82 protein-coding genes and 1 tRNA gene (2 of these 83 cut by a window edge) are annotated in these 115,343 nt (G+C 43.9%); 29 read left to right on the top strand and 54 right to left on the bottom strand.

Features of this window, described 5'->3' with window-relative positions; genetic code table 11:
- The 10 genes from P3L47_RS11565 to P3L47_RS11520 all read right to left on the bottom strand — a co-directional run.
- Positions 1-1,180, bottom strand: partial view of a TonB-dependent receptor gene (locus P3L47_RS11565; protein ID WP_277780872.1) — the 5' portion only. It extends 896 nt beyond the left edge of the window; 1,180 of the gene's 2,076 nt are visible here — the first part of the coding sequence; the start codon lies at positions 1,178-1,180; its stop codon lies off the left edge, out of view.
- 388 nt (positions 1,181-1,568) lie between these two features.
- On the bottom strand, positions 1,569-3,899 hold the full coding sequence (locus tag P3L47_RS11560; RefSeq protein WP_122360820.1) for a TonB-dependent receptor: 2,331 nt from the start codon (positions 3,897-3,899) through the stop codon (positions 1,569-1,571).
- A 121-nt stretch (positions 3,900-4,020) separates the two neighbouring features.
- Positions 4,021-4,605, bottom strand: a complete 585-nt coding sequence (locus P3L47_RS11555; RefSeq protein ID WP_122360821.1) for a helix-turn-helix transcriptional regulator — start codon at positions 4,603-4,605, stop codon at positions 4,021-4,023.
- Positions 4,606-4,614: 9 nt separating this feature from the next.
- Positions 4,615-5,304 carry a helix-turn-helix transcriptional regulator gene (locus P3L47_RS11550; protein ID WP_199715431.1) on the bottom strand — a complete coding sequence of 230 codons (690 nt, stop codon included), beginning with the start codon at positions 5,302-5,304 and terminating at the stop codon, positions 4,615-4,617.
- 24 nt (positions 5,305-5,328) lie between these two features.
- The gene (locus P3L47_RS11545) at positions 5,329-6,270 is read right to left on the bottom strand and encodes a TIM barrel protein (RefSeq protein ID WP_277780871.1); all 942 of its coding nucleotides are present in this window, start codon (positions 6,268-6,270) and stop codon (positions 5,329-5,331) included.
- An 8-nt stretch (positions 6,271-6,278) separates the two neighbouring features.
- Positions 6,279-7,664 (bottom strand): Gfo/Idh/MocA family protein, encoded by a 1,386-nt coding sequence (locus P3L47_RS11540; RefSeq protein ID WP_122360824.1) that lies wholly within the window; start codon positions 7,662-7,664, stop codon positions 6,279-6,281.
- A 41-nt stretch (positions 7,665-7,705) separates the two neighbouring features.
- Entirely contained in the window at positions 7,706-9,289 is a 1,584-nt protein-coding gene (locus P3L47_RS11535) for an SUMF1/EgtB/PvdO family nonheme iron enzyme (RefSeq protein WP_122360825.1), read from the bottom strand.
- Between the two features lie 155 nt (positions 9,290-9,444).
- The gene (lacZ, locus tag P3L47_RS11530) at positions 9,445-12,543 is read right to left on the bottom strand and encodes a beta-galactosidase, LacZ type (protein ID WP_277780870.1); all 3,099 of its coding nucleotides are present in this window, start codon (positions 12,541-12,543) and stop codon (positions 9,445-9,447) included.
- Positions 12,544-12,573: 30 nt separating this feature from the next.
- Positions 12,574-13,740 carry a Gfo/Idh/MocA family protein gene (locus P3L47_RS11525; protein WP_122360827.1) on the bottom strand — a complete coding sequence of 389 codons (1,167 nt, stop codon included), beginning with the start codon at positions 13,738-13,740 and terminating at the stop codon, positions 12,574-12,576.
- A gap of 55 nt (positions 13,741-13,795) precedes the next feature.
- Positions 13,796-15,226: a CCA tRNA nucleotidyltransferase gene (locus tag P3L47_RS11520; RefSeq protein ID WP_277780869.1), complete on the bottom strand. Its 1,431-nt coding sequence runs from the start codon at positions 15,224-15,226 to the stop codon at positions 13,796-13,798.
- 79 nt (positions 15,227-15,305) lie between these two features.
- On the opposite strand from P3L47_RS11520, the gene P3L47_RS11515 reads away from it, so the two are divergent.
- The gene (locus P3L47_RS11515) at positions 15,306-16,142 is read left to right on the top strand and encodes a hypothetical protein (RefSeq protein WP_277780868.1); all 837 of its coding nucleotides are present in this window, start codon (positions 15,306-15,308) and stop codon (positions 16,140-16,142) included.
- An 89-nt stretch (positions 16,143-16,231) separates the two neighbouring features.
- Here the strand turns inward: P3L47_RS11515 and P3L47_RS11510 are convergent, their stop codons facing one another.
- The gene (locus P3L47_RS11510) at positions 16,232-18,862 is read right to left on the bottom strand and encodes a DUF6383 domain-containing protein (protein WP_277780867.1); all 2,631 of its coding nucleotides are present in this window, start codon (positions 18,860-18,862) and stop codon (positions 16,232-16,234) included.
- A gap of 440 nt (positions 18,863-19,302) precedes the next feature.
- Between P3L47_RS11510 and P3L47_RS11505 the strand changes: the two genes are divergently transcribed.
- Together P3L47_RS11505 and P3L47_RS11500 are read left to right on the top strand one after the other, a co-directional pair.
- A complete protein-coding gene (locus P3L47_RS11505; protein ID WP_122360831.1) occupies positions 19,303-20,733 on the top strand; it encodes a RapZ C-terminal domain-containing protein in 1,431 nt (476 codons plus the stop codon).
- Complete coding sequence (locus P3L47_RS11500) at positions 20,730-21,464, top strand: nucleotidyltransferase family protein (protein ID WP_122360832.1); 735 nt, start codon at positions 20,730-20,732, stop codon at positions 21,462-21,464. The genes P3L47_RS11505 and P3L47_RS11500 overlap by 4 nt, the downstream gene beginning before the upstream one ends.
- A 29-nt stretch (positions 21,465-21,493) precedes the next feature.
- On the opposite strand, the gene P3L47_RS11495 is transcribed toward P3L47_RS11500, so the two are convergent.
- A complete protein-coding gene (locus P3L47_RS11495) occupies positions 21,494-22,078 on the bottom strand; it encodes an RNA polymerase sigma-70 factor (protein ID WP_277780866.1) in 585 nt (194 codons plus the stop codon).
- A gap of 192 nt (positions 22,079-22,270) precedes the next feature.
- On the opposite strand from P3L47_RS11495, the gene P3L47_RS11490 reads away from it, so the two are divergent.
- The 9 genes from P3L47_RS11490 (at position 22,271) to P3L47_RS11450 (ending at position 34,665) form a co-directional block, all read left to right on the top strand.
- Positions 22,271-23,083, top strand: a complete 813-nt coding sequence (locus P3L47_RS11490; protein ID WP_277780865.1) for a FecR family protein — start codon at positions 22,271-22,273, stop codon at positions 23,081-23,083.
- Entirely contained in the window at positions 23,076-23,276 is a 201-nt protein-coding gene (locus tag P3L47_RS11485; protein WP_345799045.1) for a FecR domain-containing protein, read from the top strand. The genes P3L47_RS11490 and P3L47_RS11485 overlap by 8 nt, the downstream gene beginning before the upstream one ends.
- Positions 23,277-23,534: 258 nt before the next feature.
- On the top strand, positions 23,535-26,837 hold the full coding sequence (locus P3L47_RS11480) for a SusC/RagA family TonB-linked outer membrane protein (RefSeq protein ID WP_122360835.1): 3,303 nt from the start codon (positions 23,535-23,537) through the stop codon (positions 26,835-26,837).
- A gap of 12 nt (positions 26,838-26,849) precedes the next feature.
- On the top strand, positions 26,850-28,373 hold the full coding sequence (locus tag P3L47_RS11475) for a SusD/RagB family nutrient-binding outer membrane lipoprotein (RefSeq protein WP_122360836.1): 1,524 nt from the start codon (positions 26,850-26,852) through the stop codon (positions 28,371-28,373).
- A gap of 13 nt (positions 28,374-28,386) precedes the next feature.
- Positions 28,387-29,424, top strand: a complete 1,038-nt coding sequence (locus tag P3L47_RS11470) for an endonuclease/exonuclease/phosphatase family protein (RefSeq protein WP_277780863.1) — start codon at positions 28,387-28,389, stop codon at positions 29,422-29,424.
- A 120-nt stretch (positions 29,425-29,544) separates the two neighbouring features.
- The gene (locus tag P3L47_RS11465; protein WP_277780862.1) at positions 29,545-31,587 is read left to right on the top strand and encodes an endonuclease/exonuclease/phosphatase family protein; all 2,043 of its coding nucleotides are present in this window, start codon (positions 29,545-29,547) and stop codon (positions 31,585-31,587) included.
- Positions 31,588-31,606: 19 nt separating this feature from the next.
- Positions 31,607-32,677, top strand: a complete 1,071-nt coding sequence (locus tag P3L47_RS11460; RefSeq protein ID WP_277780861.1) for a metallophosphoesterase — start codon at positions 31,607-31,609, stop codon at positions 32,675-32,677.
- An 82-nt stretch (positions 32,678-32,759) separates the two neighbouring features.
- Positions 32,760-33,662: an alkaline phosphatase family protein gene (locus P3L47_RS11455; protein WP_277780860.1), complete on the top strand. Its 903-nt coding sequence runs from the start codon at positions 32,760-32,762 to the stop codon at positions 33,660-33,662.
- 7 nt (positions 33,663-33,669) lie between these two features.
- On the top strand, positions 33,670-34,665 hold the full coding sequence (locus P3L47_RS11450; RefSeq protein WP_277780859.1) for a metallophosphoesterase family protein: 996 nt from the start codon (positions 33,670-33,672) through the stop codon (positions 34,663-34,665).
- A 74-nt stretch (positions 34,666-34,739) separates the two neighbouring features.
- On the opposite strand, the gene P3L47_RS11445 is transcribed toward P3L47_RS11450, so the two are convergent.
- Positions 34,740-37,697 (bottom strand): PEP/pyruvate-binding domain-containing protein, encoded by a 2,958-nt coding sequence (locus tag P3L47_RS11445; RefSeq protein ID WP_122360842.1) that lies wholly within the window; start codon positions 37,695-37,697, stop codon positions 34,740-34,742.
- Positions 37,698-38,133: 436 nt separating this feature from the next.
- On the opposite strand from P3L47_RS11445, the gene gdhA reads away from it, so the two are divergent.
- Together gdhA and P3L47_RS11435 are read left to right on the top strand one after the other, a co-directional pair.
- Positions 38,134-39,468, top strand: a complete 1,335-nt coding sequence (gdhA, locus tag P3L47_RS11440; protein WP_075556310.1) for an NADP-specific glutamate dehydrogenase — start codon at positions 38,134-38,136, stop codon at positions 39,466-39,468.
- Between the two features lie 63 nt (positions 39,469-39,531).
- Positions 39,532-40,014 (top strand): ferritin, encoded by a 483-nt coding sequence (locus P3L47_RS11435; RefSeq protein WP_075556309.1) that lies wholly within the window; start codon positions 39,532-39,534, stop codon positions 40,012-40,014.
- A gap of 55 nt (positions 40,015-40,069) precedes the next feature.
- Here P3L47_RS11435 and ruvC read toward each other — a convergent pair whose 3' ends face one another.
- Together ruvC and P3L47_RS11425 are read right to left on the bottom strand one after the other, a co-directional pair.
- Positions 40,070-40,630, bottom strand: coding sequence for a crossover junction endodeoxyribonuclease RuvC (gene ruvC, locus P3L47_RS11430; protein WP_075556308.1), 561 nt, complete (start codon positions 40,628-40,630; stop codon positions 40,070-40,072).
- Positions 40,623-40,940: a DUF4286 family protein gene (locus P3L47_RS11425; protein ID WP_075556307.1), complete on the bottom strand. Its 318-nt coding sequence runs from the start codon at positions 40,938-40,940 to the stop codon at positions 40,623-40,625. Before P3L47_RS11425 ends, ruvC begins: the two co-directional genes overlap by 8 nt.
- Before the next feature lie 81 nt (positions 40,941-41,021).
- Between P3L47_RS11425 and P3L47_RS11420 the strand changes: the two genes are divergently transcribed.
- Positions 41,022-41,095, top strand: a tRNA-Ala gene (locus P3L47_RS11420).
- A 135-nt stretch (positions 41,096-41,230) separates the two neighbouring features.
- Here the strand turns inward: P3L47_RS11420 and P3L47_RS11415 are convergent.
- From P3L47_RS11415 to P3L47_RS11405, 3 genes are read right to left on the bottom strand one after another with little or no spacing between them, the layout of a single operon-like run.
- A complete protein-coding gene (locus tag P3L47_RS11415) occupies positions 41,231-42,805 on the bottom strand; it encodes a sulfatase family protein (RefSeq protein ID WP_075556306.1) in 1,575 nt (524 codons plus the stop codon).
- Between the two features lie 23 nt (positions 42,806-42,828).
- On the bottom strand, positions 42,829-44,661 hold the full coding sequence (locus tag P3L47_RS11410) for a RagB/SusD family nutrient uptake outer membrane protein (protein WP_122360844.1): 1,833 nt from the start codon (positions 44,659-44,661) through the stop codon (positions 42,829-42,831).
- Positions 44,662-44,673: 12 nt separating this feature from the next.
- Positions 44,674-47,871 (bottom strand): SusC/RagA family TonB-linked outer membrane protein, encoded by a 3,198-nt coding sequence (locus tag P3L47_RS11405; protein WP_277780858.1) that lies wholly within the window; start codon positions 47,869-47,871, stop codon positions 44,674-44,676.
- Between the two features lie 272 nt (positions 47,872-48,143).
- Between P3L47_RS11405 and P3L47_RS11400 the strand changes: the two genes are divergently transcribed.
- Entirely contained in the window at positions 48,144-52,094 is a 3,951-nt protein-coding gene (locus P3L47_RS11400) for a two-component regulator propeller domain-containing protein (RefSeq protein WP_277780857.1), read from the top strand.
- Positions 52,095-52,281: 187 nt separating this feature from the next.
- On the opposite strand, the gene P3L47_RS11395 is transcribed toward P3L47_RS11400, so the two are convergent.
- The 4 genes from P3L47_RS11395 to P3L47_RS11380 all read right to left on the bottom strand — a co-directional run bounded on the left by P3L47_RS11395 (position 52,282) and on the right by P3L47_RS11380 (position 57,337).
- On the bottom strand, positions 52,282-53,631 hold the full coding sequence (locus P3L47_RS11395) for a Gfo/Idh/MocA family protein (RefSeq protein WP_122360846.1): 1,350 nt from the start codon (positions 53,629-53,631) through the stop codon (positions 52,282-52,284).
- Positions 53,632-53,751: 120 nt separating this feature from the next.
- Entirely contained in the window at positions 53,752-54,537 is a 786-nt protein-coding gene (locus tag P3L47_RS11390) for a porin family protein (protein WP_122360847.1), read from the bottom strand.
- A 12-nt stretch (positions 54,538-54,549) separates the two neighbouring features.
- The gene (locus P3L47_RS11385; protein WP_277780856.1) at positions 54,550-55,644 is read right to left on the bottom strand and encodes a PCMD domain-containing protein; all 1,095 of its coding nucleotides are present in this window, start codon (positions 55,642-55,644) and stop codon (positions 54,550-54,552) included.
- A gap of 172 nt (positions 55,645-55,816) precedes the next feature.
- Positions 55,817-57,337 (bottom strand): DUF4301 family protein, encoded by a 1,521-nt coding sequence (locus P3L47_RS11380; RefSeq protein WP_277780855.1) that lies wholly within the window; start codon positions 57,335-57,337, stop codon positions 55,817-55,819.
- Between the two features lie 175 nt (positions 57,338-57,512).
- Here P3L47_RS11380 and P3L47_RS11375 point away from each other — a divergent pair, with 175 nt between their 5' ends.
- A complete protein-coding gene (locus tag P3L47_RS11375; RefSeq protein WP_122360850.1) occupies positions 57,513-59,726 on the top strand; it encodes a RelA/SpoT family protein in 2,214 nt (737 codons plus the stop codon).
- Between the two features lie 235 nt (positions 59,727-59,961).
- On the opposite strand, the gene P3L47_RS11370 is transcribed toward P3L47_RS11375, so the two are convergent.
- Positions 59,962-60,759, bottom strand: a complete 798-nt coding sequence (locus tag P3L47_RS11370; RefSeq protein ID WP_427910568.1) for a mechanosensitive ion channel family protein — start codon at positions 60,757-60,759, stop codon at positions 59,962-59,964.
- Positions 60,760-60,963: 204 nt separating this feature from the next.
- On the opposite strand from P3L47_RS11370, the gene P3L47_RS11365 reads away from it, so the two are divergent.
- The 4 genes from P3L47_RS11365 (at position 60,964) to P3L47_RS11350 (ending at position 63,459) form a co-directional block, all read left to right on the top strand.
- Positions 60,964-61,785, top strand: coding sequence for a tetratricopeptide repeat protein (locus tag P3L47_RS11365; protein ID WP_277780853.1), 822 nt, complete (start codon positions 60,964-60,966; stop codon positions 61,783-61,785).
- A gap of 757 nt (positions 61,786-62,542) precedes the next feature.
- Positions 62,543-62,677 carry a hypothetical protein gene (locus tag P3L47_RS11360; protein WP_255419276.1) on the top strand — a complete coding sequence of 45 codons (135 nt, stop codon included), beginning with the start codon at positions 62,543-62,545 and terminating at the stop codon, positions 62,675-62,677.
- Between the two features lie 184 nt (positions 62,678-62,861).
- On the top strand, positions 62,862-63,179 hold the full coding sequence (locus P3L47_RS11355; RefSeq protein ID WP_122361094.1) for a hypothetical protein: 318 nt from the start codon (positions 62,862-62,864) through the stop codon (positions 63,177-63,179).
- A 1-nt stretch (position 63,180) separates the two neighbouring features.
- Positions 63,181-63,459, top strand: a complete 279-nt coding sequence (locus P3L47_RS11350) for a Txe/YoeB family addiction module toxin (RefSeq protein ID WP_277780852.1) — start codon at positions 63,181-63,183, stop codon at positions 63,457-63,459.
- Between the two features lie 102 nt (positions 63,460-63,561).
- Here the strand turns inward: P3L47_RS11350 and leuB are convergent, their stop codons facing one another.
- The 22 genes from leuB to P3L47_RS11240 all read right to left on the bottom strand — a co-directional run bounded on the left by leuB (position 63,562) and on the right by P3L47_RS11240 (position 98,379).
- On the bottom strand, positions 63,562-64,632 hold the full coding sequence (gene leuB, locus P3L47_RS11345) for a 3-isopropylmalate dehydrogenase (RefSeq protein ID WP_277780851.1): 1,071 nt from the start codon (positions 64,630-64,632) through the stop codon (positions 63,562-63,564).
- A 16-nt stretch (positions 64,633-64,648) separates the two neighbouring features.
- Positions 64,649-65,095: a methylglyoxal synthase gene (locus P3L47_RS11340; protein ID WP_075556292.1), complete on the bottom strand. Its 447-nt coding sequence runs from the start codon at positions 65,093-65,095 to the stop codon at positions 64,649-64,651.
- An 18-nt stretch (positions 65,096-65,113) separates the two neighbouring features.
- A complete protein-coding gene (locus tag P3L47_RS11335; RefSeq protein WP_075556291.1) occupies positions 65,114-66,625 on the bottom strand; it encodes an alpha-isopropylmalate synthase regulatory domain-containing protein in 1,512 nt (503 codons plus the stop codon).
- 58 nt (positions 66,626-66,683) lie between these two features.
- Complete coding sequence (locus tag P3L47_RS11330) at positions 66,684-67,082, bottom strand: GxxExxY protein (RefSeq protein ID WP_277780850.1); 399 nt, start codon at positions 67,080-67,082, stop codon at positions 66,684-66,686.
- 23 nt (positions 67,083-67,105) lie between these two features.
- A complete protein-coding gene (leuD, locus tag P3L47_RS11325; RefSeq protein WP_277780849.1) occupies positions 67,106-67,693 on the bottom strand; it encodes a 3-isopropylmalate dehydratase small subunit in 588 nt (195 codons plus the stop codon).
- A 33-nt stretch (positions 67,694-67,726) separates the two neighbouring features.
- A complete protein-coding gene (leuC, locus tag P3L47_RS11320) occupies positions 67,727-69,124 on the bottom strand; it encodes a 3-isopropylmalate dehydratase large subunit (protein WP_122360858.1) in 1,398 nt (465 codons plus the stop codon).
- A gap of 18 nt (positions 69,125-69,142) precedes the next feature.
- Positions 69,143-70,639, bottom strand: coding sequence for a 2-isopropylmalate synthase (locus P3L47_RS11315; RefSeq protein WP_122360859.1), 1,497 nt, complete (start codon positions 70,637-70,639; stop codon positions 69,143-69,145).
- Between the two features lie 344 nt (positions 70,640-70,983).
- A complete protein-coding gene (locus P3L47_RS11310; RefSeq protein ID WP_277780848.1) occupies positions 70,984-72,147 on the bottom strand; it encodes a purple acid phosphatase family protein in 1,164 nt (387 codons plus the stop codon).
- Positions 72,148-72,289: 142 nt separating this feature from the next.
- Complete coding sequence (locus P3L47_RS11305; protein ID WP_122360861.1) at positions 72,290-73,948, bottom strand: RagB/SusD family nutrient uptake outer membrane protein; 1,659 nt, start codon at positions 73,946-73,948, stop codon at positions 72,290-72,292.
- Positions 73,949-73,960: 12 nt separating this feature from the next.
- On the bottom strand, positions 73,961-77,287 hold the full coding sequence (locus tag P3L47_RS11300; RefSeq protein WP_277780847.1) for a SusC/RagA family TonB-linked outer membrane protein: 3,327 nt from the start codon (positions 77,285-77,287) through the stop codon (positions 73,961-73,963).
- A gap of 504 nt (positions 77,288-77,791) precedes the next feature.
- Complete coding sequence (locus P3L47_RS11295) at positions 77,792-79,384, bottom strand: RagB/SusD family nutrient uptake outer membrane protein (protein WP_277780846.1); 1,593 nt, start codon at positions 79,382-79,384, stop codon at positions 77,792-77,794.
- A gap of 17 nt (positions 79,385-79,401) precedes the next feature.
- The gene (locus P3L47_RS11290; protein ID WP_233577014.1) at positions 79,402-82,686 is read right to left on the bottom strand and encodes a SusC/RagA family TonB-linked outer membrane protein; all 3,285 of its coding nucleotides are present in this window, start codon (positions 82,684-82,686) and stop codon (positions 79,402-79,404) included.
- A gap of 906 nt (positions 82,687-83,592) precedes the next feature.
- Positions 83,593-84,639 (bottom strand): ketol-acid reductoisomerase, encoded by a 1,047-nt coding sequence (ilvC, locus tag P3L47_RS11285; RefSeq protein WP_075556285.1) that lies wholly within the window; start codon positions 84,637-84,639, stop codon positions 83,593-83,595.
- Positions 84,640-84,807: 168 nt separating this feature from the next.
- Positions 84,808-85,539, bottom strand: a complete 732-nt coding sequence (locus P3L47_RS11280; protein ID WP_129729205.1) for an acyl-[acyl-carrier-protein] thioesterase — start codon at positions 85,537-85,539, stop codon at positions 84,808-84,810.
- Between the two features lie 39 nt (positions 85,540-85,578).
- Positions 85,579-86,130 carry an acetolactate synthase small subunit gene (gene ilvN, locus P3L47_RS11275; protein ID WP_075556283.1) on the bottom strand — a complete coding sequence of 184 codons (552 nt, stop codon included), beginning with the start codon at positions 86,128-86,130 and terminating at the stop codon, positions 85,579-85,581.
- 12 nt (positions 86,131-86,142) lie between these two features.
- A complete protein-coding gene (ilvB, locus tag P3L47_RS11270; RefSeq protein WP_277780845.1) occupies positions 86,143-87,843 on the bottom strand; it encodes a biosynthetic-type acetolactate synthase large subunit in 1,701 nt (566 codons plus the stop codon).
- A gap of 108 nt (positions 87,844-87,951) precedes the next feature.
- Positions 87,952-89,784 (bottom strand): dihydroxy-acid dehydratase, encoded by a 1,833-nt coding sequence (gene ilvD, locus P3L47_RS11265; RefSeq protein ID WP_277780844.1) that lies wholly within the window; start codon positions 89,782-89,784, stop codon positions 87,952-87,954.
- A gap of 403 nt (positions 89,785-90,187) precedes the next feature.
- Positions 90,188-91,648 (bottom strand): alpha-L-fucosidase, encoded by a 1,461-nt coding sequence (locus tag P3L47_RS11260; RefSeq protein ID WP_277780843.1) that lies wholly within the window; start codon positions 91,646-91,648, stop codon positions 90,188-90,190.
- 73 nt (positions 91,649-91,721) lie between these two features.
- Positions 91,722-93,155, bottom strand: coding sequence for a RagB/SusD family nutrient uptake outer membrane protein (locus P3L47_RS11255; protein ID WP_233577017.1), 1,434 nt, complete (start codon positions 93,153-93,155; stop codon positions 91,722-91,724).
- 14 nt (positions 93,156-93,169) lie between these two features.
- A complete protein-coding gene (locus tag P3L47_RS11250; RefSeq protein ID WP_277780842.1) occupies positions 93,170-96,472 on the bottom strand; it encodes a TonB-dependent receptor in 3,303 nt (1,100 codons plus the stop codon).
- Between the two features lie 157 nt (positions 96,473-96,629).
- The gene (locus tag P3L47_RS11245; RefSeq protein WP_277780841.1) at positions 96,630-97,625 is read right to left on the bottom strand and encodes a FecR family protein; all 996 of its coding nucleotides are present in this window, start codon (positions 97,623-97,625) and stop codon (positions 96,630-96,632) included.
- Between the two features lie 196 nt (positions 97,626-97,821).
- Positions 97,822-98,379, bottom strand: coding sequence for an RNA polymerase sigma-70 factor (locus P3L47_RS11240; RefSeq protein ID WP_277780840.1), 558 nt, complete (start codon positions 98,377-98,379; stop codon positions 97,822-97,824).
- Positions 98,380-98,576: 197 nt separating this feature from the next.
- On the opposite strand from P3L47_RS11240, the gene P3L47_RS11235 reads away from it, so the two are divergent.
- A complete protein-coding gene (locus tag P3L47_RS11235) occupies positions 98,577-99,752 on the top strand; it encodes a MalY/PatB family protein (RefSeq protein ID WP_277780839.1) in 1,176 nt (391 codons plus the stop codon).
- Between the two features lie 80 nt (positions 99,753-99,832).
- On the opposite strand, the gene P3L47_RS11230 is transcribed toward P3L47_RS11235, so the two are convergent.
- Positions 99,833-101,551, bottom strand: a complete 1,719-nt coding sequence (locus P3L47_RS11230) for an LTA synthase family protein (RefSeq protein ID WP_277780838.1) — start codon at positions 101,549-101,551, stop codon at positions 99,833-99,835.
- 320 nt (positions 101,552-101,871) lie between these two features.
- Here P3L47_RS11230 and P3L47_RS11225 point away from each other — a divergent pair, with 320 nt between their 5' ends.
- Both P3L47_RS11225 and aroC read left to right on the top strand, forming a co-directional pair.
- Positions 101,872-102,450: an FKBP-type peptidyl-prolyl cis-trans isomerase gene (locus P3L47_RS11225; RefSeq protein WP_277780837.1), complete on the top strand. Its 579-nt coding sequence runs from the start codon at positions 101,872-101,874 to the stop codon at positions 102,448-102,450.
- Between the two features lie 125 nt (positions 102,451-102,575).
- Positions 102,576-103,646, top strand: coding sequence for a chorismate synthase (gene aroC, locus P3L47_RS11220; RefSeq protein WP_075556272.1), 1,071 nt, complete (start codon positions 102,576-102,578; stop codon positions 103,644-103,646).
- 72 nt (positions 103,647-103,718) lie between these two features.
- Here aroC and rlmH read toward each other — a convergent pair whose 3' ends face one another.
- Complete coding sequence (rlmH, locus tag P3L47_RS11215) at positions 103,719-104,192, bottom strand: 23S rRNA (pseudouridine(1915)-N(3))-methyltransferase RlmH (RefSeq protein WP_277780836.1); 474 nt, start codon at positions 104,190-104,192, stop codon at positions 103,719-103,721.
- 89 nt (positions 104,193-104,281) lie between these two features.
- Here rlmH and P3L47_RS11210 point away from each other — a divergent pair, with 89 nt between their 5' ends.
- Genes P3L47_RS11210 through P3L47_RS23670 form a run of 3 tightly spaced genes read left to right on the top strand, consistent with a single transcriptional unit; the run spans position 104,282 to position 105,845 of the window.
- The gene (locus P3L47_RS11210; protein ID WP_087880576.1) at positions 104,282-104,653 is read left to right on the top strand and encodes a DUF4783 domain-containing protein; all 372 of its coding nucleotides are present in this window, start codon (positions 104,282-104,284) and stop codon (positions 104,651-104,653) included.
- Positions 104,654-104,656: 3 nt separating this feature from the next.
- Positions 104,657-105,496, top strand: coding sequence for a carboxylating nicotinate-nucleotide diphosphorylase (nadC, locus tag P3L47_RS11205; protein ID WP_277780835.1), 840 nt, complete (start codon positions 104,657-104,659; stop codon positions 105,494-105,496).
- Positions 105,497-105,515: 19 nt separating this feature from the next.
- Positions 105,516-105,845: a DUF6722 family protein gene (locus tag P3L47_RS23670; RefSeq protein WP_345799044.1), complete on the top strand. Its 330-nt coding sequence runs from the start codon at positions 105,516-105,518 to the stop codon at positions 105,843-105,845.
- Between the two features lie 161 nt (positions 105,846-106,006).
- On the opposite strand, the gene P3L47_RS11200 is transcribed toward P3L47_RS23670, so the two are convergent.
- Entirely contained in the window at positions 106,007-106,582 is a 576-nt protein-coding gene (locus P3L47_RS11200; RefSeq protein WP_277780834.1) for an acyltransferase, read from the bottom strand.
- Positions 106,583-106,588: 6 nt separating this feature from the next.
- Positions 106,589-107,293 carry an SAM-dependent methyltransferase gene (locus tag P3L47_RS11195; protein ID WP_122360875.1) on the bottom strand — a complete coding sequence of 235 codons (705 nt, stop codon included), beginning with the start codon at positions 107,291-107,293 and terminating at the stop codon, positions 106,589-106,591.
- A gap of 52 nt (positions 107,294-107,345) precedes the next feature.
- On the opposite strand from P3L47_RS11195, the gene P3L47_RS11190 reads away from it, so the two are divergent.
- Complete coding sequence (locus P3L47_RS11190) at positions 107,346-108,728, top strand: methyltransferase RsmF C-terminal domain-like protein (protein WP_277780833.1); 1,383 nt, start codon at positions 107,346-107,348, stop codon at positions 108,726-108,728.
- Between the two features lie 72 nt (positions 108,729-108,800).
- On the opposite strand, the gene P3L47_RS11185 is transcribed toward P3L47_RS11190, so the two are convergent.
- The 3 genes from P3L47_RS11185 to P3L47_RS11175 form a co-directional block, all read right to left on the bottom strand.
- The gene (locus P3L47_RS11185; RefSeq protein WP_277780832.1) at positions 108,801-109,790 is read right to left on the bottom strand and encodes a DUF4837 family protein; all 990 of its coding nucleotides are present in this window, start codon (positions 109,788-109,790) and stop codon (positions 108,801-108,803) included.
- Between the two features lie 569 nt (positions 109,791-110,359).
- Entirely contained in the window at positions 110,360-111,037 is a 678-nt protein-coding gene (locus P3L47_RS11180; RefSeq protein WP_277780831.1) for a hypothetical protein, read from the bottom strand.
- A 10-nt stretch (positions 111,038-111,047) separates the two neighbouring features.
- Positions 111,048-113,117, bottom strand: a complete 2,070-nt coding sequence (locus tag P3L47_RS11175; RefSeq protein WP_277780830.1) for an RNA degradosome polyphosphate kinase — start codon at positions 113,115-113,117, stop codon at positions 111,048-111,050.
- 58 nt (positions 113,118-113,175) lie between these two features.
- Between P3L47_RS11175 and P3L47_RS11170 the strand changes: the two genes are divergently transcribed.
- Entirely contained in the window at positions 113,176-113,670 is a 495-nt protein-coding gene (locus P3L47_RS11170) for a metallophosphoesterase family protein (protein ID WP_122360880.1), read from the top strand.
- Positions 113,671-113,679: 9 nt separating this feature from the next.
- Here P3L47_RS11170 and P3L47_RS11165 read toward each other — a convergent pair whose 3' ends face one another.
- Both P3L47_RS11165 and lipA read right to left on the bottom strand, forming a co-directional pair.
- Positions 113,680-114,798 carry a hypothetical protein gene (locus P3L47_RS11165; protein ID WP_122360881.1) on the bottom strand — a complete coding sequence of 373 codons (1,119 nt, stop codon included), beginning with the start codon at positions 114,796-114,798 and terminating at the stop codon, positions 113,680-113,682.
- A 64-nt stretch (positions 114,799-114,862) separates the two neighbouring features.
- A protein-coding gene (gene lipA / locus P3L47_RS11160; protein ID WP_277780829.1) for a lipoyl synthase crosses the window boundary here: on the bottom strand, positions 114,863-115,343 show its 3' portion. Its footprint extends 365 nt past the window's final position; the window shows 481 of its 846 coding nt (coding positions 366-846); the start codon falls outside the window, past its right edge; its stop codon occupies positions 114,863-114,865.

Here is a 115,343-nt window from a genome sequence, read left to right as displayed (position 1 = left end):
GGAGATCATCGAAAGTGGACTGATGGTACAGGGCAAAGCCGTAAGTCGGCGTATCATAGATTTTGCGGGTCGTGTATTTCTGTGCCAGATAATCCAGTATCACGGTATTGTCAATACCCTGCCAAAAACCGAAAGCTCCAAACAACCACTTATACCGGTGGGTCGTTGTCGATTTCAGATTGAATTCCTCTGAAAACATCTTCTGCTTCTGGTCCTGCTTAGCAAAATAAACGCTTGCCGGAGAGAAGTCCTGGTCGATACCCTGATGGTCCGACAGATACTGAAAGGCAGTTTTGCTGCTCAGGCTATAGCCGGTTCCTTTATACTCAGCAGTCAGACCGGTTGTCGACATGGCCCGTTTATAAAAGCTATAGTCGTTATAATTCACATCACCGGGCCGATGTGTCAGCGAATCGCAGACAGCATACGGATACCCTCCCTGTTTGGAATAATCGTAAGAACTCATCAAGCCAAGCGACCACTGCTCCGTCGGTTGCCATTCCAGCCGGATACGTCCGGAACCGCTTTTCTGGTCGTCTGCTCTTTTGTCGGTAAACAAATTCGTGAAATAGCCGTCACTCCTGTTATAATTGGCAGAAAGGGAATAACCGAATTTCTCTCCTATCTTCGCATAACGGGAAAGAGCATAATCGCGGGCACCGTACGTACCGTTAGAGACAGAGGCATTCATCCCCTGATATTTCAAGGGAGATTTGGTATATACATTAATAATCCCTCCCATGGTATTACGTCCGTACAGGGTTCCCTGCGGGCCGCGCAATACTTCTACGCGGTCTATTTCAGCAAAGTCAAAATCGAATGCCGACTTTTCAAAATAAGGGATACCATCCACATAAAGTCCGACGGAAGGCGCATTAATCTTCGAACCGATCCCCCGAATATAAACAGGAGAAGTCAGTTTTGAACCGTAATCAGGCATAAACAGGTTGGGAATGAATGAGCTGAACTCCTTGATACCTGTGATATTCTTATTCTGTATAGCCGTACCGGTAACAGACGAGGCCGACAGCGGCTCCAAACGTAAGTCTCTGCTTTGTTTAAATGACCGGACTATCACCTCGTTCAGATCGACCTGACGGACTTTCGTTGTATCCTGGTCGTCTGCTTGTACAGATAGAACAGAAAGAGACAAACAACAGAATAAAAGTAATATTTTCATATAAATTATTTTTAGATTCCCCAAAAACTCATTTAAAACGAACCCTCACTTCGTTTAAAACGAGATTTTTTTCGTTTTAAACGGACTATAAGCTCGTTTTAAACAAGTTTTCACTCGTTTTAAACGAGATTTGGGCTCTTTGGTCGACTACATCATACAAGTTATTGATAATAAACAAATTAACAACAATACAGTATAAAAGTTGAACTATATATCCAGTTTGTATTAAGGAACGCAGATGACGCAGACTAGCGCAGATAAACGCAGATAATATACTTTTTAAAGAAAATAAAAAGTCTGCGAGCATCTGCGTATTCTGCGTCATCTGCATCCCCTAATATGATCTGAATAGGTTCAATTCTGATAAATTTTGAATCATAGTATCCATTTAGAAAGTTACTGCAACCTCTGCCCCGATCTGGAACGGTTTGCCTTTTTGTATGAATGAATTGTTGAATGATTCGAAATAAAATGCTTGATAATCCGTATTTGTTATATTACGACTCCATACATTCAGATTGACTGCCCCTTTACGTACACCAGCCTTGGCGTTCAACACGGCATAAAAGTCCTGGCTGATATCATTCTTTTCCGTCCAAAAAATCTTCCCGGCTCCGGCGCACTGTGCAGAAACAGTAAACTGATCCAACCAGCAATTACGTAACAACTTCGTATATTGTAATCCCAGGCTTACGGTATGACGCGGAGTATAAGGGACAAAGTTATCCTTGTAATTTACCTCCAGCTTGCTTTCCCTGTCGATAGCCAGATAATCACGGAATGTAGCACGGGTAAAACCATAATTCAGATCGGCAGTCAATCCCTCGGCAATCAGGCTGCGAAGGCTTACTTCCACACCATAGCTGTCCGCTTTTCCTCCGTTGGTGATCATACGGCCACTGCCATTCTCCGCAAAGGTTGTCAACTGGATATCCTGTATATCCATATAGAAAAATGTCAACTCTGCATTCAGCCGGTTTTTAATCAATTCGCTGCGGACGCCTAATTCGTAGTTCCAGCTATGTTCAGGTTTATAGGAAGCTACCGACTCTACATCCGACGGTTTATTTTTTTCTGCTTCAGCAGGCATGAACTTCTTCATCAGGTCATATTTTGCATATTCCTGCACCAGGTCACCGAACATTTGCACATTATAGCCGCCCGTTTTGTACCCTTTTGCTACAGACACGTAAGTAAAAGTTCCCGGGCTGCACTGGTAACGCAAGGAGACCTTCGGCAAAACCTGTAAAAAGTCCTGTGATGTCTTATCTTTCAAATGTGCTTCCATCGGATAAGTCCCCAGCGGCCTCCCCATCATCGACACCCCAATCTTCATACTGTCGACAGCCGAATCATAATCCAGCTTCGCTTTTTCATAATCCAAACGGATACCAGCTGTAATAGAAAGTCCGTCTACGAACAAGTTATTATAAGTAGACTGATGAAAAGCGGCAAAGCCGAATGTAGGCGTTTTAAAATAACCGGGGAAATAGATTTGATTCTTATCGTCTCCATACACAGTCAATTTAGGAGCATTCGGGTTATTACCGATCATCTTGTCAAATGCATCCTGCAAGATATCCTTTAAGCCATCCTCCTTAAAGATAACCGGCCCGTCCGTATTCAGACTATTATAAAAGCCATACGCCCCGAAACTCCACTGATAGTTCTTCTTATGGTTGGAACGGATCGCCACTTCTTCACTCCAGGCATATTGTTTCTGCTTTTGGTTCAGTGTGAAGACCGACTTCTCTGTATAGTCCTGGTCCATCTTCATATCATCCTTCAGATACTGGTAGGCAGTAGTAGAAGAAAGTAGGATATTATCCGTTTTCCATTCCAGATAAAGACTATTATTCAGCATATTCCGTTCATAAGAACTGGGATCGTTGATGCGGATCGGAGCAACCGTCCCCGTTGCCTTATCATATAATCCGTAAGGAAACGCCCGCTGATTGACATAGTCGTAATTGAATGTATATTGCGCTTTCAGGTTCGGTTTGATCAACCAGTCCAGCTTGAAACGACCGCCTGCCGATTCTTCTTTATCGGCCCGTGTATCACTATATTCATTGACGAAGAATCCGTCATTCCGATCGTAATAACCACTAAGGGAAATGCCTACATTGTCGCTCAACTTCCGGTAATGGGCTCCCTTTGCCTTGAATGCGCCATAATTTCCACCGGACAAGGACAGTTTCGTCCCCTGGTAATTTAAAGGTGAAAGCGTATAGATATTCACGATTCCTCCCATCGCATTACGTCCGTACAATGTTCCCTGCGGACCACGCAACACCTCCATACGCTGGATATCGTTCAGTTCGAAATCAAATGTGCTCTTATCGAGATACGGCACATTATCCACATAAAGTCCGATCGATTGTCCGCTGCTTCGTGCACCGATACCACGGATATAAATAGCCGAAGTCATCTTCGAACCGTAATCCGGCATATACAGGTTAGGGACAAAGGAACTGATATCTTTCAACGCATCGATCTGCCGTCCGGAAATAGCCTGGGGGGAAATGATGGAAACAGAACTGGGCAATAAGCGTAAATCATTCGTTTCTTTCGTGGAAGAAGTCACCACCACCTCATCGATATTATACGTTTTGATGGTATCGTTTTCATTGACATTCACTTTTATTTCATCAGCCTTCATAGCTTGTAAACCAAAAAGAGAGCTGACAACCAGCACACACAGACAGCGTTGTTTCATTGTACTCGAACTATTAGTATTTTTCAATTGCAAAGAAACAGGAAAGATAGAAGACAATCAATCACTACATGTAGTGATTTTAACACTACCATGCCAAACAATTCAGCACTATAATGCTATTCTACAATTCTATATCATCCCCTGAGATGATCCCATTCATGATGGCATAAAAAGTCAGGCCGGAAACGGTTTTGATACCTAATTTAGTAGTGATATTCTTTCGGTGAGTGAGGACCGTGTTCAAGCTGATGCTTAATTTATCCGCTATTTCCTTGTTGGTGATACCTTTTACGATCAATTGGAGGACATCGGTTTCACGGGTAGAAAGGTCTTTGTTCGTATCTCCAGATAGATTGGCGGAGTTATCGTTGGCTAGCAATTGCTGTAACTGCTCGATGATTATCTCCTGGGAGGCTTTTACCGTGATATGGTTCGTGGTAGAGATACCACCGTCACCTTCTCCCCCATTGATTAACACAACCGTTTTACTACGGCGAGGCAGGAAAAAATCACCATTCATTACCTGTGTTTCAGGTGAGGTAAAATAGTAATCGAACGTATCGTTGCAACCGTCAACATTGAAAGCATCGAACGTAGGAAACCAACACACTTCCACAGGAGGGAAATAGTCGGTAAGCAAGCTCTGAAGACCAATGCTCTGCAAAGTATCGGATAAAATGATTGCTATTTGCTTGGTTCTATGCATCAATACGGATTATTTACACAGTTTCTCCATGGCTGATACCATCGGAGTCAGAATACGGTAACGGATACGATTATGTTGTTTGATGTCTTTTTCAAGGCTGCTGATGCCGAAGATCACGGCATAACATAAATTCTCATTGTAATCACCCGACAGGTGTTTAACCATTATGCCTTTCAGATCGGACAACAACGCCTCGATAGGATCTTCCAGCCGCTGCTCACCGCCAAGTTGAAGCACTCCCGTTTCGCCGGAAGCCTGACAACCGTTGATCTTCTCACTTAATGCCTGGCAATAAGGGAACCAAACCGTGTCGTCTTTCTCGATACGCGCCGTCAACTCTTCCTTAAAAGAAGAGAAGAATTTGCCGATCAGATTCAACGTATTGTTTCCCGGGGTACTCATAGAGATAAAAGAAGTCAGATGCCGCTCTATGTTCGGCAGTTGATAACGTAAATAATATTGGTTGGTCTTGGTCAGGTAATCGATGATCTGCGAAGTATGGAAGGTCTGCAACTTCCTTTCCGGGAAATATTCCTCGTTCAGGAACGTGTTTATTACCGTCAGCAGGAAATCCGTATCCAGCTGATATTCTTCACAGATCGTTTTCACCGATTTATCCCCCAATCCGAGGCGGATACCAAACCGGTTGATTACAGGAATGAGTGAGGGATGTTCCTCCACCACCTCACTCATTTGCATATTTGGATATACTAAAGGCATAGTTTATGCTTCTTCCCATTGTTTGCGCAAGAGTTCTACTGCGGCAGGGACAACAATGTTGCGATCACCCTGGCATCCGCATTCGAAACTTACGTATTTATCATAACCTAACATCTTCAAACCTTTGAAGCCGTCTACATAATTATCCGCCTCACCGTCTTCACCCGGCATGCTGCGACGTTTGCGGCTTGCCACGTGCACGTGCTGCAGATAGTCACCCGCTGAAAGGAACGCTCCCATATCGGACGTTTCCTCCCAGGTCATATGCCAGAAGTCCCCCATGCAACGTACACCCGGATTGTTGATATCACGGCATATGGAAGCTGCATCGGCCACCTGACGCATATAGAAACATTCTTTGCGGTTCAGAGGTTCAAAAATCACGGTCGTTCCGTTCTGTGCAGCATGATTACCCATCTCCGTAAACTGTTCGCACAGGAAGTCACGGGTTTCCTGGTTATGAGGAAGCGCGGGGACCTGCCCGTTGAACGCCGGAACGATGATAACACCTGTCGACCCCAGCTCGCCGGCTGCGGTGATGATCTCCTTCATTGTATCCATACATTTCTTACGAATAGCAGGATCGGTAGAAAGGATAAATCCTTCAAAACCGGCACAAATAGCACTGACCTTGATATCACGACCGTTCAGAGCCTCTTTGATCTCTTTCACCCGGTCTTTCAGTCCGCGTCCGCCCGGTTCGAAACCGACCACACCCAGCTTCTCCATATAGTCCAGCTTCTGGTTCAGGTTTTCACCCGGTGCAGTACCTTCCTGGAAAGAGATGTTCAGTTTTGCTTTTGTGTTGCAGCAGGACTTTGTCTCCGGACATTGTTCATCCGAAGAAGCCTTACCGGCACAAGAAGCCAACGCACCGGTACTGACAGCAGCTACTGCAGCACCGGATAATGTTGTTTTTAAAAAGTTTCTTCTATTCAATGACATATCGTTACTTATTTTGTATCACGAGGTTTACCCGGTACCGGAACTGTGAATGAACTCATATCCATCTTACCCAAATTGAGGTCTTTCGGAGTATAATCCAGCGGAGAAGCAGTCATGGCATCCCATGTCGTTTCAGCTCCCGTATAAGCAGATTCACGTCCCATAATAGCAGCCATGTTCGATACGGCTGTTTCAGTAGCCTGCTGAAGCGGTTTGTTGCCACGGATGCTGTTGATCCAGTTTACGTGTTCCAGTGTATACGGGTCGTTCTGCTTGAAGTTGGCTTTCTCTGCTTCGTAGTCATATTTCCAAATCACATTGCCGGCAAGGTCTTTGATCTCCATCGTTGCACTGTTCCATGAGCCTTTCGTTCCTTGGATAAATTCGCTGACATTGTTGGCACAACCGTCTACTTGGCGACACATACTGTGCAGGTGGATACCGTTCTCCATCGTGAAATCGATGCTGAAGTTATCATACTGATCACCGGTAATACGACGCTGACGAGAACCGAAGCCGACAGCTTTTACCGGCTTCAAGCCACTGAACCAGGTAAATACATCGATATTATGTACATGCTGTTCTACGATATGGTCACCGGATAACCATTTCCAGTTCACCCAGTCCTTGATCATATATTCGCAATCGTTCCATTCTTTTTGACGCTCGCGGAACCACAACATATTCTGATTCCAGTAAACCGTACCGCCTGTGATCTCACCGATCATACCTTCCATGATCTTCTTGTAAGACTCTACATAAGGACGCTGGTGATGACGCTGTGTACCAGTGATCACGCGAAGATTCTTAGCTTCCGCCTGTTTGGCAGTAGCCATGATCGTACGATAACCAACCGGATCCACACAGATCGGTTTTTCCAGGAATGAATGTTTTCCCTTTTCTGTCGCATACTGGAAATGTACCGGGCGGAATACAGGAGGAGTTGCAATGATCACCACATCTACCCCACTGTCTATTACCTGCTTATAAGCATCCAGACCGACAAAACGCTTGTCTTCCGGAATATCTATATTCTTATCTTTTTTCAGTTTATCAGCCAGTCCGTCGATTCTTTCTTTGAATGTATCGCCCAACGCAACGATAGTTACGCCATTCGCAGCATTCAGGAAATTGAAAGCAGCACCGGAACCACGTCCGCCGCAACCGATAACACCGGCTTTCAGTTCTTGTCCGTCTGTTGCCAGGTCGGGCAGTTCCGGGATATAATAAGTACCCGGTTCTTTCAGCGGTTTCAAAGCATTTGCTTTTTCTCCACTGCTACATGAGGTTAAAACCACACCTGCTGCGCCACCTGTTCCAATTGCACCCAGTGCACCGGCCATAGCGGAGCTCTTTAAAAATGATCTTCTACTGATACTGTTTTCCTTTTTCATGATATAGCAAAATTTAAAGAATTGATATTATTTACACTAGTCTACTTCATTGATGAATCCGGCTCGCAAACCACGCGGAAACCAATACCACGTATATCAGAGTACCACCAGATACTTTTAGGTTGCTGCGGGTCGGTCTTTAACCACGCTTCATGTTTGGTATAGTCGCGGGCTGCCGAACGCAAGTCTGCAGCATCGGATGTATAGTTACCTCCGCGTACTACCCACTCTGTTCCTTCGGTTACCAACGGATCTGTTACAGATTCGCCCCCTTTGCCATAAGCTTCAGGATCATACTTGTCTGCACAATATTCCATGACATTACCCAACATATTCTTTAATCCGAACGGATTGGCTTTCACCAGTTCCGGTTCCTGTGTCTTGTTCTTACTGTTCTTACTGTAGATAACGAACGAGCTGATGCTGTCGGTCTTTGCATCAAAGAACTTACGCCAGAATCCCTGGTCGGAGAAGTCCTTCGGGCTACCGCTGAAGAAGTAAGGAGTTTCCGTACCGCCACGAGCTGCATATTCCCACTCAGCTTCGGTCGGCAGACGATATTTCTTGCCGGTCTTCTTCGACAACCACTGGCAGAATGTTTCTGCTGCATAATGTGTCATCGTAATAGCCGGACGGTCGCCACCACCCCATCCCTGATCGGGGAATCCGAACGGTGGTGTAGGACCGGAAATAGCATCCACATCCGGATTGCTGTTGTTTGCATATACAGTTTCGGGAGGAGTACGTCCTTCACTCATCGTATTACCATAGAACGACCAGTACTGGTCCCAGGTAACTTCCACCTCAGCCATAAAGAACGGGCTGACTGTCACCGTACGGACAGGAGCCTCGTCCGGTTCATGGAACGGTTCCTTGCTGGTACTACCCATTTTGAACGAACCGCCCGGAACAGCAACCATCTTGAATGATACCGGAGTTCCGGGTATCTGTTCTACATAGTCCGTGAAGCTTGTAACCTGTGTCGGTTCTTTAAAATACAGACTGGTATCGATAGCAGCAGAGCCGGCCAGTCCAGGTATACCTGTCAACTTCGAATGGTTGTAATTCGGGTTGTAGTGTCCGGCATCCAGGTGACAGCTGATACACTGCAGGTCCAGTTTCTTTTCATTCTCATCATAATAAAGGTGTGCAGTGATACCATCGTTTGTGATTCCTTCCGGAAACAAGTTCTGGTGACACTCTTTACATGATTCGTTCGGGATATACTTAACGGCATGTTCCAATTCCGACTTTACGTTCCAGTCAAAATCGGCGCTGTCTTTCGTCATAAAAGACCAGACATCTTTCAGGCCCAGCTTAGCTTTTGCCGTATAATGATTCCAGGTATCGTGTTTAGGCGGAAGATGGCAGTCCACACAATGAACTTTCACACCGCTTCCGTTATTTACGTGCTTGGATAATTTCCAACTACTTTCCACATGCGGATGCACATGGCACATCATACACGACTCGTCTGAAGAGAAATAGACGGACGTATTATAAGCCAGGATCATTACCCCGGCACCACATATCCCCCCTAGAAGAAGCATAAAGGTCTTTCCTTTAAAAAAACTCTTCTTCTTTTGGTCTGATGAATATCGATTAGAATTTTTGTTAGTAGCCATCTGTTTTTATGGTATTCTAAATTACACTTAGTCTAAGAATTAGATTTAAAAATCGGCAATAAAAGTAGCATTTTACTTAATATAAAGAAAGCATAACCAGTTGATTTAACGTAATAAGTAAACTGATTATGCTTTTTTTAATTATTTTCAGACTCCTAGAGATTGGATTGAACAGGTGTCATAATGAAAGTAAATTCATAATCACCATAAGGTAAACGATATTTCTCCAGTGGCAATGTACCCCAACTGTTCACACAACCTAATCCCATTTGCGCTTTATCTATACAAAGATTTGTATAGTCTACTTTCGGGACCAGCTCTGAATGTCTCTGATCTTTCTGTACACCGTCGTCCAGCGATTCGATCGAATAATTCAATGCGGAAGCAGAGAACGGAGCCTCGGCAACGAACATCAAACCATTACCTCCCTTATTCGTCTGTTTCCACCAGCGGATATCTGTCTTTGTACCGGTTTCCTGCGGACGGATATAAGAATAGAACTGTTCATCGACTGTCTGGCAGAATTTACCCAGGTCAGTTACGTTGTTACGGTCTGAATAATTCTCCCACGGACCACGTCCATAGTACTTGATCAGCGACATCTCTTCCGGCATCTGCATCTGCATACCGAAACGGAACATATCGGAAATCTTGGCTGACTTGTCGGCCACCATCTTCTGTGATACTTTTACCGCACCTTCATTATTTATAGTATAGGATATAGACAATTTAGCCGATACGGCTTCCATCGTATATTCAGCATTTACTACAGCCTGACCGTTCTCGATCTTATTCGTCAGTGAAGTCAGCTTCAGACCCGGTTCTTTCCAGGCAGCATATTTTTTCTGCAAACCGGCACCCATATCGTTATCGGTCGGTGCACGCCAGAAGTTCGGTGTCAGCTTTCCGCCTTCATCGATCAAAGCCAGTCCTTTCACATCGTATTTGCAAAGGAATCCGTCATGCTTATTAAATTCGATCAGGAAGTTCTCGCCGGAAACGATCAGGTAATTATAATCGTTCTCTTTGATTGTCGGAATGACAGTGGCAATATTGGTCTTCTCCACATTAGCCAGTTTCAATTCAGGAGCTTTGTACGGACGAACCACCAGCTGATTCTTGGCAACCGTATGTCCGGCAGGAAGCATCGTTTCCGCTTTCTTCAGTTTGAAAGCCACATTCAGCAGTAATTCCTTACATTTACATATACCTTCCGTGCTATAATTCAACTTTACAGATTTAGTCTGCTGTGGAGCGACATCCAAATCCTTGATCATACCGGTCTGTATCACTTCACCCTCAGCCAACAGTTCCCATTCAGCATAATAACCGTCGAGATTACGGAAGAAGTTCTCATTATACACATTCACGACACCGTTTGCCAGGTCGGAAGGAGTTACCCAAATAGACTGATAGATATAGCCTACTTCATGCATATGCGGATTCGGTTTACGATCCGGACTGATCAAACCATTATCGAGGAAGTTGTTATCGGTTGCATCATAACGGTTAAAGTCACCGCCATAACCATAAAATTCAACACCTTTGTCATTCTTCCAACGCAAAGACTGATCCACAAAGTCCCAAATGAAACCACCCTGATACTTCGGGTACTTACGGACAAGATCCCAATATTCTTTAAATCCACCCTGTGAATTACCCATTGCATGTGCATATTCACACTGGATAAGCGGTTTATCGACATTACCGTTACAATAGTCTTCACATCCTTTATAATCCAGATACATCGGGCAGTAGATATCGGTAAATTCATTCGTTCCGGCCTGTTCGTACTGAACGGCACGGCTCTTGTCTTCATTCTTGATCCAGGTGTAGCATGCTTCGAAGTTCGGTCCGAAACCAGCTTCATTACCTAACGACCAAAAGATGATGGACGGATGGTTGAAACCACGCTGTACATTACGCTGGTTACGCTCCATATGTGCTTTAGCATATAACGGATTCTTAGCCAGTGTTTCTTCGCCATATCCCATACCGTGAGATTCCACATTCGCTTCGGCAACGACATAGATACCGTATTCGTCGCACAGGTCATACCACAAATTCGCATCCGGATAGTGACAGGTACGAACCGCATTGAGGTTGTACTCTTTCATTATTCTGATATCCTGCAGCATACGTTCGCGGGATACGACATAACCTCCGTCCGGATCCATTTCATGACGGTCTGCTCCTTTGAACAATACCGGCTGACCGTTTACCAGTATCTGACTGTTCTTCAGTTCGATCTTACGGAAACCGACCTTTACCGGAATAACTTCCAGTTCCTTATTACCATCTTTCAAAGTGGCAACCAATGTATAGAGGTTCGGTGTTTCAGCCGTCCATTTTAACGGATTGGCAACAGCGATGTCTGTCGATACTTTACCCGATCCCTTTAAGGAAGCCGTAGCAACCGGATTGCCTTGTTTGTCCAACAATTTCAAGTCTACCGCCCCGCTACCTTTCAGGTTCAGGCTCACATTCAATGTCGCATCCTTATACTGGGCATCCAGATCCGGAGTCACACGGATATCCTGAATATATTTAGGATTGCGTGCATACAGATAGCAGTCGCGACCGACACCCGACAAACGCAGGAAATCCTGGTCTTCCAGATACGTGCCGTCACACCAGCGGAAAGTCTGGAACGCGATCAGGTTCTTGCCCGGTTTCAGGTATTTTGTCAAATCGAACTCAGCTTCGAGTTTGCTGTCTTCGCTGTAACCGACATACTGACCGTTCACCCAAAGATACATATTGGAAGTCACCGAACCGAAATGAGCAAAAATCTCCTTGCCTTTCCAGTCTGCCGGAATAACTATTTCTTTACGATAAGAACCGACATGATTGTTTTCTACAGGTATTTCAGGTGGGTTATTCTTGAACTGGTTCCGCCAGGCATATCCTACATTCACATAAATAGGATCGCCGAAACCATTCAGTTCCCAAATACCGGGTACAGGCATATTCGCCCATCCTTTGTCATTGAAACCGACCTGGTAAAAATCAGTAGGACGTGCATCGGCATCTTTCACCCAGTTAAATTTCCAGGTTCCGTTCAAAGTCATAAAATTGGCTGATGATTCTTTACATCCCTTTAACGCTGCATCTGCTGTTTCGAACGCAAAGTAGTTCGCATGCATCGGGGCACGGTTCACCGCATTCACGTTCGGATCTCTCCACTCATTCTTTTGAGCGAATGCTGTCATTCCGATCAGGGAACAACAGCAAACTAACATTTTTAATTTCATTTCTATCTTTGATTTACTAATGTGCGGTAATCAATCTACCCACTTCTGCCATTTCACATTTTCATTGTATCCGGCTTCCACCATCGTTTCAATGAATTGCATTCCTCTCACGCCGTCATAAACAGTCGGAAAGTCCAGGCATTCCTCACAGGGAGTTTCACCTTTCTTGACACTCATTACGGTATGGGCAAAATTCCGGTAAATATTGGCAAAAGCTTCGATAAAGCCTTCCGGATGACCTCCCGGAGTACGGGTATTCATCTTAGCCGTATCACCGATGAAACCGTTGTTTCCCATACGGATCACTTCGGTCGGTTTATTCGACCATTTTGCATATAAAGTATTCGGTTCCTGCTGCTGCCATTCCAAACCGCCTTTATCACCGTAAATGCGGATACGGATGTTGTTTTCTTCTCCGGCAGCAATCTGTGAGGCGGTAAGCGTTCCGACTACCCCGTTTTCATAACGAAGGAAAGCGGCACCGTCGTCATCGATCGGACGACCGGGAACAAACGCATTCAGGTCGGCACAAACTTCCTGTACTTTCAGACCGGTTATATATTCACTCAGATGCCAGGCGTGCGTACCTATATCACCGATACAGCCTGCTTTCCCTGAGCGTTTCGGGTCTGTACGCCATCCGGCATTATTTCCGCCCTGCAGTTCGATACGGTCGGAAAGCCACCCCTGCAGATATTCCACATACACACGGCGAAGCGTACCCAAATCCCCTCGGGCAATACGGGCTTTTGCTTCTTTTACTGCCGGATAAGCGGAGTACACATGCGTAAGCGCCAGGATCAGCCCAGTCTCTTCCACCTTTTTCTGAAGTTGTTTGGCTTCTTCCAATGAGAAGGTCATCGGTTTATCCACTACCACATGGAATCCTCTTTCCAAAGCCATCATAGCAGGTTCGAAATGCCAACGGTTAGGTGTTACGATCGTAACAAAATCCATCCGTTCACCTTCCGGCAAAGTCATTTCGTGTTCGAACATTTCCTGATAAGTACTGTAAATACGGTCTTCCGGCAAGAAATAAGAAAGTCCGGAACTTTTGGAGATTTCAGGGTCTACACTGAAACATCCGCAAACTAATTCAATCTGATTGTCCATAAAGGCGGCACGACGATGGATCGCACCGATAAAAGCGTCACTTCCGCCGCCTACCATGCCCATTCTTAATTTTCTGTTTTTCATGATAATATTAATTTTACAATTACGAATTGAGACCCTAAAGATAGGATTTATTTCGTTACTTCACAGGCTTTAGTCCCATCTTTTCTGCCCGCTGCAACATAAACTGATAGGCGGCTTCGTGCTCATTAGGAATCACTCCATCCAGGATGGCATTCTTTATGGCTTCTTTCAACACTCCTACGGGTTGTGAAGGAGGAAGGGCAAATGTCTCCATGATTTCCTCACCGGAAACAGGGGGTTGGAAATTACGAACCCGGTCTTTCTCCTCGATATCAGCCAACTTTTCACGGACCAGACGGAAGTTATTCAGGAAGCGGCGGACTTTTTCCGGATTCTTACTAGTGATATCTGCCTCACAGAGCTTCATCAGATCGTCGATATCGTCACCGGCATCGAATAGTAAACGACGGATGGCCGAGTCGGTCACTTCGTCGTCTGCTAGGGCGATCGGACGCATGTGGAGTGTCACCATCTTCTGTACGTACTTCATCTTTTCGTTCATCGGCAACTTCATGCGACGGAAAATTCCCGGCAGCATACGCTCACCGATAAAGTTATGGTTGTGGAATGTCCAACCCAAACGAGGGTCGAAACGCTTGGTTGCGGGTTTACCGATATCATGGAAAATGGCACTCCAACGGAGCCACAGATTATCCGTCGTCTTACTCAGACGGTCCAATACCATCAATGTATGGGCAAAGTTATCCTTATGACCGATGCCTTCTTTTGTCTCGGCACCTTTCAGTGCGCAGAGTTCCGGGAAAATAAGAGGCAGTAAACCGCTTTTATCCAACAACTCAAAACCGATGGAAGGTTTTGGGGAAAGGACGATCTTATTCAGTTCATCCACAATCCGCTCCTTAGAAATGATGGAGATCCGCTCCTTGTTACGCTCGATCGCATCGAACGTGTCGGGATGGATAAAGAAGCCTAGTTGGGATGCAAAACGGACTGCACGCATCATACGCAACGGATCGTCGCTGAAGGTTATATCCGGATCGAGAGGCGTACGGATAATCAGATTATCCATATCGTCCAAACCGCCGAAAGGATCGACCAATTCTCCATAACGGTCCTTGTTCAGACACAGTGCCAAGGCATTGATCGTAAAGTCGCGCCGGTTCTGATCGTCTTCCAGCGTACCGTCTTCCACGATCGGTTTCCGGCTGTCATGGCTGTACGATTCTTTCCGTGCACCGACAAACTCAATCTCCAGGTCACCGGATTTTACCTGTGCCGTCCCGAAGTTCTTAAACACGGACAGATGTGTCTTTTTACCTAACTTGTTAGCTACTGCTTTTGCTAATTCTATTCCGCAGCCTACTGCAACGACATCAATATCTTTTGAAGGACGGTATAAAAAAATATCCCTGACGTAACCGCCAATCACGTAAGCTTCAACACCTAATTCGTCTGCAGCCTCAGATATGATGCGGAACGGCTTTGCCGATATATGATTTAAAATATCTTCCTGATCTATATACATTCGCTTTATTTATCTCGCTCGTTGAGACTGCAAAGATAAAAAATATATCTTTGCAGACAGAACGAATAAGATAAACAACATGAAGAAGTCAGCAATATGTATTGCACTTGCCGCCGTAACACTGGCAGCCTGCAACAATGCGGAAAAGGAAGCACGGGCTCGGTTGAGCAATGCTCAAAGCATGTATGAACGGAATGAGCTCTTCGCGGCAAAGAGTGAAATAGACAGTATCCGCGCACTCTATCCGAAAGAATTCAAAGTCTTAAAAGAGGGGCTTTCGCTTATACGGCTTGTGGAGGTAAAAGAAGCGGAAAGGAATATCGCTTTTTGCGACAGCCTGATCCCTATCAAAGCGGAAGAGGCAGAAGGTCTGAAAAAAGGATTCGTTTTTGAAAAAGACAGTGTCTATGAAGAGATAGGTAATTATATCTGGAAACAACAAACGGTGGAACGGAACGTACAGCGTTGTTATATCCGTAGCGGGGTGAATGAAAAAGGTGAGATTTATCTTGCCAGCGTTTTCTATGGCGGTGCGCCAATCAATCATACCGGCATCAAAGTCAGCACCAAAGACGGTCAGTTTGCCGAAACTGCTTCTATCCCGTATGACGGCGGAGTGAATTATCGCTTTAAAGACCTGGGGAAAACAACAGAGGTTGTGACTTACAAAGGTGAAAAAGGTATTGATGCCGCCAAGTTTATTTCAACCAATATAAAAGAACGTATCAAAGTAGACTATACAGGAGGCAAGCCTTATACAATCTATATTGCAGACGGAGACAAAAAGGCTATTGCCGCTACTTTCGAACTGGCTACGGTGTTAAGCGACCTGGAAAATCTTCAGAAAGAAAAAGAGAAGTCAACCAAACGGATCGCTTATTTGAAAAGTAAACTGGAGAGTAAGACGGAAGAATAAAAACATATTCTTTTTCTTTGCACCATAAAAAAACGGTTCCCACAATAGTGAGAACCGTTTTTTTATTTGATATCTATCTTTCGATTTTCTTACTTCACAATCACTTTATAAGCTTTGTCACCTTCTACTGAAACAATCACAACACCTCTGGCTGTCTGAACTGATTCATTGTCAGATGAGATAAAGCGAGAACCGATTGTCTGTCCCAAAATGTTAGACAAGGTTACTTTCTTACCACCAGCATTACGGATCTGGAATTCACCATTACCACCGATCACTTTGATAGTAGTCGGAGCTTCAATGGATTCGTTGGCTACAGGAGATGGAGCATCTGCTAAAGAGAACTCAATACCTTTATTTGACATTACAACAACGTTGTTGACAATTCCAACATACAAAGTGTTGGTTTCATCCGTCTTTTCCTGTTGGTTTTCTAACTTATAGTTACCACTTTCCTCTACTTTCAATGCCCACAATGCTGGATTTTTTGTGCTTTCCTTCATTGTTTCAATGGTATCGTTTGCAATAAAGTGTACACGAGGTGTTGTTGTTCCTTCACCCATATACAATGCAGAGTCACGACCTGAAACCATGTAATAACGTGTCTGTACTGCATCAGCCTTAGCTACTTCATTAGCCATTACAGTTGTAATGAAATACAACGGTCTATCTACAGTTGATGCTTCCGACTTGATTAACTTCAAGCTAAAGTTATCTTTTTCATAAGTAGACTTCAAAATATCTTGTCCTTCTACCTTCAATTCTGCAAACATATTCAGCGTATTCATCGTCAACGATTTCGCATCTGAAGTGAAACGTTTGTGACCAGTTTCGAATGTAGCATATTCCGGTGCTTCCACTTCTTCCAAATTAAAGAATCCATGGCTACGAGCAAGGATCATATTACCAGTAGTAATATCTGAAGATACATAAAGCAAATGTTCACCATCTTTATCAACAGCAGACATATAATATTTATCTTCTGTTGCATGTCTTACAAATTGGAATGTCAAAGGTTTTGTTTCCAACATTTTCAAAACTTTTTCTGATTCTACAGCATCAGAAGAAACCTTTTTCTCTCCAAAACGTTCTTTCAACTGATAAGAAACAGCATACACTGTATCACCTAAAGACTGTGCACCACCAACTGCTAACGTATCAACAGCAATCAATTTAAATACTTCTGCATTTTCGTCATCCGACTTAACCTGAAGAACATCGTCAGAAACTGAAGCATACAAATCTGCTGTCCCGGTAAATTGTTTCAATACATACCCTTTATTTTCCAGATCACCTTTCTTAAAGTTGATAGATCCCAAGAACTTATTATCAAAATCAACCTTCTGCGATTCAATAGTAATTGTATCGGTATTACCTCCAAATGTATAAGTATTTTCCATACCCTGAACAGCAAATATTTCACTCTTCGGCAGCAAAGTAGTATTCTTATAACGGCTTACAATAGTATACATACCGTTTTCTTCTTTTATATACCATTGTCCTTTAACTGCATTTACAGATGGTTTTCCAGTCATAAATACGATCCCGTTATTCTCAACGTGGGATATATATTTACCTCCGTCTCCTGTTTTGCTTCCGCTCTTCAAGAAATAAACTCCTGTACCAGTTTCGATTGTAGCAGGAATACCACGATTAGCAGTAATACATGGATAAAACACATTAACACCTGTACTATTAATAGTCAGAACTTTTTTGTTACCTAACCGAGCATAGCCTACCTTAACCTCTGTATTACCATCTGTCACAACTTTCGCATTTTCCGTAGACGGAACATTCTTTACATACATAGTCAATGAATCGTTCTTTAAATCGGTTGTAAATCTAAAGAGTTTTGCATCCATATTCGGTTTAATTGTTGTACGTATAGAATCTAATGAGAAACTATTGCTAGCTCCTTCTATTTTCAATGTATCGATTCCTAAATATTTCTTAGTCTTATTATCAGGATATACTTCATTGCCTTTCTCTTGCAAGAGAAAATACCCATCATTATCAACAGCTTGTCCATCAATTTTCGTTACAGCGATCAAATCCTTTCCACTGAAAATATCACCTTCAATATCTTCACCAAAAGAAAGCCTGAATGTACTTATACCATTACCCAAGTCTGTTGCTACCAACGGGAAACTATCATTAGGTCTCATAACCTTAAATGCAGCTTTCTCCCCTCCAGTAAAAACGACTTTATTTTTTAATTTAGAATCTAGATTATTAACATCAACATTCAACGCCATAACTTTATCATTGTCCAATTGTGATTTAATCACATAACCACTATTGTCTGCTTCTTTTGCCAATGACCATAAAGACACACCTTCAGGGCTTAACATAGGATCAGCTGTTAAGTCTTTATCAAAAGACAGCACAGCCTTTGTCTTTTTATTTTTCAGTTGATAAGAGATACCTGCAGCTTCTGTCTTTACAACGGTAATTTCCCACAATGCAAAATCACGGCTTTCTTTAGTACCTATACCTGCAGCAGGCAATGTTTTTACTATCACAGAGTCTGTTACTGTTTCATCTAAAGATAAATACAATGGACTTCCATCTTTTTGAACTTCAGTTTTCAAAAAATAATAATTACCAGCTGTCCAATATTCAGAATCAACTTCATTACTAGGAGTGGGTTCTGCAGCACTTACCGTCAACGAACTTACCGCCATCAAAACAGCGGCCAATAGAGTAGATTTTTTATTCATATATTATTCCTTTTTGGTTTATACATATAATTAATACTAGCTACAAAGATATGTTTTTTTCAATTTGTAAGAGTTATAACAAACACTAAAGATACTTATATTCACGTATATTGTACAAAACTACCTGTTTTAATGCCAACATGTTTCAATCGCTATTAAAGCGCCGTTTATACGAACACAAAGAGAAAAGACAACCTTTTTATGGCTAAAGCATAAACTTAGTCAACCACCTTTATATAATAGACTCCCAACAGTCAACCCAAAACTGTCTTTCGTAGACATGGTTAACTCAAAAGTGTTTCACCTAGGAGAAACACTTGTTTCATCAGGAAGAAACATTTGTTTCATTAGGGTGAAACACTTTTAACTACCTTAAAAAGCGAACAAAGGTTTCCTTTCCCCAATAAAAAGGCTTACCTTAGTGCCGTAATTCAAAAAATATGGTAACAGAAGAATTAAACAGACTCTACTACGAATACACCGGTTCGCAGGCCGAAGATATTACCGAACTTCCTTCATCCGGCTCTAACCGCCGGTATTTCAGAATATCAGGTCCGAAAACATTGATCGGAGTCAGTGGCTCTTCTCAGGAAGAGAACAAGGCTTTTATTTATATGTCGGGATTTTTCAAAGGAAAAGGCATTAACGTACCGGAAGTTCATTTCCATTCGGACGATTATTCCTTCTACCTGCAAGAAGATCTAGGTGACACCATGCTTTTCAACGCCATAGAAAAAGGTCGCAAAAGCTGTGTATTTGATGAAGAAGAACGTCGTTTGCTGCATAAGACAATCACGCAGCTTCCTTCTATCCAGTATGCCGGAGCCGATGGATTCGACTACAGCATTTGTTACCCGCAGCCGGAATTCAACGAGCGTTCCATCCTTTGGGATTTGAATTACTTTAAATACTGTTTCCTGAAAGCGACGGGCATGGAGTTTCAGGAAGACCGCCTGGAAGATGATTTTCTGAAAATGAGCGATGTCTTATTGCAGGACACCTCTCCCACTTTCCTTTACCGGGATTTCCAGTCGCGTAACGTCATGATCAAAGACGGTGAACCCTGGTTTATCGATTTCCAGGGAGGACGGAAAGGACCCGTTTACTACGATGTCGCCTCTTTCCTCTGGCAGGCTAAAGCCAATTATCCGGAAGATTTGAGAAACGAACTGCTTGCCGATTATTTGCAGGCATTACAAAAATATACCGACGTGGACGAAGAACATTTCTTCCGTCAGCTACGTCATTTTGTGTTATTCCGTACCTTGCAGGTTTTAGGTGCTTACGGCTTCAGAGGATACTTTGAAAAGAAACCGCATTTTATCCAGAGTGTACCGTTTGCCATCAATAACCTGCGGCAGTTGCTGAAGAACGACTATCCGGAATATCCATATCTGTGCTCCGTCCTGAGAGAACTGACCGGACTGACACAATTCAGGGACGATATACAAAAGCGGATGCTGGAAGTCAAGATCGTCAGCTTCGCCTATAAAAAAGGTATACCGAACGATCCGAGCGGAAACGGCGGTGGCTTCGTATTCGACTGCCGGGCGATCAATAACCCCGGTAAATATGAACGATATAATCATTTTACAGGACTGGACGAGCCGGTGATCCGTTTTCTGGAAGAAGACGGAGAGATCACGCAGTTCCTCGAACACGTATACACCATTGTCGATGCTTCGGTGAAGCGTTATCTGGACCGTGGTTTCACGAACCTGATGATCGCCTTTGGTTGTACCGGCGGACAGCACCGTTCCGTCTATTCGGCACAACACCTGGCAGAGCATCTGCATGCCCAGTTCGGAGTAAAAGTAGACCTGACCCACAGGGAACAAAATATAGAACAAATCTTTGACGCAATATTATGAAAGCTATGATTTTTGCAGCCGGTATGGGGTCCCGCCTCAAACCGATGACTGACAATACACCAAAAGCATTGATACCAATAAATGGAAGACCAATGTTGGAGCATGTGATCCTGAGACTGAAGGATGCAGGGTTTCATCAAATCGTTATCAACGTCCACCACCTGGGAGACCAGATCATCGACTTCCTCGCCGCAAATAATAATTTCGGCGTTCAGATCCATATTTCTGATGAACGGGATTATCTGCTCGACACCGGAGGCGGAATAAAAAAGGCTGCCAAATTCCTTCAGGGAAATGAACCTTTCCTGGTACACAACGTGGATATAATGTCGAACGTCGACTTGAAAAAGTTATACGATTGCCATTTGGAAACCAACCCGCTTGCCACCCTGCTGGTCAGCAAGCGCAATACATCGCGTTATCTCCTGTTCAATAAAGAGAACCGGTTATGCGGCTGGCGTAACCACGAAACCGGCGAAGTTAAATCTTACTATCCCGATTTCGACCCTAATCAATATAATGAATATGCTTTCAGCGGTATCCACGTGCTATCGCCTCAGATATTCGACTGGATGGAAGAATGGACAGGTAAATTTCCGATCATTAATTTCTATCTTTCGATCTGTGCCAAGACCAATATCCATGCATATGCAGCTGAGAACCTGCGGTTATTGGACATAGGGAAACCTGATGCGCTGGCTAAAGCGGAAGAATGGATGAAAAATTTATAAGGAAAGGGTGGCTTTAGACGGAAAAGTTGTCAGACAATTCTGACTAAGGCCATCAATAACGGCAGATAGTCTTTCAGTTCGACACGGAGAAGTTTCAGGGCTTGCTGAATGCGGTAATCGACTGTTTTAGAAGAGACATTCAGTTTTTCTGCAATCTCATTATACGTCAGATTCTGAAACCGGTTCATTTCAAACGCTTCCCGATAGCTTTCCGGCAAACGGGACAAAGCAGCTTCAATATTCCTCGCGAGTTCTTCCACTACGTAAAAATCGGGATCTTCATACTGAGCCTGCATATTCACGGACAGGGTTTCGACTATCCGCTGTTTCAGTTCGTTCCGGTTGATCAATGTCAGGCATCTGTTCTTTACTGCTTTGAACAAATAGTTTTTGGGTGACGTTTCTATCACCTGCATAGAGCTGTTCTCCCAAAACCAAACCATTACATCCTGCACGATCTCCTGCCCGTCATCAAAATCGACAAACCGTTTGGCATACGCACATAATAAAGGATAGTAACGCATAAACAATACATCAAAAGCCTTCACATCACCCGCCTGGATTCTTTGAAAAAGAACCTCGTCATTTGTATTATCCGTGAGTGTTGAAAGCATATAATGGTATGTTAATTCCTGTAAGACTTATGTATGTATCCGTGCAAAAATAGTATTTTTAAACCTATTGACCTATTACAACCCGATTAAGTTTTCAGTAAGATCGAACAAATAGAAAAATTTATTATAAAAAAGTGCATTTTCGTTTAGGAGGTTTCCCGACTCGTTAGTCTTAATTATAAAAGAGACAAAATGGATACACAAAAACATATAGATGAACAACTTCTTTTGGACTATTTTTCCGGAACACTCGCACCTGCCCAAAAGCAAGAAGTCGAGTCCTGGATACAAGAATCAGAGGAAAATAAAAAGATGGCACGGGATATCGAGTATATCTATTTTGCCACGGATACACTCAATACGATTAAATCAGTGGACTCTACCCTGGCATTGGGAGAAGTGAAGGAGAGGATTAACAGAAAAGGGAATAATAAGCATTCGTTCATTTTCTGGCTGCAACGGATCGCCGCTATTCTCGTTATACCTTTATTGATCAGCACGCTCTACTTTGCAACTAAACAAGATCCGGTCGAATTTATCGAAATCAGAACAAATCCGGGTATGGTTGCAGCCGTTAATCTTCCTGACGGCAGCAAAGTGTGGCTAAACTCCCGCTCTTATCTGAGGCATCCGCAAAAGTTCACAGGAGATACACGAAGCGTTGAACTGGAAGGGGAAGCTTATTTCTCCATACAAAAAGATAAGTCGAAGCGATTCATCGTCAACACACCATTTAACCTGAAAGCCGAGGTTTTAGGTACTGAGTTCAATATGGAGGCTTACAAAGAAAGCAACAAGGTGATCACCACTTTAGTCTCCGGTTCCGTCAGACTCTCATTCCCCAATAAGGATAACACGGAAGAGACGCTGATCATGAAACCCAATGAAGAAATCTCCTATAATTCGAAAACAAAAGGCATTAGCCAGAACAAACCTTATCTTCCCACGCTAACAGCCTGGAAAGACGGCTTGGTTATCTTCAGGAACACGACTTTTATTGAATAAACGATTTAATACCGAGTTCATCGTAAAAAATGACCTACTGTATGAAAACTCGTTTACCGGAACTTTTGACGGACAACATCTTCATCTTATACTCGAACATTTCCGTTTATCATCGGGTATTCAATATAAGTTTGTCGACCCTGAAACAGGAACAGATAAAATATCAGAAAAAACTATTGTTGAACTCTATTAAAATCACAGAAGTATGAACAACCTAAATTCAAGTACTAAAATGAAAACATTCGAACCTCCCTAAACAAAACATACGGGAAAATATTGGCGTATTTCCCCGTATGAAAACCTACTGTTAGCTTGTTTGGCGACAAGCTGCCAGCAAATGAATTTTTTTAACTCTAAAATCACTTACAAATCTATGACAAATTATTTTAGCATCCAACACTTCAGGATGGTGAATTCATCGTTTATTATCCTGAAAAAAATACCATTATGTATGAGACTCACCGCAATAATGTTATTTGTATGCATCGGACTGGCATATGCCTCCGACAGTTACAGTCAATCTGCGACATTAACTCTGAACGTTAATAACAAGACAGTACAAGAGGTCTTGGACGAAATTGAAAAACAATCTGAATTCCATTTCTTCTACAACAACAAACAGGTAAATACCAACCGTGTCGTTTCCATTAAAAGTAACAAGAAGAATGTCTTCAATGTATTGGAACAATTATTCAACGGAACGGATATCAGTTATAAAGTTTTGGAGAAAAGTATTATCCTATCTCACAAAGAAGTGCTTAGTGAAGCAACCATACAACAATCGATTAAAAATATCTCAGGGACAATAACTGATTCTAAAGGAGAACCGATCATCGGGGCTAATGTGATAGAGAAAGGGTCTACCAACGGAACTATCACGGATATAGACGGAAAATTCAGTTTGTCTGTACCCAATAAAGCTATATTAGTCATTTCCTATATCGGATACGTCACCAAAGATATACAGGTAGGAAGTAACTCTGTTTTCAATATTCAGCTTGAAGAAGATTCACAGAACCTACAGGAAATAGTTGTTACGGCTTTAGGTATCAAACGAGAAGAAAAGGCATTAGGATATGCCGTGCAGAAAGTCAGCGGAGAAAGTCTGAATACAGTAAAATCAGTTGATGTAGGAACTGCTTTAACCGGAAGGATCGCAGGTCTGAATGTACAAAACAGTACAGAATTCAATCAAGCACCCAAACTTCTTTTAAGAGGTGAAGAGCCTTTATTAGTAATCGATGGAGTGCCTTATAACAATATGGAATTAAGTGATATCGCTTCTGACGATATTGAATCGGTGGACGTATTGAAAGGAGCCACAGCTTCAGCCCTCTATGGAGCCAGAGGCGGACACGGTGCAGTGATGGTCACAACTAAAAGAGGAAAAGAAGAAGGATTAAATATCAGTGTCAACAGTAACACAATGTTCAATGCCGGTTATTTAAAATTACCGAAAGTACAGACATCTTATAGCTCCGGAGGTGGTAGTACCTATGGTGTAGGCGATTACGTATGGGGAGATAAACTGGATATAGGACGTACGGCAGAACAATATAATCCTTATACTTACCAATGGGAAGAGCAGCCGCTTGTCTCAAAAGGGAAAAATAATCTGAAGAACTTCACCGAATTGAGTTTAGTGACAAACAACAATATCAGCATTACCCAAAAAGGAAAATACGGAAGTGTCAGAGCCTCTTTTACCCATGTATACAACAAAGGTCAGTATCCGAACTCTAAAATGAATAAGATCACTTATTCCGTTGCAGGAGATATGAAATGGAATGATTTTTCATTCGAAGGAGGAATTACCTATAACAAACGTCTGGTTCCGACAGATATGGGTGCCGGCTATGGCGGAGGTGGCTTTCTTTATAATCTATTGGTTTGGTCGGGGGCAGAATACGACATCCGGGATTATAAGAACTATTGGGTAAAAAAAGATGTACAACAAAACTGGATGGATAAGAATTGGTATGACAATCCTTATTTTATCGCCAACGAAATCACGCAATCCAGTTACTATGACATTGTTAATGGCTTTATGTCTGCCACATACGATTTCACCTCCTGGTTAAAATTATCTATTCGGTCCGGTATCGACTCTTATTCAGAAAAGAAAGAGTGGCAAAATCCAATCAGCGCTCTAGGAGGATGGAGCAAGAAAGGATATTACGGATTAAAAAGATTGGGAGGTTTCAGTATAAACAATGACGCTATATTATCAGCCAATCATACTTTCGGAGATTTTGCTGTAGATGGTTTCGTCGGTGGAACAATCTATTATCTTCAAAATGATAATGTATTGAATGAAACACAGAACGGACTGACAATTCCAGGTTTTTACTCATTAAAGGCAAGTGTAGATCCGATCAAGGTGAGTAGCGAATATAAGAGAAAACAAGTAAACAGTATTTATGGAAAAGCATCTGCATCCTGGAAAAGTACGGTATTCGTCGACGTGACAGCCCGTAACGACTGGTCGTCGACCCTGAATAAAGATACACGTTCTTATTTCTATCCGTCCGTATCAGGAAGTGTCGTATTATCACAATTCATTCCTATGCCGGAACAGATCAATTTCTGGAAAGTAAGAGGATCGTGGACACAAACCAAAAAAGACCTGGATATTTATGATACAAACAATACCTACACTGTCGAAACAAATGTATGGGACGGATTAAATTCCGCTTATTATCCGGAAATGTTGAGAGGAACAACAGTGAAACCCTCTGCTTCCCGTTCTTACGAAATCGGTACAGCTTTCAGCTTATTCCAAAACAGGTTAAGAGTAGATGCAACCTATTATAATACATTATACTATAACCTGACAAGCGAAGCCAAGATCAGTCCGACCAGCGGATTTGAAAAAACATTGATCAATATTGAAGAAGAGCAAGTCAGAAAAGGCGGGGAAATCACTCTATCGGGTGACATCATCAAAACAAAAGATTTTGAATGGAACTCAACATTCAACTGGTCTATGGACCGATACTATTATGCCAAAGTGGATCCGGTATATTCTTCTCAGTACCCGTGGGTAAAAGCCGGAGAACGCTGGGACTGGATAGATGATGTATACGATTATGAACGCGATCCGCAGGGAAATATCATTCACGAAGCCGGATACCCGGTACTGAGCAAATACAAATCAGTTGTAGGCTATTCAAATCCGGACTGGATATGGGGCTTTTCCAATACAGTACACTACAAAGGATTCACGCTGAATGTGACCTTCGACGGACGTGTCGGCGGCAAGGCTCACTCTGTTACCGACCAGGCACTTTGGAATTCAGGAGCACATATTAAGTCTGACAACAAATGGCGTTACGACGAGGTGGTAAACGGTAAGAAAAATTATATCGGTCCTGGTGTAATGATCGTATCCGGAAGTGTTGATTATGACTCTAATGGTAACATCACCCGCGACGACCGCGTATTTGCCCCTAATAACAAAGAGGTATCATACGAAACCTATACATTAAATTATAACCCGTATATCGGTTCGCTAAGAACTCAGAATATCTTTGATCAGACATTCTTTAAACTGCGTAACTTATCGCTTTCATACACTTTACCCAAAAATATCTGCGGAAAAGCCGGAATGAAAGGAGCTACTATCGGATTCGTAGGACAGAACCTCTTCCTTTGGACGAAAGAGTTTAAATACTCTGACCCCGACAGAGGAGAAGAAAAACTGAACTCCCCCTCTATGCGTTATCTTGGATTCAATGTTAAATTAGACTTTTAAAAAAGATTGAAAATGAAAAAATTAAATCAATATATTATCTGTTTATTTTTACTCCATGTCTTTCTGACATCCTGTAACAATTTTGACGATATCAACACCAATCCGAATGCTGCAAATAATGCGACACCGGCACTGTTGGCAACCAAGTTATTGCTCAATATCACTAAAACAGGAGGAAGTAAAAACTTTGTATACGATAATTTCCTCAGCAAACAACTGGCTTGGGGCGAAGGGATGGAAAGTTATCAGTATAACTGGTTCGAACGCACTGATTTTACCGATTACAAAGTGCTGACAAACTGCGCTAAAATGGTCGAACAGGCATCCGATGATCAAAAAGATGCTTATCAGGGACTTGCCTATTTCATGAAAGCATACAAGCTGTTTTACTTCTCACTGGAAGTAGGAGATATTCCTTACTCGGAAGCATTGCAGGGCGAAGTAGATAACATCAAACCCAAATATGACACTCAGAAAGAGGTGATGCTATCTATCCTTGACGACTTGGATAAAGCCTACGAATCGTTCTCCCTGGCAAATAATTTCGAGGGAGATCCTATCCTGAAAGGGAACACAGACAAGTGGAAAAAAACGATCACCGCTTTCCGCCTGAAAGTACTGATCAATTTATCCAAAAAGGAATCTGATCCCGACCTGAAAGTGAAAGAACGCTTTGCCCGCCTTGTTTCATCAGCTACATTGATGGAGTCGAATGATGACAATTTCCAGTTGGTTTATGCCGATAAAGCAAATCAAGTATATCCATTCCATAACACACAAACCAAACATGCCGGCTATTCCATTATGTCCAGCACAATCATCGATGTGTTTAAAGAATATAAAGATTACCGCCTGTTCTATTATGCAAAACCAGCCAAAGTAAAAACAGACGAGGGTATCGATGCTTCCGAGTGGGATGCTTACATCGGTATCAATCCCGCCCTGCCGTTCGAAAACATTAAAAGCGATTATTCCAAAGGTAAATTTTCCGGATTAAATGCTCGCTATACCGACCTTCCTAGTGGAGAACCTCTCATCAGAATCGGATACGCGGAACAAAATTTCAATCTGGCAGAAGCTGCTTTACGCGGATGGATTTCCGGAGATGCCTCTGTTTATTATAAAAAAGGTATTGAAGCCAGCATGAACTTCATAGTCGACAAAACTCCGGACGATGTAAAATACCATTATGGCAGAAAGCTGACTCCTGAAGTAATAAGCGACTATCTGCAATCGCCTGCTATTCAGCTAGGAAGTGATAAAGAGGATAACATCAAAAAAGTATTGACCCAGAAATACCTGGCTTCCTTCCTCCAGCATCCGTATGATGCGTACTACGACTACCGCCGTACCGGTTATCCGGTATTACCGATAGATCCGAATACGAATCTGAATACAAACAAGAACACGATTCCTTTGCGTTGGATGTATCCGATGACAGAATACAGCTTTAACAAAGAGAATGTTGATGAAGCCGTAAAGCGTCAGTTTAACGGTGTGGACGATATAAATAAAGCGATGTGGATTCTACAATAATTGAAGAAACGGAATGAATATAAGATACTATTTATTAACATTGATCCTGTTCACCTTTACCATAAGCTCTTATGGTAAAGGGAGACAGATCTCTGTCCTGCAAATGAATATCTGGCAGGAAGGGACCATGGTACAGGGCGGATTCGATGCCATCGCCAACGAGGTGGTCCGCCTTAAACCCGATATTGTACTACTCAGTGAAGTGAGAAACTATGACGGGAAACAATTTATCCCCCGCATCCTTCAAGCGATCAAGGAAAGAGGTGAAGAATATTATGGAGAAAGCAGCACACTGGATGTCGGCATACTTTCTAAATATAAGATTACAGACCAACATCCGAATTATCCGTTAAAGAACGATGCCGGTTCGGTACTGAAAGCGACAATAGAGATCGGAAATAAGACAGTTGTCGTCTATTCGGCCCATCTGGATTATACCCATTATGCCTGTTACCTGCCGAGAGGTTATAGCGGAACAACCTGGAAGAAACTCGACAAACCTATTCTTAATAACGATGAAATTCAAAAAGCGAATAAAGAATCGTTGCGAGATGAGGCAATCGAAGGGGTAATCGTTGATGCGATGAAAGAAAAGGCGAAAGGCAACCTCGTTCTTTTAGGAGGTGACTTCAATGAACCGTCGCACCTGGACTGGATGGAAAACACAAAGGATATACGGGACCATAACGGAACTGTGATCCGTTGGGATTGTTCCGTTCTATTAACAGAGAACGGTTTTAAAGATGCTTTCCGTGAGATTTATCCCGACCCTGTCACCCATCCGGGATTCACATTTCCCTCTGACAATACAGGAGTTGGAACTGAGAAATTATCGTGGGCTCCGGATGCCGACGAAAGGGACAGGATCGATTTCATCTATTTCATTCCTGACAAACGATTAAAAGTGAAAGGAGCTTCGATCGTCGGTCCCTCCAAATCTATTTTGCGGGGAAAACGTGTGGAAGAGGATAGTAAAGACAAATTCATCCTCCCGGCAGGAATATGGCCTACTGACCACAAAGCGGTACTGGTCACATTCGACTTAAAATAAACGACACGAACTATATTAACCTTATATTATAAAATATTATTAAGGGATGGGAGAAATCCCATCCCTTTTTCACACAAAACAGTTACCTTTGAGGGTATAAAACACATTATTCTAAGTATCATGAAATATTTATTTATCCTATTCTTCCTTTATTCTACATGGATCACATCTGTTGCACAATCTACTCCCCGTAATCTAGCCCTTCACCTGGATGGAAAAGACAATAACGTCCGTACCGGCATCGGTTTCCTGACTGGCTCATGGACCCTTGAAGCGTGGATCAAAGGTGATGATAATTCCTGGAAAGACCTGGAAGTCATTTTTGGAGGTGGCGAATATAGCCTGACAAACAGGGCGGATTATCTGCCGTTGGTCATTGAGAAAGGAAGGCTTCATAGCACTTGGCCCGATCTATGGTCGGAAGAGGTATTGGATAATCAATGGCACCATGTAGCAGTAAGCTGCGACGGCGTTACCACCCGCCTTTTTCTGGACGGAAAAATTGTCGACAGTAAAACAACAGCCATGTCGGTTCTACCCGGAGCATTGGGAGTAAATGAAGATGAACCGACCACTTTCGGAGGACTACTGGATGAAGTTCGTATCTGGAACTCAGCCATACCGACAGAAACACTGAAAGAATGGATGGGCAAACCCTTAGAACCTAATCATCCTCAATTTAAAACACTGGTTGCATATTACAACTTTGACGATGGTATAGAAGATGTTTCAACCAACTGGGTGGGTAAAGGAGACCAGGCATACCATATCCGAAACGGAAGAAATCAATATAAAGGATCCAGTCCCATGGCATATACGGTGGTCAATGACAATCCCAAATTCATTCAACCCGTTAAGCAACAAGAATTATTCAATGCTGTTGTGATAGACAGCGAATGGGATGTGGATCAGGGAAGTTTTGATGACCAGATTCTTAAACTTAGAATTGCCGTAACCGGAGATCAAAAACCATTACGCTTGACTGAGCTAGAACTTGATTTGTCCGATGTAACCGCATTATCGGACTTATCTCAGATACATATTTATCATACGGGGAAAACAGCCCGGTCAGGTATTAAAACAGAGCTATTCGGCCAGGGAGAAACCCCTAAAAAGAGAATGGTATTCAAAGATGAGCAAGGTGCTTTGACATTGACACCCGGCATCAATTACCTGTTAGTTACAGCAGACATAACGGAAAAGGCCCATGTCGGCAATAAGATCAAAATATCCGTTCCTTCTTTCAAGCTGGGAGAAACAACTTATATACCGGAAACAAGCGAAAGAAACATTGATAAAAGGATCAGTGAAAGTAGTAAAAACAACCCCGGTATTATAAAAGTCCTGCAATGGAATATCTGGCATGGAGGCAATCATGTCGGAGATGACGGTCAGGCACGCATCATCGATCTTGTGAAAGCGACAAATGCTGATATCATCACTATGCAAGAGGGGTATGGCAGTCAGAAACGTATTCAGGATTCATTGGGATATTATATGCAGACACCGTCACTACAAGACAATCTCGTTCTTTTCAGCCGATATCCTATAACAGAGATACCGACAAAAAAAACATTCAATTCCAATCCTGTTAAATTAACACTGCCCGGAAACCGTCCATTGTTAGTCAATGCCTGCTGGCTGCGTTATGCTTATCAACCGGAATATTCCTGTAACTATCCTTGTATCGGACATAATACCTCAACATGGGTTGCAGAAGATGCCGCCCGGGGATTGGAGGACATGAAATACATTTTGGAAAAAGATACAAAGCCCTACCTGACAGAAGATGATATGCCTATTATCATAGGAGGCGATTTCAATTCCTGCAGCCATCTGGACTGGACCCAAAAGGCAGCCCCTATCCATTTTGGCTACGGTCCTGTTCCTTTTCCTATCTCCTTATATATGCAGGACGAAGGGTATAAGGACAGCTTCAGAGAAATAAACCCGGATGAAGTGACTCGTCCGGAAGGGACCTTTGCTGTTATTTACGGTCATCTGCAAGTTAGTCGGATCGACTTCCTTTATTATAAAGGGAACAATATCCGCGCAGTCTCTTCCAAAATCATAAAAACAACACCGGAGATAGACGACGTATGGGCTTCCGACCATGCAGCAGTCCTGACTACATTTGAACTGACGCCTCCTTCCGACAAATAATACATTAAACTAAATACACATGAAAAAAAGATTATTCTTATCCGTCATCGCCTTACTGAATCTGATGACAATGAATGCACAGGTACAGCCTGTACAACCTAAATTAACGGACGACCAGTCATTCTCCATGATCTTGTTGCCCGATCCCCAAAGCTACATCAAGTTCGATGTCAACCAGCCGTTGTTCGAACTGATGACCGCATGGACAGCCAACAACAAAGAAAGACTAAATATCGAAGCCGTCCTATGTACCGGCGACCTGGTTGAACAGAACGAAATCCGTATACCGGACGGCGTGAACGGCAACCAGACCAGCGAAGAACAATGGAAAGCGGCCTCGCAGGCTTTTGCCCGGTTGGATAATAAATTGCCTTACGTTATCTGTACCGGCAATCATGACTACGGATACGAAAAGTCGGAAAACCGTTTATGCCGTTTCCCCGCCTATTTTCCTTCGGAAAGAAACTCCTGCTGGAGAAAATCACTGGTAGAAGTGGGAAACAACTATCAGGATATCCCTACACTTGAAAATGCAGCATACGAATTTGACACGAAGACCTGGGGCAAAATACTGGTTATCTCCCTGGAGTTCGCACCACGTGACGAAGCCATCGAATGGGCAAAGACTATCACCGAAAAGCCGAAGTATAAAGATCACAAAGTTATTCTCCTAACCCACTCTTATCTCGCCTGGAACGGCAAACGCCACATAAAAGAGAACTACAAAGTATCTCCGGCTAATTACGGGGAAGCCATTTGGCAGAAACTCGTATATCCCTCTTCCAACATCTGTATGGTGATCTGCGGCCATGAATGCGAGATAGCTCCTTTCAAGGACAATGTTTCTTTCCGTGTGGATAAAAATGCAGCCGGTAAAGAGATTCCACAGATGATGTTCAACGCCCAAACGGCCGACGGTTTCTGGCATGGCAACGGTGGCGACGGCTGGTTGCGTATCATGGAATTTATGCCGGATGGTCAGACAATTAAGATAAAAACGTTCTCCCCACTTTTCGCTATTTCGCCGACAACAGCCGATAAATCCTGGAGAACCGAGTCGTACGACCAATTCGATATTACTATAAAATAATGATAAAAGAAGCTATGATAATTAGATATTCGTACCTATTTTACATACCTTTGATGTACTAATACAAAATTAAACACATATCATGAAAAAAAGAAACTTATTACTTTTTATGGTTTTAACCATTTTCACCGTTAGTTCGGCTTTTGCCGCCAAACCAAAAGCAAAACACGTAGTCTGGATCGGCCTCGACGGCTGGGGAGCTTACAGTGTAGAAAAAGCGGAGATGCCCGTCACTAAACAATTTATGAAAGACGGTTCTTATACGTTGAAGAAACGTTCCGTACTGCCATCTTCCAGTGCTGTGAACTGGGCCTCTATGTTCATGGGTGCGGGTCCAGAGATCCACGGATACACAGAATGGGGATCAAAAACACCAGAACTGCCTTCACGCGAACTAAATAAACACGGCATTTTCCCGACAGTTTTCCAATTGCTTCGCGATGCTCAGCCGGATGCGGAGATCGGTTGTCTTTACGACTGGGATGGCATCAAATATCTTGTCGATACCCTGTCTATGAGCTATCATGCACAAGGTCCCGACTATAACAAACAGCCGACCGTATTATGCGAAATGGCCGTTAAATACATCACCGAGAAAAAGCCGACCCTTACAATGATCGCTTTTGATAATCCGGACCATGTAGGACATGCCGACGGACACGACACTCCCGCTTACTATGCTAAAATCAAAGAGTTGGACGGTTATATCGGCCAGATTGTCGACGCAGTAAAGAAAGCCGGCATGTACGATGATACGATTTTCATCATCACAGCCGATCACGGTGGCATCAACAAAGGACATGGCGGCAAGACTATGCAGGAAATGGAGACTCCTTTTATCATCGCCGGTAAAAATATCAAAAAAGGATATTGCTTCGATGACATCAGCATGATGCAGTTCGACTGCGCTTCTACCGTTGCTGAAATCTTCAACCTGAAACAACCGCAAGTTTGGATCGGACGTCCGATGCCGGTATTTAAATAAATAAATGATGAAACAGATATTATTTAGCATGTTATTCCTGTTGGGCGGCTTACTGAACGGTAACGCCCAGCAACCGTCACTGAAATTCAATAAAGACGGAAGATTCAAGATCGTACAATTTACGGACGTACATTATATCCATAACAATCCGAAATCGGCAATCTCTGTTGAAAGAATTAATGAGGTATTGGATGCAGAAAAGCCGGATCTGGTACTCTTCACCGGTGATGTTATCTACGGAAAACCTGCCGAAGAAGGTATGCGCACCATACTTAACCTGGCAGCCCAACGCAAAATACCTTTCGGTATGACATTCGGTAACCATGATAACGAGCAAGGACTGACACGTACGCAGCTGTTCAATATTATCCGGACAATCCCTTATAACCTGACAGACTCAGTAAAAGGTGTATCCGGAGCCAGCAACTACATCCTGCCGATCAAATCGTCGAATGGAAATAAAGATGCAGCCATAATTTATTGTATGGACTCTCATTCGTATTCACAGATCGAAGGGATCGGCGGATACGATTACATCAAGTTCGACCAGATTCAATGGTATCGCGACAACAGCACTAAATTCACAAAGCAAAACGGTGGAACGCCGGTTCCTTCATTGGCATTCTTCCACATCGCTTTACCGGAATACAATCAGGCTGCATCTGACGAAACTGCTATAATGGTAGGAACACGTAAGGAAAAGGCTTGTGCACCGCAACTAAACTCCGGCCTGTTTGCTTCCATGAAAGAAATGGGAGACATCGAAGGCGTATTTGTCGGTCACGACCATGATGACGATTATGCTGTCTACTGGAAAGGTATCTTATTGGCTTACGGCCGTTATACCGGTGGCGACACGGTTTATAACAACCTAACCAACGGTGCCCGCGTGATCGAAATGACAGAAGGAGAAAAAGGTTTCAAGACCTGGATCCGGCTGAAAGATAACGAGATCATCAACAAGGTGAATTATCCTTCGGACTTTATCAAGAAGAAAGACTGATACGCCATTGCGTCATAAAACAAAAAAGTCCTCTCTGCTTGATGCATGAGAGGACTTTTTTGTTATATACTATCTTATTCCGGCTTCAGCACCACACCCAGGCTCTTCTTTCCATCCATCTTTATGACGATCGGCTTGTCGAAACGAACATGGCGCAGATACTCCGTATCCTCGACAGCCGGTAAAGCATTCAAATACGCTTCATCGAACCAGCCGTCGCCTTTGAAAGGATTGATTGTGAAGTAACCGACACCGAAAGAAGTCAGGTTCTGGAAGAAATGCGTTCCCTGGCTCGGATCGACACGATAGTTCTCCAAACCACATTCCACTATCACACGGGCATTGCTGATATGCGGCCATTTTACCGGAATACCCAGCCAGGAGTCGCTGCTGCCCCAACGTCCGGGACCAACCAAGACATAATTCTTCTCCTCTTCCGTGAAACGACGGTTCAGCTTCTCTATCTCATAAGCAATCAACTGATTGTTTGAAGAATTGAATGCACCGCTCTTCACATAGATAATATCCTGTACATCCGTCACGATGCCATGCCCCAACACGCTGGTTGAAGAAAGAATCGTTTCCTCATTTTCAACCTCCGTCAAGTCTTCATCCATGATCTCTTTGTTATCGACGATCGGGCGGATCTGAAGCAGATAGAAAGTAGCCTTGTCGTGATTGGCAGGATCGACATTTACGGCAAACTCTATCTCGACCGGACGACCCATCTCTTCCTGACCGATACGAAGCAACTCATCCAGCGTCCTAGCCAGCGGGAATACATCGTGCTGCAGAATATTGACAAAAGACAATATCTTCCGTCCTCCGGGATAATAACCGTCACGGATAATCTGATCATACGGGTCGTAGGTTGATACGATATATTTTAAAGAGCCGTCCGCATCCGCATCTTTCAGGCTCAGACGCAGGAGGTTAAAAGAATCGTCGATAGAGAACTGCTGTGCCAGGTTCTCCAGATCGAGCGCATAGAAGCGGGTTTGCGTCTCACGAAGCGCGAAATCCATCGAACTCATCTGCAGGATACTGTGCGGATGGCGCGGAGAGAAACGCAATGTCTGACCGCCGTCCACAATATATTTACCCAAGCCCAAAGCGATATTGGCAATACCGTCTTCCGCCGTCTCGTTGCCGATCGGGTAGAAATTAAGTGAACGCGCCACACCGGAAATGGTCGGATAGAAATGATCGTTGTAACGGTTGCCGACTACTTCCTGCAGAACGATCGCCATCTTCTCCTGGTCGATCAGGTTGGACGTGGCAGTCATATACGCCTTGCTGTCCCTGTAAAAGACAGAAGCATACACCGCCTTGATCGCATCGCTCAACAGGCGAAGCATTTCATATTTATCTTCCAGCCGCGGAACCATATAGGTAGAATAAATTCCGGCGAACGGCTGGTAATGCGAATCCTCCAGCAGACTGGACGAACGGACGGCTATCGGGCTTTTCACCACATCGAAGAAAGCCATCAGGTCATCGATCAGACTGGCGGGCAGACTGGCACGAAGGAAGTATTTCAGAATCGTATCGTCATCCGCATCGCCCAGCGCAACAGGCAGAAGCTCGTTCGTCTCCATAAACTCATCGAAGATATCGGTACAGATCACCACTGTCTTCGGGATATTCGTATTGAAGTTCTCCGTCTCCAACTTCGGATAGCGTTTGACCATCGCCCCCATAAAGGCAAGACCTCTACCCTTTCCTCCCAGCGAACCGTCGCCGATACGGGCAAAGTTACTGTACTCGTCGAAACGATCCTTCTGATAGATAGCCACCACTCCGGAGTTCTTCATCCGACGATACTGCACGATCAGGTCGAAAATCAGTTTACGAGCCTCATCCATATCTTTATAATCGCTCACATCGACTCGCTTCAGAATCTCAGCCGGCGGGAACATGGCACGCGAATAGAAGAAACGGGAGAAATGATTACGCGAAAGATGATAAACCAGTGAATCGTCCGGAATCTGATACACTTTCCTCTGCAAGTCCTTCAAATCCTTGATACGCATAATCTCTTCCTTCGTCTGCGGATTAAGTATCACGAAATCGCCGAAACCAAAACGCTGCATAATCTTCTTACGCAGGTCCTGTGGGTAACTCTTGGAGTTCTTGTCGATAAACGACGCTCCCAGCTCCTTCGCATATACCTTATTACTCGATTCAGAAGACTCAAGCACGAAAGGAATAATCAGCCCTGTCTTACGAACATACTGCCCGAACTTATACCCGGCATAAGGATCTTTCACCCCATTGTGCATAAAACTCATATCCGACACAATACCAAGCATATTGTCCCGATACTGGTCAAAAATACGAACGGCCTCTTCATAAGTTCGCGCCAGCTTGATTTTTGGACGACCACGCATACGGAGCGTCTGCTGGTGACCGTTCAACGCCTCTTTAGCAAACATCTGGCTCTGCTCCAGTACAAACTTATATAAATGTGGCAAAGCAGAAGAATAGAAGCGTATGGAGTCTTCCACCAGCAAGATAATCTGTACGCCGACACTTGCCGTATCATCCGGTGCATTCCACTTGTCTTCAATCAGTTTAATAATAGCCAGCAACAGTTCGGCATTGCCCAGCCAGCTGAACACGTAGTCGATCGCGCTCAAATCTTCATTGGCGATACGCTTGGAAACCTCCTTCGAAAAAGGAGTCAGCACCACGATAGGGATATTCGGATAATGTATCTTGATTTCCTTTGCCGCCGCAAAAATATCACGGTTATCCATATTCGGCATACAGATGATCAACTCAAAATTACGATCTTTCAATTCGGCAAGCGCCTCCTCTTCCGTCGTCACCTGGGTAAAACGGGGAGGATAACGAAGACTGAGTGAAGTATATTCATTAAATATCTGTTCATCCACCCGTCCGTCGTCCTCCAACATGAAGGCATCGTATTTCGTGGCAATAAGCAGTACATTATATATACGCTTATTCATTAGATTGGCGAATGATGTGTCTTTAAACACAAGGTTCTGAAAGTCCGGTATTCCGCTCATAACGATTTCATAGAATTATTGCGCCCAAATGTAAGGAAAAAATCACTTGGGATGCCGCCTATTGGCATTTTTCTCCCTATATTCTATCATTTTCCTGCTTACATTTTAATATTTAACTCCCTTACTTTTATACTTTCCGGCAAGCTTGAAATTAATTTGAGGCTAGCTCAAAATTAATTTCGTCCATGCTAAAAATTAAATTCGAGCATGCTCAAAAGTAAAAAAAGTCATGATTCGAATATTAAAATATGCTTATCCGCACACTAGAATGTAAGCACATGAACATTAGTCGGAAAGCACAAAAGAAATACCAGTCCGAATACATGCATCAAAAACATATAATTCACTATCAAAAAGAAAGCAAAACCCTTGGTCAGTCCATAGAATTCGCTACATTTGCCTACACATTGTTATTCCTAAAAAAGCAAGAAACGCTATGAAGACAGAAGTTATTTTATCTGCACTGGAAGCAAAGCACCCGGGCGAAAAAGAGTACTTGCAAGCCGTGAAAGAAGTTCTTTTATCAATAGAAGAAGTTTATAACCAGCATCCGGAATTCGAGAAAGCCAAGATCATCGAACGGCTGGTAGAACCGGAACGTATTTTTACTTTCCGTGTACCCTGGGTAGACGACAAAGGTGAAGTACAAGTCAATTTAGGATACCGCGTACAATTTAATAATGCGATCGGCCCGTATAAAGGAGGAATCCGTTTCCATCCGTCTGTAAACCTTTCTATCCTTAAGTTCCTGGGATTTGAACAAACATTCAAAAATGCACTGACAACCCTGCCGATGGGTGGCGGTAAAGGCGGTTCAGACTTTGCTCCCCGTGGAAAGAGCGATGCAGAGATCATGCGTTTCTGCCAGGCTTTCATTATGGAACTGTGGCGTAACCTGGGTCCGGATCGTGACGTTCCGGCAGGTGATATCGGCGTAGGTGGACGCGAGGTAGGTTATATGTATGGAATGTACAAGAAACTGGCTCGTGAAAACACTGGTACTTTCACCGGTAAAGGCATGGAGTTCGGAGGTTCTATCCTTCGTCCGGAAGCTACCGGCTATGGTGCTCTCTATTTCGTACATCAGATGCTCGAAACACATGGAATCGATATAAAAGGAAAAACAGTAGCCGTTTCCGGTTTTGGAAATGTGGCTTGGGGAGCGACAAAGAAAGCTACCGAACTGGGTGCTAAAGTCGTAACGATCTCCGGTCCGGACGGATATGTGTATGATCCGGACGGTATCTCAGGCGATAAGATCGAGTACATGCTGGAATTGCGTAACAGCGGTAACGATATCGTGGCACCTTATGCCGACGAATATCCTAACGCAACTTTCTATCCCGGCAAGAAGCCTTGGGAACAGAAAGTGGATATTGCCCTTCCTTGCGCTACCCAGAATGAGCTGGATGCCGACGATGCCCGCAAGCTGATCGAGAACAAGACCTTATGCGTTGCAGAAGTCTCCAACATGGGATGTACGGCGGAAGCAGTCGATCTGTTCATCGAACACAAACAGTTGTTTGCTCCGGGTAAAGCCGTTAACGCAGGCGGTGTAGCTACTTCCGGACTTGAAATGACGCAGAATGCCATGCATATCTCCTGGACTGCCGAAGAAGTGGATGCCAGACTGCATCAGATCATGGGTGCTATCCACGAGCAATGCCTTGCTCACGGTAAGGACGGCAATTATGTGAACTATGTGAAAGGTGCCAACATTGCCGGCTTCATGAAAGTTGCCAAAGCTATGATGGCGCAAGGTATTGTATAATAAAGTATGGCACACTTTTTGTAATTACTTTTATACAAATACAACTCAATAAAAGTAAACATTATGATCTTAAGTAGGAACTTATCAAAAGCTTTCAATGAACAGGTAGAAGCAGAAATGTGGTCTTCAAACCTGTACCTGTCAATGTCAATCTATTTCCAAAAAGCAGGCTTGAACGGCTGTGCGCACTGGATGAGAAAACAGGCAGAAGAAGAAATGGAACATGCCCACAAGATGATCGATTTCGCTATCGACCGCGGGGGTGACATCACTATAAATCAGATTAATGTCGTTCCGACTGCATGGGGTACTCCGCTGGAAGTATTCGAACATGTCTACAAACACGAAGTGCATGTATCAGAGTTGATCGACAAGATGGTTGACATCGCCGAAGCCGACAACGATCATGCTGCCAAAGACTTCTTATATGGTTTCGTTCGCGAACAGGTAGAAGAAGAATCATCGGCAAAGGCTATTGTAGACCAACTGAAAATGTATGGAGAACATCATGCAATTCTTTTGGATCATAAGCTTGGCAAAAGATAATTTCTTTCCATAATAAAGAAACTCCGATCCTTGGTTTAACAGGGACCGGAGTTTTTTATTTCCTCACCTTACCGGGATTCTTTGCCATAAAGTCTTTCCAGCCGGTATACTTCTTCTCCGAGATAGGATTATTCGTCTGGAAATAATGACATACAGCGGCTGCCAATCCGTCGGTCGCATCCAATTGGGGTAACATCGACTCTTCGGGAATATGCAGGAAACGTTGTAGCATTCCTGCCACTTGTTCTTTCGCTGCATTCCCGTTACCGGTAATAGACATTTTGATCTTCAACGGTGCGTATTCGAAGATCGGGATTTCCCGTTCCAAAGCTGCCGCCATGGCAACGCCTTGTGCTCTTCCCAGCTTCAGCATACTCTGCACATTCTTTCCGAAGAACGGCGCCTCGATTGCCAATTCGTCAGGATGATATTGGTCGATAAGCGCCAGTACACGTTCGAATATCTTCTTTAAGCGCAGGTAATGATCTTCGTACTTGTTCAGTTGCAGTACGCCCATAGCCTCAAGTTTAGGTTTATTCCCTTCGATCTTCAGGACACCGTATCCCATCACGATCGTTCCGGGGTCTATACCTAATATAACACGGTCTTTAATCATTCTCCCAGTCTATTTCTTCCAGTAAGGTACTGAACCCAACGATCTTGGTTCCGAAACGTGTAATCAACTCCTGTTGCAGGGCACGGCCTTCCGATTGCATCCAGTATTCCAGTGTCTCCGGATTCTTTACATGGAACTGCACCGAGTAACTGCTCGCATCCTCAGTCTCATCCTGTAAGATACGGCGTAAGTAAGGTGTTCTTAAAAATCCGCTGGCTGCAGCACGAGGTATATAACTCTTTTTCAGATATTCTATGCACTCAGTAAGGATATCATTCTCTATATTGAATGTTGTATTATAAACGATCATATTCTTTTTCTCCAAATTTCTTACACAAAGATAGCGAATATATCAGGAAAACCTCTATATTTGCACTCGAAAACCAACCCCGGGGCATTAGCTCATCTGGCTAGAGCGTCAGACTGGCAGTCTGAAGGTGATCGGTTCGAGTCCGATATGCTCCACGGAAAAGCACACACGCAGAGGTTCACTGATAAAGTGAGCCTCTTTTTTTGTATTTAATCTGATAATAGATAAGAAAACAAAAAGAGGATGCCCACTCAGGGACATCCTCTCACATTTATTTTACAGTTATAAAATCAGCTCTTCTTTGCCAGTTCTGATTCGATCGGGTCGTCGTACTGTTTCTGCAGCTTGTGAAGTTCGTCCATCAACTGCTTGGTTACTTCTTCCGTACCCGGTTTGTTATAGAGGTTATTCATCTCCATCGGGTCGTTTTGCAGATCATACAATTCCCATACATCGATATCGTCGTAGAAATGCATTAACTTATAACGATCCGTACGTACTCCGTAATGACGTTTCACCATATGTTCCGCAGGGAATTCATAATAATGGTAATACAAAGAGGTACGCCAGTCTTTCGGATGTTCGCCTTTCAGCAACGGCAGATAAGAATCGCCCTGAATGTCTTCCGGTATCGGAGCACCGGCCAGTTCCAGGAAAGTAGCAGCATGGTCGATATTCTGAACCATTTCAGGTATATCACCCTTTATTCCACCCGGATAACGAACCAGCATCGGTGTACGGAAAGATTCTTCATACATGAAACGTTTGTCGAACCAGCCATGTTCACCCATATAGAAGCCCTGATCTGAAGTATAAACAATGATCGTATTATCCAGCATGTCGTTCTTTTCCAGGTAATCCAGTACGCGGCCCACATTGCGATCTACAGAATGGATCACACGAATATAGTCGAGCATATACTGCTGGTATTTCCACTCTGCCAACGCTTTACCGGAAAGTTTCTTTTCCTTGAACTCCTTGATGATAGGATCGTAATGTTTATCCCAGGCAGCCTTTTGTTCAGCATTGAGCTTGTTGTACATTGCACGGCCGGCCTTTTCCAGTCCCGGATTAGAATGGATCTCATTCTCTTTGTCGGCCAGCTTCAAGTCATAGACAAGGTCCATATCCTTGATGATGCTCATTTCCTGTTGGGAAGCAGCGATTCTACCTTCATACTTGTCATAGAATGTTTCCGGAATAGGGAAAACAACGTCCTTATACAACTCCAGGTCGCAAGTATCGGGCATCCAGGTACGGTGCGGAGCCTTGTGATGCAGGAGCAGGCAGAACGGTTTCTCCTTATCCCTCTTTTGATCCAGCCAATCGATTGCCAGATCGGTCGTTATATTGGTGGCGTATCCTTCAATTTGTTTCTTCTCACCGTTGTCGATGAAATACGGATTGTAATAGTCTCCCTGTCCGGTCAGGATATTCCAATAGTCAAATCCGGTCGGATCGGAAGTAAGATGCCATTTACCTACGACAGCAGTCTGGTAACCAGCTTGCTTCAATAATTTAGGGAACGTCTGCTGTGCACCGTCGAAAGTATGTGTGTTGTCGGTAAAGCCATTTTTATGGCTATGCTTACCGGTCAGCAAACAAGCACGGCTCGGGCCGCTTAACGAGTTGGCAACAAAGCTGTTGGTAAAACGGACCCCTTCTTTGGCGATACGGTCAATATTAGGTGTCTCGATGAACCGGTTATCGTACGCACTAATCGTTTGGTACGAATGGTCATCACACATGATGTAGAGGATGTTCATCGGCTTTTTGTTCTCCTCTTTCTCCTTGCAGGAGGGCAGCGATGCCAACATCGCTGCTCCTGTTAAAGAAAATAATACTGTAGATCTAACGTTTTTCATATATCTTGCTTATATAAATGAGTTTACCACCCTGGGTTCTGTTCCCATTTACCTCCTGTCAGCGACAGCATACGAGGTTGAATAGGTAACAGATAGTCGCGACCGACATTAAACTTCCATCCTTGCTCGTAACCGGCCGGATTGCTGGGCACTACATAACGTAAAGCATCACCCGGCTTTCCTGTCAGATAAAGATTATTTCCGGAAGGCTGGTCATACACCAGCTTACCATCAAACTCCGGATGATTCTGCAAGTTGCTTCCTACAAAAAGAGCACCTTTCGCCCACTTACCGACAATCAGTTCATCGGCAGCAGCCCAACGCAGGATATCTTCCAGACGACGGCCTTCACAAGCTTTTTCAATACGGCGTTCACGGCGCACAGCCTGAATATATTTATTCAAATGACGGAAAGGATAATCGGATTCCTGATTATATTCCCGATCAAAGTCAACGGCAGGCATACCAACACGGTCACGCAACGGTTGCAAAGCTACGATAATATTTTGAGAATTGGCAGCTCCATCCAATTCAGCCATCGCTTCTGCGTAATTTAACAGGATATCGGCATAACGGAACTGAATAGCAGGTGTTGCCCCCTTAAATTCTGCATCCAGACTACCGGTATAATCGATCTGCACATGCTTCAATAAAGAATAACCGGTCATGTTCTGGTTATAGGCAGAGGAACCGATCAGCGGCGGAACCACGTAATATGGAGGTGCATCGTCCGGACGAAGTTGCTGTCCCGGTGCACAAATGGTTTGTACCAGACGCGGGTCGCGAACGGTTGGCAATAGTTCGTTTCCGAATACCTTCTTAGATTCTATCAGTGCATTACCCACAAAAGGCTTTCCGTCGATAGTCAGGTAATCGTCTACCAATGAAGCTGTCACGCCGACACCTCCGCCACCCTGGTTCAGGTAACGGTTCACGTTGTTTCCGATCTGGTCGCCGTCATACATCTTAAACCAGAGGACTTCCGGGTTACCGGATAAATCTGTTGTCTGGAACATCTGACGGTAATCGTTCGTCGTATTTCCGGTTGTATAAATCTTCCATACACCACGATCCATCACCTCTTTGGCAGCAGCTATGGCTTGTGTGAAATAACTCTTTATCTTTTCGTCCGTTACCGAAGGATCATAAAACTTATCCCCCTTTGCTTTGTGATATTTCTCCCAGGTTCCTTCAAACAAGGCGACTTCGCTCTTCAGGGCACGGGCTACGTCTCTGTGCACACGCATCGAGCCACTGTTATTCTGTTCGTTCAGATAAAAGATCGCCTTATCCAGATCCGCCAGGATACTGTCGGCTACGACCGTACGACTGTCGCGGGGAAGTTGCATGGCACCTTCGTCCGGATCGAGCGGCGTGCTGACCCATGTCAGGGGACCATAATTCACAAACATCTGATAATAATACCAGGCACGGAAATAGTAGGCTTCACCTACATACTGGTTATACTCCGAGGTTCCCTCTTCTGCGCAGTTACCTAAGTTATTAAGTAAAAAGTTCAGATTACGGATACCTGTATAGTTCGACAACTTGGAAGCTCCGCTCAATGTGGTCTCCCCGGCCAGACGGGAACTTACCGAGCTGGACGACATATTATCACTGTGTGTATCATACCCGGCAATATTACCACCTCCACCGGCACCGAAATCCTGTGCACGCAGGCCGCTACCATAAGCTGCACCTGTCTGGTAGAACTGATCCAGGTAGTTTCTCATTTCGCCGGTACTGTTGAAAGGCTGTGCAGTAGAAAGCACACCTTCCGGCATTTTATCTAAATCAAAGCAAGATGTAAGGCTGAAAGCCAGGATCAAGCCTAAAAATATATTTCTTTTTTTCATAAGATCTCTAAATTATAAGTTAACAACTAAACCCACAGATATTACCCGGTTCATCGGATAGTTCTTACCACCTTCACTGGTATAATCATTCTTTGTATAGATCGCTTCCGGGTCATACATGCCTTTCAACTTTGTAAAAGTCAATAAGTTCTCACCGGAGAAGAATACCTGTGCCTTCTGCAAACCGATTTTGTTCGTCCAGATTGCAGGAAGGTCATAACTTACTGTCAGGTTTTTCAGACGGCAATACGCACCGCTCTGAATATACCGGTCGCTGGTCGTCATCGTTTTATCACGGAACGGAACAACACCACCTGCCGTATGGATATAGGGTTTCGGATAGTAAGCACCCGGATTCGATTCACTCCAGTAATCCAGATGTTCCTTGAACACAGTTACCTGTGCATACGGACCGCTTCCCCAGAAATAAGCACCTGTTCCCGGATTCCAGTCACGTTTGCCTACACCCTGGAACATCATGCTCAGGCTTATGCCCTTCCAACTGATAGAACCGTTCACTGTATATTGATAACGCGGGGTCGTATTACCGATCACCGTCATATCGCCCATATCATCCAATGTGTTGGTTCCTTTGTTAACTTTATTGTCGCCATTCAGGTCGCGATACTTCACATCGCCCGGAGTCCAGGGACGTCCGCTGATAAACGACATATCATATTTTTCATTATAAGCGTCAGCTTCTTCCTGTGTCTGTATCAGACCGTCGGCACGATAACCCCAGATTTCACCCACTTTCTTACCTGTATACCAATTGTCATTCGGGTTCGTTCCGGTCGGGTTGGCATATTCGGTCACTTCTGAAGTGGCATCGGAGATTGAACCGCCGATAGTATATTGAATATCACCGTTGATTTGTCCGCGATAATTCAAAGCCAACTCCCACCCCCGGTTACGCATACGTGCATTATTTGTTTTAGGAGCATCGGCTCCGAAGAAATCAGGGAAGTCGACACCAGGGCCTAACATATCTTTCGTATCGCGCTGGAAAATGTCGAACGTACCGGTCAAAGAGTTCCCTAAGAAACCGAAATCGATACCGATATTCTTACTTTCCACTTTCTCCCAGGTTGTATTCGGATTTACTACACCCGGCGCTTTTGTAAAGATATGGCGTCCGTCGGAGAAGATATAATTACCTAAACCGTTGTTCAAAGACATGGTTGCCGCAAAAGTATAGAGGGCGGCACCTGCCTGATTACCCAGCAAACCATAAGAACCACGTAGCTTCAGGTTAGACAACACATCTGTAACAGAGCTCATAAACTCTTCACGCGTGATATTCCATCCCAGCGATACGGAAGGGAAGAATCCCCAGCGGTTGCCGGAAGCGAAACGGGAAGAACCGTCGTAACGACCGTTCACTTCAACCAGGTAACGACCATCGTAATCATAATTGATACGTCCGAAGAAACCACGGGTAGCCCAGCCGTTACGAGTATCGACAACGGTCTTGTCGCCTGTTCCCATTCCCACGTTCGGGTTGCTGGTTGAATATAATCCTGTAATGGAGTTCTTCATCAGGCTATAGTCATAATCTTCTTCCTGGAAACCAGCCATTACAGTAAAGTTATGCTTTTCAGCAATGCTGAAAAGGTAATTTGTGTACAAATTGATCGACTGATAACGTGAGCGGTCATAGCTGCGGGTAAATTTACCATCAGGCGACATACCTAACTCCGAGCGTACCCCTTTAGAAGTACTCACACCGTCGGCTCCATAAATAAGCGGGCTGACGTTCAGGGCTTCATATTCCTTGTTACCCATTTTATACGTATAGTCGAAGAAGATAAACCAGTTCTTCATCGGCTGGATTTCCAGACCGGCGGTAAGGTTCATATTATCACGCTGTGTATTCGTATAAGTACCGCTCTGCAAGTACGGGATCATTGTCAGCTCCGTAAAGTTTCCGTTCGGGTCGATCGGCGAAACCGTCGGGCGGAAACGTGCCAGCGAATGATAGAAACCTTCGCTGATACCGCCGTCACCGAACGGGGTATTCTGGTCGGAGTGCATGAATTTGGAATTTACTTTCAACTTCATCCAGCTGGTCAGCTGTGAAGTGATATTAGCCGCAAAATTATAACGTTTATAATCCATATCGGCATAACGAAGGATACCGTCTTCCGAATAATATCCTCCCGAGATATAATATTGTGCCGCTTTACCGCCACCGCTCAGGCTGATGTTATGATTCTGCTTGAAAGCCCAGTTCTTATAATGCAGATCAAAATAGTTCACATTACCTACTCCTGACTCCGAGTTTTCGAAAGCCGGGTTCATATTAGCATTGGCAGGCAGTTCAAACCACGGATTTACGCTGCTCGGATCATTAATATACTGTTGCAGCAAAGCCAGCTTTTCGTCACTGTACAAACGCGGTGAGCCGGCATTCGTAACACCCGCATTCCAGTATTGAGCAAAGTCGTACGAATTAACCATATCCGGCAATACTGTCGGCGAACTCCAACCTACCGTTCCCTGGTAATTGATACGCATTTTACCTTCTTCCCCTTTCTTGGTAGTCACCAGGATCACCCCGTAAGCTGCACGCGCACCGTAGATAGCACAAGCCGCCGCATCCTTCAATACCGATATGTTTTCAATATCGCTGGGGTTCACATCCGAAAGGCTCATTTCCACACCGTCCACCAAGATATAAGGTGCAGCGTTATTGTCAAGGTTTCCTTGTCCACGCAATGTCAAAGTACCGGTACCTCCGGGACGGCCGCCGCTGGAATTGCTAACCAGCAACCCCGGCACCATTCCCTGCAGACTCTGCACAGCATCAGCTACCGGACGAAGCTCCAGCGCCTCGCCTTTCACCGAAGAAACCGAACCGGTCAGATTCACTTTCTTCTGTACACCATAGCCTACCACTACTACTTCGTTTATATCCACTGCGTCACTAAGCATTTTAATAGTTAAACTAGTCATATTTCCTTTCACCAGAATTTCCTGGGGAATCATACCGATATAGGATATCAGTAACGTTTGTCCGGGCGATACAGAAAGCGTGAAGCGACCTTCCGCATCTGCAATCGTACCACTCTGTGAATCTTTCACCTGAATGGCGGCCCCGGCCAAGGGTTCCGATGTTGCCTCTTCGATAACAACACCACTCACATTTTGCTGCGCATAAACTGCACAACAGAATAACATCAGTAACAATGTTACAAGGGATTTTTTCATAAAATCTAATTTTAAATGATAATAAAATAAAGTTCTCAAGACAAATAAAGAATAGTGGTCATTCCACTCCAAAAATAACTCAACTCATAACTCACTCCATTAGCGGTCTTCATTAGTTAATAATTGCAAAGGCAAAGTTGCATTTTCCGTCCTGCTCCGGTGTCAACAAATGTACTTTTCATGTCAAAAACCATCCTAAAGTTCTGATTATGCCGAATACTTTCATCTTTGGACATGTTTTAGTACATTTGCGGATATTAGAATGGAATACGATGGGAAACAACTCTATTTTTAGGATATTATACATTTTGTTCTTGTTTTTCACCTGCATCGGTTATGGACGGGGGGCCAATCCCAGCTACTATTTCCAGCAGTTGGGTCTCGACAAAGGACTGTCGCAAACTACCGTCCATTGTATCCTGGCTGATAACAAAGGATTAATATGGATCGGCACTGCTTCCGGTCTGAACTGTTTCGACCGGTATGATATGAAAAGTTATTACCATGAAAAAGACAATCCAAACTCTCTACCCGGAAATACCATCTATTTCATTGCAGAAGATTCTGTCAACAATATATGGATTTCGACCAATAACGGATTGACCCTATACGATAAAAGCAGTGACTCGTTTCGCCCCCTATTATTCGAAGGCAAACCAATCCTGTCGAACTCATTTTATCCGCTTTCCGGCTCCATCCTGTTTACAGCCAACGACGGACTATTCTCCTATGATTATAAAAAGAAGACATTCAGTAAAAGACAGATTCTATCGAAAGATTCCTCCAATTTTTCTCCCCATTATATAAAACGCTGGGATAAAGAAGAATTACTCCTTATTTCCATCAGTAAAGGAGTCCTCAGATATAATCCGGTTTCCGGACAGATATCCGACACAAACTATCCGGTTCAGAAAAATTTGAACGCCGCTTACCTCGACAGCAAGAAAAGACTTTATCTCTCTACCTATAACAAAGGTTTTGTCTGCTACGCCCCAAACGGAGAAAAACTTTACGATATCCATGCGGAAAACTCCAAACTAAACACGAACCTGGTCCTCGATTTCATGGAGATAAACAATAAACTTTGGATCACGACCGACGGAGGAGGCATCAATATCATGGATATGGATCATCCTTCCGATATTACCGCTATCATGCATACGCCGGGAGACATGAGTACTCTGCCGGTAAACTCCGTCAAATGTATTTATAAAGACAAACAGGAAAATATCTGGGTAGGTACCGTACGGGGCGGCATGATCGGCATCAAGGAGGTTTTCATGAAAACATATAAAGATGTACCCCGTAACAACACCAACGGACTGAGTGATATATCGGTCAGCAGTATCCACGAAGACAAGAAAGGACGTTTATGGCTGGGTACGGACGGAGGAGGTATTAACCAGTACAATCCCTACACCGATACGTTCAAACACTATCCGGCTACTTACGGGGATAAAATCGTATCCATTACCGATTATTCCGATTCCGAATTACTTGTATCACTCTATACAAAAGGTCTTTACCTATTCAACAAAGAAACAGGACGCTATAGCCGTCCTTTCTATGTCATCGATGAAGCTACCACAATCGACCAGTTCCATAGCGGCAATGCTTCGATGGCTTACCGGATCACAGACGAGTGGTCTTACTATCTCGGTAAAAACGCCGTCACCCATAATCACCGGACAGGCAAATACTCGTTCCTCAAAATCGACGGAGGCAGGTTAGCCACCGGGCCGATGAAGATGGTTTGTACCGACGACCAATCGGCTTTTATCATTCAAAGCAATAAACTGTATGAGGCTCACCATGGCAACGATACCTTATATACGCTTCTCAGCATAGGGGAACATGAAGCCATCAAGGCGGTTGCCCGCGATAAAAACGGTATCTTCTGGATCGGAACGGAATATGGCTTCGGCTATTTCGATTCAAAGACCAGGGTATTCACCAAGATCGAGACCAAACTCTTCAACAGTGTCTCTACCTTGCTGTTGGACGATCAGGACAGACTTTGGATCGGTGCGCGTAATATGTTATTCTCGTACGACTTGAAAAAGAAACGGTTTGCATCCTGGGGAGAGTCGGACGGCTATACCACGAATGAGTTTATTTATAAATATCAAGTCTCTTCCATTTCCGACTACATCTATTTGGGAGGAGCTTCCGGATTGCTTCGTATCAATAAAAACATATCTACCAAAGAAGAACCTTTACCGGAAATAAGGCTGATGGATGTCCTGCTGAACGGTAATTCATGTATCGACCAGTTGGAATCCAGTGGAAATAACCGGATAACCATTCCTCATACACACAGCTCGATAGAAATAAAAGTAATCTCTATGGAGAAAGATGTGTTCAGGAACAAACTATACCGTTACATGATCAACGGTACGGATAATCAATATACTGAAACATACAATCATATCCTTTCCCTACGCATGCTGGCACCCGGTGATTACTCCATCCTGGTTTCCTGTAACTCAAAAAGCGGGGAATGGAGTGAACCGACCGAAGTGCTTCATATCACAGTCACTCCACCCTGGTATCAGCGTCCTTATGTTTTTGTCCTTTTTATTATTCTGCTGACCCTGATGCTCTTCTGGTTTGACCACGTATCACGCCGGCGCAGAAACAGAAAAATGCAGTGGCAAATGAAAGAACATGCCAACAGGATCAATGAAGAGAAAGTGCACTTCCTTATTAATATAAGCCATGAACTTCGCACGCCGCTCACGCTGATCTATGCCCCGTTGAAAAGAATACTCGACAAAAAAGGGTGGAACGATCCGGAAAACATGAAAGGACAATTGTCCGGCATATACAAACAAGTGCTGGATATGCGAAATACCATCAATATGGTACTGGACATGAATAGCCTGAAAGAGACAAAGACAGCTTTGCACAAGACACCTCACCAACTCAACGAATGGATCATTTCCGTTGCGAAAGATTTTGAAAGCGAACTGGAAGCACGCCATATCCGAATAGAATACCGACTGGACGAGAATATTCATCAGGTCACATTCGACGGAGCCAAATGTACCACCGTCTTATCCAATCTTCTGATGAATGCCTTGAAGTTCAGTTCGCCCGATACGACAATCACGATTACCAGCAAACTGGAAGACGGCAAAGCCCGTATCAGTGTGGCCGACCAGGGTATCGGTCTGGGTAACCTGGATGCGAACAAACTTTTCACACGCTACTATCAGGGGAATCATGAGCAATCAGGAAGCGGTATCGGTCTCTCTTTTGCCAAGCTATTGATAGAGAAGCATAACGGAAGCATCGGAGCAATGAACAATGCCGACGGAGGTGCGACTTTCTTCTTTGAACTTCCGATAGACGGAACTAGCGAGGAACAGACAGACGAAGAGAGCCTTCAGGATATATGGTCCCCCGCTGAAACATCATCCGAGTCCGAAACGTTCTCTACCAATAATTATTCCATCATCATCGTAGAGGACAAAAAGGAATTAAGTTCTTTCCTGAAAGAAGCATTGCTCGATTCTTTCAAAAACATCTATGTAGCCGGCGATGGAGAGGATGCGCTCGAAATAATCAACCAGAAGCATCCGGATATCATCGTCAGCGACATCATGATGCCGAAGATGAACGGATATGAGTTATGCAAAAGGATCAAGGAAGACATGGCGACCAGCCATATTCCGGTGATACTGCTCACGGCAAGAGGTGACCTCGACAGTACGACGCTGGGATACAAACTCGGGGCTGATGCTTACCTTTCCAAGCCGTTCGATATGGAACTGTTGCTGGCTATTATCGTCAACCAGCTAAAGAACAGGGAGGCGATCAAACAGAAATACAAAGAGAGCCATCTGCATTTGGCGGAAGCGATCCCGGCACAGACCAATAACCTGGATGAAGAATTCATGCTGAAACTGAATAAGCTGATCCATGACAATATATCTTCCCGCGAACTGGATGTCAAGTTCCTGACTACTCAAATGGGAATGAGCCGCACGCCGCTTTATGCCAAACTAAAGGCGCTGACCAATATGGGAGTAAATGATTATATCAATATGATCCGTATTGAAAAGGCTTCACTGTTATTGCTCCATTCAACGATGAATATCACAGAAATATCCGAAGCCGTAGGATTTGAATATCCCCGTCATTTCAGCACGATGTTCAAACAGATCAAAGGAATGCCCCCATCGCAATACCGAAATAATGCAGAGGCAGGAAAAGGGTAGATTCAATATTTATCAAATTTGAACCTATTCAGATCGTATTAGGGAACGCAGATGACACAGAATACGCAGATGCTCGCAGACTTTTTATTTTCTTTAAAACAATATATTATCTGCGTTTATCTGCGCTCGTCTGCGTCATCTGTGTTCCTTAATACAAACTGGATAGATAGCTCATATCTTGCTAAATTCATTTCCAATACGGCAACGTATAAGGATTGCGATACTGGTACCAGTATAAACGGTGTGCTGCAGCTTCTTTATCGTCGACGAAGCTTAATGTGGCAGGATTCCATTTCACCGGACGATTCAGTTCGCGGGAAATATTCGCCAGACAGCACAAGGTATTGGTACTACAGCCCACTTCCACCGGTGCAATCGGATTCTCACGTGAACGGACGCAATCGATAAAGTTCTGCATATGAGGAGAGCTCACTTCATATTCTCCCTTGCCCACTTCTTTCTTTTTAGTCTTCAGCAGCGACGGATCAGAGCATTCGATATAACCGCGTGCCACTTTCAGCCAACCCTTATCACCGATAAATTGCAATCCTTGCGCGTTCTCGTTATCCTCGCGATAAGGTTGTTCGGTCATTACAATGCCATTCGCATATTTCATTGAAGCATACTTCTGTCCGTTATAGCCAGCCGGCGCGAACTCAACCGGCCCGGAACCATCCATACCGATAGCCGCCTGGGCAATATCGAACATATGAGCACCCCAGTCCGCCGTATAGCCGTTACCCGTCTCCTGATACCAGCGCCACGCACCCCATAACTGTTCGTTCTGTTCCGGATCAAGCGAGATAGGAGGACAAAGGTCGGGATGATAATGAACTTTCGGATCGTTCAACGGTCCCATCCACTGATTGAAATTCAGATTGCCGGGAACAGGCATTTCCGGCAAATCCAATGGTTTGGGAGGCGCACCGACACGGGCGTATATTCTCTCGATATGACCGATTGCGCCATTGCGGACCAGTTCGATCGCTTTCTGAAATTCTTCACTCGAACGCTGCTGGCTGCCCACCTGCAACACCCGTTTGTTGTCACGAACGGCTTTCACCATCGCCAGTCCTTCCGCAATGGTATAAGCCAACGGCTTTTGGCAATACACATCTTTTCCTGCCTGGCAGGCATGGATCGTTGTCAGCGCATGCCAGTGGTCGGGGGTTGCCACCTCGATAGCATCGATATCCTTGCGTTCCAGCATATCTTCATAAAATTCATAACTATCGCAACGCTGCGCTACACCCTGTTTCTTCTGCCATGCCATGATCCTGCGGGCAAAACGTTCACGCTTCATGGAATCTACATCGCAACCGGCAGCTACCTGCACGCCTGGACAATTGGAAAAACTGGTAAAATCGGATAGTCCCTGCTGACCCAATCCGATAAAACCGAGTACAACACGGTCGCTTGGCGCAATACGAATGCCGTTGATCGACCAGCTGGGAAGGATTGTAAAACTGGCTAGTCCCAATGCGGACAAACCGAGGAACTCTCTACGGGAGATTCCTTTCTTCTCATTTTCTTTCATGGTATTAAATTAAATTGGTCTTAAAATCTAATACCGCAAATGTATGGAATTTATTATAAATCATAAAAAAAAGCGGGAATATTCGATCAAATATTCCCGCCTCTATGATAGTGTATTCTATTAGAATGCATAACCAAAACCTACATTCAAATAGATAGGATACATGGCAAAAGTAATCGTATCGAAATCTTTCTTGAAAATATCATTTATACCCCAGGTCAGATCGGCATATACATTCAGATGCTTGAATGCTTTCCACTCCCCTCCCAACTGCATACCCCACTGGAAACGGCGCAGGTCTTTGGAAAAATCGTAAGGAGCACTTTTACCATTATCGAATATAACCTTGTTGCCCGTCGGATCGAGTTCACGCAGATAACCGTCGTATACATCACCCGTGAAATCCCCCTCCATACGGTAAGACACGTACGGCCCTACATTTAATTTCCAACGCGGGGAAACTTTCCAGGCAGCCAGAACAGGAACAGTCAGATAAGAGTTATTCACTTTCGTCTTCACCTGTCCCGTCCAAAATCCTTTCATACGCTCGCCGGCATCACCGATGATCTCCATGCTGTAATTCTTTACGCGGGCATCCGTTTTCATACCTTTGGTTTCCAGACGCAAGGCAAGCATCAGCCCCCAGGTACGCGCCGGGTTAAGCCATTTCGTCACATTCCCCTCGATAGCGATCTGCAATCCCGGTTTGTAACTGTCGATTGAACGTATCTCCTTCGGCAATGGCAGCGGGGCTGTACCACCGATACCCAAGCCTGCCTTTACTTCATATTCCAATCCAACCAAATAAGAATTAACGATCCCGGCATTCCGGTCTTTCTGGGCAAACAGACTGTTCGAAGTCAGGAGTAATAAACCCAGGATGCTTATGATTAATTGTTTTTTCATACTGCTTTCTATTTATTCTTCCAAAGAATGGATCAGTTCAACTTCATCTATATATAATGTACTGCCGACTGCTCCATTAAACAAGTCGCCTTCCACGCTGGAAGAAAATACAATAGCTACGTTATACTTTCCGGCTTTCAGTTTTTCTCTGTCGATCGTTTTACCCGGCTGGGTCTTGAACGGCAGATAGAACTGTGTCCATTCATCCGTCTCTTTCGGGTCTTCGATACGTGCGATGGAGATCAGGTTCGGATGGGTGAACTTATTGGTTCCGTCCAGCATCTTCACATTATCAGTTGTTTCGTAGAAGATGGCATAGATATCGAACATATCCTTTTTACCGGAAACGATCTTTCCCGATTCGGAGAACTCCGGACCTGCCTTATATTTATAATAGCCGGTCAAATAAGTCGGAACATATTCGAACGGCATACCGAACTTGGTAGCCTTCAAGGCATTTGTTACAGCACTAAGGATATCGAATGTTCCCATAAACAAGTTACCGGCAGCAATAGGCATTCCCAATCGTGATCCAAAATCACCTGTCGAACGAGTTACCAACTTCACACAATTACCTTTATATCCATTAGAGGATGAAAGTGTCGGGAAGGTATCACGTTTGGCATTCATATCTGTCAGAGCAAACCCCGGATTACCGCTTGCCCAGTCCATGATGGTATTACCGTTCTTGTCCGTTTCATAAAAGACATCATAACCGGCAGTACCTGCATGTTTTACATTTTCAAAATTATATTCAGTACCGATACCTGTCACGATATAAGTTACTTCGTAACGCTTCTTCCAGTTTCCATCTTCTGATGTGACCGTATAATATTGTGGTTCGCTGAAATCACGGGTTGTCCCGCTTGCCGGCGAGATCGTTGCACCCGGTGTCAATGTAAACTCTGGGGATTGTTTGGACAAATCGGTATCTGCCTTAACCATTAATGTTACCTTATCATTTGTAATAATAGGATCGCGACGTAATATATCGGCAGGGACTATGCAATCTTCAATATCCGCTTCCGCATTCTGCGCTTCATCCTGGATACATGACATCCCTATTATACATAAAAATAGACAGCTTAATAAACGCGTCAGTTTCATTTTGTTCCTTTTTGGGTGAATAATCTTTACTTTTCTCATACTCAAAAACAGATGCAAATTTACTTTCCTTTTTTGGAATAGTGCTCAATATTATATTTTTATAACAAAAAAGGCAGGTCCAAAAACCGGACCTGCCTCTTCTATACGTTCATTTACTTATCGACCTGTGTCGTTACTGATGTTCAGGACGTAAGAGGTCGTTAACAGTCTTTACCGGGTTGAAAGTCTCGATAGGAACTTCTACAAACACCGTATTCCAATCGCTCATTGCGCCATTCCACAAACCGGGAAGCTCCAAGGCTTTTAGTTCGCGTCCGTCCTTACTCTTGTAAGAGATAAAGCCAGTATTTTTATCCACATAATCAGGCAGATTATATTTTTCGCCTTTATGGTTCTTCAATGCACAAACCAAATCAACCGGATTGAAGTGTGTACCCTGTTCGAACATCGCTTTCTTTGCCGGATCTTTCAGGTCGATCTGTGAGCTTTCCAGGATCTGCAAAGAGACCGTTCCGTCCGGATTCTGAGCCAGGAACGGACCGCCGCCCGGTTCACCGACATTCTTCACCATACCGCATACGCGCAACGGGCGCAGCAATTTATTCTTAATATAAAGGATCAGTTCGGCATCTTCCAACAGCTTGGTGTCCGGATTCTTGATGCACAGGTCGTCCTGCAGGAAATGAATCATTTCTTCTACCTGATCGTGTGTATACTTGCCAGTTTCGATCAGATTCAGATAATTAAAGATACGATCCTGTAAAGTAACCAATACACCGGCTATCACCTTTTTGAAAATAACCGTCGAACATTTGAAACTGTCGGGAACGACATTGTCGATATTCTTCACGAATACCACATCGGCATCCACATCATTCAGGTTCTCGATCAACGCACCATGACCGCCGGGACGGAACAACAGTTTATCGTTCTTGTCACGGAAAGGATTATTCTCCATATCGGCAGCAACCGTATCGGTACTCGGTTTCTGAACACTGAAAGAGATATCGTAGCCGACAGAGAATTTCTCTTCATACGCCGGTTTCTTTTCCAATACCAGCTTTTCAAACAAAGCCTTGTGCTCCGGAGAGACAGTAAAATGAATATTGACCTCGCCGGCATTGTTCTTGGCATACATGGCACCTTCAGCCAAATGTTCTTCCATCGCCGTACGTACACAATCGCCGGCACGGTGGAACTGCAGCAAGCCTTTAGGCAATTGCCCGTAGTTCAAGCCTTTTTCTTCCAGCAGGTTGGCAACGACAGCCTTGTAATTGCCGGCAGCGACCAGAGCAGGGATGTCTTTGTCTTCGTTTGCCAGGCAAACAGCATTCAATGCATCATAAAAGGCGAAGTGCGTTATCTCATTGAAAAACTTCTTTTCAAAATCGTTGGCCGGCACATCGTACGGAGCCGACAAGAACTCATAGAGATTCTTAAACATACGGCTGGCAGCACCCGAGGCGGGAACGAACTTCAAGATCCGTTTATTTTTAGCCAGGTAAGTATCCCATGCCCCCATATAGGTTGCCTGGTCTTCCTGCGATATAACCCTGATTCCTTTTTCTACTGATGCTGAAGCTGCTATTTCCAGATAAGGAAAGCCTTTGACGAAACAAGCCAGTTGTTCTTCAATCTGTTGTTCGCTGATACCTTTGTCAGCCAGTTGTTTTAAGTCGTTTGCGTTTAACATAGTATATCTTTTAAAATTAGTATTCTTTGTCTTGTAACATAGCACTTTCTGCGTATGCTTCTCGCAAATGTATAAAAATACCATTAGAATCGTATTGATATTCCAAGAAAAAAGATACTTTTACGGTAAGTTTTACGGCCTGTCCTAAAATGGGCAGTAAAAAGAAGACGCAACTATGGATATACAACCTTTCTTTACAGAAGAAGAGAGAAAAGATTTCTTTTCGAAATACAGACAATTAGTACGCAGCCTCTACTCCTTTTTGCAGAAAGAGGACATACGGAAAATGAGAGAATTGATGCAACGCGTTGTCGCACTCGACTGTTACGGGAGAGACAAGAATGGCATCAACGGACTGATCCGTAATATAAACACCGCTCTGATAGCTACCACGGAAATCGGCTTGAAACGGACTTCCGTCATTGCCCTCCTGCTCTATCGTCCGGTTCTGAAAAAAGCGATCACCATGGAAGAGGTGGAAAAGACATTCGACGCAGACGTAACCCTGATCATCCACCGCCTGCTGAAAACGTCCGACCTCTATGCACGCAATACGGCTGTCAATTCCGAAAACTTCCACCATCTGCTCTTCTCGTTCGCAGAAGATGTAAGAGTCATCCTGATCATGATTGCCGACCGTCTCTGTCTGATGCGCCTGGGTAAACAACTGAAGGAAGACGACCGCCTGCGGTTGGCGACGGAAGCCTCTTACCTGTATGCACCGCTCGCCCACCGGCTCGGTTTGTATAAGATCAAGAGCGAACTGGAAGACTTGTCCTTGAAATATACTGACCGAAAACAATATGATTTCATCAAGCGGAAGCTGAACGAGACAAAACGTTCGCGCGACCTTTATATCGCCCAATTTATTGCGCCTATCGAAAAGAAGCTGAAGGAAGCCGGGCTGCATTTCGATATCAAAGGACGTACCAAGTCGATCCATTCCATTAATAATAAGCTGAAGAAGCAGAAGATCGAGTTCGAAGGCATATACGACTTGTTCGCCATCCGTGTCGTACTGGATACGCCGCTGGAAAAAGAACGCTCGGAATGCTGGCAGGTCTACTCGATCATCACCGATATGTACCAGCCGAATCCCAACCGTATGAAAGACTGGATATCCATTCCGAAAACGAACGGATACGAGAGTCTGCATATCACGGTCATGGGGCCGCAGAACAAATGGGTAGAAGTGCAGATCCGTACCCGCCGGATGGACGAGATAGCCGAACGCGGTCTTGCCGCCCACTGGAAATACAAAGGCGTAAAGGCAGAAAGCGGACTGGACGAATTTCTGAATACCGTCCGTGCCGCCCTCGAAGAGAAGGAAAAGAATCCGATGGACCTGATGCAGGACTTCAAGATGGACCTGTATAAAGATGAGATATATGTCTTCACCCCTACCGGCGAACTGATCAAACTAGCCAAAGGAGCTACTGTGCTCGACTTTGCCTTTGCCATCCACTCGAAGCTGGGCAGCAAATGCGTGTCGGCCAAAGTAAACGAGAAGAACGTACCTATTAAATATGTACTTCATAACGGAGACACGGTTTCGATCGTCACCTCTCCTTCGCAGAGCCCCAAGCGTGACTGGCTGAATATTGTCGTTACTTCCAAGGCCCGTGTAAAGATCAAGCAGGCATTGCGCGAAGAGACGGCAAAGGCTGTCGACTTTGCCAAAGAGATGCTCCAGCGCCGCTTCAAAAACCGGAAGATCGAGATGGAGGAAGCGCACCTGATGCGTTACATCAAAAAGAAAGGATTCAAAACCGTTACCGACTTCTACATAGAGCTGGCGGAAGAGCGTCTCGACCCGAACAACGTAATCGACGAATATCAGGAATATGTCCGGAAAGAGACCGAAGCCAACGAGCGCTCGGAAGTACGCAGTGCGGGGGAATATATCACGACGACCGAAGTAGAAGAAATCTCTACCAACAAGGACGTGCTCGTTATCGATAAAAACCTGACCGGTATAGAATATAAACTGGCGAAATGCTGTAACCCGATCTACGGAGACGATGTGTTCGGTTTCGTATCCACGCAAGGAATCAAGATACACCGTCTGGATTGTCCGAACGCACAGGAGATGTTCAGCCGCTTCGGTTACCGCATCATCCGTGCCAAATGGAGCGGAAAGGGAGATAACGGCTATGTCGTTACCCTGCGGGTGATCGGGCGCGACGATATTACGATCGTTACCAATATTACGTCCGTTATCGGGAAAGAAAGCAACGTGACGCTTCGCTCCTTGAATATCGATTCGGTGGACGGGATATTCCAGGGAAATTTCGCGGTACTCGTCAGGGATACCAATTCACTGAACCAGCTGGTCAAAAAGATCAAGGCTGTAAAAGGTGTCAAGACGGTAGACCGTCTCAATTCATAAGAAAAAAGGCTCGCCATTAACGACGAGCCTTTTTCATTGTTTATAATCAATAAATTAATACTAAAGTAATGAAATAAAGTTCTTACTATTTTTACCTTAAAAACATTCTCTGTTGTTTCTTTTTTTCAAATTGATAGACAAAGATAAATCTTTTTATCCAACTTTTTAACTGTTTATCATCCGGCAGACGAACCCTGTCAGTTATTGAACAAAAAGATTTATTTTAAGGACAAAATCAGTCTTTAGCCTGATGCACCGTAAGTTGCGGGAACGGGAATCCAATCCCCTGGGCATTGAATGTGGCATAGATAGCCTTATTCGTATCGAAGTAAACGCCCCAGTAGTCCGGACTTTTCACCCATGCACGAACGACTACATTGACACTGCTGTCTGCCAAAGCACTCAGGGCAATGAAAGGAGCCGGTTCATTCAGAATGCGTGCATCCTGTGCCAAAACGGATTCAATGACTCTTTTCACATGTTCATAATCGCTGCCGTATTCCACACCGAACGTCCACTCCACACGGCGTGTCGGTTCTCTCCCGATATTCGTAACGACTCCGCTGCTCAGGGAACCGTTCGGGATATAAATATTTTTATTGTCAGCCGTAAGCAGGATAGTATGGAATATCTGAATTTCCCGTACCGTACCACCGACACCCTGCGACTCGATATAGTCGCCTACTTTATAAGGCTTGAACAACAGGATGATCAAACCACCGGCGAAGTTCGACAGGTTTCCGCTCAATGCCATACCGACAGCCACACCGGCAGAGGCAAGCAATGCTGCAAACGATGTGGTCTGTACGCCCAGTGCTCCCACAACGGAGATGATCAACAGGATCATCAAAGTGACATTCACCAGACTTCCCACAAATGTTTTCACCGAAGGATCAAAATCACGCTTTGTCAATATACGGCGAACCAGCTTGTTAATCATTTGGATAACGAACCGTCCCACAATAAATACAAGGATCGCCTTAATAATCGTCCAGCCTAAATGGCTCCCCTGCTCGACCAGGGAATTGATCATTTTTTCCAGTCGCGGACTGGAAGCCAACACATCTAATAATATCATAAATCTATCATTTTAAGTTAAACACTTTTATCTTATAACAACCAAAGCCGCTAAAAGTATTATAAAGTGTGGCAAAGGTATAAAGTTTTTTTAATCCGTCGGCGAAAGAAGATATTTGCGTAGCTTTGCGGCGATCAAATAACAGATAAAAACAACAGAATGAGATTACTACTGATATTCATCACTTTCATGCTGGCAACAGCCCCTATTTTCGCTCAGTCATATGAAGAATTGATCGACAAAAGTTACGATTTCCTGGAAAAGAAAGACCTGGTGTCGGCCGAAGAAAGTTTGCGGTCAGCCATGCGCAAGGAGCCGGGTAACCCGATGAATTATGCGTTGCTTACCAACCTGGGCAGCATACAACGCCGCCAGGGGAAACTGGAAGATGCCCTGCTGTCTTATACGGCTGCACTTAGCGGGCGCCCCAACAACCCGACGATCCTGGAAAACCGGGCTTCCCTCTATTCCGAACTGGGTGAAACGGAGAAAGCACTGAACGACTACAATGCGTTGCTGATCGTTGAACCGACAAACGAAGAGGCTCTTTACTGCCGCGGACTGATCTATATCCAAAAAAAGAACTATATGTGGGCGGAACAGGATTTCGACAAGATCATGGAGATCAACGAAAAGTCGGTACGCGCCCGTTTGGGACATGCCATCCTCGAAAAGATGCGTGGCAACTACGAAGAAAGCGAAAAGATTTTCAATTACCTGATCAGCCAGATGCCGCGCGACTGGGTTTTGTACGAAGGCCGTGCCGACGTTTACTTTATGATGGGTAAGAATGCCCGCGCTATGGCGGATATCAACAAGGTTTTTGTAGAAAGTACGCCTAGTGCTTCCTTATATATATTGCGCGGCAAAGTGAAGCTCGCCCAATACGAAAAGGAATCTGCCGCACAGGATTTCCTGAAAGCGCAGGAAATGGGATACGACCAGGCTGTTGTCGACGAGTTGATGAAGATGACGAAATAAACAAACCGTTTCTTAAGAAACTGTTTTGAATTTATCACTAAAGTTTCCCCCCCCTCTTTAAACGATATTTGAAGAGGGGTGTACTCCTTCAACACCGGCTCGCCCCGACGGGGCTCCTGGTTGCTATAATTATCCCATACTAGCAAATTTGAGCAATATACCTTTCAACCATTCACCTTTTACAGTCGCCCCTTGATTATTGACGGCTTACAGGTGAACAGTTGGGTGAACGGTTTCGTAAAAGGGTGAACGGTTGCCTCTAAACCGTTCACCTTCTTATAAAATAGTTGTCCTATCCGGCAGCCCAAAACTATCTTTGCACACGGTATCTTTTAGCATCAAACCTACTACCAACTAACCCGGTAGTTACGACTTACAAATCCTTACACCACCATCGTCAAGCTTTGCGACCAAGGTCGTTAAGGTTTGCGCCGTCGCTCAACAAGCTTAACGACGGAGGTCGCTAAGCTAAAAGATTATGACATCCGGCTTAGTCAGTCCGGACTTTCCACGTAGTGATCAATAACATACATGCTAAACATAAAGAGCCTTAAAAAGGCAGAGGTGAATGGTTTATGCCAACCGTTCACCTTTTTACGAAACCGTTCACCCCGACCATTCACCCATCATCCTTTAATTATCAAAGGAAATCACACAAAAGGTGAACGATGAACGGTTAAATGCCGTTTTACTAAGAGCCTGTTTATAGTAGAAAGTAATTGGCTTGCTAAAGGTGTAACGCAGACAAACCAATATCATGAAGAAAATAAACACGCTTAATGTAAAACAACTCCACACCGAAGAAGACTTTGGCTTCCTCCAACAAGTCAGTGCTGAAACTGCATATCTTCCCGGAGAAGAAAGGGAAGACGACAGGCCGGTGATTGAATGATCATCGCCCGGAAAAGTCAAAAGCCGGAATTAAAGAACGCGTAACCTGCATTCCTTAATTCCGGCTTTTTATATCAGCTTCAATTGGTTACGACCTATATCTTCACGATATATTCAGCCACCCGGCATATATACATTGTGTATATGATGTATATTTTATACCTTTGTGGAAAATACGAAAGATTATGGCAACAATGGCAATTGAAAAGAAAAGGAAAAATATAGATTTATCTGTGGACACTTTGAAAAAGCTGTCCATTATGGCTGCTTCACAGGGTAAAAGCGTAAAGGCTTTCATAGAAAACATTTTGGAAACCAAAGCAAATTCCCTGAGTGTAGAAGTTTCAACCAATCCGAGTCCAAGCGGTGACCCGTGGTTTGATGATCCTGAGAATATGGCCGAAGTGGAAAAACGGGTAAAAGCGCACAAAGAGGGAAAAGTTAAATCTACCGTAGTTTTACAATCTACAGAAGATATTACAAACTTCATAAACAGTCTATGAAATGGCATATATTATCGCATTTGAACCAAAAGCCATACAAGACATAGCTGAACTAAAAAAATCAGGGAATAAGGCTGTAATAACCAAAATTGAAAGATTGCTCCTAGAATTAAGAGAACACCCCACCACAGGAACGGGACAGGTTGAAGCTCTAAAAGGTAATCTGTCCGGTTTTTGGAGCAGAAGGATTGACAAATTTAATCGTTTGATCTATACCATAGAAGAAGAAAAAATAACTGTTACAGTTGTTTCAGCAAAAAATCATTATGGAGATAAATAAAGATGCGGCATAAGGTAACTGAAACCTGGAGCAATAAAAGCATACCAAACGAAACATCCGATGGAACGAAAGATGTTTTGCCCCACCGGATGTTGTAATCAGTTATTTCCTGGCGATATAGTCAGCAATCCAATCCCCTACTTCACTTGTCTTATAGGCTTTACCGTTTTCTGCGATATCTTCCGTTACCACGTTTGCTTCCATAGAGGCGGCAACAGCTTCACGGATCAAAGCACCTTCTTCCATCAGGTTGAAAGCATATTCGAACATCAGGGCGGCACTCAGGATAGTAGCCAACGGGTTTGCGATATTCTTTCCGGCAGCTTGCGGATAAGAACCGTGGATCGGTTCGAATACAGAAGTATGTACACCGATAGAGGCCGAAGGCAACATTCCGAGTGAACCTGTAATCACAGACGCTTCATCTGTCAGGATATCACCGAACATGTTTTCCGTCACCATCACATCGAAGCTCTTCGGCCACTGAACCAGGCGCATCGCCGCATTGTCCACGAACATATATTCGGTTTCCACATCCGGATATTCTTTTTCAATTTCCTGTGCAACCTGACGCCATAGGCGGGAAGTTGCCAATACGTTCGCCTTATCGACAACGGTTACTTTCTTGCGGCGTTTTTGTGCATACTGGTAAGCCAGGCGAACGATACGTTCGATCTCCTCGCGGGTATAAACACAAGTATCGTAAGCCGTGTTGCCATCTTCGCTTCTACCTTGCGGACGACCGAAATACATACCTCCTGTCAATTCGCGGATACACATAAAGTCTGCTCCTTCGATCAATTCGGCACGAAGTGGCGACTTATGCAATAACGAAGGGAATGTCGTCACCGGACGGATATTGGCAAAAAGTCCCAGCTTCTTACGCATACCCAGCAATCCCTGTTCGGGACGAACCTTGGCAGACGGGTTATTATCGTATTTCGGAGAACCGATCGCACCAAAATAAACGGCGTCGCTCTGCATACAGAGTTCGTGCGTTTCGTCCGGATACGGGTTGCCTGTTTCATCGATGGCAACGGCTCCTACTAAAGCATGTTTGTAACTTAATTCATGGCCATATTTCTCACATATAGCTTTTACGGCTTTCATGCCTTGTTCTACAATCTCGGGACCGATACCGTCGCCGGGAAGGACTGCGATGTTTAATTTCATATAAATAATTGTTCTTTTAGTCTCTTTTAAATAGCACATATTTGGGTTCCGTGGGGACATAACTGTCGTCATCCCACAGAGTGCTCGTAATCATCAGGTCTGCACTGTAACGGTTACAAGCGATGGGCACGTTATGAACACGGCACTGGCGAAGCAACATCTGGATGTCGGCTTCGTGAGGCTGCGGATTCAGGTCGTCGATCAGAAAGATCGCCAGATCCACTTCCTTGCGTACTACCATTGCTGCTATTTCGGCATCTCCGCCCAACGGACCGGAATGCATACAAGTAATTTCAGCACCTACGCCTTTCTCGTCGAAAGCGTTGCGTATCAGTCCACCGGTCGTTCCGGTACATACCAAATGATGATGAGAAAGGAATTCTGCATTGTGCACAGCCCATTCTACCATGTCTGCCTTACGGTTATCGTGCGCTACCAGCGCAATGGTCAATCTTTTGTTCATAACTAATACCTCCTATAATTATTGTTCGATCTTATTCAGCATCTTCAACGTTGCCTTGATGGCAGCTTCTGTCTGGTCGGCATCAAGGCCGCGGGTCTTGAAATCTACTCCGGCATAATTCCAACTGATGATCGTCTGCACGAATGCATCAGTACGACCGCCGGGAGGAATGGATACGGAATAGTTCGTCAACATCGGGAACGGGCGGCCGAGGTCTGAATAGATTCGGCGAAGGGCACGTACAAAAGCGTCGTACTGGCCGTCGCCGGAAGCTGATTCTTCGTAGGCTTCACCGTCGATCTCGATTTTCAGCGTAGCTACAGGCCTCAGTCCCTGTGCCAAAGATAAGGAATAATTTAATATACGGATACGTTGGTCTGTCATCGTATCATGGTGAAGGACATCACTGATGATATAAGGCAGATCTTCTGTTGTTACCATTTCTTTCTTATCACCTAACTCGATGATGCGCTCGGTGATCTTACGCATGGATTCATCGTCGACGTCTATTCCGAGCGATTCCAGGTTCATACGGATATTGGCTTTACCGGATGTTTTTCCGAGTGCATATTCGCGTACACGTCCGAAACGTTCGGGGATCAGGTCGTTGCAATACAGATTATTTTTGCTGTCGCCATCGGCATGTACACCGGCGCATTGTGTAAAGACATGCTCTCCGATGATCGGACGGTTCGGGGCAATATGAATACCGGAATAGGTTTCTACCAGACGGCTCGCGGCATTGATTTTTTCTTCTCTGACAGGAGTTTCCCCTCCCAGTTGATCTTTTATTACAGCGATCACACTGCTGAGCGGTGCGTTTCCTGCCCGTTCCCCCAAGCCGTTGATAGTGGTATGTATACCGTGTATTCCCGCCCGCACAGCCGAGTAGACATTAGCCACAGCCAGGTCGTAATCGTTATGGGCATGGAAATCAAAATGCAGGTCAGGATAACGATCCACCATCTGCTTACAGAAATCGTATGTATTTCCGGGATTCAGAATACCCAATGTATCAGGCAGCATAAAACGGCGGATGGGAAGGTCTTTCAACGCATCGACCAAGAGGAATACATAATCGGGAGAATTCTTGATCCCGTTCGACCAGTCTTCCAGATAAATATTTACATCAATACCTTTTTCGGTAGCCAGCGATACAACAGAACGGATATCTGCAATATGCTGTTCAGGCAATTTGCGGAGTTGTTCGGTTACGTGTTTATACGAACCTTTACAGAGTAGGTTTACCACACGGCAACCGGCCGATTCGATCCAGTTGAGCGAGGCGTCGCCATCTACAAAACCCAAGACTTCGAGCTTATGCAGATTTCCGGTACGTTCGGCCCAGGCAGCCACACGCTTCACGGCTTCGAACTCTCCGTCCGATACACGTGCCGAGGCTACCTCTACACGGTTCACTCCCAAATCGCTCAACAACATTTGTGCGATGCTGAGTTTTTCATGAGCCGCAAAGGAGACGCCCGATGTCTGTTCCCCGTCCCGAAGGGTTGTATCCATTATTTCTACCATAATATCATAGTTTCTATTAAGGAACGCAGACTACGCTGAAAACGCAGACTTACGCAGATTATTTATTTTTAAAGACTTTACGTTTTACTTGAGCATGTTCTCCAAAATTAAGCAGTAACCCTACTTCAATCCTTGTTGCTTTTAAATAGTTTATCAACTGGAATTCATGAGCCTGAGACAAAGTCTCCACACTTTTCAGTTCCAGTATTAAATGATTATTTATCAACATATCCGCCACATATTCTCCAACAATATGTCCCTCATAATAAACTTGTATAGGATATTGAACCTTACAATCCAATCCCAACCTCATCAGTTCATAATAAAGAGCATTCTGATAAACTCGTTCAAGAAACCCATATCCTAATGTACGGTAAACCTTATAAAACGCACCTATTATCTTATCAGTTTCCTCTTTAAATAAAAAATCTGCGTCAGTCTGCGTATTCTGCGTCATCTGCGTTCCCTATCTGTTATTACTTATCGCGAAGCCTCGTAGGTTTCTATTTTGGACTTATTAGCCAAGAGGTAATCGATATCGTCAAGACCGTTTACCAGACAGTCTTTCTTATATGCGTTGATGTCAAAGGATTCGCTTTTACCGGTTGCGTTGTTGGTTATCGTCTGCGAAGGGAGATCGATCGTCAGCGTCACCTTCGGATCAGCCTCGACAGATGCGAATATCTCTGCCAGGAACTCTGGAGAAACAACAACCGGAACAAGCCCGTTGTTCATCGAGTTGTTCTTGAAAATATCGGCGAAGAAACTGCTGACAACCGCACGGAAACCATATCCCGCAATCGCCCAGGCTGCGTGCTCACGGCTCGAACCGCTACCGAAGTTCTTTCCGGCTACCAGGATCTCGCCTTTATACGTATTCTGATTCAGTACAAAGTCCGGATTAGGGTTGCCCGCCTTGTCATAACGCCAGTCGCGGAAAAGATTATCGCCGAAGCCCTCGCGTGTGGTAGCTTTCAGGAAGCGGGCCGGGATGATCTGGTCTGTGTCTACATTTTCCAAAGGAAGAGGTACACAGGTGGATGTTACTATCGTGAATTTTTCTTTCATTTCGTTCTTTTGATTTTTCAGTTCGTAATCTTATTACATTAAATCTCTCGGATCGGTGATCTTTCCCGTTACTGCGGCAGCCGCTGCAACCAACGGACCGGCCAGGATGGTACGTGCACCTGGTCCCTGACGACCTTCGAAGTTACGGTTGGAAGTAGATACGGCATATTTACCGGCCGGAACCTTGTCTTCATTCATGGCCAGACAAGCAGAACAGCCCGGCTGACGCAATTCAAAACCGGCTTCTGTCAGAACCTTATCGATACCTTCCGCACGAATCTGACGTTCTACCTGCCAGCTACCGGGAACCAGCCATACAATCACATCGTCGGCCTTCTTCTTCCCTTTCACCAAAGAGGCGAAAGCACGGAAATCCTCGATACGTCCATTCGTACAACTTCCCAAGAATACGTAATCTATTTTCTTGCCTAATACAGGTTCACCGGCAGTAAAGCCCATATAGTCAAGCGATTTTTTATAAGAGATGCGACCAGCCTCGTCTACGCTTTCCATAGTCGGGATGCTTTCGCGGATACCCATGCCCATGCCCGGATTGGTTCCGTAAGTCACCATCGGATCGATGTCTTCAGCATGGAACACGATCTCTTTATCGAACTGAGCATCCGGATCGCTGTATAATTCACGCCATTCAGCCAGTTTCTTTTCCCACGCTTCGGCACGGGGAGCAAATTCACGGTCTTTCAGATAATCGAAAGTGACTTGGTCCGGAGCAATCATACCGCCACGGGCACCCATTTCAATAGACAGGTTACAGATGGTTAGACGCTCTTCCATCGTTGTATTGCGGATGGCTTCGCCGGCATATTCAACGAAATAACCCGTTGCACCTCCTGTTGTCATTTTACTGATGATATAAAGAGCAAAATCCTTTGCCGTCACGCCCGGTTTACGTTTTCCGTCGATGGTGATGCGCATCGTTTTCGGCTTACGCTGCATAATACACTGAGTAGCCAATGTCATTTCCACCTCGCTGGTACCGATACCGAAAGCGATGGCACCCATAGCGCCGTGGGTAGAAGTGTGGGAGTCGCCACAAACAATCGTCATGCCCGGCTGTGTCAGACCTGTTTCCGGACCTACCACATGGATGATACCGTTCTTCGGATGTTGTAATCCGTAATAAGTCAGATTGAAATCCTTAGCATTCTTTTCCAACGTATCTACCTGGTTCTTAGACACAGGGTCTTCGATCGGTTTCTCCTGATGCAATGTCGGAATATTATGGTCCGGCATACAAGTAATCTGTTCCGGACGGAATGGTTTCAGACCACGGGCACGTAACCCCGCAAATGCCTGCGGACTGGTTACTTCATGGCAGAACAGACGGTCGATATAAAACTGGATCGTTCCGTCGGGCAGTGTGTCCACCACATGTTTCTCCCAAATCTTCTCAAATAATGTCTTGCTCATTGCTAATTATGTATTATGTTATTTTACGAACTTATTGATTGCGTCGATAAAGGCTTCTACCGAAGCTGCGATAATATCGGTGTTGGCTGCAAAACCGTAATAGTTATTTCCATCGTATTCCACCTGCATGTGTACCTTACCCATGTCGTCGCTACCTTTATTAATAGCCTGAATGAGAAACTCCTGGATGGTCATCGTGCGATGGATAATAGATTTGACCGCTTTGATAGCAGCGTCTACCGGACCGTTACCGGAAGCGGCTGCCTCGAATTTTTCGCCTGCGATGTCCAGACACACGCTGGCAACAGACTGTAAACCGACACCGGAAGTCACTTGCAGGTAATCCAGTTTGATGCGATGTGTAGCTGTACGGTCTTTTCCTGCCAGCATCAATACATCGTCGTCGTTAATATCTTTCTTACGGTCGGCCAGTTTCAGGAACTCTCCATATACCTTATCCAGCTTTTCCTGGCTCAGTTCCACACCTAATACACTCAGACGATGTTTCAGGGCAGCACGTCCGCTACGGGCAGTCAGCACGATGGCGTTATCGTCGATGCCGACATCTTTCGGGTCGATGATTTCATAGCTTTCACGGTTCTTCAATACACCGTCCTGGTGGATACCGGAAGAGTGAGCGAACGCATTGCGTCCGACGATGGCTTTATTCGGCTGGATCGGCATATTCATCAGGCTGGAAACCGTACGGCTGATACCGTAGATTTTTGTGGTATTGATATTAGTTTCGATTCCACGTTCTTTGTGGCTGCGGAAGATCATGGCTACTTCTTCCAGGGAAGTATTTCCGGCACGTTCACCGATACCATTGATAGTAACTTCCACCTGGCGTGCTCCGTTCAGGACACCCTGCACGGTATTGGCAGTTGCCATACCCAGGTCATTATGACAGTGTGTAGAGATAATCGCATTCTGTATGCCGTCCACATGTTCCATCAGATATTTGATCTTCGCTCCGTATTCGTCCGGCAGGCAATAACCGGTTGTATCAGGGATATTGACCACTGTCGCTCCGGCTTTGATTACGGCTTCAACCACACGCGCCAAATAGGCGTTATCAGTACGTCCGGCATCTTCACAATAAAACTCGATATCTTCTACATATCTCTTTGCATATTTAGTAGCAGCGATGGCACGCTCCAGGATCTCGTCTTGATTAGAGTTAAATTTATAACGGATATGATAATCGGAAGTTCCGATACCTGTATGGATACGTCCGCGTTTAGCGAACTTCAATGCTTCGGCGGCAACATCGATATCTTTCTCGACAGCACGGGTCAACGCACAGATAGTTGGCCAGGTGACAGCTTTCGATATCTCAACAACACTATTGAAGTCCCCCGGGCTCGATACCGGAAATCCTGCTTCAATCACATCCACACCAAGTTCTTCTAATGCTCTGGCTACCTGAATCTTTTCAATACTGTTTAACTGGCAACCCGGAACTTGTTCACCATCTCTCAACGTGGTGTCGAAAATAAATAATCTGTCTGACATAATCTTATACTCTTAAATTTGTTTATATTCTTGTTTGTATCCATAAAAAAAGCCCTTCTCACAAGGAAGTGAGAAAGGCTCTTTAATATCTTCATGCATCAGAAAAGCACGTACAGTCTCACTTCCTATCCCGTTCCCAGAGTAGAATAATGTTTAGAGAAATAATGAGACTATTTGCTATGTTCTGTTTCATTGTCTTTTCTTATTTAACGCTGCAAAGATACAGCCTTTTTCCAAACCACCAAATATAAAACGATATTTTTTATACGCTTTTTCTTATAAACTGAAAGAGGAAATACAATTGAATCTATAATTCATTAGTTCAAGAATGATAAAATGTACCGTCATTTGGCTATCGTCAGCTTGTCGATCTCCTTCCCTTCCGTATCCAGTATTTTTATGTTCAACGCCCTGGAATCAGCTTCCGCCTTCAATACGGTATTATTGGAATTTACAATAATTGGAAACCGAACGCCCTCTTTCGCATCATTCCGTATATAACGGTGAAGATGAGCACAAAGCATAATATCGACACCTGCATTATTCAGTAATGGCATAAACTTTTCAGCCACTTCCTCATTGCCATGCCATCCGCCAAAAGGAGGAATATGACAAACAACCACTTTGAATGGTGCTTCCTTATATTCTTTGCTTTCAAGTACGCCTTTCAGCCATTCAGCCTGTTCCGTACGATATTGGTCATAGACAGTTATTCCGGCATACTCCAAGTCCGAATCCGGCTTATCTTCACCACTATCCAAAATAACGAAACAGACAGGTCCCTGGCGAAACATATAATAGATATGTTCCTGCTTGGGAGAAAAATAATCCTGGAAAGCCGTAGCGAAAGATCCGCGTGTTTCATGATTACCACGGGTATAATACATCGGTATTTCAGAAGCAAAAAGCTCCGTTGCCTTATCCATAAAGCCTTCGAATATTTCTTTTTCACTATTGAAGATAGATACCATATCTCCATTGAACAGGAACATATCGGTTGTTTTCAGGTCACAATGTGATACAAGCTTTTCCAAAAGATCACTCTTGCCGTGAATATCATTGACCATCGCAAAGTTCACCGCTTGCCTGCCATGATCACTGGTTTGAAACTCTAATGGTTGTTTCCCGTAAACAGAGGTGGCAGCCACATTCCCATATATCACCCGCCAACCGACATGGCTCAGGACTTCCTGTGAATATACCCGATACCGATAACATGTACCCGCCTTCAATCCTTTCAGATGAACCGCATGAACGGTAGATGTCTGCTTTATTCCGTTCTTTGCATTGAAGAACTTCGGACGCTCCGTCTGATAAAAATGTGTCCCGTCATCCGGTGCCAGTTCCACCCAACCTACCGATGGTTTATTGACCGTCCAAACGATTGTCACTTCATTCTCACCCAAATTTTGCAGATAAGGAGCATGGGTGATTTGGATGTCATCCTGTGAAAAGGCAGGAAGAGTAGTCAATAATAAAAAGAGAAAGAAAAGATTGATCTTGTTCATGGTATTATTTTAAGTTATTAATGATTTGAATTTTACAAAGATATTCAGTTCATCGCTCCTTTACAAGAAAATAAGTAGTATAAAAAAAGAGGCATATCCATCGCGGACACGCCTCTCGTCTTTACTTACTATAATTTACAAATTAATTTCCCTTGAACGGATTCTGTTCAGATTCACTGATAACAGTATTCTGTGTAAATTCCAATTGTGGAATCTGATACAGGAAGCGGTAATCATTAGACGGCAAATAACCGTAAGGAGCTTTATCGGTCGGATTATAGTTATCCAGGAAATTCAAGCCCAAAGAGAAATGGCCTGCCGGATCTTCCGTGGTTGCAGCATAACGATAAAGCGGTTTCTGCAAACGCATCAAATCATACATACCTGTTACACCTTCTCCTAATAATTCCTTACGACGTTCTACATAAATAGCTTCCAAAAGTGCATCTTTATCAGCTGCCGTGGTCGGTTTAGCCACTTCACGAGCGTTTTGCAACGTATTCAGATGAGACAAAGCTGCTCCCAGGTTGTTCAGGTTAGCTTCAGCTTCCGCCATGATCAATAACATTTCAGCACTACGCATGTAGCAAAATTCAGGATAGGTATGTCCCTGAGGAGAACCATTGGCATCACCATAATATTTGAATTTGTTATATGCCCATTTAGCCCTTGTTTCCTCATTACCATTAGCAGTACGATGCCAGAACATAACGGGTTTCACATCAGCATCTGTCACACCTTCTGTTTTAGTACATTTACTGCCACGGAAATCAGTATCGTCAAACAATTGTACATACCTGGAATCAACAAATAAGTTGATGAAGCTATAAATCGGACCATCGGTCATACCTTCACCATAACTCGGATCCTGATTATACCAATAGTTAAACTCTGTATTGGAACTAATATTAGATAAGTTTGTAAACTTAATTCCCCAGATAACTTCCTTACATCCGTCTGAGATTAGATTATCAAATCCACTGCACCATTCTGTTTTGGTCATCAATGAAGAATGATTGTCATACAACTTCTTTGCCTCCGTCAGTGCATTATTCCAGTCACCCATCACCTGATATACACGAGCCAGATAACCGGCAGCAACTTCAGCATTCACACGCCATTCTTCAATACGTTCAAAAGAAGCCAGCAGAGATTCTGCTTCTTTAAGATCCTTGATCACCTGCTGATAACCTTGCTCTACAGTAGAAAAAGGCATGGAATCAGGATCCTCAGAAGACAAACGAAGAATAACACCACGTTTATCTTTAGCAATAGCATAAGTCTGCTGGTAATTCAAAAGCAGATTGAAATAAGCGATACCACGCATAGCCAGGCACTGTCCTTTCAATTCAGCTTTCTCCTCTTCAGTACCTGTTGCTTCGGGAAGTGCATCAATAATGACATTTACCTGGTTGATAATCTTATACATATTTGTCCAGATACGTTTTGCATAGTCACCCGCAGATTGTGTACGACCTTCGCTAAAACGATAGTGATCTTCTACCGAACCACCGTAATTCTTTGTACTCAGGATATCTGCACCCAGCAAATCATATCCCATGCACAGCCCGGTAACACCGGCATAACAAGCATCGTTCTGACTGCCGGCACCTGATTCACCTAATAATAAATATTTATAAGTACCGGTCAACGACATATTCAATCCCGTCGTACTGGACAGGATGGTCGATTCATCTACATCCGTTGATGAATTGGTAGTCAACTCCCCCGTACAATTGCTCAGAGAGATCGCCAATAAAGCAATTGCTGTAAATTTAAATGTTCTATATAATCTTTTCATACTTCGACTTAATTAAAATGTTACCTGAATACCTGCCATATAAACTCTTCTTGATCCCTGAACACCATTATCGGTTTCGGTATTACCATTGTAGTTGTTACCTAACACACCGGTTTCCGGTTCGCTGTGACGTTTAGCAGCCGGTCCGAATGTACACAGATTGTCACCTGTCAGGTAAACACGGGCATTGGCAATACCCAGTTTCTGAGTCAACATTTTCGGAATCGTATAGCCCAATGTAACGTTTCTCAAACGCAGGAAGTCGTTATTGAACAAGAAGAAATCCGTACGTTTCACATTCAAGCTGGCATTTGCGGAAGACAGACGGGAGAACTCAGCCTGATCACCCGGTTTTTCCCAACGTTTTCCTTCCACCAGGTCCTGAATCATACCTACACCATCCAAACCTGCTGTACGTTCCAACCAGGTATAATCGTACATAGTAGCTCCAAACGAAGCATAGAACATGAATGACAAGTCAAATCCTTTATAATTAAATGTATTGGTAATAGATCCGAAAGCAGTCGGGATAGCTGATCCGCACCATTGGTAATCATTCATGGTCACATCCGAATAGTTTTCAGTTGTTTTCCATCCGCCATTACCATCCTTGATCAGATAAAGACGATTACCATTGTCCGGATTTACGCCGGCATGTTTCGGCATGTAGAATTCATACAATGAATGTCCTTCTTCCAGTTTATAGGTTGCACCACGGTTTGCATAAGTGTAAGCACCGCCAGGCAAATAAGTTACTTCATTGTCCAAAGTAGAGAAGTTTAAGTCGATATTCCACTGGAACTCCTTATTCTTAATAGCGGCAGCACTTAAAGTAATTTCAAAACCACTGTTACGGACATTACCTAAGTTCGTATTGTAACCGGCAGCATCCCCAACCTGTGCTGACAACGGCAGGTCACGATAATACAACAAATCTTTTGAACTGCGTGAATAATATTCGATTGTTCCACTCAGACGATTCAGGAAAGAAAAGTCTACTGCAATGTTATATTGTTCGTTTCGTTCCCACTTCAGGTTTGGAGTGGCAATAGTCATCGGCTTGTAACCAGCTGCACCAAACAGATTTTCTTTTGTATAATAAGCCTGGTAAGCATACAGTATTTCATCTCCAGCCTGTCCGTTACCTGCATTACGAGGATATAACTTATCATTACCCGACGTACCATAGCTACCACGAAGAGAGAGGTTATCCAGCCAACTGCTTGTATTTTCCATAAATTCTTCTTTAGAGATTCTCCAGGATGCACCTACAGAGAAGAAGTTACCCCAGCGGCTCTCTTTGCTGAAACGGGAAGATCCGTCACGACGGAAAGAAGCCGACAAGTAATATTTGTTCTGGAAATTATAATCCGCCTTACCAAAGAACGACAGCAAAGAATAACGATTGCGCCAGGAGTTAATTTCCCAGTTGCTAGTTGTTGAAGCCGTTTCAAATTGACCTATCTGCATGATGCCTTCACCATAACTATAGTCATACTGTTGGTTATAGTGATAAAACTCATGACCTAACATAAGATCCAGATTATGTTCACCAAAAGATTTATTCCAGGTCAGCAAGTTATTCCAGGTTACAGACTGAGTCTTGTAATTAGTACGGGAAGCCCAACCTCCATTTGTAAGCACCGTAACACCGTACGGCTGCTGTTGTCCTTGTCCGTGAACAGCCGAACCATATTGATATTGCGTTTCCGTAATATCATCCAGGTTTACATTCGTCTTGAATTTTATATCGAAGGGCAGATTCAGACCTGCAAAATAGTGGGCTGTCAACATGCCACCTTCTTTATTATTGAAATCATCATCGTTGGGATTATTCCAATAGTCACCAGAATTAGCCAAACAATGGATTCCAAAGAAATTCATTGAATTTTCACCAAAATCATAGATACGCTTTCCGGTCTTCTGAGAAGTATACCAAGCCGTATTATCTTCGTTACGCAACCAAGGAGAGTTCAATGTGTTAGAATACACCGTAGCACGAGTCGCACCGGAGATATTCTGACGTGAATAGCTATAAGCCAGGCTTCCACCCATATTCAACCAGTTTGTCAGCTCGGTAGTGACACTGGCACGGAATGAATAACGTTTATAATATTGGTTATTAGCATACCCCTTATCATTCAAATAAGATAAAGAAGTGAAATAATTGGTTTTGCCATCTTGTGTAGCACCACTGACATCAATACCGTAATCCTGACGCAATTTTCGTGAGAACAAAGCACCATACCAGTCATAATCGCTTTCATCCCACACCATTTCCAGGTCCGGATTAGTCCAGCAATTACCTTCACCGTCATGTAAAACATAATTGGAAGCATCGCCTGTCCATTTAAACGGAGTGACATATACAGTTTCTCCCTTTGAGTTTACACGCGGATTGACAGCACGTGACAATAGATTAGCAGAAGCATAATCACCGGCCGTCTTTGAATCCAGACCTTCTACATAGTGTTTGTCATTATAAATACCACGCCACAAATTGGTTAATTGCTGGTAGGGATCTGCCTTTTTAGGATTTGCTACCGCATTGTCGGAAGTACCCCAGGCTCCACGGAAATTTATAACCGGCTTACCGACTTTACCCTTTTTAGTTGTAATAACCACGACTCCGTTTGCTGCACGTGAACCGTACAGTGAAGAAGCGGCAGCATCCTTCAAAACAGTCATTGACTCAATGTCTGAAGGTGAAATAGAATTTATACTACCGTCATAAGGCATACCATCCACCACATATAACGGAGTTGTCTTACCTGACATAGAACTGATACCACGGATTTGGATACGAGTTTCGCCACCCGGGTTACCCTCATTATTAGAAACATTTACACCGGCACTCATACCTTGCAAAGCTTCTGTAAAACTAGTTGCAGAAATCTTTTCCAATTGATCAGACTTAACAACAGATGCAGAACCTGTAAAAGAAGACTTCTTCGTCGTACCATACGCAACAACTACAACCTCATCAAGATCCTGTGTGTCGCTAAGCAATTTTACTTTTATCGAACTTTGTCCGTTCCATGTAATTTCCTGTGTCTGTAATCCGACAAATGAAATGACAAGAACATTCCCTTTTTGTACACCGTCCAACTCAAATTTACCATCCATATCGGTAATAGTACCGTTGGAAGTCCCCTTAATAGAGATAGAAGCACCTGCTACCGGTCCCATTTCGTCTTCAACAAAACCTGCAACTTTGCTCTTCTGTTGTGTGATCGTAGCACCTAGTGAGGTCGGAATCACTGATGCCTCAATAGTCCCCACTGTACCAAATACAGTAGCCAGCACTAAGGTCTTAACCAGTTTCGAATTTGTCAACATAAGCTAAATTTTACAATTAAATAATTAAGTCTTTCTAACCACAAGAAAAATACACTTCAAATAGTATTTATCAGATGCATTTAAACATTGTCACATTGAATATTTTGACCATACCAAAAGTTTATCGAAACTAGAATTTAGTTTTGTTCTTTTTTTATGTAATGCCATAGTCTCTATAGAACTCACTACTTATTTCTCTGATATTGATTTTGCCTCGTTAAATTCCTTGTTTTTGAAGGGGACTATAAAAAAGTTTTTTAGACGACTTGGGGTATATGTATCTGAAAATAAGAATTATAGGCTTTGTTTACTAAATACTCCTTTTTTCAATCTATTGATCTAATATTTGTAAACGATAACATTTTAACAGTATATTTAAATCCAAATTAAATAATATTACTATATTTGACCGCGAAATAACAAGAGTTCTATAGAGACTATGGTATTTTCAACACAAAAAAAGGAGCTCCTAAAAGCTCCTTCTATTATAATATGAATGAATTTTTACTGCCCGCTCCAAGGATTCTGATCAGCCTCTGAGATTGCATCATTATTAAGGATTTCCATTTGAGGAATTTGGCAGAAGAAACGGTAATCATTCGATTCAAGAATTCCCACAGGTTGAGGATCGCTGACATTATATCCATTCAGATATTGCATACCCCACACATAATGTCCGGCAGGATTTGTTGCCGTTTCGCCATAACGAATCAATCGCTTCTGCAAACGAACCAGATCATAAAAACCAGCCTGTCCTTCACAGATCAGCTCTTTACGCCGTTCTTTGTAGATATCTTCCAATAATGCATCCCCACCTCCGTTGGTTGTCGGAGTCGCATTACGTGCTACCTGCAAACGATTCAATAAAGTCAGAGCCTCTCCTGTACTTCCTTTCTGAGCTGCAGCCTCCGCCATAATCAACAGCATTTCAGCACCACGCATCAGGCACACTTCAGGACGGGTAGCACTTTGGATCACACTCCCACCATCTTCTCCGTAATGTTTATACTTGTCGAAAGCCCATTTTGTATTGATTTCCTTGTTCGCATTCCTTGTACGTTTCCAAAACTGATACCGGTCTTCTTTTTCCTCAAACAGTTTTACAAACTGCTCATCCACAAAGTAATCCAGGAAAGAATAGATCGGACCATCCGCATAGCCTTCGCCATAACTTTCATCTTGATTATACCAAAAGTTAAACTGCGTACTACCACCCAGGTTGTTATCGGCTGTATACTTCATCGCCCAAACCACTTCCGGATAATTGCCGCTGATCATATCGTCGAATCCCGAACGGTACTGTTCGCGCGTCATCAACTGGCTATGGTTGTCATAAACGATCTTCGCTTCGTTGTAAGCCCCTTCCCAGTTCTGCATCACCAGATATACACGGGCCAGGATACCGGAACAAATCTCCGAATTAATTAACCATAAGTCTGTCGGATGATAATCAGCGAGCAACGACTTTGCAGTGGTAAGGTCGGATACAATCTGCGTATATATTTCCTCCACCGTTGAAAAGCCTTTATGAGCTTCATCGTTGGAAGAGGTACGCAAAATCACACCCCGTTTATTTTTTGCAATAACATACGTTTGCTGATAATTCTGTATCAGATGGAAGTATTGAATTCCACGCATAGCCAATGCCTGCCCTTTGATATGTTTCTTTTGCGTTTCATCTCCGCTGGCATTATCCACATTGGTCAGGATAATGTTGGCACGGTTGATCACGTTATAGCACATCGACCATATCTTGGATGCATTTCCATCCGCCTGCGTCTTTGAGTTCGAATACTGATAAGCCGTTACCTGGTCGCCACCCATATTGGTATGGCTCACGATATCCGCACCGCCTGCATCGACATACATTTGGAAGCCCGGCAGCCCGGCATACACACGATCGCCTTTATCCGTATTAAAATACAACTGTTTATAAGCCGAAGTCAAGACTTTTTCCAGCTGGGATATATTTTCGAGCACATCCGTATCATTCACTTTCACATACGAACTGGTTGTCAGATCGTCATCACATCCTGTTAGAATAAAACCTACAAGAGCGAGGGACAGGAAGGATATGTTTATAAATAATCTTTTCATAAATATCTTTTTTGCATTTATAATGTGATTTGAATACCGACCATATACAGTCTTCTCGAACCCTGAATACCGTTATCCGTTTCAGCGTTACCGTTATAACTGTTACCCATGACACCTGTTTCGGGATCTGTAAAGCGTTTCTTTGCCGGTCCGAAAGTCAACAGGTTATTACCTGTCACATACACACGCAGATTTTCCACCAATGCCTTACGGCTGATATTCTTTGGTAAAGTATAGCCTAAAGTAAGGTTTCTCAGACGCCAGTAATGATTGTCGAATACAAAGTTGTCGGCATATTTAACCGTTGCACCATACTGAGTATACGACCAACGGGGAATAAGCGTTCCCGCATCACCCGGCTGTCTCCAACGGTCTTCTACCAATTCCTGTACGACACCCACACCCGGACGGTTCATGATACGTTCTTTGTAAGTATAGTCGGAAATCTTCGATCCATAAGAATAATAGAACATAAACGACAGGTCGATCCCTTTAAACTGGAAGTTGTTGGTGATAGAACCGAATACTTTAGGAATGGCAGAACCACAGTATACGAAATCATCGGTAGTTACTTTCGCCTGGTCTTCCGTACGTACCCAACCTCCGTTACCGTCGCGGATCAACCAACCGGGCAGACCTGTTTCAGGATTCACACCGTCATATTGAGGGGCGATAAACTCGTAGATAGACTTACCTTCTTCCATTTTATAGGTACAAGCCGTACCGGCATAGGTATAAGCACCTGTCGGCAGATAAGTAACCTCATTCTTCAGTGTACTCATATTGGCGTCGATATCCCATCTGAAATCTTTTGAAGTAAAGATGTTGGCATTGATCGTTATTTCAACACCGCTATTACGAAGGTCACCGATATTCATATTATATCCGGAAGCAGCACCAACCTGGGCCGACAGAGGCAATTCCTTATAATACAACAGGTCATTGGACGTACGGGAGTAATATTCCACCGTACCGCTCAGACGGCTGAGGAAAGAAAAGTCCAAACCAATATTCCATTGTTTATTGCTCTCCCATTTCAAATCCGGAGTCGGAGTAGTAGAAGGCTTCAGACCAGACTTCAGATAGAGGTCATCACTTTCATAAGTTCCCTGATAACCGTATAGTACTTCGTCCCCAGCTTTACCGTTACTGGCATTACGTACAATCAACTTATCATTACCGGTCGTACCGTAACTGGCACGAAGCACCAGATTGTCAATCCATTTCGTATCTTCCAAGAAGCCTTCTTTCGATATTCTCCAAGAAGCACCGGCCGACCAGAATGTACCCCAACGGTTATCGGAGCTGAAGCGGGAAGAACCGTCCTCACGAATCGAGGCAGAGAGATAGTACTTATTCAGGAAATTATAATCCAGTTTTCCGAAGAATGACAACAGAGAATATTTATCACGGCCTCCCCATACACCAAAATTTTTGGTCGTATTCGATAACTCATATTTACCTAATTCCATGATTCCTTCACCCCAACCTTGCTCATAGTGAGAATCCCAGGTATACCACTCGTGACCAGCCATAGCGGAAATATTATGATCGCCGATCGACCAGTCGCCCGACAACACATTATTCCAGGTGGTAGAGCGCTTATTGAAATCATAACGGCTGGCATAACCTCCATCCGCCAGGATAGAAATACCGTAAGGAGCAGTCTGGCCACTACCATGTACAGCTGATGTATACACCATCGAACGACTCCAATAATCGTCGATATTCAAAGCTGAACGGAACTTCAGGTTATACGGCAACTTAAACTCTGTATTAAACTGAGCCGAGAGAATATGCCCCATATTATTATCGAAACTATCATCATTCTCATTATCCCAATAATCACCCGAGTTGTTCAGGACATGTGCTCCGAAGAAGTTATTGGTGTATTTGCCATAGTCGTACATTCTTTTTCCGGTCTTTTCCGAAACCACCCATCCCGTATTATCCTCGTTACGCAACCAGGGAGACGACAGCGTTGTCGTAAAGTTGGCAGCACGGCTGGCACCTCCCGATACATTTTGGCGATGACGGGAATAGGACAAGCTACCTGCCACCTTCCACCAGTCGAACAGTTCCGTACTTAAATTCGTACGGAAAGAATACCGTTTGTAATACTGGCGATTTCCATATCCCTGATCATCCAGGTAACCACCGGAGAAGAAATATGAAGTCTTACCATTTCCGGTCTGTCCGCTTATATCCACACTATAATCCTGACGTAGTTTTCGGGAGAAGATGGCTTTATAAACATCCCAGTCGTCTTCCTCCCATACATATTCCAGATTAGGATTCATGTAAGGATTGCCGTTACCGTCATGCAAAACATAATCTTCGTTGATGTATCTAAACGGGGTTACATAAATAGTTTCTCCCTTTGAATTTCTTGTTGCTTTCACCTGTTTGGTCAATGCCTGGGAAGATGCATAATCGCCGGCAGCCTTGGCATCCATGCCGTCGTAAAGCAATGCATCGTAATACAATGCATACCAGGTATTTTCCAACTGTTGATAAGGGTTCGCCTTTTTAGGGTTCTTTACCGCATTGTCCGAAGTACCCCATGCCCCACGGAAATTAATCTGAGGCTTAGCTGATTTACCTCTCTTGGTAGTAATCATCACAACCCCATTCGCAGCACGCGAACCATACAAAGAGGTTGCCGCAGCATCCTTCAAGACCGTCATCGATTCGATATCCGTCGGATTGATCTGATTCAGACCGCCATCGTAAGGCATACCGTCAACAATATACAAAGGATCAGCCTTTCCGGACATAGAAGAAATACCACGAATTTCGACACGGGCTTCGGCACCGGGATTACCTTGTACGTTTACCACATTCACACCGGCCGACATACCTTGCAATGCTTCCGTAAAACCGGTACCCATCACCTTTTCCAGTTTCTCTGCTTTCACAACAGAGGCCGATCCGGTAAAGGTCGATTTCTTAGCCGTACCATAAGCTACAACTACAACTTCATCCAAATCTTGTGTCGCATCGCTCAACTTAACATGTAAGTTGGCTTGCCCATTCCAGGTAATCTCCTGCGTAGCCAGGCCGACAAAAGATATTACAATAACCGATCCCCGCCGGACATTATCCAGGCTAAATCGGCCGTCGGTATCGGTAATCGTACCGACAGAAGTTCCTTTTACTACGACAGAAGCACCGGCTACGGGCCCCATATCGTCAGAGACAAGGCCTGAGACCTTATTTCCCTGTTGCACTACCATCGTTTCGGGACTTGTTGGAATAGCTGCAACTACAGTTCCCGCAGCTCCAAACAATACAGAAAACATTAGTGATTTAATTAGTTTTGAGTCTGTCCACATAGTTAAATTCAAGACTTTAATTAAATAATTTTAATCATAATAGCGTTCATTTCATTAGAGGTTGCGCTTCTCTCCTCAAAAAAGCGCCTAGGTCCATACGTTCTAAAATAAAGTTCACAAAATTAAGACACACAACTTCTTACACACAACATTTCGATCTACTTATCTTGATTACACACACAATACTTTCTTCAACAAATATAATCTATCATTAATAACTACAAGCATAAAAATATATATTTAATACTTTATTCCTCACTATTTAACATTCATGAATTAAGAAAAGTAATCCGGTAAAAACTCCTAACCGATCAAATACAATAAGCATAAGAGATCGATAAACCAATTTCGCCGATAACGGGTTTTAACATATAACACGGTGATGTTTCATACCGGTGACAGATGACAGATAAGGTTGCAGATAAAAACAACTATCTGCAACCATTTATAGCCTAATAGCCAAACAAATACAGGTAATTGTTGCAGATGACAGATAAATTCGGAAAACTTTATGATAGAAAACTTACTTAGCTAAAAGCAGTCACACAGGTAGCCACTATATCCCTTTCCGGCACCTTTTATTATATAGCCAGGGAGTTTCTAAATCAAAAGCCCCTACTTATTATTACCCTGTACAGGGTAGCCGGACAGGGTGTACAGGATGGATAGCCAAGGTGTACAGGGTAATCAGGCAAGGTGTACAGGGTAGCTTTAATAAGTAAGGACTTTTGTATTAATAAGTCATGAGGTAAGACTTAATTAGTCAGAGATTTATGCTTAACCGGTAACGGGATAGAAAAAGCGGCAACCCGGAACATACCGGATTACCGCTTTATATCACAAAAATGTTTAGCTTACTTATCGCACCAACTATTAGTTGTTTTCAGGACGAAGTTTACGAACAACAGCACCTGCACGCCACATTTCGCTGTCGCGAAGAGCAGCCAGTTCTTTTTCAAGACCTTCACGGTAGTCTGGCTTACTGTTTGTATCGATAGAACGCTGTGCTTCGTTACCACAGGCAACTTCGCTATACAGTTTCTGGAATACCGGTTTTGTAGCATCGTGGAACGGGCCCATCCAGTCCAAAGCACCACGCTGTGCTGTAGTCGAACAGTTTGCATACATCCAGTCCATACCGTTTTCTGCGAACAACGGCATCAACGACTGAGTAAGTTCTTCTACTGTTTCATTGAATGCTTCAGAAGGTTCGTGACCGTTTTCACGCAGTGTTTCGTACTGAGCAAGCAGTAATCCCTGGATTGCACCCATCAAAGTACCACGTTCGCCAGTCAGGTCGGAATATACTTCTTTCTTGAAAGTTGTTTCGAACAGGTAACCTGAACCGACACCAATACCCAGTGCGATTACACGATCCCATGCCTTGCCTGTTGCATCCTGGAAGATAGCGTAGCTTGAGTTCAAGCCACGGCCTTGCAGGAACATACGACGAAGTGAAGTACCCGATCCTTTCGGAGCAACCAGGATTACGTCTACATCAGCAGGAGGGATGATGTTTGTACGTTCTTTATAAGTAATACCGAAACCGTGAGAGAAATACAAAGCCTTACCCGGAGTCAGGTATTTTTTGATACGCGGCCATACTTCAATCTGTGCGGCATCTGAAAGCAGATACTGTATGATTGTTGCTTTTTCGCAAGCTTCTTCGATATCGAACAGTGTTTCGCCCGGCACCCAACCGTCAGCAACGGCTTTTTCCCAAGTCTTACCACCTTTACGTTGTCCTACAATTACGTTAAAACCGTTGTCGCGCAAGTTCAGGCTCTGGCCGGGACCTTGTACGCCATAACCTATCACGGCGATAGTTTCATCTTTCAATACTTCTCTTGCCTTTTCCAACGGAAATTCTTCGCGGGTTACTACGTTTTCATCAACACCGCCAAAATTCATTACTGCCATTTTCTTTTTACTATTAAAATGTATATAAAATAATTTGTTTCTATATAAGTCTCACTATGGCACGCAGATGACGCAGATTAGACAGATTTACGCAGATAATAATTTATTCACACAATATAAATCTGTGCCCATCTGTTCAATCTGCGTCATCTGTGTGCCATTTTGCATCTATGTCCAGGTGACAGCGGCGCGGCATATTGCTTTGCCATCGTTACATATTGCCATATTATATTTGCCTTCGGATACTTCTTGGTTATGGAGCGTCAACTCCATGCCGTATTTACCTTCAGACTGATAAGCTATTTCGAAACGGCTTATCTCTTTTTCACGAAACATACTGATATCGAACAGGTCGAGCAGGTGTTCCATGTATTTGATACTGTTCAAATGTCCATTCACATCGAGGTCGCTGTATTTCACACGATAGGGCTCACCGGGCACCTTGTTTTCTACCGGGGAGATCTTACCGGGTTTCTCGATCGGACAGGGACGGTCGGTGACATAAGCACTCAGCCCTTCTACATCGAGCAAAGTCGGACGACGGGTTTCCACATCGATAGCCGCCCAGATGGAACGGGCAAAGCCGAATGTTTTACCTTCGCCATTCACCAGTTCGAAACAACGGCTGGTAAATAACTTTCCGACTTCATCGACCCAGGTATATAAGGTTACGGACTCGGACATAGCCGGATAGGAAGTCATTTCGATTGCCAGACGGGAAAGCACCCATGCGGTATGCCTTTCGGTCATGTCGTTATAACCGAAGCCACGGTCGGCGGCATGACAGGAAGCGGCGTGCAGCAAATAAGTTCCGATCATCGGAATAGTGATGCGACCCCGAAAGTCCATCAGATAAGACTCGGTTACGAAATGAAATTCTCCTACTTTGTTCTTCTCCATACTCTTCTTTTTATAAGGGACGAAGTCCTTCTGTTTGTATTAATGTTTATCCTGCAACTTCTTTTCCATCGAGGACAGCATATCGCTCAGGCGCTCTACCTTACTCTTCGTAATCGCAACACGGCCGGAACGGATGAATTGCAACACGCCGATCGTCTCACTCAGTTCTTTGAACAAGGCTTGCGTTTCATCATAATGACCACTCTTTTCGAGTACGACACAGCTCTCGTTCATTTCGAGGATGCGGGCATTATACTTACGGATCAGATCTTCTACCGTACCCATCTTGATAAAGAGTTCGGTACTCAGTTTGTAAAGAGCTATTTCTTGGTAAACCAGGTCTTCATCCGTATTATAATAGGCTTTCAGAATATCCACACGCTTGTCGATCTGTTTAACGACCTTATCGATCATATCCTCATCGGCAAAGGTAGTAATTGTGAACTTATGTATTCCCTTTATGGCGGAAGGAGAAACAGAAAGCGTCTCAATGTTCAGTTGCCGGCGCGTAAAGATAACGGTTATCTGGTTCAGAAGACCTACTGTGTTTTCTGAAAAGATAATAACGGTATATAATTTTTTCGTATTCATAATTGTTCCTCCTTACTTAGCACCTAAAATCATATTCGTAACGCTTCCTCCGGCCGGAACCATCGGATATACCATTCCACAGGTTTCCACGTTGGCAACCAACAGGTAAGCGCCGTCATGGTTAAGCATTTCTTCTATTACACCGTCCAGTTCTTCACGGCTGTCAACAGCGCGTGAAGCAATACCGAAAGCCTTGGCTATCGCGACAAAGTCCGGATTTTTCATGATGGTGTTCGAATAACGTTCCTGGAAGAACAATTCCTGCCACTGGCGTACCATACCGAGGAAATTATTATTAAGAACGATGATCTTCACATTCAGTTCTTCCTGCATGATGGTTCCCAGTTCCTGGATAGTCATTTGGATACCACCGTCGCCGGTAAAGAAACAAACCGTACGGTCGGGAGCACCCAGTTTGGCTCCGATAGCAGCAGGAAGACCGAAGCCCATCGTACCCAGACCTCCTGAAGTGACCACACTACGGGTTTGCTTATATTTGAAGTAACGGACACCCATCATTTGGTTTTGACCTACATCGGTAACCAGGATAGCATCATTGCCGGTTGCTTCGGATACTTTACGTACTACTTCTCCCATCTTCAACTGCCCTTCGGTAGGGAAAAGTTCCTTACGGATCACTTTTTCTTCTTCTTCCCTTTCATCCGGCTCGAACTCGGCATTCCATTCGGGACGCTTCCGTTCTTCCAGCAAAGAGGTGATCATCGGAATGGTATGTTTTGCATTCCCCAATACCTTTATATCAACAGGTACATTCTTTCCGATTTCCGAGTTGTCGATATCCAAATGGATAATTTTTGCCTGCTTGGCGTAGGTCTTCAAATCGCCGGTCACACGGTCATCGAAACGCATACCGATAGCGATCAGCACATCACATTCGTTTGTCTTCCGGTTAGGTCCTACATTTCCATGCATACCAAGCATACCTTTATGTAAGGGGAAGTCGGAAGGAAGTGCCGACAATCCTAACACGGTCGAACCGGCAGGTATATCGTTTTTCTCCAAGAAGGCTTTCAATTCCTCTTCTGCCCCACCCAGGATAACCCCCTGGCCTACCAGACAGAACGGTTTCTTTGCACTATTGATCAGAGCGGCAGCGGCTTCAATACGTTCTTGTTTGATATCCGGCTCCGGCTGATAGCTGCGTATATAATTTACCTTTTCGTATTCATAATCCACCAAACCTACTTGTGCATCTTTGGCCAGGTCAAGTACTACCGGACCGGGACGTCCCGTCGATGCGATATAGAAAGCACGGGATACGGCCCAGGCTATTTCTTCCGGCTTACGAATCTGATAGGCCCATTTAGTTATTGGTTGTGTAATACCGATTACGTCGACTTCCTGAAAAGCATCGGTACCCAGCAGTGGAGACGGAACTTGTCCGGCAATTACAACCATCGGCGTACTGTCCATCAATGCATCGGCAATACCGGTAATGGTATTTGTTGCTCCTGGTCCGGAAGTAACCAACGTTACCCCCACTTTACCGGAAACGCGGGCATATCCCTGAGCCGCATGTGTCGCACCTTGTTCGTGGCGTACCAGAACATGTTTCAATTGATCTTTATAGTCGTATAAACTATCGTATATAGGAATTGCCTGCCCGCCCGGATAACCGAAGATAGTATCTACTCCTTCAGCGATCAGCGCTTTCAGCAAAGCTTCCGAACCGGTTATCTTTTGTTTATCCATCTCTTTTCTAATTGACAATTGACAATTGAGAATTGACAATTGAATGTTATTATTAATGTTTCCTGCTTATTATGTCTTTTACTTTTCATAATTGTCAATTGTCCACTGTCAATTGTCAATTACTCTAACGCCGCCTTTATCGGCCGAAGCAACCATCTTGGCGTATGCCTTCAGTGCTTTCGATACCGTACGCTGGCGGAAAGGAGGTGTAAAGGCTTTCGGTCCGCGGGCTTCTTCTGCCTGGCGGCGTTCTGCCAGTTCGGCATCGCTTACCTTTACGTTTATGGTTCTCTCGGGAATATTAATTTCAATAATATCGCCGTCTTTCACTAAGCCAATCGCTCCGCCTGCAGCAGCTTCGGGAGAGATATGTCCGATTGACAAACCTGATGTTCCACCGCTGAAGCGTCCGTCCGTGATCAATGCACATTCTTTTCCCAGGTGTTTACTCTTTATATAAGAGGTCGGATACAACATTTCCTGCATACCCGGTCCACCTTTCGGACCTTCATAGGTGATAACGACGACATCGCCGGAGACGACTTTGTCTTTAAGGATGCCCTCGCAAGCGGCATCCTGCGAATCGAAAACTTTTGCCGGACCTGCAAAACGGAAGATACTTTCATCTACCCCTGCTGTCTTGACAACACAACCATCCTGCGCTATATTTCCGTAGAGAACAGCCAGACCACCGTCTTTTACATAAGCATGTTCCACATCACGGATGCAACCGTTTGCACGATCCGTATCGAGTTCCTTATAATAGCTTTCCTGTGAACCGAGCACCAGATTGAAACGGTGTGCCGGAGCACTTTTATAAATATTGATTGCTTCTTCCGTAACATTTACGGATGTGATACAATATTGGTCGATCGCCTGCCCCAGGGTCAGTCCGTCCACACGCTTCACCGAATCATCCACCAGGCCGGCTTTTACCAACTCATTCATGATACCCATGATACCTCCTGCACGGTTCACATCTTCCACATGATAGGAACAGCTTGGAGCCACTTTACAGATAACAGGAGTTTTACGTGAAAGCATATCGATATCTTTCATGGTGAAGTCAGCTTCCGCTTCATGAGCAACAGCCAATAAGTGAAGGACTGTATTGGTAGATCCTCCCATTGCAATATCGAGTGACATCGCATTCAGGAATGCCTGACGGGTGGCAATACTACGGGGCAATACAGAATCATCGCCGTCACGATAATATTTGAACGCATTATCCACGATCATTTGGGCAGCCTTCTTAGACAGGCGCGTACGGTTGACATGCGTTGCCACTACTGTACCGTTACCGGGAAGAGCCAGACCGATCGCTTCATTCAGACAGTTCATCGAGTTAGCAGTAAACATACCGGAACAACATCCGCAGGTCGGACAAGCCGAACGTTCAACCATCTCAACCTGTTCATCGCTTACAGAATCATCGGCAGCTTCGATCATCGCATCGATCAGGTCGAGTGCGCGTCCGTCCAGATTTCCGGCTTCCATTGGTCCCCCGGAAACAAAGATTGTCGGGATATTCAAACGCATCGCAGCCATCAGCATACCCGGAGTGATCTTGTCGCAGTTGCTGATACAAACCATAGCGTCAGCCTTATGGGCATTTACCATGTATTCAACGCTGTCTGCAATAATGTCGCGGGAAGGAAGGGAATAAAGCATTCCGTCGTGTCCCATGGCGATACCGTCATCGATAGCGATCGTATTAAATTCTGCGGCAAAGCAACCGAGTTTTTCAATCTCCGCTTTCACTTGTTGTCCGATCTCGTGCAAATGCACATGTCCCGGGACAAACTGAGTAAATGAATTCACAATGGCTATAATCGGTTTGCCGAACTGTTCTTCTTTCATGCCGTTGGCACGCCACAAAGCACGGGCTCCCGCCATGCGTCTGCCCTCTGTGCTATATGAACTTCTTAACGGATTCTTCATCATATCTGTTTTTTTATGTATGGGCGATTCGCGAATCGCCCGTACCACGGTAAATAAAAAAGCCCTTCTCTATATGGAGAAAGGCTTAAGAAATATCATTTACGACTTCACAACTTCTTACACACCTTTCTCCTTACCTACTAATGACTAGAAGGACCACCACGAGAATAATATGTAATACATTGTTCATCATCTTTTCTTATCGTCTTTAATTTGTTTGACGCTGCAAATGTAGAACAATAATTTATATGAGCAAAGGATTTAAAAGAAAAATCTTACTTTTTCTTTCATTTATCAAGAAAAGAGATGGTTCATCTTGCATTTTAACAGAGAACCATCCCTCAAGCGGTTGAATTCTTATTCCTGAACACCTGTTTACTTTAGATCTGAAACCTCCCGGTTATCAATCCTTGCTAATTCGATTGTTCAATTCCTTCAACAAAGCTGCCGACTTCGGCGAAATCGTGCCGTCCTGATAAATACGTACATTAATCATCGGAAGATTCTTCCGCTTGTTGGATTCTTTCACTACTTGTGTCAATTCTTCGATGGAAAGAACAGGATCACCGATAATAGAATCTTTATAAATATGAGTCCAATCGCCCGGTTCCAATGTACCGGAAAAAGTGGCTTGCAAACCATCCTGAGGTCCGCCATGAAACAAACCGTCTCCATCTTCAGGAAGATAAGGATCGTTTACCCCGGCACTGGCTAAAGACAACCCTAACTCCCCGGCATAATAATCCTGAAACTCTGTCAACTTCGGTAATATCCAGGGATTGAAACAAATAACCAAATCTTTATTTCCACTTTTTGCGGCTTTAGCGATCTTTTCAAAGGATGCGCCATTCGGATAATAACCAATACCGTCATCCATCCACAAACCAGCCAAACGATTGCCATAACGTTGGCTGATCTCACCGACGATCTTTTCCACATTTGTAAACAGCTCTCCGGTATTATTGCGTGTATAGTGTTGTTTGTCCCACCATTCTTTATCTCCATGCCCTACATGATAATACAAGATCAAACGGATATCATACTTTCCTAATGCTTCTGACAGATCAGCAACAAGATCTCTTTTTGTGGTCCGCCCCGGTAATATCGAATCAATAGTTTGTATCGGAGCCGGGAAATAATATTCAGCCCACGAAGTCGTAAAGAAAACCAACTTTCCTCCACACTCATGAACAGTCCGGGCAAAACGTTCTACATCAAATTGATTTACAGCATCCTCATAAGCTAACGGCTCGCCTGCCTGCGGCATGCTTTTCGAATTCCAATGAAAGAAGAACCCGTAAGGCAAATCAGCCATCCACGACGTATTACTGCGTAATGAAGCCGCTTCAGCCTGCAATCTTTTATAAGTCTCCGGCTTAACGACTTCCAGGGAATAGAGATACACATTAAAATCATCCTTTTTCCCCGGCTTGCTGATTTTTAATGACAATTCAGAAGTGCCTTTATTAAAATGTAAAGGTCGTGAAAAACTGCAACGCTGCCATCCGGTCGTCCCTATCCGGCAAACGACACTATCCGTTCCGTTAGAAAGCGTCAATACAGCTTCCTCTCCTTTTTCAAGATGATTGACGGAAACCAGCATAGCTGCCTGATACTCTTCACCGCCGGTATTCACTTTCCATACGATCGACTGTTCTGGAGTATTCCAGTTCTCAGCCCAAAAAGCTTTATAAGGTTCCTCCGGATAAAGCTGCCGTACGCCATTATTCAACTCTCCCCGAAAAGGGATCAAACGGTTAATCTCCGAAGGGTTCAGTTCTAAAGCGTTCGGATCGACCGGATTACTGCAAGCCAGTAAACAGGCTGTACATACAAACAAAAAATAAATAAACTGCTTTTTCATTCTCGCTATATGGATATAAGAAGGGCCAATCCATAAAATATATCAGACCGGCCCTTCATGTATTCTACATTAATTATCTGTAATCCGGATTCTGAGGAATATTATTGTTCAGAATTTCCGTGTCAGGTATTAACCAGGTATTGTTGTAAGCACCGATGGGAACATTCATTTTATCGCCACGTGCTTTTTGCACCTTATCAAAAGTCTGGGTACGCTTCATATCGAACCAGGCAAAACCTTCTTCATACAATTCGTGCTGACGTTCGAGCAAAACAGCTTCCCGGAACTGATCCTGACTAAGTCCGCTTAAATCCGGTACATTTGTCGGATCATTCTGATCGACACGGGCACGTTTACGAATAGCGTTAATATACTGATAAGCATCCGCCGGTCCGTTCATTTCATTTTCAGCCTCAGCTGCGATCAGGTACATTTCTGCCAAACGGATCAATTGCGTCTGCCATGTCAGGATACTTGTATTTGAAGCCGGAAGTTCCTGTTCCAGATATTCTTCATTAATATACTTATTATAATAAGTACGACTGATCACCTTAGTCCCTTTAGCATTTACATATTCAGGCTTAATTCCCCACTCTTTACGCATATCCCCTTTATCAAAACCGGCAATAAAAGCATCCGTCGGCAAATACAAGGCAGTCTGGCTTCCAATCGGTGAAGATTCTTTATGCATGCCGCTATAACTGTCAGGAGCAGAAAACAACTGTGCCCAAATAGTTTCAGCCGTGTAACGTTCGGTTTTGAATACCTTATCGAATGTCGGCATCAAAGAATATTTACCGCTGTTGATTACTTCCAACGCTTTTGCCTTCGCTTTTGCATAATTCTCTTTTTGATTCATCGGAAAACCGGCCGAAGTCAGATACATACGAGCCATCATAGCTTTCACCACAAACTTATCGACACGCCCCATTTCCTGTGCTTCTTCCGGCACCTTTTGTTCGGCATCCAGAATATCATCAAAGATAAATTTATAAATATCTGCCTGAGGCGTACGGTCTATTGCAATATCCGCATCACTGGTAACGACTTTATCACGTAAAGGCACATCTCCGAAGAACTGGACCAATGTAAAATAAGACCAGGCACGCAAACATTTAGCCTCACCGATAATACGATTCTTGGTTTCCTCTGCAAAGTCTTTATCGACTATCGACTCCAATATCATATTCGTATTTTTAATCGTACCATAAGGTCCCGACCACGCATTTCTGAATGCATAAAAACCATATCCCGGATTATTCGCCCAAATATCTCCGACCTGTTCTGCCGATTCCGGTTTATCATTATAATCGGCAAAAACTTCCGTCAGATTCAGATTTTGTCCCTGGGGATACAAACCTTTCAATGCACCGTCAAAATCTTCCACTGTCTTATAGAAAGAAGAAGGAGCAATAAATGTTTTCGGTTCTTCTTCCAGCCAACTGGAACAAGAAGTAGATAAAATAACCGGCACAGCCAGTAATATATTTTTAATCAGTGTTTTCATACTTATAATACGTATTAAAATTTAACCTGTAAACCCAAAGTAAATGATTTCGAAGACGGATAAACGCCTCTATCCCATCCGTTCACGGCAGAAGACATCCACGATGCTTCCGGGTCATAATGTGAATAGCTTGTAATCGTAATCAGATTCTGTCCGCTCACATACAACGAAATATTCGGTTTATGTGTACCGGAAAACCACTGTGTCGGTAATGTATATGCCAGTTTAATATCTTTGAATCGCAGATACGAACCATTTTCCACCCAAATAGAGTTAGGATCGCCAAAAGCCAAATAATCTTTTGTAGAAGCAGAAGCACGTGCATATTTAGCATTCGGATGTTCCGGCGTCCAGTGATTTTCCCATACGTCTTTACGTATATTCCATGTTCCACCAATATTTGTGATACTCTTGTTAAATTCGTTTACGATATCTCCACCTATACTACCGATCATCAGGAAAGAAAACTCAAAATTATTCCAATTGATCGTATTGGTCAAACCAAAAGTAAACTTAGGTTGTGTGTTAGCAATAATGGTTTTATCACCTGTTGTAATACCGGCCTTCCCATCGGTATCTTTATATCGGTAATCGCCGGCCTTCTTGGTAGCCTCTCCATTCAGACGAGCTTCTTCGTCAGTTTGATAAATACCTTCAATCTCATATCCATACAACTGGAACGGGGCTTTCCCGACAAACAAAGGGAACCAGTTTCCTCCACTGATAGGAGCATCGATTCGTTGAATTTTGTTTCCATATACATCCGTACCCAAATCTTTTACAATCGATTTATTAGATGTAATGTTCAAATTAGTGGTCCAGTTTACTTTTCCCTTCATATTAATCGTATTGATCGAAATTTCAAATCCCTTATTATCAATACGTCCTAAATTCCTCAACATAGAAGAATAACCGGAAGAAGGAGGCAACGTTGCTTTATACAACAAGTCACGTGTCTGTTTCCAATAATAGTCAAATCCGATATTCAAACGGTTAGAGAAAAATCCAAAATCAACCCCGATATCAGTTTGTGTGGTAGTTTCCCATTTCAGATTATCATTTGCCATGGAAGACAAATTAAAACCTATATCCTTGCCATTTCCAAAAATAGGTGCAGATGTCCCCAACTGGGCAAAAGTCTGATAAGGATCGATAGATTGGTTACCGGTTTGTCCGATACTGCCACGCAACTTCAGGTTGCTCAGCCAATCGATCTCTTTCATGAACTCTTCTTCCGAAACACGCCAGGCTAATGCAGCAGAAGGGAAAAAGGCAAATTTATGATTCTTACTGAATTTGGAAGAACCGTCATAACGAGCCGTTACAGTCAACAGATATTTTTCCATCAGATTATAATTGGCACGTCCTAAGAAAGAAACCATCCGGTAATCTTTAAAACCGGAAGAAGGTGTTCCGGGAGTTGAAGCAACCCCTAAATTATTGGTTTCATATACATCACGCAGAAAACCGGTTCCCGATCCTGTCAACTTATCATATTGATATGTCTGGAAAGTGATACCTCCCATCAGGTTCAAAGCATGATTCTTATTAAACTTCTTATCGTAAGTCAGAATATTCTCATTGATAATAGTGTAATAATTCGCTTTCTCTTTAGAAGCATCTCCATCCAATTTGCCTCCAGCGGACAAACCGATCGGAATATATCGGTCGATACCTTCGGAATTCACTTCTGCACCGGCATTCACACGAAAGGTCAATCCATCGATAATATTATAAGTAAGCGCCATATTAGCTAACAGACGGGAGTTGACAATTTCCCTTTTATACAATTCAGACATACCTACCGGGTTAGTTCCTCCCCAGGGAGTTCCCGTAAAATTAGTATATTTTCCATCAGCATCTTTAACCTCCTGTATCGGAGGCATCACCATAGCAGTATAAGCTATAGCACCACCGCCATCGGCATTACTGTTTGCCGTGTTCTGAGTTCCGTATGAATAAGCGATACTTGCACTTAACGACAATTTCTTCGATAATTTCTGATCACCATTGATACGCAATGCAAAACGATTGTAATTAGAACCTTTTATAATACCTTCCTGGTTCATATAATTCAAAGAAGAGTAGACCTTTGTCTGTTCGGTACCACCTGAGACAGAGACCTGATGACTGTGTGTCAGAGCTGTCTGATACACCAAATCCTGCCAATCATTATTAGCCAGCGAGGCTGCTTCGTCCGGAGTAATAGCAATACCTTTTCCATCGTTTTGAGAAACTTCGTTCACCATTGCGATATAATCGTCTTTACCCAGCAAATCCAGTTTCTTTCTCAACATGGAAACACCGACATATCCGTTATAGTCGATTGTCGTTGCTCCTGTATTACCTCTTTTAGTTGTAATCATAACAACTCCATTTGCTCCACGCGAACCATAAATAGCTGTAGAAGAAGCATCTTTCAACACTTCCATAGATAAGATATCTTCCGGATTAATATCTGAATTCATCTTTTCTACCGGCATGCCGTCGATAACATAAAGCGGCTCATTACCACCTGCCAAAGAGTTGCTACCACGAACACGGATCATCATCGCTTCACCCGGCTGACCAGTCCTGGCATTTACCTGCACACCGGCAATCTGCCCTTGCAAAGCACGGTCGGCACTGGTAATGCCCACCTGACTCACATCTTTCATCTGTACAGAACCGACAGCTCCTGTCAAATCGCTTTTCTTTACCGTACCATAACCGATCACCACGACCTCATCCAGTGCTTCGGAATCTTCCCTGAGAGATATATTTACGACATTTACACTCCCGACTTTCACTTCCTGGGTGTTATAGCCGATGTAGGATATTTGCAACACCCCACCAACCGGAACTTCCAGAGTGTATTTTCCGTCCATATCCGTAACAGTTCCGTTTGTGGTTCCTTTCACCACGACATTCGCTCCTATAACAGGTTCTCCCCGTTCATCTTTTACAATACCTGAGATCTTTTTAGTTTCAGATACTGCTTTAGCTTGTTTTGTAATAATAATATGTCCGTTACTAAACGCTATCGAACAGCCGGTTCCTTCCAGCAATTGTTCCATAACCTCTTTCACGCTACTGTTCTTTGGTAATTTTGAAATGAGACGGGAATCATTTACTTCCTGAGTATTATAGTCTACAAACAATTTTGTTTGTTGCTCTATCTGTTTGAAGGCAGTCTTCAATGTTACATTATTCCCTGTCAGGCGCACCTGTTGTTGCTGTGCATAGCCCCAAAAACTGCAAGAAGATAAAGCTGTTACCAATAACAGCTTAGATATACTTTTTCTGTTATTTATAGGTATTAGATTAGTTAATTTCATATATTTGTACATTTGAAAATTGAATATTAATAAAACCAGACGATTTACTCGTCAATCCAATGATGTTCAAGATTCGATTTCGAATTCCGGAAAGAGGGATTTTCGCACTTTCTGTCTTTCCGGTTTTCTTTTGTTCATATCTGTATCCTCCTCTATTTTAGTTTATAAATACCACTTTCCCTTTCACCGTATAACGTATGCCAACCAATTGCCGCAGCACATTCAGCACATCGTCCAGATTCTCATTCGGAGAGAATTTCACATTATAACATTCACCGGCATACTTCTGTGAATTATAATGGATCGTCACGTTAAACTTACGCTCCAAAGAAGCCATCAGACGATTGAACGGAATATTTTCGAAAATCAGGTAACCATCCCTTTCCATATGATACATGGATGCATCGACAGCATGAACTGTTACGGTATGAGCCGTATGGGAATAGATCAATTGCTGATCCGGATTTAACAAAGTAGGTTCTATGCCTTCATCATTGACTGAAACAAGCACACTCCCTTCTTCCAACGTAGTCATCGAGCAGGAATCGCTCGGATAAGCTTCTACAGTAAAGACAGTTCCCAGTGCCTGCACATCCAGATAAGTTGTTTTCACTATAAATGGTTGTGCCGGATTCTTTTGAACGGAAAATGCTGCTTCGCCCGTAAGATAAACCGTACGTGTATCAGTATCCGTAAAATCTTTCGGATAGACCAGCAAAGAACCGGCATCGACCCACACTTTTGAGCCATCAGGCAATAAAACCTCTTTACTTTCCCCGTAAGGAACAAATATCTGAGCCATTTCTACATGACGGACAGGCTTAAAACGATCGGTCGCCCAATAAGTCGTACCGGCAGTCATCAACATCAGTACAATAACAGCTGCATATTTAAACACCTGACGGTACAAAGGGATTGTACGTTTTTGAGCCGGTTCTGTCAACAACTGTTTTTGCAAAGCCATCCAGTCACGATGCGTAGATTCTGTCGCTTCCGCATCTGTTTCCTTCCAGATATCCTGCAACGCCTCCAACTTTTGCGATCTTTCATCATCCGCTTTCAGCCAACGCCCAAACAAGATACGTCCGTATCGGGAAAAATGTTTTCCGAAATATAGTCGCATGAGTTGTTTTGTCTTGTTGTTTTCTTCCATAAAATATCCGTCTTTATATTGAAGTAGGTTAACGGCAACGACACACACAATCAACAATGAACTTTTTTTGAAAATATTTTGATTCCGGAACTAACGGGTAGCATCGTTGAAAGTGTTTCACCCTAATGGAACAAGTGTTTCTTCGTAATGAAACAACTGTTTCACTAGGGTGAAACAGTTTTAGGGTCGTAGTCTCTTAACTCAAATAAGTAAGAAAAAAAAGATAAAGAACCTTGCGAAGAATGGCAAGGGCTGCTGTCAGATGGTTTTCCACAGTACGTTTACTGATCCCCAAATGAGAAGCAATCTCATCATTCGACAAACCTTGTTCACGGCTCATCTGATAGATCCGTTTCCGCTGGGGAGACATTTGTTCGACAGTCCGGTTGATAATATTTTGTAGTTCATGTGCAAAGATAGCTTCCTCGTCCGATTGAGAAATGGAAGCTTCTAATAAAAATTCATTCGTATACTTCTCCGATACAGCCAAACGGTCAAAATAGTCATACACTGTAAAACGAGCCATCTGAAAAAGATAAGAGGAAAAGGAGTTTACCTCCTTCAGTTTTTCACGGTCTTTCCATAATGAAAGAAACAAATCCTGGGCAATATCACGACTGACCTCCTTATCGTGTGTCAGACCGACAAGGAAGTTCACCAACCTGGGCTGATGACAGAAAAAAAGTCGTTCGAAAGCATTTACGTTTCCTTCAGCGATCTCCTCTAAAATATGTCTCTCCTCTGGTAATTCCATAACTAATGCGAAGTAGCGAAAAATATCAGAAATATCAAAATAAAAAACCACAAACCAATCAGTTCCGTACAAGAGATAATGCCAATTGTCCGCTTGCAAAAAGCTGAAAAAGAGCTGTGGATGTTTTTTTGATGTTTTTGCATATATAATTATTATCTTTGCCCCCGATCAATCGACAAAAACTGAACTAATATAAAATGAAACAATACAACTTCGATGAAGTAATTGAACGCCGCGGCACCAATTGCGTCAAATACGACGGCCTGAAAGAGCGGTATGGTAAGGAGGATCTTCTTCCTCTATGGGTTGCCGATATGGATTTCCGGACCCCGGACTTCATTGTCGACGCAATCAAGAAACGCCTGGAGCACGAGATATTCGGTTACACTTTCGGCTCAGATTCTTACTACAACAGTATTATTGAATGGGTAGATTATAAACAAAAATGGAAGATCAAACGGGAATGGCTCAGCTATATTCCGGGAATCGTCAAAGGAATCGGTTTTGTTATTCAATGTTTTACCAAACCCGGTGACAAAGTAATCATTCAACCTCCCGTATATCACCCTTTCCGTATCGTACCGGAAAGCATGAAACGTGAAGTGGTCAACAATCCGCTCAAACTCGTGAACGGCGCTTACGAAATGGATTTCGAACAACTCGAATCCGTGATCGATGAACATTGTAAAGTCCTTATCCTCTGCAACCCGCATAATCCGGGCGGCATCGTCTGGAAGAAAGACACCTTAGTTAAACTGGCTGATATTTGTGCCAAACATAATCTATTGGTGATTTCAGACGAGATACATGCGGAAATGGCTTATCCGCAATTCACACATCATCCTTTTGCCACTGTTTCAGAAGCTGCGGCCAATTGCAGCATCACTTTTATGGCTCCCAGCAAGACTTTCAATATTGCAGGGATCGTCACCTCCTACTCGATTGTACCTAACGATAAAATCCGGAAAGAGTTTTATGAATTCCTGGAAGCTGGGGAATTAGGCGACGGTACAATCTTTGCTTACACAGCAACCGAAGCGGCTTATACCTACGGAGCCGAATGGCTGCAACAAATGCGCATGTATGTAATGGAGAATGTCCGCTTCGTAGACGAATTCTTTAAAACGAAGTTGCCGAAGATAAAGGTATATCCTCCGCAAGCTTCATTTCTTGTCTGGCTGGATTGCCGCGACTTGAAACTGAGCCAAGAACAACTGGTCAGCCTGTTTCAGGATAAAGCCGGTCTATTATTAAATGACGGAAGTATGTTCGGACCGGGCGGTGAAGGGCATATGCGCCTAAATGTAGGTTGTCCGCGTTCCGTTCTCGAAACAGCACTGAATGCATTGAAGAAAGCGGTCGATAAAAAATAAAAAAGAAAGGTAGATATTCTATGAAGAAAACCCTGTTTTAGCATGTATAAAACAGGGTTTTTCATATATCTGTAGATAGATCATTCTTTCACATTCAGCTTCCGTCCCAAGTAGTCATAGCGGATAATCAAATCTGAAATCTCCCAGGCTTTTTTAGCCATGCGAACTTCTTCATCCGGGATGCCCGCCGTATCTCCTACTATATTCAACTGAGAGTCGACATCGAAATCCGGTTTCTGCGGATTAAAGATACTCTCGCCGAGTCCTTTCCACCAATAATCGTTCAATCCCAATAAATCAAGCAATGTCGGATAGACATCTATCTGTCCCATCACTTTTCCGTAATACATATTAGACGGCGCATTCAAAATGATAAGCGGAACAAAAGCCTTATCCGACAGGATATTCTTTCCCACCGGATCACTGCACAGTTCTTTCCGAACCGTACCCAAAGCTTCATGGTCTCCCATGATCACAACTAACGTATTTTCAAAACGCTTATCAGATTTGAGCCTGGATATAAACTCTCCTATAGCACGGTCTGTATAATTGGCCATCGTCATATAGCGATTCAATACATCGGGTACATCCTCAGAAAAAAAGACTTTCTTCAACGAATCCGGCAAAATAAAAGGATTATGACCGGAATAGGTTACGCATTGAACCAGTGTATTCCCGGAATCGCTCCAAACTTCATTTTTCTTCATTTTACTCAGACACTGACGCAGGAAAGCACGGTCGCCTACCTGTCTACGCGAACCGACAGGCTCTTCCTGTATAAAACTGCTTTTCGAAACCAGGCTATCATACCCCAACACCGGAGCGATTATACATTGGTTCCAAACCATGGGCTTATCCACCGTCAAACTGTATGCCCGGGCATTCTTATGTTTCTCTTTAAAGGCTTTTACGAGGGAAGGATAATATGATTCCGGAAACTTAATGCTATAAGGGCCGGAATTAATAGGCAAAAGTCCTGTACACATCAATAGCTGGGCATCAATAGAACGACCTCCTTTTACCTGTGATAAAACATGAGGTGCATAAATAACCGACGAATCTCGCAGTATCCTGTTCAGGTTCGGCGTGATCTCCTGTCCTTCGACAGTCTTATTCAACACCCAGCTTTCCAGCGATTCCGCCAGGATAATAACACAATTATCTTTCGCATACACGTGGGGCAAGACGGATTTGCAATCCGTCTTCCTGGCTAGCCAGGAGTCGATATCATTTTTGATATCTTCCGTATAAACGATCTGATCGCAGGTATAATCATAATAAAGAGAGCCGAATATCGTATACATCGGTACATTACAGGTATGCAAATAAGCATCCTGCAATCTTTCATAAGCAGCCTTAAATCCGTTCTGACTCCAAAGACGAATAGCCGGAATCAATGCTACCAAAAGAATCAGGAGTACGTAACGGGCAATCGAATATCTCTTTCGCTCCTTTCTAACCTGTTTATCCTCCGGCTTCCGGAAATTACGCCACCACAAAATACCGGCGGCAATCGTCGACAAAGGGAAGAACAAATCAACCACTCTGCAGGAATCAATAACACTACTGGAGAAATCAGACAAGTTACCGGCCAAAAGGTAACTATCCAGGGGTATTGCTGTAAAATAAGTACGAAAATACATCAGGTTTGCAACAAACAAACCATCCAGTAAAACGAATATGACCAACGTTGTCTTTACCGCACGAAAGCAAATCAAGGGTAACAGTAAAATCAAAGAGACCAGTATAGTATCCAGATAAGTTTCTATTTTAGAAAATGGAGTAAATGTAGACAGCATGCACCAAAGCAAATTAAGCCACATAAACTTCAGAAACAAAAAAACAAAAAACAAACCTATCAATTTCCTGCTCTCCGATCCGTCAGGAAAGAAATAGTTAGTCAATTTAGAAAACCACATTTAGTAAACACTTTTATTTATCTATCGGCAAACACTGTCACATATAGAAGTAAGTACAACATCTTTTATTTCATGGGACAAAGATAGTTATATTCTCTCTGAAAACATTACATACCTTTATTTTTAAAAGAATAACCTGATAAACTCGGAAATTATACGTAAATTTGTCTCGTTTTATTTATTACAAATACAATATAAAAATGAAAATTACAGCAAATAAATTCGTTGCGGTTACATACGACCTGAACGTAGGAGAAGGTGAAGAGCGCGAGTTGATGGAAAAAGCAGTTGCAGAAGCTCCCTTAAAATTCATCTTTGGAACAGGCGCCATGCTTCCTGCTTTCGAAGATGCTTTGAAAGGTCTTGAAGTAGGTGACAAGTTCGACTTCTCTATCGCTCCTGCCGACGCATACGGAGAATATGTGGAAGATCATGTTTTGGATCTGCCGAAAAATATCTTTGAAGTAGAAGGTAAATTCGATTCAGAGGTTATTAAGGAAGGTAACACCGTTCCTATGATGGATTCAAACGGCAACCGCCTGAACGGTTCTGTTCTAGAAGTAAAAGACGATGTTGTTGTGATGGACTTCAACCATCCGTTGGCAGGCGAAACCTTACACTTCAGCGGTGAAGTTATTGACGTTCACGAACCGACAGCAGAAGAAATTGCAGCTTTGTCAGCTCCCGTTGGCGGATGCGGTTGCGGATGCGACGACTGTGGAAGCGATTGCGGTGATCACAATCACGAAGGTGGTTGCGGATGTGGTAGCTGCCACTAAATAATTGAAAATTGATAATTGAAAATGGAAAATTATCTGTGATATGATACTTTTCCATTTTTTGTGTTATCAATTTGGCTTCTTTATATTTTTCAATTTTCCACTTTCAATTTTCAATTACTAAGGTGAATACATTCGGAAATATATACAGATTAACCTCGTTCGGCGAGTCACATGGTCCGGGTATCGGAGGTGTTATAGATGGATGTCCGGCTGGTATCGAACTGGATACAGACTTTATCCAGCAAGAGTTGAATCGTCGTAAACCAGGCCAGTCAAGGATCACAACCCCGCGTAAGGAAGACGACGAAGTACAATTCCTATCCGGTGTTTATGAAGGAAAAACTACCGGAACACCGATCGGATTCATTATCTGGAATAAAAACCAGCATTCGTCTGATTACGACAATATGAAAACGGTTTATCGCCCTTCACATGCAGACTATACTTATCAGATGAAGTATGGTATCCGTGATCCTAAAGGAGGCGGACGTTCGTCGGCTCGTGAAACGATAGCCCGATGTGTTGCCGGAGCAATTGCCAAGCTTGCACTACGCCAGACAGGTATAAATATACAGGCATTCACCTCACAGGTCGGCCCTATCAAACTGGATGGTACTTATAAAGATTATGATCTGAATCTGACAGAAGAAAATGCAGTAAGATGTCCCGATCCGGAGAAAGCAGCCGAAATGGAAAAGCTGATTGCAGAAGTGAAGTCGAAAGGCGACACGATCGGTGGTGTAATTACTTGTGTGGTAAAAGGTACGCCTGTCGGACTGGGAGAACCTGTATTTGGTAAGCTGCATGCGGCTTTAGGACACGCCATGCTAACAATCAATGCAGTGAAAGGGTTCGAATACGGTGACGGATTTAATGCAGCTCTTTACCGCGGTTCCGAACGTAACGACCGTTTCTTTAATGACAACGGACATATCAATACCCGTACAAATAATTCAGGAGGTATACAGGGGGGTATTTCCAACGGTCAGGATATTTATTTCCGCGTTGCATTCAAATCGGTAGCAACCATCCTTATGGAACAGGAAACCGTTAATATGGATGGTGAAGATACTATCCTGAAAGCTCGCGGACGTCATGACCCATGCGTTCTGCCTCGCGCCGTTCCCATTGTGGAATCGATGACGGCAATGACGCTATTAGATTATCTGTTGCTCCAAAAAACAAGAGAGTAAGACAGTTGACAAGTGACAATTGACAGTTTGAAACTCGAATACGAAATTTATCTGTCAACTGTCACTTGTCAACTATTCATGATGGTAAGGCTCATTATTCAAGATTGTCATTGCCCGGTAAATCTGTTCTACAAAGATTAAACGGATCATCTGATGCGAGAAGGTCATTTTGCTTAATGAAATCTTTTCTGAAGCGGCTTTATAAACAGCCTCACTGAATCCATAAGGGCCGCCGACAACAAAGACCAGGCGCTTCGAAACCGTATGCATCTTCCTTTCAATATAAGCAGAGAATTGCATCGAAGTAAACTCTTTACCCTTATCATCCAGCAAAACCAACTGATCGCCAGCCTGTAATGCCTTTAAAATCAGTTCTCCTTCCTTTTCTTTTTGCTGTGATTCCGACAAATTCTTCACGTTCTTTATATCCGGAATAACCTCCATCTCAAATGGGATGTAATGGACTAAACGGTTTTTGTATTCATTGATTGCCTCCACAAAATAGCCGGCATCCGTTTTACCTATTACGACCAGTGCAATTTTCATTCGTTTACATTATTAGTATTGAAGGCGCTAATTTACAGGAAAAATACATACCTTTGCATCAGAAAACTCATAAAAAGAGGAGATAGCTTATGAAACGATTATTACTTACATTGGCATTGATACTCTCATTTTTGAGCGTCATGGCAGCCGATATTACTCCTATATCAAATGCCTTCAAAGGAGGAAATGCCTCTTCACTGACAGGAGCGATGGACCAGGAAGTAGACATAGCCTTGCCCGGCTCTTCCAAGAAATGCAACGGAAGCGAAGCTGTTAAGATGCTTTCTACGTTCTTTGGTAGCAATAAACCTACAGGTTTTTCCGTAGTTCATCACGCAGATAAAAAAGATGCCGGGTTCTTTGTCGGCAAACTTCCGACCGCCTCGGGCGAATATCGTGTAAACATTACGTACCGTGCCGACGGCGACAAAGCGATTATACAATCAATCAGAATAGAATAACAAATGGATCAATTAATCGACGACTTAATTAAATTAGCGTTTGCCGAAGATATCGGCGACGGCGATCATACAACTTTATGCTGTATTCCCGAAACAGCTATGGGAAAGAGCCAGCTTATCATTAAAGAAGATGGCGTATTGGCCGGCGTTGAAATGGCAAAACGCATCTTCCATGACTTCGACCCGGAACTAAAAATGACTATCTTTATTAATGACGGTGCAGAAGTAAAGAAAGGTGATATCGCTTTTACTGTAGAAGGAAAAACGCAGTCGCTGTTGCAGACAGAACGCCTGATGCTGAACGTTATGCAGCGTATGAGCGGTATTGCAACGACAACCCGCAAATATGTAAAAGCACTGGAAGGTACTAAAACCCGCGTATTGGATACTCGTAAAACGACTCCGGGTATGCGTATGATGGAGAAAGATGCCGTTAAGATCGGCGGCGGCGTTAATCACCGTATCGGGCTATTCGATATGATCCTACTGAAAGACAATCACGTAGACTTTGCCGGCGGCATCGAACAGGCCATCACCCGCGCACAGAACTACTTGAAAGAAAAAGGCAAAAACCTGAAGATTGAAATAGAAGTACGTAACTTCGACGAATTGCAGCAAGCAATGAACGTTGGAGGTATCGACCGCATCATGCTGGACAACTTCAATATCGAAGACACCAAAAAGGCAGTCGAAATGATCGGCGGACGCTACGAGACAGAATCATCCGGCGGTATCACATTCGATACACTGCGTGACTATGCTGAATGCGGTGTCGACTTTATCTCTGTCGGAGCGTTGACCCATTCAGTCAAGAGTCTCGACATGAGTTTAAAGGCTTGCTAAGAGATTTTTTATAAGGCGGATGATGATTATCCGCCTTTCTTTTTATATATTTGCCAAAGTATTAACAAAACAACTATCAACTATGAAAAATGTTACAACAATTCATCGGCGGAAGATGCCTAACACATCCGGTTTACTTCCCAAAGTAAACAAAAAGACCCAAAAAGCGATCTATTTGGAAGCTAGCAAATACATTAGCGACCTCACCAAGTTGATATTCGGAGGTATCATTTTAACGAATGTATTAAGTTTTAATATTGATAAAATGATTATCTTTGTATTCGGATTATTTGCAGTTATAGTTCTTACAAGTCTTAGTCTATTATTATTTTTAAAAGGAAAGGAGTAAATTATGGGATTTGTCTATTTATGTATTACACTAACTGTTCCATGTATAATTTTCTTTATTTGGCTATTGACACCTAAAGGCCAAAGATGGTTGCATGAGAAATAATGATTTACAAGAAATAAGATATAGAAAAGGCGGAATCTCTTTCGCCTTTTTCATTTTTACTTGATACGAATTACCTGATTATCCTTCAACTGATACTTCTCCCCGCTTTCCGGACAGACAGCAAAGCCATCTCCGTCAAAATACAGTCGATGACCATACTCACTCACCCAGCCTATCTGTTTGGATGGATTACCAACAACCAGGGCATAAGGCGGAATTTCCTTAGTCACAACCGCTCCTGCACCAATCAAAGCATACGCCCCTATATTATGTCCGCAGACAATCGTAGCATTCGCCCCGATAGTCGCCCCTTTACCGACATGCGTTTTCATATACCGGTCTTTCCGGCTGACGGCACTTCGGGGATTGATAACGTTCGTAAAGACGCAGCTGGGACCTAAGAAAACATCATCCTCACAAGTCACCCCTGTATAAACAGACACATTGTTCTGCACCTTCACGTTATTTCCCAAAACAACTTCCGGTGAGATAACAACATTCTGTCCGATATTACACCGTTCGCCGATCGTACAACCCGACATGATATGTGAGAAATGCCAGATACGGGTATCATCCCCGATCGTACAGCCGGGATCGATCACTGCTGTCTCGTGTGCCTGATAAGTTGCCATAAGAGATTATTTATAGATTAAGAAAATAGTCGGTTTTTTACTCAGGTCGGGTACTTTCCCTGCCCAATCTTTTACCGGACGCGTATGAATGTATTCATCTTCACACGTGATATCCGAAGCGATGCACAGCTTGGTAGACGGACGGCAGGTACGGATCAGCTCCTCAGCCAGCTTGTTATTGCGATAAGGCGTCTCGATAAAAAGTTGTGTCTGATTTTCCGAATAGATGCGCCCCTCCAGCTTCTTGATCGTATTGGTACGCTCCGACGCATCGATAGGCAGATACCCGTGAAAAGCGAAACTCTGCCCGTTGAAACCGGAAGCCATTACCGACATCAGAATGGAAGACGGTCCCACCAACGGCACGACCGGATAATTCTTCCGCTGCGCAATCGCTACCACATCCGCTCCCGGATCGGCAACTGCCGGACAACCCGCCTCCGAAATAACCCCCACATGTTCACCTTTCGCCAAAGGAGCCAGATAACCCGCCACATCTTCCGGAGAAGTGTGCTTATTCAACTCATAAAAAGTCAGGTCATCAATGACAATGGAAGGCTCCGTCTTTTTCAGAAAACGACGTGCAGTACGTATATTTTCAACAATAAAATGTCTGATCTGAAGGATTATTTCACGATTATATTCCGGCAGGACCCGACGATGCTCGGTATCCCCCAATGTAACCGGTATAAGGAAAAGCGATGCTTGCATACTGTTAGTTTTCTGCAAAGTTAGTACTTTTGCACCAAACAAACAGAATAAGATGGCACTTCCTATCGAATTTATCGCACGCACCCGTGCTTTACTAGGCGAAGAATATGACAAACTGGAAGCCGCATTGCAAGCGGACGTTCCCGTCAGTATCCGTATCAATCAGCGCAAAGGGACTGGGGCACCCGCAACCCCACCGGTTGCCTGGAGCGAAACCGGCTATTACCTGCCCCAACGTCTTTCGTTTACGTTCGACCCGCTGTTTCATGCCGGAGCCTATTATGTGCAGGAAGCATCATCGATGTTCCTGGAGCAAGCCATCCGTACGTTTGTCAGCGAACCGGTCAAATGCCTGGACCTCTGTGCTGCACCGGGCGGTAAATCCACCCATCTGCTGAGTCTTTTACCCGAAGGAAGCCTGCTGGTCAGCAACGAAGTGATCCGTACACGCAGTAATATCCTGGCAGAAAATATCACCAAGTGGGGTAATCCGAACAGCATCGTTACCAACAACGACCCGGAAGAGATAGGCCGTCTGACACATCTCTTCGATGTCATCGTCACCGACGTGCCCTGTTCCGGCGAAGGCATGTTCCGCAAAGATACCGACAGCACCGGCGAGTGGAGTGTGGCAAACGTAAACCTGTGTGCCGCCCGCCAGCGCCGCATCATCCACGATATCTGGAATGCACTCAAACCCGGCGGACTGCTCATTTACAGTACCTGTACGTACAACACCGAGGAAGACGAGGACAATATACATTACATACAGGAAGAATTGGGAGCGGAAGCCCTGACTATTCCGGTCAAAGAAGAATGGCAGATCACCGGTCCTCTGCATTACGACCACCCGGTTTACCGCTTCTTCCCGCACAAAACAAAAGGGGAAGGTTTCTTCCTCGCCGTTTTGCGCAAAGCCCCCGGTGAGATAGAAGAAATTCGTCTGAAAGGAAAAAGCAAGAAAGAGAAAGGGAAAGCAGCTCCTGCCGTCCCGCCTCAGGTAAGCCACTGGATACAGAATCCGGAGACGTTCCGGATAGAAGTGTCGGGCGACATCCTGCAAGCCCTGCCTGCCGCCCATCATGACACCTGGCAAATCCTGTCCGGTCAGTTACGTATCGTATCTGCCGGCATACGCGTAGGCGAACTGAAAGGGAAAGACATCTTACCGGCTCACTCACTGGCATTGAGCACGGCACTGGACAAAACGGCTTTTACCTGTGTAGAGATCAGTTGGGAAGAAGCCGTCAAATACCTGAAAAAAGAAGCATTGGTTCTTCCTCCGGAGATAGAGAAAGGATATGTATTAGTCTGTTACAAAGGCTTCCCGCTCGGTTTTGTCAAACATCTGGGAAACCGTGCAAACAACCTTTATCCGCAGGAATGGAGGATTCGCAGCAGTTACCTTCCTGAACAGGTACTGCTATTTCCATAACCTCTTTGCCTGCTCACGCAAAGACCCTTTGCCCGGTAAGGCAAAATACCTTTGCATGGGCAGGCAAAACGATCACTTCACCATCGGACGTACCGTATGAAGCGCCGCCTCTATCTTACGTATATAATTCCGTTTGTTTGTTTCCGGAGCAAAAACAAGCCCTTCGGTAACAATCACACGCTGTTTCTTCGTATCCAGGAAAGCATGACTGACAAAGGGTCCTCCCATTTTATCGCCTACCATCTTCCACAGGCCACGTAACACACCGCAATATTTTTCATTCAGCATGATCGGTTCATAAGTCAGTCCGGCACGCGTTTCTGTAGCCATATACGAATTAGGGAAAGCACCGGGCAGGTTGCATTTCAGAACCGAGTCGCGTTTAGCCACCAAATACTCTTCCGTAAATGTATTTTCATCCGTATACGGAAAAGAATACACCAACAGATCGACACGTCCCGTATTGGCATTGTTCGATACCCACAGGAAATCGGTGGTATCCTTGTAGTAAGTCATATCTTCCGGAGCATGGAGTCTGATATTAAATTTCTCCTGCACCTTATCCATTGCCAGCTTGCTGTAATGTTCTTTCAGAATAGCCACACGACGTTCCTTTTCTATGCTGCAAAAATGATTCACCAGATCGGAGTCATGCAGCGTCAGATACGTCACCAGTTCCTGTATCGACGGAGCATTGAGCTTTATTACTTCCTGATTCTTAGCCCATTCATCCTTATACCCGTTCAATGCCACCATCGTATATTTCGTCGGATCGATATCTACAATAAGAATATTACGGACATATCTCAACAGACCATCGAAGGTCTCGTTGGGAACGAAAGTAACCCGCATGGAGGGTTCAGGTTGCGGAAGCCCTGCCACCGAAGAGTTCAGCTGCTCTTTTACCAATTCACCGACCTCGCTCTCTCCTACTTCTTTGCTCATAACAACCAAAATTTCATAAGGCAGACCGGTCGCACGCTTCTCCACTACGGAGCTATTGCAACTCATTAAAGTAAGCAAACCTAACAGGTAAACGATACATAGACATTGTGTTCTCATAAGCATTATTCTTTATTCTATTTCAGAGTTAATTGTTTATGGCAGCAAAGATAGAATACAAAAAGAATGGGAAGAAAGAAGCATACCGGACAAATACACACAGGCATAACTAACTATACAACAGCCTCATAACCCCGTTTATAATCCATTAAACTACCATTTAACAGGACAATTCCCATCTCAGGGATACGAGTGTTGCGTGATTATTTACTTCTCCTTACCACCTTTTTTCAACGATACTATAGCCTTTTTTCACTGGAGTACTTACTTTTTGTTGCCAGGATGCCCGTCTCCCCCCTTTTCACACCCGGATCTTGACGATGCTCACACCCGGATGTAAACCTCATTCAGACCCGGATGTCAGACAACATATATCACTACTCCACTGATTTTAAGTCATATACTTACTCAAATTATATAGTAATCCGGCAATCTTCAAGACAAGGCAATGATAGTTGTGTGATAGATAAATGATAGATCAAAACAAGAACTATCATAAACTAAAGTACTAATATTCAAGGAGTACATTGCAAAAATGATAGTATGATAGTTCTTTTGATTTTTTCTCTTTAGTAAAGCCGGATAAACTGATCCAAATCCGTCTTCTCGTCCAGCTGCAACCGTTTCTTCAGACGGCTCTTCGACTTGGTCAGAGCATCGGTGGTATTATTGAAGACAGCCATTTGATCCTTACGGGGAAAGTTCCATTTGATCAGGCAACAGATTTCTTCCTCATGACGGGTAATACCTGACTTCTCCTTCAGTTCCGTCAGGAAATTGTTGAAAAGAAGATCGGTGATACGGAGCAACTCCGCCCACTCCGGTTTGGTCAGATTCGTACGGACAGGGTCCTGCTTGAGCTGGATCAATAAAGAAAAGGCATCGGCCGACAACTCGATCGTCTCTTCCGATGCAGCAGAAAGGCGTTCGATGATCTGTTCGCTTTCACGGACCTTCCGCTGGTAATAGTCCAGATCGGCGACACGCTCTTTATAGAGTTCCGATTCTTCCGCCAGGTTGTGCAAATCGGCCTCCAGGCGGTTTATCTGTTCGATGTAATCGTATTTCTCTTTCTGATAATGATAAATGGCAACCTTATTCTTCCTGATCTTTTCCTTGACAAGCCGGTGGCGTTCTTTGCTGCGTGCCATACGGATACCGATAATATATCCCAATACGGCACCGGCTATCAGCGCCACCCAGCAGAAACAGAACAAGAAAAAGGTCAGTGAAGAAGGATTGTCCATACCGATTCATTCATGATTTATTTTTCAGATACTCATAGATAGCCAGTTGCGAACGAACCTTCACCGGATCGTCGTTATGCTTGAAGTTGTTACGTAACTGTCCGTCGATCAGACAGGCTTTCACATTATCGCGCATCTGTATCTTCAGTATATCGATCACTTCCTGCTTGATCTCCGGCACCAGTATCGGGAAAGCTGTCTCGATACGACGGTTCAGATTACGACGCATCCAGTCTGCCGATGTCAGAAAGACATCTTCCCGGCCGTCATTATAGAAATACCAGATACGGGAATGCTCCAGGAACATATCCACAATACGCGTCACCCGGATATTGGCACTGTAAGGCTGACCGGGAACCAGGCAGCAGATGCCCCGTACGATCAGGTCTATCTCCACCCCGTTCTCGCTGGCATGATACAGCTCATTGATCATATTCTGGTCGTGCAGTCCGTTCATCTTCAAAACGATCCGTCCTTTACGCCCCTGTTTTACATGTTCGATCTCCCGATGGATCATACGGGTCAGTTCGGGAACCATATTGAAACGCGCCACCAGCAAATGGCGGAAAGTCGGCTCCGACATCTTCCCCTCCAGAACGGCAAACACCTTATTTATATCCGTAATGATCTCGTCATTACAGGTTAGCAACGCCATGTCCGAATAGATACGGGCGGTCTTCTCATTGAAGTTTCCGGTACTGAGATAAGCAAAGTCACGCCGTTTGTTGCCGTCCTCCGAATCTTTCCGGATGATAACCGCAACCTTGGCATGTACCTTCAATCCGGGAATACTATAAATAATACGTATGCCGGCTTTCTCCATCCGTTCAGCCGTACTCATATTGTTCTCCTCGTCGAAACGGGCTTTCAGCTCGACGAAAACCGTCACTTTCTTTCCGTTCTGCGCAGCACTCACCAGCGTATTGATGACAGCCGAGTTCTCCGCCACCCGGTATTGGGTAATCTTTATCTCGTCCACCTTCGGATCGAAAGCCGCCTCCATCAGAAAACGGATCAGGTAATCGAACGACTGGTAAGGGAAATGCAACATAATATCTTTCTTCTTCACCGCCCGGAACACAGACCCTTTCTCATCCAAATAAGGAACCCGCATCGGTGTCGGAATCTTCTGCTCCAGCTCCTTCCCTTTCGGATTGGGCAGCTTGGCAAGGTCCTGCAAATTCAGGTAACGACCACCTACCACCAGGTCGTCGCGGGTAATACCGAAAGCATCGCATATGAAAGAAAGGAAGTCCTCCGGCATCGCCCGGTCGTACATGAAACGGCTCAGCGCGCCGATCTTCCGTTTCTTCACTTTCTTGCGGATACTTTCCACGATATTTCCTTTCTCATCCTCCAGGTAGATATCGGCATCGCGGGATATCTTGATACTGTAACAGCTGTCTATCTCATATCCTGGAAATACATTCGCCAGGTTCGCCCGGATAATATCATCGATAAACATGATGTAAAACTTCCCTTCGTGCGCTGGCAACTCGATGAAACGGGGCACTTTGGCATAGGGTATTTTCATCAGGGCATAATGATATTCGGGAACCGTATCGCCCTCCGGCTTCCGCTTGCTCTTCTTTACCATACGGATCACCAGGTATAAACGGCGGTCACGGATAAAGGTACGGATATCGCCCGCCTGTATCATGACAGGCGAAAGGAACGGAAAGACCTCTTCATTAAAGAAGTTATGCACGAACTCTTCATGGAAAGGTTCGGGTTCGCTTCCCTGATACAGGTAAATGTTCTGACGATTCAGCTCCGGCAATATCTTTTCCGAAAAGATACGGTAATATTCCCGTTGCTGGCGGTTCACTTCATTGGTTATCTCGGTCAACACTTCTTCGGCTTCGGCACCGCTTTCTTCGGTGAAGTTCTTCTTCATGATCACTCCACGGTGTTCCGCCACACGTATTTCGTAAAATTCTTCCAGGTTGGAAGAATAGATAGACAAGAATTTAATCCGCTCATAGATAGGCAGTGCGTCGTCTTCCGCCTCCAGTAAAACCCGGTAGTTGAAAGAGAGCCAACTAACGTCGCGCTTAAAGTATTTATATGAATTCTCCATCGTATTCTATTCTTAGCTGCGTAAATATAGATACTTTTGTAGAATAAAAGAAATTGTTATGATTAAAGTTGGACTTCTCTCGGATACTCACGCCTGGTGGGATGATAAATATGCGGAATACTTCGCAGAATGTGATGAAATATGGCATGCAGGCGATATCGGTTCGGACGGACTGGCAGCACGGCTGGCAGCATTGAAACCCTTCCGGGCTGTATACGGAAATATAGACGGGCAATCACTCCGGCTGGAATATCCCGAAGTGGCTCATTTCAAAGCAGAAGAAGTAAATGTGATGATGACGCATATAGGCGGTTATCCGGGCCGTTACAACCCGTCTATCCGCAAAGAATTGTACGATACCCGCCCGAACTTGTTCATAGCGGGTCATTCGCACATTCTTAAAGTTGCATTTGATAAGTACCTGAATTGTTTGTATATCAATCCGGGCGCTGCCGGCAAAAGCGGTTTCCACCAGGTTCGTACCCTGGTCCGCTTCGTCATCGACGGCAAAAATATAAAAGATCTCGAAGTGATCGAACTGGGTATCCGATAGAATACCCGGTTACTTACCACAGCAGAAGTTCTCTGCCAACAAGATCGTATTCTGAAGATAAGAGAACTCCTGCTCGAAGTATTCGCTGAATACGCCGGATTGCAGGTTCTCTTCTATTTGCTTGGCAGTCCAGAGCTTTCCGCCTGCCCGCTTGCATTGACTCAGCTGCTCTTCCGTACGAAGACAGATCACGTAAAGCGATACCAAATGTTTCACCTTCTCGTTCTCAAACGTATAACGTATCAGGAAACGAGGATTCACATCCTGCTGTTCAGCAAGTTCACCTACCGATTCACGCACCGTACTTTCGATACTGTGCCTGAACAGTACATAACTATGGAAAGGATAATCGATCGTATCCGGTGATACGAATGCATCTTTACTCCTTTTCATCAAATAAAGCATTCCATTATGGATAACGGCTATTCGGACGATCGGATGATAGTATTTTTTCGGTAACGAACGGCTGACCGAACGCGCAATACAACCGATAACTTTCCCTCCGTCATTTAATACCGGCAACCACATTTCTTTCTGTAAACTACCTTGCATCAACGATAAGCGTATTTGCTCATAAAGAATGATCAGCACCCCGATCAATACCCCCAGTTCCCTGTAAAGGAACCGCTCCGTATGCACATTCTGCATCGTATCCGGCAGGATACTATACACCAAAATGGCAAACAGATGTAATGTATACAAATTCTGAACCAGCTGGGCAATGAAATAAAATTCATTCAACGTCGTACGCATCAATGTCCGTTTATAAGTCGGGTGTTTCGATGTTCTTATCTTTTTCAGTACAGAGCGCCGGCTAAAACCGATAAACGCAAGTACCACCACCAATAACACCTCCGTAATCAACGGAGAATAAATGAATAACACGGGTTCCAGTTTCAAGCAGAGAAAGATAGAATACAACACCAGCGTAATCGCTGAAGGTAACAATAAAAATTGATACACTTTATCCTTACTCAATACCTGATAAAGAAAAATACATACAAAACAAAAGGTAACTCCGATAATGAAAGACAACAGATAAGAAAAATAATTATCCAGGAACATAAAAAGCAACAATGGCAATAAGCCAATGGCTTGGTTGTCCAATCCTTTCTTAACTTTGTTCATACCCTTTCCCCCTTTCTTCGCACTTTAAATATATAACAACCCAATGTGTTAAAAGTTTTCGTAATTAAACATGCTTTTCAGCGTGATAGGAGGAACGGACCAGCGGAGCGCTCTCTACCATACGGAATCCTTTTTTCAAAGCGATTGATTTATAGACATTAAACTGCTCAGGGGTGACATACTCAGTTACTTGAATATTTTTTCTGGAAGGTTGTAAATATTGACCAATTGTTAATACGGAAACACCTGCCGCCAGCACATCGTCCATCAGGCAGCAGACCTCTTCGGGTGTTTCTCCCAAGCCGACCATGATGCCTGTCTTTGCCGTCGCACCTTGTTCTGCAATGCGGGACAAGACGGACAGGCTGACATCGTATTTAGCAGCACTGCGAACCTGCGGACTGATACGCCGCACAGTTTCCATATTATGCGATATGATTTCGGGAGCAGCAGCCACCACTTGATCGACCAGATCAAGACGTCCCTGGAAGTCAGGGATCAGGACCTCTACCGTCGTATCCGGGTTTACTTCTTTGATTGTCCGG

The sequence above is a fragment of the Parabacteroides chongii genome, assembly GCF_029581355.1.
In the GTDB taxonomy this organism is placed as follows: Bacteria; Bacteroidota; Bacteroidia; order Bacteroidales; family Tannerellaceae; genus Parabacteroides; species Parabacteroides chongii.
The sequence above is the reverse complement of the archived record's forward strand: the minus strand, read 5'-3'. Positions and strand labels throughout refer to the sequence as shown.

Bases quoted from the DNA above. Each gene is read 5' to 3' on its own strand.
- P3L47_RS11520 (WP_277780869.1), bottom strand. From the start codon at position 15,226: ATGTATATAGATCAGGAAGATATTTTAAATCATATATCGGCAAAGCCG.
- P3L47_RS11170 (WP_122360880.1), top strand. From the start codon at position 113,176: ATGATTAAAGTTGGACTTCTCTCGGATACTCACGCCTGGTGGGATGAT.
- P3L47_RS11235 (WP_277780839.1), top strand. From the start codon at position 98,577: ATGAAACAATACAACTTCGATGAAGTAATTGAACGCCGCGGCACCAAT.
- P3L47_RS11495 (WP_277780866.1), bottom strand. From the start codon at position 22,078: ATGCTTTCAACACTCACGGATAATACAAATGACGAGGTTCTTTTTCAA.
- P3L47_RS11470 (WP_277780863.1), top strand. From the start codon at position 28,387: ATGAATATAAGATACTATTTATTAACATTGATCCTGTTCACCTTTACC.
- P3L47_RS11560 (WP_122360820.1), bottom strand. From the start codon at position 3,899: ATGAAACAACGCTGTCTGTGTGTGCTGGTTGTCAGCTCTCTTTTTGGT.
- P3L47_RS11295 (WP_277780846.1), bottom strand. From the start codon at position 79,384: ATGAAAAGATTATTTATAAACATATCCTTCCTGTCCCTCGCTCTTGTA.
- P3L47_RS11555 (WP_122360821.1), bottom strand. From the start codon at position 4,605: ATGCATAGAACCAAGCAAATAGCAATCATTTTATCCGATACTTTGCAG.
- P3L47_RS11340 (WP_075556292.1), bottom strand. From the start codon at position 65,095: ATGAACAAAAGATTGACCATTGCGCTGGTAGCGCACGATAACCGTAAG.
- P3L47_RS11500 (WP_122360832.1), top strand. From the start codon at position 20,730: ATGAAAGCTATGATTTTTGCAGCCGGTATGGGGTCCCGCCTCAAACCG.
- P3L47_RS11505 (WP_122360831.1), top strand. From the start codon at position 19,303: ATGGTAACAGAAGAATTAAACAGACTCTACTACGAATACACCGGTTCG.
- lacZ (WP_277780870.1), bottom strand. From the start codon at position 12,543: ATGAAATTAAAAATGTTAGTTTGCTGTTGTTCCCTGATCGGAATGACA.
- P3L47_RS11165 (WP_122360881.1), bottom strand. From the start codon at position 114,798: ATGAACAAAGTTAAGAAAGGATTGGACAACCAAGCCATTGGCTTATTG.
- P3L47_RS11515 (WP_277780868.1), top strand. From the start codon at position 15,306: ATGAAGAAGTCAGCAATATGTATTGCACTTGCCGCCGTAACACTGGCA.
- P3L47_RS11195 (WP_122360875.1), bottom strand. From the start codon at position 107,293: ATGCAAGCATCGCTTTTCCTTATACCGGTTACATTGGGGGATACCGAG.
- P3L47_RS11305 (WP_122360861.1), bottom strand. From the start codon at position 73,948: ATGAAAAGATTATATAGAACATTTAAATTTACAGCAATTGCTTTATTG.
- P3L47_RS11230 (WP_277780838.1), bottom strand. From the start codon at position 101,551: ATGCTGTCTACATTTACTCCATTTTCTAAAATAGAAACTTATCTGGAT.
- P3L47_RS11410 (WP_122360844.1), bottom strand. From the start codon at position 44,661: ATGAAAAAAAGAAATATATTTTTAGGCTTGATCCTGGCTTTCAGCCTT.
- P3L47_RS23670 (WP_345799044.1), top strand. From the start codon at position 105,516: ATGATGATTATCCGCCTTTCTTTTTATATATTTGCCAAAGTATTAACA.
- P3L47_RS11260 (WP_277780843.1), bottom strand. From the start codon at position 91,648: ATGAAAAAGCAGTTTATTTATTTTTTGTTTGTATGTACAGCCTGTTTA.
- P3L47_RS11310 (WP_277780848.1), bottom strand. From the start codon at position 72,147: ATGAACAAGATCAATCTTTTCTTTCTCTTTTTATTATTGACTACTCTT.
- rlmH (WP_277780836.1), bottom strand. From the start codon at position 104,192: ATGAAAATTGCACTGGTCGTAATAGGTAAAACGGATGCCGGCTATTTT.
- P3L47_RS11290 (WP_233577014.1), bottom strand. From the start codon at position 82,686: ATGTTTTCTGTATTGTTTGGAGCTGCGGGAACTGTAGTTGCAGCTATT.
- P3L47_RS11445 (WP_122360842.1), bottom strand. From the start codon at position 37,697: ATGAGCGGAATACCGGACTTTCAGAACCTTGTGTTTAAAGACACATCA.
- P3L47_RS11210 (WP_087880576.1), top strand. From the start codon at position 104,282: ATGAAACGATTATTACTTACATTGGCATTGATACTCTCATTTTTGAGC.
- ilvN (WP_075556283.1), bottom strand. From the start codon at position 86,130: ATGAATACGAAAAAATTATATACCGTTATTATCTTTTCAGAAAACACA.
- P3L47_RS11460 (WP_277780861.1), top strand. From the start codon at position 31,607: ATGAAAAAAAGATTATTCTTATCCGTCATCGCCTTACTGAATCTGATG.
- P3L47_RS11350 (WP_277780852.1), top strand. From the start codon at position 63,181: ATGGCATATATTATCGCATTTGAACCAAAAGCCATACAAGACATAGCT.
- P3L47_RS11480 (WP_122360835.1), top strand. From the start codon at position 23,535: ATGAGACTCACCGCAATAATGTTATTTGTATGCATCGGACTGGCATAT.
- P3L47_RS11360 (WP_255419276.1), top strand. From the start codon at position 62,543: ATGAAGAAAATAAACACGCTTAATGTAAAACAACTCCACACCGAAGAA.
- P3L47_RS11435 (WP_075556309.1), top strand. From the start codon at position 39,532: ATGATCTTAAGTAGGAACTTATCAAAAGCTTTCAATGAACAGGTAGAA.
- P3L47_RS11510 (WP_277780867.1), bottom strand. From the start codon at position 18,862: ATGAATAAAAAATCTACTCTATTGGCCGCTGTTTTGATGGCGGTAAGT.
- ruvC (WP_075556308.1), bottom strand. From the start codon at position 40,630: ATGATTAAAGACCGTGTTATATTAGGTATAGACCCCGGAACGATCGTG.
- P3L47_RS11415 (WP_075556306.1), bottom strand. From the start codon at position 42,805: ATGAAAAACGTTAGATCTACAGTATTATTTTCTTTAACAGGAGCAGCG.
- P3L47_RS11335 (WP_075556291.1), bottom strand. From the start codon at position 66,625: ATGGTAGAAATAATGGATACAACCCTTCGGGACGGGGAACAGACATCG.
- P3L47_RS11395 (WP_122360846.1), bottom strand. From the start codon at position 53,631: ATGAAAGAAAATGAGAAGAAAGGAATCTCCCGTAGAGAGTTCCTCGGT.
- P3L47_RS11190 (WP_277780833.1), top strand. From the start codon at position 107,346: ATGGCACTTCCTATCGAATTTATCGCACGCACCCGTGCTTTACTAGGC.
- P3L47_RS11330 (WP_277780850.1), bottom strand. From the start codon at position 67,082: ATGACGCAGAATACGCAGACTGACGCAGATTTTTTATTTAAAGAGGAA.
- P3L47_RS11550 (WP_199715431.1), bottom strand. From the start codon at position 5,304: ATGCAAATGAGTGAGGTGGTGGAGGAACATCCCTCACTCATTCCTGTA.
- P3L47_RS11250 (WP_277780842.1), bottom strand. From the start codon at position 96,472: ATGAAATTAACTAATCTAATACCTATAAATAACAGAAAAAGTATATCT.
- P3L47_RS11545 (WP_277780871.1), bottom strand. From the start codon at position 6,270: ATGTCATTGAATAGAAGAAACTTTTTAAAAACAACATTATCCGGTGCT.
- nadC (WP_277780835.1), top strand. From the start codon at position 104,657: ATGGATCAATTAATCGACGACTTAATTAAATTAGCGTTTGCCGAAGAT.
- P3L47_RS11180 (WP_277780831.1), bottom strand. From the start codon at position 111,037: ATGGACAATCCTTCTTCACTGACCTTTTTCTTGTTCTGTTTCTGCTGG.
- P3L47_RS11370 (WP_427910568.1), bottom strand. From the start codon at position 60,759: ATGATCAATTCCCTGGTCGAGCAGGGGAGCCATTTAGGCTGGACGATT.
- P3L47_RS11400 (WP_277780857.1), top strand. From the start codon at position 48,144: ATGGGAAACAACTCTATTTTTAGGATATTATACATTTTGTTCTTGTTT.
- P3L47_RS11175 (WP_277780830.1), bottom strand. From the start codon at position 113,117: ATGGAGAATTCATATAAATACTTTAAGCGCGACGTTAGTTGGCTCTCT.
- P3L47_RS11255 (WP_233577017.1), bottom strand. From the start codon at position 93,155: ATGAAAACACTGATTAAAAATATATTACTGGCTGTGCCGGTTATTTTA.
- P3L47_RS11475 (WP_122360836.1), top strand. From the start codon at position 26,850: ATGAAAAAATTAAATCAATATATTATCTGTTTATTTTTACTCCATGTC.
- P3L47_RS11315 (WP_122360859.1), bottom strand. From the start codon at position 70,639: ATGTCAGACAGATTATTTATTTTCGACACCACGTTGAGAGATGGTGAA.
- P3L47_RS11490 (WP_277780865.1), top strand. From the start codon at position 22,271: ATGGATACACAAAAACATATAGATGAACAACTTCTTTTGGACTATTTT.
- P3L47_RS11375 (WP_122360850.1), top strand. From the start codon at position 57,513: ATGGATATACAACCTTTCTTTACAGAAGAAGAGAGAAAAGATTTCTTT.
- ilvB (WP_277780845.1), bottom strand. From the start codon at position 87,843: ATGGATAAACAAAAGATAACCGGTTCGGAAGCTTTGCTGAAAGCGCTG.
- P3L47_RS11355 (WP_122361094.1), top strand. From the start codon at position 62,862: ATGGCAACAATGGCAATTGAAAAGAAAAGGAAAAATATAGATTTATCT.
- P3L47_RS11200 (WP_277780834.1), bottom strand. From the start codon at position 106,582: ATGGCAACTTATCAGGCACACGAGACAGCAGTGATCGATCCCGGCTGT.
- P3L47_RS11405 (WP_277780858.1), bottom strand. From the start codon at position 47,871: ATGAAAAAATCCCTTGTAACATTGTTACTGATGTTATTCTGTTGTGCA.
- P3L47_RS11300 (WP_277780847.1), bottom strand. From the start codon at position 77,287: ATGTTGACAAATTCGAAACTGGTTAAGACCTTAGTGCTGGCTACTGTA.
- P3L47_RS11525 (WP_122360827.1), bottom strand. From the start codon at position 13,740: ATGAAAAACAGAAAATTAAGAATGGGCATGGTAGGCGGCGGAAGTGAC.
- P3L47_RS11365 (WP_277780853.1), top strand. From the start codon at position 60,964: ATGAGATTACTACTGATATTCATCACTTTCATGCTGGCAACAGCCCCT.
- P3L47_RS11535 (WP_122360825.1), bottom strand. From the start codon at position 9,289: ATGGCTACTAACAAAAATTCTAATCGATATTCATCAGACCAAAAGAAG.
- P3L47_RS11465 (WP_277780862.1), top strand. From the start codon at position 29,545: ATGAAATATTTATTTATCCTATTCTTCCTTTATTCTACATGGATCACA.
- P3L47_RS11455 (WP_277780860.1), top strand. From the start codon at position 32,760: ATGAAAAAAAGAAACTTATTACTTTTTATGGTTTTAACCATTTTCACC.
- P3L47_RS11240 (WP_277780840.1), bottom strand. From the start codon at position 98,379: ATGGAATTACCAGAGGAGAGACATATTTTAGAGGAGATCGCTGAAGGA.
- P3L47_RS11425 (WP_075556307.1), bottom strand. From the start codon at position 40,940: ATGATCGTTTATAATACAACATTCAATATAGAGAATGATATCCTTACT.
- leuD (WP_277780849.1), bottom strand. From the start codon at position 67,693: ATGAAAGAAAAATTCACGATAGTAACATCCACCTGTGTACCTCTTCCT.
- P3L47_RS11540 (WP_122360824.1), bottom strand. From the start codon at position 7,664: ATGAAAAAGGAAAACAGTATCAGTAGAAGATCATTTTTAAAGAGCTCC.
- ilvC (WP_075556285.1), bottom strand. From the start codon at position 84,639: ATGGCAGTAATGAATTTTGGCGGTGTTGATGAAAACGTAGTAACCCGC.
- ilvD (WP_277780844.1), bottom strand. From the start codon at position 89,784: ATGAAGAATCCGTTAAGAAGTTCATATAGCACAGAGGGCAGACGCATG.
- leuB (WP_277780851.1), bottom strand. From the start codon at position 64,632: ATGAAATTAAACATCGCAGTCCTTCCCGGCGACGGTATCGGTCCCGAG.
- P3L47_RS11245 (WP_277780841.1), bottom strand. From the start codon at position 97,625: ATGGAAGAAAACAACAAGACAAAACAACTCATGCGACTATATTTCGGA.
- gdhA (WP_075556310.1), top strand. From the start codon at position 38,134: ATGAAGACAGAAGTTATTTTATCTGCACTGGAAGCAAAGCACCCGGGC.
- leuC (WP_122360858.1), bottom strand. From the start codon at position 69,124: ATGAGCAAGACATTATTTGAGAAGATTTGGGAGAAACATGTGGTGGAC.
- P3L47_RS11390 (WP_122360847.1), bottom strand. From the start codon at position 54,537: ATGAAAAAACAATTAATCATAAGCATCCTGGGTTTATTACTCCTGACT.
- P3L47_RS11385 (WP_277780856.1), bottom strand. From the start codon at position 55,644: ATGAAACTGACGCGTTTATTAAGCTGTCTATTTTTATGTATAATAGGG.
- P3L47_RS11380 (WP_277780855.1), bottom strand. From the start codon at position 57,337: ATGTTAAACGCAAACGACTTAAAACAACTGGCTGACAAAGGTATCAGC.
- P3L47_RS11450 (WP_277780859.1), top strand. From the start codon at position 33,670: ATGAAACAGATATTATTTAGCATGTTATTCCTGTTGGGCGGCTTACTG.
- P3L47_RS11225 (WP_277780837.1), top strand. From the start codon at position 101,872: ATGAAAATTACAGCAAATAAATTCGTTGCGGTTACATACGACCTGAAC.
- P3L47_RS11185 (WP_277780832.1), bottom strand. From the start codon at position 109,790: ATGAGAACACAATGTCTATGTATCGTTTACCTGTTAGGTTTGCTTACT.
- P3L47_RS11280 (WP_129729205.1), bottom strand. From the start codon at position 85,539: ATGGAGAAGAACAAAGTAGGAGAATTTCATTTCGTAACCGAGTCTTAT.